95 protein-coding genes, 1 other RNA gene, 1 pseudogene and 2 riboswitches (1 of these 99 running past the window's edge) are annotated in these 115343 nt (G+C 49.1%); of the genes and pseudogenes, 42 read left to right on the forward strand and 55 right to left on the reverse strand.

Translation table 11 applies throughout. From position 1 onward, the window contains the following. Nucleotides 1-264: 264 nt before the first annotated feature. From JFN88_RS04905 to rpoE, 16 genes are all read right to left on the reverse strand, one after another. Nucleotides 265-528, reverse strand: a complete 264-nt coding sequence (locus tag JFN88_RS04905; protein WP_199018215.1) for a pro-sigmaK processing inhibitor BofA family protein — start codon at nt 526-528, stop codon at nt 265-267. Further along, nucleotides 525-785 (reverse strand): DUF2508 family protein, encoded by a 261-nt coding sequence (locus JFN88_RS04910; protein ID WP_199018216.1) that lies wholly within the window; start codon nt 783-785, stop codon nt 525-527. The genes JFN88_RS04905 and JFN88_RS04910 overlap by 4 nt, the downstream gene beginning before the upstream one ends. Nucleotides 786-1052: 267 nt before the next feature. Then, nucleotides 1053-1652, reverse strand: a complete 600-nt coding sequence (gene recR / locus JFN88_RS04915) for a recombination mediator RecR (protein ID WP_199018217.1) — start codon at nt 1650-1652, stop codon at nt 1053-1055. A 15-nt stretch (nt 1653-1667) separates the two neighbouring features. Then, nucleotides 1668-1979: a YbaB/EbfC family nucleoid-associated protein gene (locus JFN88_RS04920; protein WP_199018218.1), complete on the reverse strand. Its 312-nt coding sequence runs from the start codon at nt 1977-1979 to the stop codon at nt 1668-1670. 26 nt (nt 1980-2005) lie between these two features. Beyond that, a complete protein-coding gene (gene dnaX / locus JFN88_RS04925) occupies nt 2006-3772 on the reverse strand; it encodes a DNA polymerase III subunit gamma/tau (protein ID WP_199018219.1) in 1767 nt (588 codons plus the stop codon). Between the two features lie 173 nt (nt 3773-3945). Beyond that, nucleotides 3946-5412, reverse strand: a complete 1467-nt coding sequence (locus tag JFN88_RS04930) for an ATP-binding protein (RefSeq protein WP_233167412.1) — start codon at nt 5410-5412, stop codon at nt 3946-3948. Between the two features lie 282 nt (nt 5413-5694). After that, nucleotides 5695-5961, reverse strand: an RNA gene (gene ffs / locus JFN88_RS04935) — signal recognition particle sRNA large type. A 72-nt stretch (nt 5962-6033) separates the two neighbouring features. Then, nucleotides 6034-6435: a hypothetical protein gene (locus JFN88_RS04940; protein ID WP_199018220.1), complete on the reverse strand. Its 402-nt coding sequence runs from the start codon at nt 6433-6435 to the stop codon at nt 6034-6036. 74 nt (nt 6436-6509) lie between these two features. Next, a complete protein-coding gene (gene rpmE, locus JFN88_RS04945) occupies nt 6510-6707 on the reverse strand; it encodes a 50S ribosomal protein L31 (protein ID WP_199018221.1) in 198 nt (65 codons plus the stop codon). 113 nt (nt 6708-6820) lie between these two features. Next, nucleotides 6821-8068, reverse strand: coding sequence for a radical SAM family protein (locus JFN88_RS04950; protein WP_199018222.1), 1248 nt, complete (start codon nt 8066-8068; stop codon nt 6821-6823). A 20-nt stretch (nt 8069-8088) separates the two neighbouring features. Beyond that, complete coding sequence (rho, locus tag JFN88_RS04955; RefSeq protein WP_199018223.1) at nt 8089-9426, reverse strand: transcription termination factor Rho; 1338 nt, start codon at nt 9424-9426, stop codon at nt 8089-8091. A 52-nt stretch (nt 9427-9478) separates the two neighbouring features. After that, nucleotides 9479-10732, reverse strand: coding sequence for a UDP-N-acetylglucosamine 1-carboxyvinyltransferase (gene murA / locus JFN88_RS04960; protein ID WP_199018224.1), 1254 nt, complete (start codon nt 10730-10732; stop codon nt 9479-9481). A 154-nt stretch (nt 10733-10886) separates the two neighbouring features. Next, the gene (fba, locus tag JFN88_RS04965; protein WP_199018225.1) at nt 10887-11741 is read right to left on the reverse strand and encodes a class II fructose-1,6-bisphosphate aldolase; all 855 of its coding nucleotides are present in this window, start codon (nt 11739-11741) and stop codon (nt 10887-10889) included. 453 nt (nt 11742-12194) lie between these two features. Then, nucleotides 12195-12593, reverse strand: coding sequence for a response regulator (locus tag JFN88_RS04970; RefSeq protein WP_199018226.1), 399 nt, complete (start codon nt 12591-12593; stop codon nt 12195-12197). A 450-nt stretch (nt 12594-13043) separates the two neighbouring features. Further along, nucleotides 13044-14648: a CTP synthase gene (pyrG, locus tag JFN88_RS04975; RefSeq protein ID WP_199018227.1), complete on the reverse strand. Its 1605-nt coding sequence runs from the start codon at nt 14646-14648 to the stop codon at nt 13044-13046. Between the two features lie 346 nt (nt 14649-14994). Next, nucleotides 14995-15561: a DNA-directed RNA polymerase subunit delta gene (gene rpoE / locus JFN88_RS04980; RefSeq protein ID WP_199018228.1), complete on the reverse strand. Its 567-nt coding sequence runs from the start codon at nt 15559-15561 to the stop codon at nt 14995-14997. Nucleotides 15562-16010: 449 nt separating this feature from the next. Here rpoE and JFN88_RS04985 point away from each other — a divergent pair, with 449 nt between their 5' ends. Further along, nucleotides 16011-17150 (forward strand): S8 family peptidase, encoded by a 1140-nt coding sequence (locus tag JFN88_RS04985; protein ID WP_233167413.1) that lies wholly within the window; start codon nt 16011-16013, stop codon nt 17148-17150. 88 nt (nt 17151-17238) lie between these two features. Here JFN88_RS04985 and argS read toward each other — a convergent pair whose 3' ends face one another. Together argS and JFN88_RS04995 are read right to left on the reverse strand one after the other, a co-directional pair. Continuing rightward, nucleotides 17239-18918, reverse strand: a complete 1680-nt coding sequence (gene argS, locus JFN88_RS04990) for an arginine--tRNA ligase (protein WP_199018230.1) — start codon at nt 18916-18918, stop codon at nt 17239-17241. Continuing rightward, the gene (locus JFN88_RS04995) at nt 18915-19361 is read right to left on the reverse strand and encodes a YwiB family protein (protein ID WP_199018231.1); all 447 of its coding nucleotides are present in this window, start codon (nt 19359-19361) and stop codon (nt 18915-18917) included. Before JFN88_RS04995 ends, argS begins: the two co-directional genes overlap by 4 nt. A 162-nt stretch (nt 19362-19523) precedes the next feature. Between JFN88_RS04995 and JFN88_RS05000 the strand changes: the two genes are divergently transcribed. Beyond that, nucleotides 19524-20300 carry an AraC family transcriptional regulator gene (locus JFN88_RS05000; RefSeq protein WP_199018232.1) on the forward strand — a complete coding sequence of 259 codons (777 nt, stop codon included), beginning with the start codon at nt 19524-19526 and terminating at the stop codon, nt 20298-20300. A gap of 150 nt (nt 20301-20450) precedes the next feature. Here JFN88_RS05000 and JFN88_RS24770 read toward each other — a convergent pair whose 3' ends face one another. The 3 genes and pseudogenes from JFN88_RS24770 to JFN88_RS05010 all read right to left on the reverse strand — a co-directional run. Next, the gene (locus JFN88_RS24770) at nt 20451-20576 is read right to left on the reverse strand and encodes a hypothetical protein (protein ID WP_269846514.1); all 126 of its coding nucleotides are present in this window, start codon (nt 20574-20576) and stop codon (nt 20451-20453) included. A gap of 119 nt (nt 20577-20695) precedes the next feature. Beyond that, nucleotides 20696-21565, reverse strand: coding sequence for an agmatinase (speB, locus tag JFN88_RS05005; RefSeq protein ID WP_199018233.1), 870 nt, complete (start codon nt 21563-21565; stop codon nt 20696-20698). Nucleotides 21566-21590: 25 nt separating this feature from the next. Beyond that, nucleotides 21591-22143 (reverse strand): annotated as a pseudogene (locus JFN88_RS05010) (spermine/spermidine synthase domain-containing protein); the annotation flags it as partial. Between the two features lie 286 nt (nt 22144-22429). On the opposite strand from JFN88_RS05010, the gene JFN88_RS05015 reads away from it, so the two are divergent. Continuing rightward, nucleotides 22430-24553, forward strand: coding sequence for a transglycosylase domain-containing protein (locus tag JFN88_RS05015; RefSeq protein WP_199018234.1), 2124 nt, complete (start codon nt 22430-22432; stop codon nt 24551-24553). 71 nt (nt 24554-24624) lie between these two features. On the opposite strand, the gene JFN88_RS05020 is transcribed toward JFN88_RS05015, so the two are convergent. The 3 genes from JFN88_RS05020 to JFN88_RS05030 all read right to left on the reverse strand — a co-directional run bounded on the left by JFN88_RS05020 (nt 24625) and on the right by JFN88_RS05030 (nt 27779). Continuing rightward, nucleotides 24625-25350 carry a M50 family metallopeptidase gene (locus JFN88_RS05020; protein WP_199018235.1) on the reverse strand — a complete coding sequence of 242 codons (726 nt, stop codon included), beginning with the start codon at nt 25348-25350 and terminating at the stop codon, nt 24625-24627. Between the two features lie 5 nt (nt 25351-25355). After that, nucleotides 25356-26219, reverse strand: a complete 864-nt coding sequence (locus JFN88_RS05025) for an SDR family oxidoreductase (RefSeq protein WP_199018236.1) — start codon at nt 26217-26219, stop codon at nt 25356-25358. A 147-nt stretch (nt 26220-26366) separates the two neighbouring features. Next, entirely contained in the window at nt 26367-27779 is a 1413-nt protein-coding gene (locus tag JFN88_RS05030) for an MATE family efflux transporter (protein ID WP_199018237.1), read from the reverse strand. A gap of 159 nt (nt 27780-27938) precedes the next feature. On the opposite strand from JFN88_RS05030, the gene JFN88_RS05035 reads away from it, so the two are divergent. Next, on the forward strand, nt 27939-28841 hold the full coding sequence (locus JFN88_RS05035; RefSeq protein WP_199018238.1) for an AraC family transcriptional regulator: 903 nt from the start codon (nt 27939-27941) through the stop codon (nt 28839-28841). A 224-nt stretch (nt 28842-29065) separates the two neighbouring features. On the opposite strand, the gene JFN88_RS05040 is transcribed toward JFN88_RS05035, so the two are convergent. Next, nucleotides 29066-29578 carry a YwhD family protein gene (locus tag JFN88_RS05040; protein WP_199018239.1) on the reverse strand — a complete coding sequence of 171 codons (513 nt, stop codon included), beginning with the start codon at nt 29576-29578 and terminating at the stop codon, nt 29066-29068. Nucleotides 29579-29824: 246 nt separating this feature from the next. Between JFN88_RS05040 and JFN88_RS05045 the strand changes: the two genes are divergently transcribed. The 4 genes from JFN88_RS05045 (at nt 29825) to JFN88_RS05060 (ending at nt 35072) form a co-directional block, all read left to right on the forward strand. Beyond that, nucleotides 29825-31846, forward strand: coding sequence for a M1 family metallopeptidase (locus JFN88_RS05045; protein WP_199018240.1), 2022 nt, complete (start codon nt 29825-29827; stop codon nt 31844-31846). 10 nt (nt 31847-31856) lie between these two features. Further along, a complete protein-coding gene (locus tag JFN88_RS05050; RefSeq protein WP_199018241.1) occupies nt 31857-32681 on the forward strand; it encodes a hypothetical protein in 825 nt (274 codons plus the stop codon). A 270-nt stretch (nt 32682-32951) separates the two neighbouring features. Further along, nucleotides 32952-33113, forward strand: a riboswitch (cyclic di-AMP (ydaO/yuaA leader). Nucleotides 33114-33118: 5 nt separating this feature from the next. Further along, nucleotides 33119-33622 carry a C40 family peptidase gene (locus JFN88_RS05055; protein ID WP_199018242.1) on the forward strand — a complete coding sequence of 168 codons (504 nt, stop codon included), beginning with the start codon at nt 33119-33121 and terminating at the stop codon, nt 33620-33622. A 91-nt stretch (nt 33623-33713) separates the two neighbouring features. Further along, the gene (locus JFN88_RS05060; RefSeq protein WP_199018243.1) at nt 33714-35072 is read left to right on the forward strand and encodes a cryptochrome/photolyase family protein; all 1359 of its coding nucleotides are present in this window, start codon (nt 33714-33716) and stop codon (nt 35070-35072) included. Nucleotides 35073-35270: 198 nt separating this feature from the next. Here the strand turns inward: JFN88_RS05060 and JFN88_RS05065 are convergent, their stop codons facing one another. After that, nucleotides 35271-35789, reverse strand: coding sequence for a hypothetical protein (locus JFN88_RS05065; protein WP_199018244.1), 519 nt, complete (start codon nt 35787-35789; stop codon nt 35271-35273). Between the two features lie 515 nt (nt 35790-36304). Here JFN88_RS05065 and JFN88_RS05070 point away from each other — a divergent pair. The 9 genes from JFN88_RS05070 (at nt 36305) to JFN88_RS05110 (ending at nt 46004) form a co-directional block, all read left to right on the forward strand. After that, entirely contained in the window at nt 36305-36793 is a 489-nt protein-coding gene (locus JFN88_RS05070) for an RNA polymerase sigma factor (protein WP_199018332.1), read from the forward strand. Continuing rightward, nucleotides 36777-38039, forward strand: a complete 1263-nt coding sequence (locus JFN88_RS05075) for a hypothetical protein (RefSeq protein WP_199018245.1) — start codon at nt 36777-36779, stop codon at nt 38037-38039. Before JFN88_RS05070 ends, JFN88_RS05075 begins: the two co-directional genes overlap by 17 nt. 288 nt (nt 38040-38327) lie before the next feature. After that, nucleotides 38328-38411, forward strand: a riboswitch (cyclic di-GMP riboswitch). A 98-nt stretch (nt 38412-38509) separates the two neighbouring features. Further along, complete coding sequence (locus tag JFN88_RS05080; RefSeq protein WP_332908437.1) at nt 38510-40285, forward strand: methyl-accepting chemotaxis protein; 1776 nt, start codon at nt 38510-38512, stop codon at nt 40283-40285. A 204-nt stretch (nt 40286-40489) separates the two neighbouring features. Continuing rightward, complete coding sequence (locus JFN88_RS05085; protein ID WP_199018247.1) at nt 40490-41263, forward strand: copper amine oxidase N-terminal domain-containing protein; 774 nt, start codon at nt 40490-40492, stop codon at nt 41261-41263. Between the two features lie 2 nt (nt 41264-41265). Further along, nucleotides 41266-42120: an alpha/beta hydrolase family protein gene (locus JFN88_RS05090; protein WP_199018248.1), complete on the forward strand. Its 855-nt coding sequence runs from the start codon at nt 41266-41268 to the stop codon at nt 42118-42120. A 125-nt stretch (nt 42121-42245) separates the two neighbouring features. Next, on the forward strand, nt 42246-42560 hold the full coding sequence (locus JFN88_RS05095; RefSeq protein WP_199018249.1) for an HNH endonuclease: 315 nt from the start codon (nt 42246-42248) through the stop codon (nt 42558-42560). Between the two features lie 175 nt (nt 42561-42735). Continuing rightward, a complete protein-coding gene (locus JFN88_RS05100) occupies nt 42736-43824 on the forward strand; it encodes a stalk domain-containing protein (RefSeq protein ID WP_199018250.1) in 1089 nt (362 codons plus the stop codon). A 152-nt stretch (nt 43825-43976) separates the two neighbouring features. Further along, nucleotides 43977-45053: a VanZ family protein gene (locus JFN88_RS05105; RefSeq protein ID WP_199018251.1), complete on the forward strand. Its 1077-nt coding sequence runs from the start codon at nt 43977-43979 to the stop codon at nt 45051-45053. 129 nt (nt 45054-45182) lie between these two features. Further along, nucleotides 45183-46004, forward strand: a complete 822-nt coding sequence (locus tag JFN88_RS05110) for a hypothetical protein (protein ID WP_199018252.1) — start codon at nt 45183-45185, stop codon at nt 46002-46004. 177 nt (nt 46005-46181) lie between these two features. Here the strand turns inward: JFN88_RS05110 and JFN88_RS05115 are convergent, their stop codons facing one another. The 5 genes from JFN88_RS05115 to JFN88_RS05135 all read right to left on the reverse strand — a co-directional run bounded on the left by JFN88_RS05115 (nt 46182) and on the right by JFN88_RS05135 (nt 52275). After that, a complete protein-coding gene (locus JFN88_RS05115) occupies nt 46182-46976 on the reverse strand; it encodes an ABC transporter ATP-binding protein (protein WP_199018253.1) in 795 nt (264 codons plus the stop codon). Next, entirely contained in the window at nt 46976-47887 is a 912-nt protein-coding gene (locus JFN88_RS05120) for an ABC transporter permease (RefSeq protein WP_199018254.1), read from the reverse strand. The genes JFN88_RS05115 and JFN88_RS05120 overlap by 1 nt, the downstream gene beginning before the upstream one ends. Nucleotides 47888-47998: 111 nt before the next feature. Next, a complete protein-coding gene (locus JFN88_RS05125; RefSeq protein WP_199018255.1) occupies nt 47999-49036 on the reverse strand; it encodes an ABC transporter substrate-binding protein in 1038 nt (345 codons plus the stop codon). 187 nt (nt 49037-49223) lie between these two features. After that, nucleotides 49224-50912 (reverse strand): ABC transporter substrate-binding protein, encoded by a 1689-nt coding sequence (locus JFN88_RS05130; protein WP_199018256.1) that lies wholly within the window; start codon nt 50910-50912, stop codon nt 49224-49226. Between the two features lie 7 nt (nt 50913-50919). Beyond that, nucleotides 50920-52275: an LLM class flavin-dependent oxidoreductase gene (locus JFN88_RS05135; protein ID WP_199018257.1), complete on the reverse strand. Its 1356-nt coding sequence runs from the start codon at nt 52273-52275 to the stop codon at nt 50920-50922. A 334-nt stretch (nt 52276-52609) separates the two neighbouring features. On the opposite strand from JFN88_RS05135, the gene JFN88_RS05140 reads away from it, so the two are divergent. The 4 genes from JFN88_RS05140 (at nt 52610) to JFN88_RS05155 (ending at nt 57245) form a co-directional block, all read left to right on the forward strand. Further along, nucleotides 52610-53593: a diaminopimelate dehydrogenase gene (locus JFN88_RS05140; RefSeq protein WP_199018258.1), complete on the forward strand. Its 984-nt coding sequence runs from the start codon at nt 52610-52612 to the stop codon at nt 53591-53593. 924 nt (nt 53594-54517) lie between these two features. After that, a complete protein-coding gene (gdhA, locus tag JFN88_RS05145) occupies nt 54518-55894 on the forward strand; it encodes an NADP-specific glutamate dehydrogenase (RefSeq protein WP_199018259.1) in 1377 nt (458 codons plus the stop codon). Nucleotides 55895-56045: 151 nt separating this feature from the next. Further along, nucleotides 56046-56810 (forward strand): exodeoxyribonuclease III, encoded by a 765-nt coding sequence (locus JFN88_RS05150; protein WP_199018260.1) that lies wholly within the window; start codon nt 56046-56048, stop codon nt 56808-56810. Between the two features lie 27 nt (nt 56811-56837). Next, the gene (locus JFN88_RS05155; RefSeq protein ID WP_233167415.1) at nt 56838-57245 is read left to right on the forward strand and encodes a GNAT family N-acetyltransferase; all 408 of its coding nucleotides are present in this window, start codon (nt 56838-56840) and stop codon (nt 57243-57245) included. A gap of 106 nt (nt 57246-57351) precedes the next feature. Here the strand turns inward: JFN88_RS05155 and JFN88_RS05160 are convergent, their stop codons facing one another. The 8 genes from JFN88_RS05160 to JFN88_RS05195 form a co-directional block, all read right to left on the reverse strand. Next, complete coding sequence (locus JFN88_RS05160) at nt 57352-61329, reverse strand: S-layer homology domain-containing protein (protein ID WP_199018261.1); 3978 nt, start codon at nt 61327-61329, stop codon at nt 57352-57354. Between the two features lie 217 nt (nt 61330-61546). After that, nucleotides 61547-63187 (reverse strand): extracellular solute-binding protein, encoded by a 1641-nt coding sequence (locus tag JFN88_RS05165; RefSeq protein WP_233167416.1) that lies wholly within the window; start codon nt 63185-63187, stop codon nt 61547-61549. A gap of 49 nt (nt 63188-63236) precedes the next feature. After that, complete coding sequence (locus tag JFN88_RS05170) at nt 63237-65594, reverse strand: helix-turn-helix domain-containing protein (protein WP_233167417.1); 2358 nt, start codon at nt 65592-65594, stop codon at nt 63237-63239. A gap of 226 nt (nt 65595-65820) precedes the next feature. After that, entirely contained in the window at nt 65821-66942 is a 1122-nt protein-coding gene (locus JFN88_RS05175) for a glycoside hydrolase family 88 protein (RefSeq protein ID WP_199018263.1), read from the reverse strand. 23 nt (nt 66943-66965) lie between these two features. Then, nucleotides 66966-67850 carry a carbohydrate ABC transporter permease gene (locus JFN88_RS05180; protein ID WP_199018264.1) on the reverse strand — a complete coding sequence of 295 codons (885 nt, stop codon included), beginning with the start codon at nt 67848-67850 and terminating at the stop codon, nt 66966-66968. A 10-nt stretch (nt 67851-67860) separates the two neighbouring features. After that, nucleotides 67861-68784 carry an ABC transporter permease gene (locus JFN88_RS05185; protein ID WP_199018265.1) on the reverse strand — a complete coding sequence of 308 codons (924 nt, stop codon included), beginning with the start codon at nt 68782-68784 and terminating at the stop codon, nt 67861-67863. Nucleotides 68785-68884: 100 nt separating this feature from the next. Next, complete coding sequence (locus JFN88_RS05190) at nt 68885-70543, reverse strand: type 2 periplasmic-binding domain-containing protein (RefSeq protein WP_199018266.1); 1659 nt, start codon at nt 70541-70543, stop codon at nt 68885-68887. A gap of 374 nt (nt 70544-70917) precedes the next feature. Continuing rightward, entirely contained in the window at nt 70918-72843 is a 1926-nt protein-coding gene (locus tag JFN88_RS05195) for an AraC family transcriptional regulator (protein ID WP_199018267.1), read from the reverse strand. A gap of 280 nt (nt 72844-73123) precedes the next feature. Between JFN88_RS05195 and JFN88_RS05200 the strand changes: the two genes are divergently transcribed. Continuing rightward, complete coding sequence (locus JFN88_RS05200) at nt 73124-73987, forward strand: CPBP family intramembrane glutamic endopeptidase (protein WP_199018268.1); 864 nt, start codon at nt 73124-73126, stop codon at nt 73985-73987. Nucleotides 73988-74074: 87 nt separating this feature from the next. Here JFN88_RS05200 and JFN88_RS05205 read toward each other — a convergent pair whose 3' ends face one another. Both JFN88_RS05205 and JFN88_RS05210 read right to left on the reverse strand, forming a co-directional pair. After that, entirely contained in the window at nt 74075-74890 is an 816-nt protein-coding gene (locus tag JFN88_RS05205; protein WP_199018269.1) for a hypothetical protein, read from the reverse strand. Between the two features lie 338 nt (nt 74891-75228). Further along, nucleotides 75229-75741 (reverse strand): DUF4241 domain-containing protein, encoded by a 513-nt coding sequence (locus JFN88_RS05210; RefSeq protein ID WP_199018270.1) that lies wholly within the window; start codon nt 75739-75741, stop codon nt 75229-75231. Between the two features lie 360 nt (nt 75742-76101). Between JFN88_RS05210 and JFN88_RS05215 the strand changes: the two genes are divergently transcribed. Both JFN88_RS05215 and JFN88_RS05220 read left to right on the forward strand, forming a co-directional pair. Then, complete coding sequence (locus tag JFN88_RS05215) at nt 76102-76839, forward strand: cyclase family protein (protein ID WP_199018271.1); 738 nt, start codon at nt 76102-76104, stop codon at nt 76837-76839. 641 nt (nt 76840-77480) lie between these two features. Further along, nucleotides 77481-78533 (forward strand): muramidase family protein, encoded by a 1053-nt coding sequence (locus JFN88_RS05220; RefSeq protein ID WP_199018272.1) that lies wholly within the window; start codon nt 77481-77483, stop codon nt 78531-78533. Here the strand turns inward: JFN88_RS05220 and JFN88_RS05225 are convergent. From JFN88_RS05225 to JFN88_RS05240, 4 genes are all read right to left on the reverse strand, one after another. After that, nucleotides 78523-78891 carry an AAA family ATPase gene (locus tag JFN88_RS05225; RefSeq protein WP_199018273.1) on the reverse strand — a complete coding sequence of 123 codons (369 nt, stop codon included), beginning with the start codon at nt 78889-78891 and terminating at the stop codon, nt 78523-78525. The genes JFN88_RS05220 and JFN88_RS05225 overlap by 11 nt on opposite strands. Nucleotides 78892-78960: 69 nt before the next feature. Next, complete coding sequence (locus JFN88_RS05230; protein ID WP_199018274.1) at nt 78961-79569, reverse strand: nucleotidyltransferase domain-containing protein; 609 nt, start codon at nt 79567-79569, stop codon at nt 78961-78963. A gap of 179 nt (nt 79570-79748) precedes the next feature. Further along, nucleotides 79749-80291, reverse strand: coding sequence for a GNAT family N-acetyltransferase (locus tag JFN88_RS05235; protein ID WP_199018275.1), 543 nt, complete (start codon nt 80289-80291; stop codon nt 79749-79751). A 159-nt stretch (nt 80292-80450) separates the two neighbouring features. Next, the gene (locus tag JFN88_RS05240) at nt 80451-80852 is read right to left on the reverse strand and encodes an NUDIX domain-containing protein (protein WP_199018276.1); all 402 of its coding nucleotides are present in this window, start codon (nt 80850-80852) and stop codon (nt 80451-80453) included. Between the two features lie 194 nt (nt 80853-81046). On the opposite strand from JFN88_RS05240, the gene zwf reads away from it, so the two are divergent. The 7 genes from zwf (at nt 81047) to JFN88_RS05275 (ending at nt 93308) form a co-directional block, all read left to right on the forward strand. Continuing rightward, the gene (zwf, locus tag JFN88_RS05245) at nt 81047-82570 is read left to right on the forward strand and encodes a glucose-6-phosphate dehydrogenase (RefSeq protein WP_199018277.1); all 1524 of its coding nucleotides are present in this window, start codon (nt 81047-81049) and stop codon (nt 82568-82570) included. Next, on the forward strand, nt 82554-84539 hold the full coding sequence (gene tkt, locus JFN88_RS05250; RefSeq protein WP_199018335.1) for a transketolase: 1986 nt from the start codon (nt 82554-82556) through the stop codon (nt 84537-84539). The genes zwf and tkt overlap by 17 nt, the downstream gene beginning before the upstream one ends. 213 nt (nt 84540-84752) lie before the next feature. Continuing rightward, nucleotides 84753-85421 carry a fructose-6-phosphate aldolase gene (gene fsa, locus JFN88_RS05255; RefSeq protein ID WP_199018278.1) on the forward strand — a complete coding sequence of 223 codons (669 nt, stop codon included), beginning with the start codon at nt 84753-84755 and terminating at the stop codon, nt 85419-85421. 29 nt (nt 85422-85450) lie between these two features. Next, entirely contained in the window at nt 85451-86866 is a 1416-nt protein-coding gene (gene gnd / locus JFN88_RS05260; RefSeq protein WP_199018279.1) for an NADP-dependent phosphogluconate dehydrogenase, read from the forward strand. A 419-nt stretch (nt 86867-87285) separates the two neighbouring features. Then, nucleotides 87286-89319, forward strand: a complete 2034-nt coding sequence (locus JFN88_RS24930; RefSeq protein ID WP_199018280.1) for a sensor histidine kinase — start codon at nt 87286-87288, stop codon at nt 89317-89319. A gap of 143 nt (nt 89320-89462) precedes the next feature. Then, on the forward strand, nt 89463-90164 hold the full coding sequence (locus JFN88_RS05270; RefSeq protein WP_199018281.1) for a response regulator transcription factor: 702 nt from the start codon (nt 89463-89465) through the stop codon (nt 90162-90164). A 15-nt stretch (nt 90165-90179) separates the two neighbouring features. Further along, complete coding sequence (locus tag JFN88_RS05275; RefSeq protein ID WP_199018282.1) at nt 90180-93308, forward strand: RCC1 domain-containing protein; 3129 nt, start codon at nt 90180-90182, stop codon at nt 93306-93308. A 537-nt stretch (nt 93309-93845) separates the two neighbouring features. Here the strand turns inward: JFN88_RS05275 and JFN88_RS05280 are convergent. From JFN88_RS05280 to JFN88_RS05290, 3 genes are all read right to left on the reverse strand, one after another. Next, nucleotides 93846-94997 carry a family 43 glycosylhydrolase gene (locus tag JFN88_RS05280; RefSeq protein ID WP_199018283.1) on the reverse strand — a complete coding sequence of 384 codons (1152 nt, stop codon included), beginning with the start codon at nt 94995-94997 and terminating at the stop codon, nt 93846-93848. Then, the gene (locus JFN88_RS05285; RefSeq protein WP_199018284.1) at nt 94997-95161 is read right to left on the reverse strand and encodes a hypothetical protein; all 165 of its coding nucleotides are present in this window, start codon (nt 95159-95161) and stop codon (nt 94997-94999) included. Before JFN88_RS05285 ends, JFN88_RS05280 begins: the two co-directional genes overlap by 1 nt. Before the next feature lie 366 nt (nt 95162-95527). Continuing rightward, complete coding sequence (locus JFN88_RS05290) at nt 95528-95974, reverse strand: enoyl-CoA hydratase/isomerase family protein (protein WP_199018285.1); 447 nt, start codon at nt 95972-95974, stop codon at nt 95528-95530. A gap of 8 nt (nt 95975-95982) precedes the next feature. On the opposite strand from JFN88_RS05290, the gene JFN88_RS05295 reads away from it, so the two are divergent. The 3 genes from JFN88_RS05295 (at nt 95983) to JFN88_RS05305 (ending at nt 97179) form a co-directional block, all read left to right on the forward strand. Continuing rightward, nucleotides 95983-96258: a DUF418 domain-containing protein gene (locus tag JFN88_RS05295; protein ID WP_199018286.1), complete on the forward strand. Its 276-nt coding sequence runs from the start codon at nt 95983-95985 to the stop codon at nt 96256-96258. A gap of 151 nt (nt 96259-96409) precedes the next feature. Further along, nucleotides 96410-96910, forward strand: a complete 501-nt coding sequence (locus JFN88_RS05300; protein ID WP_199018336.1) for a ribonuclease domain-containing protein — start codon at nt 96410-96412, stop codon at nt 96908-96910. After that, nucleotides 96907-97179 (forward strand): barstar family protein, encoded by a 273-nt coding sequence (locus tag JFN88_RS05305; RefSeq protein WP_199018287.1) that lies wholly within the window; start codon nt 96907-96909, stop codon nt 97177-97179. Before JFN88_RS05300 ends, JFN88_RS05305 begins: the two co-directional genes overlap by 4 nt. A gap of 81 nt (nt 97180-97260) precedes the next feature. Here the strand turns inward: JFN88_RS05305 and JFN88_RS05310 are convergent, their stop codons facing one another. Further along, a complete protein-coding gene (locus JFN88_RS05310; protein WP_199018288.1) occupies nt 97261-98298 on the reverse strand; it encodes a LacI family DNA-binding transcriptional regulator in 1038 nt (345 codons plus the stop codon). 447 nt (nt 98299-98745) lie between these two features. Between JFN88_RS05310 and JFN88_RS05315 the strand changes: the two genes are divergently transcribed. The 3 genes from JFN88_RS05315 to JFN88_RS05325 all read left to right on the forward strand — a co-directional run bounded on the left by JFN88_RS05315 (nt 98746) and on the right by JFN88_RS05325 (nt 102268). Then, nucleotides 98746-100026 (forward strand): sugar ABC transporter substrate-binding protein, encoded by a 1281-nt coding sequence (locus tag JFN88_RS05315; protein ID WP_199018289.1) that lies wholly within the window; start codon nt 98746-98748, stop codon nt 100024-100026. Between the two features lie 86 nt (nt 100027-100112). After that, on the forward strand, nt 100113-101426 hold the full coding sequence (locus JFN88_RS05320; RefSeq protein ID WP_199018290.1) for a carbohydrate ABC transporter permease: 1314 nt from the start codon (nt 100113-100115) through the stop codon (nt 101424-101426). Next, complete coding sequence (locus JFN88_RS05325; RefSeq protein ID WP_199018291.1) at nt 101423-102268, forward strand: sugar ABC transporter permease; 846 nt, start codon at nt 101423-101425, stop codon at nt 102266-102268. Before JFN88_RS05320 ends, JFN88_RS05325 begins: the two co-directional genes overlap by 4 nt. Before the next feature lie 104 nt (nt 102269-102372). On the opposite strand, the gene JFN88_RS05330 is transcribed toward JFN88_RS05325, so the two are convergent. From JFN88_RS05330 to JFN88_RS05345, 4 genes are all read right to left on the reverse strand, one after another. Continuing rightward, on the reverse strand, nt 102373-104526 hold the full coding sequence (locus JFN88_RS05330) for an alpha-amylase family glycosyl hydrolase (protein WP_379166069.1): 2154 nt from the start codon (nt 104524-104526) through the stop codon (nt 102373-102375). Between the two features lie 389 nt (nt 104527-104915). Beyond that, nucleotides 104916-106655 carry an alpha-glycosidase gene (locus JFN88_RS05335; RefSeq protein WP_199018292.1) on the reverse strand — a complete coding sequence of 580 codons (1740 nt, stop codon included), beginning with the start codon at nt 106653-106655 and terminating at the stop codon, nt 104916-104918. 112 nt (nt 106656-106767) lie between these two features. Next, complete coding sequence (locus JFN88_RS05340) at nt 106768-108324, reverse strand: ABC-F family ATP-binding cassette domain-containing protein (protein WP_199018293.1); 1557 nt, start codon at nt 108322-108324, stop codon at nt 106768-106770. Between the two features lie 1359 nt (nt 108325-109683). Next, nucleotides 109684-110271, reverse strand: coding sequence for a DUF3238 domain-containing protein (locus tag JFN88_RS05345; protein WP_199018294.1), 588 nt, complete (start codon nt 110269-110271; stop codon nt 109684-109686). A 941-nt stretch (nt 110272-111212) separates the two neighbouring features. On the opposite strand from JFN88_RS05345, the gene JFN88_RS25605 reads away from it, so the two are divergent. Beyond that, nucleotides 111213-111368: a helix-turn-helix domain-containing protein gene (locus JFN88_RS25605; protein WP_379166095.1), complete on the forward strand. Its 156-nt coding sequence runs from the start codon at nt 111213-111215 to the stop codon at nt 111366-111368. Beyond that, nucleotides 111320-111577 (forward strand): helix-turn-helix domain-containing protein, encoded by a 258-nt coding sequence (locus JFN88_RS05350; protein ID WP_199018295.1) that lies wholly within the window; start codon nt 111320-111322, stop codon nt 111575-111577. Before JFN88_RS25605 ends, JFN88_RS05350 begins: the two co-directional genes overlap by 49 nt. A gap of 468 nt (nt 111578-112045) precedes the next feature. On the opposite strand, the gene JFN88_RS05355 is transcribed toward JFN88_RS05350, so the two are convergent. Beyond that, nucleotides 112046-112423, reverse strand: a complete 378-nt coding sequence (locus JFN88_RS05355) for a PilZ domain-containing protein (protein ID WP_199018296.1) — start codon at nt 112421-112423, stop codon at nt 112046-112048. 255 nt (nt 112424-112678) lie between these two features. On the opposite strand from JFN88_RS05355, the gene JFN88_RS05360 reads away from it, so the two are divergent. From JFN88_RS05360 to JFN88_RS05370, 3 genes are all read left to right on the forward strand, one after another. Beyond that, entirely contained in the window at nt 112679-113398 is a 720-nt protein-coding gene (locus JFN88_RS05360; protein ID WP_199018297.1) for a YebC/PmpR family DNA-binding transcriptional regulator, read from the forward strand. Between the two features lie 115 nt (nt 113399-113513). Beyond that, nucleotides 113514-113924: a hypothetical protein gene (locus tag JFN88_RS05365; RefSeq protein WP_199018298.1), complete on the forward strand. Its 411-nt coding sequence runs from the start codon at nt 113514-113516 to the stop codon at nt 113922-113924. Nucleotides 113925-114326: 402 nt separating this feature from the next. After that, nucleotides 114327-114779, forward strand: coding sequence for a tautomerase family protein (locus tag JFN88_RS05370; protein WP_199018299.1), 453 nt, complete (start codon nt 114327-114329; stop codon nt 114777-114779). Nucleotides 114780-114917: 138 nt separating this feature from the next. Here JFN88_RS05370 and JFN88_RS05375 read toward each other — a convergent pair whose 3' ends face one another. Further along, on the reverse strand, nt 114918-115343 hold the 3' portion of the coding sequence (locus JFN88_RS05375; RefSeq protein ID WP_199018300.1) for a TetR/AcrR family transcriptional regulator. Its footprint extends 153 nt past the window's final position; only the last 426 of its 579 coding nucleotides appear in the window; its start codon lies off the right edge, out of view; it ends in the stop codon at nt 114918-114920.

Genomic DNA, 115343 nt, shown 5'->3' on the forward strand with positions numbered 1-115343 from the left:
CTGTTCTGCGACTCTTTCAAGTCACAGGGCATTTCGCTCGTTGTTCAGTTTTCAAAGAACAAATGACTTCGTTTTCGTTATCGCCATGTCTCAGCGGCGACTTGATTAATATAACACATTTGCCTATCCTGATGCAAGCTTTTTTTTAATTCTTTTAACATCTTCTCGCCTTCTCTCAGGCGCAAGGAATAGTCTATCACAGGCGCTCCATTAGTGTCAACGATTTATTTGGATTTCCCGGACCTGTCGATCGGCCGCTACTTTTCATAGCAGCAGCCATTGCAATGCGAGAACAAGCAAAATGCCCGGCACGCCCAATATGACCACAACAGCAATCGTCATCGGGTTTAAGGGAATATGAAATCCTGATATCCATCCTGAGAAATTGAGAACGTACAATAGTAGAGCTGCTGCAACTAGATGCAAAAAGAAGCGTTTGACCGTGAGCCATGAGAGTTTGCTTTTAATAAAGATAAGAATCAGTAGCGCCAAAGAGCCAACAAGCAAACTTAACCACATCGTCTTCATCCGGCTTCCTCCTCATGCTTGGACAGCAATCCCCCTCCGAGACTCTTGGCTTGGCGAAGAAGCATCTCATAGCGCTTCTCCGCGGCCTCAATCGCGAAAATAGCATAATCAATCTGATCCTTGCCAATTGCATACTCAAAATGCTGCTGCGCATTCACCCAGTCGCGATGCGCTTCCTGAATATCATCGTACACTTGTCTTAACTTTTCGCTGCCTTCCGGTCCGTTTCCGTCTTTTCGTCCCATCCACCAGGCCATAGTTGCCTCTCCTCCCGCTTGTCCATATATTCCTTTCCCTATTACTAGTCTATAGATCATTCCAGCGACTTAGAACTTGTGGGATTGAACAAGCGGGGGATCTTAGAGAAAGATTCATATAAACCTGAATCAAGACAGCAACTGAAGCCTGAAGCATATGCTAGGTTCACATAAACAGCATCGCCGTCCTTTGAAGGACAAAAATTGTAAAAAAGCTGCCGGTCACCGTCCCCTTAATCAGGAACATGTGCCAGCAGCTTTATGTGATTATCTTAATTCACGCCGTCCTTCAAGAGCCTTGGAGAGTGTAACTTCGTCTGCATACTCCAGGTCGCCGCCCACCGGCAAACCGTGCGCAATCCGAGTGACCCGAATGCCAAACGGCTTGATCAGACGCGACAGATACATCGCCGTAGCCTCTCCCTCAATGTTCGGATTCGTAGCCAGAATCAACTCCTGAACCCGTTCGTCGCTAAGCCTTGTCAGCAGCTCGCTGATCCGGATTTCCTCAGGACCGATCCCTTCCATAGGCGAGATTGCCCCTTGGAGCACATGATACTGCCCCATAAACTCCTTGGTTCTCTCCATCGCAATGAGATCTTTGGATTCCTGGACGACGCAAATGACGGAATGATCACGCGTCTTGTCCTGGCAGATCCGGCAAGGGTCGATATCGGTAATGTTGCAACAGACCGAGCAATAATGCAAATTCCGCTTCACACTGACCAGTGCCTTGGCGAAATCAACCACATCATCTTCCTTCATGCGCAGCACGTGAAAGGCTAGACGGGCGGCTGTCTTGGGACCTATACCCGGCAGCCGGGAAAAGGAATCGATCAATTTGGCTATCGGTTCGGGATAATGCAATGAGTGCAGCTCCTTCTAGAACAATCCTGGGATTTTAACGCCCCCGGTGAACTTGTTCATATCCTCGTTGGACATTTCCTCCGCTTTGCCTAGCGCATCATTAACAGCGGCCAGCACGAGATCCTGCAGCATTTCAACATCGTCCGGATCAACAGCCTCCGGCTTGATCGTCAGGCTCAACAGTTTTTTGTGGCCGTTTACTGTACAGGAGACAACGCCGCCCCCTGAGGAGCCGTCTACTGTTTTAGTACCAAGCGTTTCTTGAGCTTTCAACATTTGCTCCTGCATTTTTTTGACTTGCTTCATCATCTGATTCATATTATTCATCGTCTTCACCTCATGGAATTAGTTGATTAATCTTCGGAAATGACGACAAGCTCTTCACCGAAAAGCTTGACCGCCTCTTCGACCCATTCCGGCCTTGAGGACGACGCATCAGTGCCGTCATTCATCATTAGCGGCTCTGGCTTTTCCTCCGGTCGGTCTTCTGTGGCAGCAAGCCACTCCTTAACCATTATAGTCGAAAACCTGAATTCCCGCTTGAGCACGCTCTGCAACACCCGCTCGATAACTTCGCGATTTGCCGGTTTTTCTGTCGTCTCTCGGTGAATTTCGTTCTTGAACGCGATTAACACCGTATCCTGCGAAAAGGATACCGGCTCTCCGTTAATCAACCAGGCATGAATGGAAATGCCAGCCTCTTTTACTCGCTGCAGCACTTCATTCCACTGCATGCGGATCTGCTGAAACTCCTCGCTCCCCTTGCCTGCTATGAACGGTCCCAGCTTCACTCCCGAACGAATGGCAACACCTGTCCCGCCGCGAGAACCGAATCCAGCGCTTCGGCCGGTCGGTTGTGATGAAGACGGCGAAGCACTGATCCCAGTAACCGGCGGGCCGCTGCCGGAGCCGCTGCGCATAAGCTGCTCGATTTTCTGCTCAAGTTGCTTGACCTGCCGTTCCAGACGGGCTAGCTCCCCTGCGGGCGCTGACACCTCGGCAGGACGAGCAGCCAGCGCCTCTTCACCAGCGGCAGCCGGAGCTGTGCAAATCTTGAGCAGCGCAACCTCAAACAGCGTCTGGGGCTGCACCGCATGTTTCAATTCGACCTGATATTGATGCAAAATATCAATCATACGGAACAAGCGGTCACGCTCGTAAGCATCCGCCATCACCCGGAAGCGTTCGGGGTCTACAATTCTTTCCGTCGCCACGGAGCTACCCGGGACAAGCTTGATCAAAAGCAAATCCCGGAAATAGTACACCAGGTTCTCCAGGCACTTGTCCGGACTTTTCCCCGCCTGCATCAACCCTTCTACAAGCGGCAGCATCGCGGCCACGTTCCGCTCCTGAATCGCTTCAGCAAGCTTGGCGAACTGCTCCGCTGCAATTCCCCCGGTAACCTCCAGAGCATCCTCCAATGTAATTTTGCCTCTGGAGAACGCAGCTACTTGTTCAAGCAGACTGATGGCATCCCTCATACCGCCATCTGACAGCCTGGCGATATAAGCCAGCGCTTCCTCGCTTGCCTCCATCTTCTCTTCAGCACAGATTTGCCGTAGTCTTCCAGTCTGCTCTTCAAGCGTAACCTGTCTGAAATCAAAGCGCTGGCAGCGCGAGATAATCGTGGCCGGCAACTTATGAGGCTCAGTTGTAGCCAGTATAAAAACAACATGCCCTGGCGGTTCTTCCAGCGTCTTCAGCAGCGCATTAAAAGCTTCTGAAGTCAGCATATGCACTTCATCAATAATATACACCTTGTAACGGACATCAGAGGGCGCATAGCGCACCTTGTCACGAATGTCTCGAATTTCATCGATCCCCCGGTTGGAGGCCGCATCAATTTCCACAACATCCATGATCGAGCCGGCAGTTATGCCGGTACACGCTTCGCACTGATTGCAAGGCTCCAGCGCAGGCCCCTGGCGGCAGTTGATCGCCTTGGCGAAAACTTTCGCAGTCGTCGTCTTGCCAGTCCCCCGTGGTCCGTTGAACAAATAAGCATGGGAAATACGCTGTTCCCCAATGGCGTTCTGTAGCGTCTGGATAATATGCTGTTGTCCTACCGTATCCCCGAATGTCTGAGGACGCCAGGCGCGATACAAAGCGATATGGGACACGCGAATCTTTCCTTTCCTCTGCTGCTCTTAAGCCCGATGAGTCTATTATACACTATCCTGATCTGATGCGAAAACGGCTTTTGGACATCTTCACATCCCGCGTACAGCAACATGCATCATACAGAATTTAGACAGGAAAATGATGACTGCAAGAGGCAGCAGTCCAAAGATATCTAGGCCCGTTGGGCTGCATATTTCGTATTGTACTTTTCATCGAACGAACAGGGAATGCTCACCGTGAAGGTCGTTCCCCCTTCTTTGGAGGCAGCTCGGATTACGCCTCCCATATCATGGATGATCCGCTGGCACACTGAAAGTCCAAGCCCCGTTCCGCTCTCCTTGGTCGTGACGAAAGGATCAAACATCTTCTCCATAATAGCCGGGGGAATACCAGGGCCCGAATCATGAATATCAATATGGACCCAGCGGCCAAACCCGTTCTCCCGTTCAACACGGCCGGAGACTGTCAGGACACCGCCACTGCTCATCGCCTCAAGACCATTTTTGCATATATTCAGAAATACCTGTTTCAGCATCTCCCTGTCCGCTACGACTTTGGGAAACAATCGCTCTGAATCGAACTGGATAGTCATCCCATGCAGCAGCGCTTCACTTTGTACTATAGGCATGATCTCGCGCAGCACAACACCGAGGTCAACCAGGTCATAGACAATATCCTTGTGCTTGCTGAGCAATAGAAATTCGCTGACAAGATCATTAATTCGGTCGATCTCTGTCAGCATAATTTCTGTATAGCCATATTCTTTATGAAGCTCCTTTTCGTGCAGCGTTTTTTTGAACATTTGCAAGAAGCCCTTGATTGCAGTCAGCGGGTTACGAATTTCATGCGCCGTTCCGGCAGCGATTTGGCCGATCATCGACAAGCGGTCACTCCGCTGTACCTGCTCTTCCAATGAACGCAAATTCGAGACGTCCTTGAAAATTACATAAGCGCCAAGGAGACGTCCCCTTTCATCACGAAGCAAATTGGCATCCATAAGCAGTTCCCAACGCTCATCGCCGCGCATTCGTCGGAGCGGGTGATTGTGTACAGGGATTTCTTCAATGACCATCTGCTTGAGCTTCCTGTGCTCATCAGGGGCCTGCCGAAATACCTTGTCCATCGCACAACCAATTACATCCCTAGGATTTACCGCAAGTACTCGACATGCCAGCGGGCTCATATCACTGATCCGAAAATCAGGCTGCATTAGAATGACACCGAGGTTTTCATCTTTGAGGAATGTCATCGCGAACTGTTGCAGCAATGTGCGGGTCTTTACCGTTCCTCCTGACAGGAGAGCCAGGTACTTGCGCTCTGTTGAATCCGTCTCTAACATAATCATGTGGCAATCGAATTCCGTGACCTCTCCGCTCGCTGTTCGGATCTGCACATGGCGGCCAGGCATCTCCATGACGACGTTAGGGCCGCTTTCAACCAAATGGAAAAGTTCCGAAAAAGGCAGACCGATCACTTCTTTTTCCAACAGCCCCGTCTGCTCCTTAAACTGGTGGTTGACAGCGGTTATGACACGATTATGGTCAAACATCACGGCAACCGGGAATAATTGTGTATTCCACAGTCTGATGAGCGCTACTTCCTGAATTGGAATTGCTTGTTCAAATGAATCGTCATACAAACAGGCTCACCCCTTTAAGGTATTTTTCTTATAGACATATATTCAACGCGGGCCAGCTGCCTAGAGAGTACGGCCAGCCAATCAAATGGCAGCAGACAAAGAAAAAAATTAAAGTTTCGCTTAATCCTTTTAAACCTTACATTATATTCTATTTAAATAAGGTCGATTCCTTCTATTAACACTGCTTTTTTCTCCCCTGATAACAAAAAAACACTCTTAAAGCTCCGGTCTGCCTAGAGACCAAAGTCATTAAAAGTGTATACTTTGCGATACTTAATTGTACCGTGCACCTGCCCTTGATTGATGAGACCCAGGCGGTATTCTTGATTCCAGCTCGGGTCAGGCACTCCCCCGGCACATAAACGTTACTGCTTACGGCTGCTTCCTTCCGGACCTGACCGGATTCACAGGTGTCCATTGCGGAGGACCCGACCGTCAACACTGTTCACAAGCACCAAACCCCACATCAGCATAACCTCAAACAGGAATTCAACCTCGCTACAGCGGATTGCGAGTTACAGGGCACCGCTACCTCCCCATCTAGCACGGCAAAGATAAGTATAGCGGATCTTGTCCATTTCCGCAACCTTCACCAGCAAGTTCCAACAAATAAAATTTAGATTAGCGCTGCAAATACACATGAATTCGGTATCTTGGCATGTTTTCCTGAAGGAGTCGCCAGCTCTGTTCCCGTAGTCTGTTTGTCTCATACTCATCCAGATGCGCTTGCGGCCTGATGCGCACATCGATATCGGGGTCATGAATCGTAAAGCTCGACTTCTCTATGCCGGGAAGCTCAGACAACTTCTCCTTCATAAATTTCACGTCACTGCTGTAGCTGTAATAATTGGAATTGCCGAGCGGCAAATTCGGATTGCTGTTGGACAACCCCATGTAGCCATCATGCCCGTAAGTTTTCACACCGTTTCGAGTCGATCCCGAATTCGTACAGCCGCCTAGAAGCATAATACACAGTACCAGGGCAATAATCAAAAAGCCCGGCACTCGGGCTGATTTTAACATAAAAAAGCCTCCCTTCATCCAATAGGATGGCTGAGGAAGGCTCTTGTATTCTGCTAATTTGAGGCAGATAAACATTAAATGCCGTATTTCTTTTTGAAACGGTCGACGCGTCCGCCAGCATCCAGGAATTTTTGCTTTCCTGTGAAGAACGGGTGGCAAACAGAGCAAATCTCGACACGCAGATTCGGTTTGATCGAACCTGTCTCGAAGCTGTTGCCGCATGCGCATGTTACGGTAGTAACATGATACGTCGGATGAATACCTTGTTTCATCTCGTTCACCTCTTTCTGCCCTGAGCCGACTGATGGACCCAGAGTTGAATCTAACATAGGGGATTATAACACGTAAGCCAAGCACTTGCAATGATTTTTCCAGGCGGAAACTCCTAAGTCCTCACCGGAGGAATGTGGGTATAAGAACCAATGACAACATCAGGAAGCTCTGATTCAAAAATTTCCAGCATTTGCTTCATACCGTATATTTCACCCTGTGCTTTCGGGATTAATTCCAGATAACTCTCTGGATCAATATTCAGATTGCGCATTTGGATCAATCGCAGACCGGTCCGCTTGGCGAAGCCGATCATCGCTTCAATCTCTTCCTCGCGATCCGTTACTCCCGGAAAGATAAGGTAGTTGATCGAGGTGTATACTCCCTTATCGGATGCATACTTCAGCGATTTCTCCACATTCGTCAACGTATAAGCCCGCGGCTTGTAGTACGCATTGTAATGCTCATCTATGGCACTGATTGTGCTTACCCGCATCAGATCAAGCCCGGCGTCTACGATCGCCCGGATATGATCCGTCAACCCGGCATTTGTATTTATATTGATATAACCCTGTGAATTCTGGCTGCGCACACGGTGCATTGCTTCCACAATAATTTTCGCCTGGGTAGAAGGCTCGCCCTCGCAGCCCTGGCCAAAGCTAATAATGGAATCAGGACCTTTTAGATGCTCCAGCATAATATCTACAATTTCATCTACAGTCGGTTTAAAGTTCATGCGGGTCTGAGGCGCAGGGAAGCCGCTGTCGTCAGGCTGTTCGGAGATACAACCGAAGCACCCTGCATTACAGGAGTAGGATACAGGCACAGCTCCTTCCAGTCGACTCAGGAACGTATTCGATGCCGTCAAGCATTCGTAACCCAGCGCACAGTTGGAAAGATGCTTGATCAGCCTGTTCTCCGGGTATTTGGCAAGCAGATGCTCCACCTGAACCCCAAGCTCTTTGCGATCGCAATTCAACGGGTTCCATGGCTCCGGGTCATCTGATTGGTGAGCAGCCACGAAAAAGTTTCCATCCTTCCATACAACGGCTGAATACCCAAATAGAGGAAGCTTCTGCGTCTTGTCCGACTTCACGTAGCCCGGAAGCGCCAGACGGGTGAAGCCTTGAGGGAGCAGTGCGCCTACAGCCTGGAGTTCCTCCGGAAGCAGTTCCATCCGGCCAGTCTCCGCGTTAAGCCCGACCGGCCGTGTAAAAGGCAGCCCAACAAGCGTAGCACCCTCCGGAAGCGGGACAAGCTCATCTTCCAGCAATTCAACGATCATCTCACCGCTGCGCCCGAGCGCCAGATACTCCGGATGGTCGAACACATTTCCCTGTTCATCTGCATAAACCAAATTCATGTTGTCCTACCTTCTTTTCCTTAAGATACCGGATTTGAACGTGCCGGGCGGCGGCCCGTTGTACTGCTGCTTCCTGTGGACGGACGGGAAGCAGAGCTTTTTTCCACGACATTGGATGTGTCCAATGCAAGCAGGAACTCCGTATTCGTCTTGCTGTCCGCCAGCTTCTTAAGAAAGCCGTCAATAAATTCAAGCGAGTCGTTCATAGACTTGCGAATTGCCCATACCTTGTCGAGCTCTTCCTTCGTAAGGAGCATTTCCTCGCGGCGCGTGCCGGAACGTCGGATATCCAGGGCCGGAAAAATTCTCCGCTCGGCCAGTTTGCGATCCAAATGCAGCTCCATATTTCCCGTCCCTTTAAACTCCTCATAGATGACATCGTCCATACGCGATCCGGTCTCTACAAGCGCAGTCGCTAAAATGGTAAGACTTCCGCCTTCTTCCACGTTACGAGCAGAACCAAAGAAACGCTTCGGACGGTGGAAAGCCGCAGGATCGATACCACCGCTCAACGTGCGTCCTGATGGCGGGATGACAAGGTTGTATGCTCTTGCCAGACGGGTAATACTATCCAGCAAAATGACAACATCCTTCTTATGCTCTACCAGACGCAACGCGCGCTCCAGCACCAGTTCCGCAACTTTAATATGATGCTCCGGCAACTCGTCGAAGGTCGAAGCAACCACCTCACCTTTGACGGAACGCTGCATATCTGTAACCTCTTCCGGGCGCTCATCAATCAACAACACAAACAATTCAATATCAGGTTGATTGGTAGAGATGCTGTTGGCAATTTCTTTAAGAAGGAGCGTTTTACCCGCTTTTGGAGGCGCAACAATCAATCCGCGCTGTCCCAATCCAACAGGTGCCAGCAAATCCATAATTCGCGTCGATAGTTTGGTTGGAGAAGTTTCTAGGACCAGTTTCTTCTGTGGAAAAAGAGGGGTTAAGGCAGGGAAATGAAGCCTTTCTGATGCAAGTGTAGGGTTCTCCCCATTTACCGCATTGACCTGCAGCAAGCCGAAATAACGCTCATTTTCTTTGGGCGCCCGGCATTTGCCGGAAACAAGATCCCCTGTGCGAAGATCAAATTTGCGGATTTGCGAGGCTGAAATATAAATGTCTTCCGGACTTGGAAGATAATTGATCGGGCGCAGAAAACCGAATCCCTCCGGTAAAATTTCAAGTACGCCCTGCATAAACATCAAGCCGCTCTTCTCAGCCTGCGCACGTAAAATGGCGAATATAAGCTCTTTCTTCTTAAGTTGGCCATAATACGGAATTTGATACTGCTTGGCAAGCTTGTATAGCTCGGTCAGCTTAAGTTCTTCCAGATCTGCGATCTGCAGTTCCGTCATGTTCTCACCACTTTATTTAATTTTCCTCCAGCATTGCCGGATTTCTATCAATCTATTCATTTTCCCGCCAAACATCTGCGCCAAGCCTGCGCAAATTGTCCACGAGGAAATCATAACCACGGTCGATATACTCTACGCCTGTTATTTCCGTAATGCCTTCCGATACAGTCAGACCAGCAACGGTAAGCGCGGCGCCGGCTCGCAAATCAGCAGCCTGCACCTTCGCCGCATTGAGCGGTCCGCCTTCGATAATGGCAGAACGGCCCTCTACCCTGATTTTGGCTCCCATGCGTACTAGTTCAGGCACATGCTTGAATCGGTTGCTGTACACATAATCAGATAGAATGCTGACACCAGTGGCTTGCGTAAGCAGACTGGTCATAGGGGATTGAAGGTCGGTAGCAAATCCGGGGTATACTAGCGCTTTGACATCAATTGCTTCATAGGAGGGGCCACCCACAATACGAATCGCTTCATCCAGTTCATACACCTGAACGCCCATCTCCAGCAATTTGGCTGTCATGGCTTCCAAATGTTTAGGGATAACATTATCAATAAGGACATCACCACGGGTAGCTGCAGCGGCAATCATGTAAGTTCCGGCTTGGATGCGATCGGGAATAATGGAATGACGGCAACCGTGAAGACTGTCGACGCCTTCAATCCGAATGGTCTCGGTCCCGGCTCCCTTTATTTTAGCCCCCATGGAATTAAGTAGAGTTGCTACATCTATAATTTCAGGCTCTTTTGCCGCATTTTCAATAATTGTGGAGCCTTTTGCCTTGGAGGCAGCCAGCATGATGTTGATGGTAGCGCCAACGCTCACTACATCCAGATAGATTTTTGCGCCGCGAAGCTGTTTGGCTGAGATTCTGATAGATCCGTGATCATTTGTTACCGTTGCACCGAGTGCTTCAAAACCTTTAATATGCTGATCGATTGGCCTTGGCTCAAAATTGCATCCGCCAGGAAGACCAATAGTCGCTTCCCCGAAACGTCCGAGCAAAGCGCCCATCAAATAATAGGAAGCCCGCAACAGATTTACCTTGCCATTGGGCATTGGCTTTGAAACAAGCCCGGAAGGGTCAATCTTCATTACGCCGCCTTCCCAGGTTACTTTCCCCCCCAGCTCCTGAAGGATCTCGCTGTATACAGCCACATCGCTAAGCTGAGGCAGGTTATCCAGTACAACTTCTGTTTCCGCCAGCAAAGATGCTGGCAGCAAAGCAACTGCGCTATTCTTGGCCCCGCTGATTTGCACGGTGCCGCGAAGCGGACGACCGCCTCGAATCATTAGTTTTTCCATGTAGTTAGTAATCCTCCTACCTTAGAGAAGAAGACAAAAGGAAGCCCGTCTCCACGGTACTGACCGTCCTTGTACATCCGACCTGATCTTGTGAATAGACCGGACACTGAGGTTCTTTGAGCTAGGCAAAGACGGGCTCCTTTTGTTCCGGGAGTTACGCTTGGTTGCTGCTGCCGAACAGACGAATTTTCTCTTGGACAACGGCTTTCATAGCGTCACGAGCCGGGGTCAGGTATTTACGAGGATCGTATACGGATGCATTGCCAGCCAATGCTTCACGGATTGCGTTCGTACAAGCAACCTGATTCTCTGTATTTACGTTGATTTTACCCACGCCAGCCTGGATTGACAGACGAATAGCTTCATCAGGCACACCGGAACCTCCGTGCAGCACGACAGGCACTGGAATTGCGTCTACAACTTTTTGAATGATATCATAATGAATTTTAGGCTCGCCTTTGTACATACCATGAGCAGTACCTACAGCAATAGCCAGACAGTCTACGCCTGTTTCTTCATAGAAGCGGATTGCTTCTTCCGGCTTGGCAAGGCTTGCATGCTCCTCGTCCACGCTGATGTCGTCCTCAACGCCGCCGATTGTACCCAGCTCACCCTCAACGGAAACGCCCATTGCGCGTGCTGCTTTAACAACTTCTTTGGTCAAACGGATGTTGTCTTCCAGGGAATAGTGGGAACCGTCGAACATAACCGAGGAGAAACCTGCGCGGATACATTTCATGGCAACTTCAAAGCTGCTGCCGTGATCAAGGTGAAGTGCAATTGGAAGGCCGGATTTCTTGGCTGCTGCTTCCGCGATTGCAACTGTATACTCGATGCCCATATATTTCAATGCGCCTTCGCTTACACCGTAAATAATTGGAGCATTTTCTTCGATTGCAGCGTCTACGATAGCCTGTGCAAACTCCAGATTGTTCATGTTGAACTGACCTACTGCAAACTTGTTAGCTTTTGCTTTAGGCAAAAACTCATTCATCGATACCAATGGCATGGTAACTCTTCCTCCTAGAAAGTACATTTTTCTCAAGCCCGATCAGACTTGTTCATACTGAGTCATTATACCACAAGGTGACTTAAATATGTAAAGTAGAAACAAGCCCTTTACTGCCCGCAAGCTCTTATTTTTCAAGGAAACTAAGTCGTAAACAGTCTCGCAGTCTTTTGAACGGGCAAATGTCCCGTTTCTCGTATAACCTCGTATAACATAGAAGCCAAAGCATCCAGCGTAAACGGCTTTGCCATCCTTTGACGGGCAAAAACCTCGTTTCGCGGAGAAATATAAGCCATTTATCAAAAAACGTTTATAACTGCTTATATTTTAAAGAAAACCTTATTAAATACTTATATAAAAAGAGCGGGATTATACTCTCCGCTCCATTTGACCGTAACTTGTGAAATTATTGTGACACTCTTGGTCTGCTTCATCAAAGGATAAAGGGTCCCTTTAGGACCCTAAGGCGTAAAAATTATTGGACTCTCCATCACGAAGCTGCATGTTTACCGCTACTCGCATCTCGTCAATGTCAAAAGGTTTTGTAAAATGCATCAAGGCTCCCAAATCTGTTGCTTCCTTGATCATGTCCAACTCGCCGTAAGCGGTCATCATAATGACTTTAATGTCTCGATTAATCGCTTTCACATGTTTTAAGATTTCCAGACCGTCCATGCCTGGGATCTTCATGTCCAAAAGCACTAGATCCGGCGATTCGGTCCTCACAATCTCCAATGCCAGCTTGCCGTTGGAAGCTTGAAAGGTTTGGTAACCTTCGCTGCTGAATACCTCCACGAGAAGCACGCGAATTCCATTCTGGTCGTCAACGATCAACACTTTCTTCTTATCCAACTTAAGCCCTCCTACAAGTGAGCGACACGATCTAACAAATCAACAGCGCCTCTTTTCCTTCTGCGTGTTCGACTTGTCAGCGAAACCGGGGAATGCTGGCCGACCTGGCACCGGCAACGCATGAATGGTCAACTCTTCCATAATCGTTACTATATTCGCGCCTTTCCGTCCATTATCCTGCTTCACCTAAAAAAAACCATTAATAGGGGAAGATTTGTTGGAAGAACTACAAGCGAACCTTTTTGCCGCCCTTTGATCGGACAAAGACTTTCGTTTCGAGAAGAATGCTTATATTTTCAAAAAAAGTCCGGAATTCCGGCAGCAGCATTCCGCTTGAACTGCCTGTTAGCAGCAGGGTTTAATCAAGCGACGCCGACGCCGGAATGACCGGACGGTTCGTATCAGCAAAAGAAAAGGAAGGTTACTCGCAAAGCATCCAAGCTTTCTTGATTATGAATTGGAGTAGCTTAGCGCCGCACGGACGAACTCGCGGAACAACGGCTGCGGACGGTTCGGACGGGACGTAAACTCCGGATGGAATTGCACAGCCAGAAACCATGGATGATCCGGCAGCTCAACAATTTCAATCAGTCGGCCATCCGGGGAAGTACCGGAGAACTTCAGGCCGGCCTTCTCAAGCTGTTCTTTGTATTCATTGTTGAATTCATACCGGTGGCGGTGGCGCTCATACACCAGCTCATCACCATAAGCCCGCCATGCCAGTGTCTCTTCTCCGATTTTACAAGGATATAGCCCAAGGCGCATCGTGCCTCCCAGGTTCTCAATATCCTTCTGCTCCGGAAGCAGGTCGATCACCGGATACGTAGTAGAAGCATCAATCTCCGAACTGTTCGCCCCTCTGAGACCAACGACATTACGGGCGTATTCAATCACAGCAACCTGCATACCCAGGCAAATACCGAAGAATGGAATTTGCTGCTCGCGCGCATAACGGATGGCGCTGATTTTGCCCTCGATCCCCCGGTCACCGAAGCCTCCCGGGACGAGAATGCCGTGTACGCCAGCGAGGTTGTCCCCTACGTTCTCATCGGTCAATTCCTCAGCATTGACCCAGCGCAGCTTCACTTCCGAATCCGCATCAATACCGGCATGTCCAAGCGATTCCACAATACTCAGATAAGCATCATGAAGCGCCACGTATTTGCCCACAATCGCGATTTCGGTTGTTTTCTTGAGTGACTTGACACGCTGGACAAGGGATTCCCACTCGGTCATATCAGGCTGGCCAGTTTGCAACTTCAAATGGTTGACGACGATGTCATCAAGTCCTTGCTCGCGAAGGTTCAGCGGCACTTCATAAAGGTTGGGCGCATCCACGCATTCGACAACCGCATTCGCGTCAATATCACAGAACAATGCGATTTTTCGTTTCAAATCCTCAGCAATCGGATATTCGGTACGGCAGACGATCACATTCGGCTGAATACCGATACTGCGCAGCTCTTTGACGCTATGCTGAGTTGGCTTGGTCTTCACTTCGCCCGCTGCTTTAATGTAAGGAATCAGCGTAACGTGAATGTACATTACATTATCACGGCCAATATCGCTTCTGATCTGGCGGATGGCTTCAAGGAACGGCAGACTTTCAATATCACCCACTGTACCGCCAATTTCAGTAATAACCACATCCGAACCGGCCTCCTTGCCTGCACGGAATACGCGATCCTTGATTTCATTGGTAATATGCGGGATAACCTGAACCGTCCCGCCCAGGTACTCGCCACGGCGTTCCTTGCTGATCACCGTGGAATAAATTTTGCCAGTCGTTACATTGCTGTTCTTGGAGAGATTAATATCAATAAACCGTTCATAGTGACCCAAATCGAGGTCTGTCTCAGCCCCGTCGTCGGTGACAAAAACTTCCCCGTGCTGGTAAGGACTCATCGTGCCAGGGTCTACGTTAATGTACGGGTCAAATTTTTGAATAGTCACCTTGAGTCCGCGATTTTTGAGAAGTCGTCCTAGCGAGGCTGCTGTGATCCCTTTCCCCAGCGAGGAAACGACACCGCCTGTTACGAAAATATACTTTGTCACGAAATAATACCCTCCAAGCGTTATGTTAATATAGGGTTGCCCATTATAATACAAGCGTAAACAAGGCTCTCGCGCATGGGTGCGCAAACCAGGCAATACGCAGAAAAAATAGAAAACTTGCAAAAAGCGTAAACGGCTTTGCCGTCCTTTGAGGAGCAAAGCTTCAGTTTAAAAACAAAAAAAGTGACACCCGCTGCCACGGGGCACTTTTCATTTTGTTCATTCATATAAGATCGAATCTGTAGCCCATGCAATAGTTTACTCTGTCGCACCTGCTCTGTCAAGGGTAAACAAAACGGCAATAAAAAGGCGACTACAGGGGGTGGATTGGAGAGAAATAGAGGAACTAATTTTCCTCTTCCGACTCCTCTTCCTCTTCCGAGTCCTCCTCTTCGGATTCTTCTTCAAAATCTTCCTCTTCCGTTTCTTCATCCAGCTCTTCGTCGTCGATCATGCCTTCCTCGTCGACTTCGGACTCTTCTTCGTTCTCTTCAAAAATATCTTCACTGTCTTCATTGTACATATCGTAATCTTCATCGTCCGCTACAAAGGTTTCTTCTTCTTCATCTACAAAGATATCTTCCTCATCATCATCATCATCGTTAATGATGCGCGGACGCTTCGCATTACCAACCGGATCTTCAGAACGCTCAACCGGATACCAGCGCTTCAGCCCCCACATGTTGCTGCCTACACAAGCAAACCGGCCGTCAATGTTAATCTCCGTGTATACCTGGGCAATGACCTGATTGATATCTTCCTGGCTCAAGCCGCGGATCTTGGCAATTTCCAGCATCAAATCCCTATAATAATACGGTGTATTCGCTGCTTTCAACACCTCGAACGCCAGATCGACCATTGGCATCTCGCTAATCCGTTCAGGATTCAACTTCAAGGTTATTTCGCTGCTCATTTCCACACATCCTCTCACGCTATATGCTTCAGCTTTATCGCATGCCTTATCCATTATCAAACTATAGTAAAACCTATTTCCTTTAAAAAAGCAAGCGTAACAAAACCGCAAAATTTCAAGTCCGCTTAATTGCAGCATGTCCATTCCTTCAAGCGCGCAGACATCGGTATTGCAAACACACGCTCGAGCTCAAAAGCTTGTCCATCTCTATAAATGGAAAAAGCGAAGGAAACCCTTCGCTCCGACTGTATCCTACCCGGACCCATGCACATCTCCTGCAGGGCCAGATACCGGTGAGAGACCGGCTAAACTCTCACTCTATACTATGTCCGAAGCCACCATTTGACACGGCGCCAAGCCTATTTATTTCAAATCAGGCCACTTGCTCATTCCGATGGACACGACTGCTCATACAATAGCTCAGCATGGTCATCGGGAGGGGTGCTAAATTGGATTCAACCGCTTTTCTCCGTTGGCTGGACACGGCCACAACAGAAAATCAGCTCCATGCCAGGCAACGCATTATTCATTTTGAAAACCCTGCTGAATATCAGCGTTTTGCCCTTGCCTTGTCAGAATCAGTCAAGTCCTCCCCCTCGCTCGCTACCGTAAAGCCAATGCCTTTAATCCAGGCAGTTTCCTGCCGGATATCCGATGCAGAGCCGCTGCCGGATTGCCGCAGCATCTGGATGGAGGAAGACTGTCCAGTCAACGTGCATTCCACGGTCAAGAAGCATGCACAGCCTGGCGGAGGCATTCCCTGGGGCGTACAGCAGGTTAAGGCCCCGTCTGCCTGGAGCCGCACTACCGGTCACCGAATTAAGATCGGCGTCATCGATACAGGGGTAGACTTCAACCACCCCGATCTGCGCAACTCCCTGAACCGAGGCATTAATCTGTTGAACCGTTCCGAATTGCCTCACGATGACAACGGGCACGGGACCCATATTGCCGGCACCATAGCCGCTGCGAATCAGCCTAAGGGAATGATCGGAGTCGCCCCTCGCGCTACGATCTGTCCGGTCAAGGCCTTCGACCAAAACGGCAGCGCCTATGTATCAGACATTATTCTCGGTATTGACTGGTGTGTTCGCAACCGCATTCATATTATCAATATGAGTTTCGGCATGAAGTCGCGCAGTAAATCGCTGCTTAATGCCGTTACCAACGCCTATAATGCAGGGGTTATTATTGTCGCTTCCTCCGGCAATGACGGCCGACGCAAAGCTATTGACTACCCGGCCCGCTACCCGCAGACCATCTCTGTGGGGGCGACCAACAAGCTGCGCCGTATTGCGCTATTCAGCAACAGGGGCAGCCATATCGATATTTACGCGCCTGGGGACAAAATTATTTCGGCCTGGCTGCGCGGCAAATACAATGAAATGAGTGGCACCTCAATGGCTACCTCTCATGTCAGCGGAGCCATCGCCTTGCTGCTTGCCAAAAACCCGGGGCTGACCCCCTATGAAATTAAAGCCATTCTGAAACGGTCTATGCAGCCGCTGCGTGGCAGCAAGACTCCGCGGTCCACCGGAGAGCTTGATATTATGAAAATGCTAAAAGCAGCCGATAACGAAGCCCGCTGACAAGGCGCGTCCTGGGCGATTAGCAGCTTCCCGAATATAGGAAGCCGTTAATCATCCTCTCAAGCGCCTTGCTCAACGGGCTGTTCTCTTACATTCTCTCCGGGGCAGTTACACCAAGCAGACGCAGCACGTTGCCAATGGCCGTCCGTACAGCCGCCAACAGCGCCAACCTTGCAAGCGTCTGTCCACCATCCTCGGTAATTACACGTTCCGCTCTGTAGTAGCTGTGAAGCTGGGAAGCCAGCTCATACACATAGCGGACGATCCGGTGCGGCGCATATTGGGCAGCAGCCTCGGCGATTTCTTGCGGGAGCTCGCCCAGCTTGCGCAGCAGATCGAACTCCGCTTCCGCGGTCAGCTTGGAGAAATCGGCACTTGCCATTCCCTCTGTTGAAACACCTTGCTCCTCTGCTTGTCTAAAGATGCTGCAAATTCTCGCATATGCATATTGAACATAGAAAACAGGGTTCTCGTTTGAGGTAGAAATGGCCAAGTCCATATCGAAATCCAGATGGGAGTCCATGCTGCGCATGGTGAAGAAATAACGCATGGCGTCGACGCCCACCTCGTCCATCAGTTCCTCAACCGTGACCGCTTTGCCTGTACGTTTGGACATCTTTACCTTCTCGCCATTCTGGTACAAGCTGACCATCTGAGCGACAAGCACAATCAATTGATCTGGATTGTTGCCCAGGGCCTCCATAGCAGCCTTCATTCTTGGAATATAACCGTGATGGTCCGCTCCCCAAATATTCACGATCCAGTTGAATCCGCGCTCATACTTATTGCGATGATAGGCAATATCCGGTGTCAGGTAGGTGTAGCTGCCGTCATTTTTCACAAGTACGCGGTTCTTGTCGTCGCCGAAAGGCATCGTGGACAGCCAAGTGGCCCCGTCCTCCTCGAATACTTGCCCCCGCTCGCGCAGCGCCGCCAGGGCATCATCGATTTGTCCGCTTTTGTACAGGTCTGTCTCGCTATACCAGACATCAAAGCCTACGCGGAACCGCTCCAGATCACGCTTGATTTTGTCAAGCTCGCGCTTCAATCCGAATTCACGGAAGAATGCAAAGCGCTCCTCATCAGGCAGGCTCAGCAGACGGTCATCCTCCTGCTCGCGCAGTTCTTTGGCAAAGCCGATAATATCTTCTCCGTGGTACCCGTCATCAGGCATTTGAGCATCCATGCCAAGTTGCTGCTTGTATCTGGCTTCAATAGAGTAAGCCAAATTATTAATCTGGTTGCCTGCATCATTAATATAATATTCGCGGGTAACTTCATAGCCCGCAAAGTCCAATACATTGCACAGCGCATCTCCTACAGCTGCTCCGCGTGCATGACCCAGATGCAAGCTGCCCGTCGGATTCGCGCTGACGAATTCGATTTGCACGCTTTGGCCGGCTCCGGTATTCGTGCGTCCGTAGTCGTCACCGGCATTCAGCACGTCGGCAATAACCGGATACAAATAGCTTTTGTCCAGACGGAAATTAATAAATCCTGGTCCGGCAATCTCAGCGGAGACAATTCCTGCTGCTTTCTTGTCCAGATTGGCGATAATGGCTTCAGCAATCATGCGCGGGTTTTTTTTGGCCAGCTTAGTCAGTTGCATCGCGGCATTGGTAGCCAGATCTCCATGCGCCTTGTCTTTCGGAACTTCCAGTACGAAAACAGGCAGCTCTTGTTCCTCGACAAGCCCTGCTGCTACAACTGCTGACCCAATCGTTTGTTTCAAACGCGCATATGTCGTTTCCAATACATTGATACTCATTGTTCATCAACCTCCTGAATTTGCAGCCGGAGTTGAAACCGGCCGATATGCTGTCCGTTCATCCAGAGCGTATAGCTCCAGGCAATGTCAAGCGGCAGCTCCGGCGCCCCCTGTTCACCGTGATCGCCCTGCAGCACCGTGAGCTGCTCCGTGACAGTCTCTAATTTGAACTGAATTCCCGGGGTACTGTACGCCCCCGGTTGTCTCAGACCTTCTATAAAACGCTGCTCGGAGCGGATGTGGCCGCGACGGCTGATAGTCAGCTCGCCTCGGCCGATGCGGACCGTCGTGCGAACCGGGTCCTGCCCTTCCTCCCTCTCCTCGTACAGCACATATGCAGAGCGGGGCTTGGGAATCCACTCGCCTTCATAGTCATGAACGGTGACTTCATCTTCCTGACGGCTTTCCAGCCGGATGCGGACCTTGCGCTTTTTTTTATTCAACCGTATTCCCCCGCTTTCTAACGGTCTGGTTGGCATGAAGACCAAACCTCGTTATGATGGAAATAGCAAGCTTGACCAGTAACTGCGAGAAGGGAGAGTTGCGATATCGATTTCAGTCTGTTCCCCATTTTGGCCGACCTCGAGCGCAGACTGCCAGTTTATATGACCAGTCTCGGCGGCTGGATCAATCAGCCCCCAATAGAACGACCCCATGGCTTCAACGATTTTCAATGGCTGCAAACGACCAGCGGCAAGGGCCTCTTGCGAATTTCAGATCGCGAGATGACCGTATCCCCGGGGCAAGGCTTCCTGCTGCTACCTAATGAGGCACATGCCTATAGACCGTTGGTGGAGCCCTGGGGTCTGCGCTGGATTACCTTTTCCGGCAACCATGCAGCGCAAATTCTCAAAGACCTGGATCTGTTCAAGTCCGAGGTGTTCTATCTCAGCAACCCGGACGGGACCTTGAAGCATCTGCAAGAGATGATCCTGCTGCAATCAAATCCCCATCCGTCCACCGGACTTGAGGTGTCTGCAGAAGTCTATGCGCTGCTGCTGGACGTATACAGGTACGGCTCTCGAACAGAGCTTAGGTCCCGCAAGCAGCAGATGGATGTGCTTGCTCCGGTACTTCGCTATATGGAGCAGCATTACAGCCGTCTGATTACGCTTGCCGAACTGGCCGGCCTCCTTCAAGTCAGCCCCCAGCATATTTGCGTGCTGTTTCAGCAATCGCTGGGCGTCCGCCCGATCGAATACTTGACGCGTATCCGCATCCGAAAGGCCAAAGAGCTGCTGCTGCTTCAGCCTGACGCAGAGGTCAAATCCATCTCTGTCCAGGTTGGCTATGAGCATCCAAGCTATTTCATCAAGATGTTCAAAAGGCAGGAGGGTTTGACCCCGACAGCCTTTCGCAGCATCCGCCTGAATGCCTTTTAAACTAGACGCAAATAAACGCTTCGATATCCACAAAAAACCCCCGTCTCTTATACGAAAGAGACGGGGGTTAGCCGCGGTGCCACTCTTCTGGTATCGTCAGGCCAACCTGGCGATCCTCTCAAGACATGATAACGGAATGACCGGATCATTCTACGCAGAAGCATCTCCGCTGCTGGTACGAGCGGCCGCTTCCTTCAAATAATCAACTCCCAGGTGCGCATTATGCCGTGATCTGCGCCGGCTCCCACCCTCCCGGCTCGCTATGGCAGCATTCAAACGGCATATTCTCCTGTTCTTTGCTGTTTCCGATATAAAAATTGTGTATGTGAAAACTATATGCACATTTCTTATAAAAAGCAAGTGCTATCATCCTGGTTGTTGCAAAAAGTTGAAAATTACTTGATGAAGCCGAGCAGCATTTCTCTAATAACTTTGGAAGCGACGATCTGCGTCTGCTCCGTCGGATCGTATGCAGGCGCTACCTCAACCAGATCGCAGCCGACAACATTAATGCCTGAGCGAGCAATCGCGTGCACAGCTTCAAGCAGTTCCTTGGAGGTGATGCCGCCAGCTTCTGCTGTGCCTGTTCCCGGAGCACAGGAAGGATCGAGAACGTCAATGTCGATCGTCAGATAGACCGGACGGCCTGCAAGCTCGGGAAGCACCTTCTTAAGCGGCTCAGCTACTTCGAACGGATAGAAGTTAATGTTTTCCCGTGCAAACGCCCACTCCTCGCGGGAGCCGGAACGAATACCGAATTGATAGATGTTCTTGCCGCCGATAAGACCGGCAGCCTTGCGAAGCGGTGTCGAGTGCGAGAGCGGCTCGCCCTCATACTGCTCGCGCAGGTCCGCATGAGCGTCAAAATGAATAATCGCCAGATCCGGGTATTTGGCGTACATCTCGCGGAAAATCGGCCAGGAGACGAGATGCTCTCCACCCATGCCGACAGGCATCTTGCCATCCGCCAGCACGCCGCGGACGAAGTCTCCGATGATATCGAGGCTGCGGGCTGCGTTGCCGAACGGCAGCAGCAGGTCTCCAGCATCGAAATAGGAAATTTCCTCAAGACTGCGGTCCAGATACGGGCTGTATTCTTCCAAGCCGATCGATACCTCGCGAATCCGTGCAGGGCCAAAACGGGAGCCTGGGCGGAAAGACACCGTATAGTCCATCGGCATACCGTACAATACCGCCTTGGAAGCTGCATAATCCTCCGAGCTGAGAATAAATACATTGCCTGAATATTGCTGATCAAGTTTCATTTGACGTCAGTCTCCTCTGTCCGTATTATTTCACAAGATCTTCAACAAACTTCGGCAGCATAAATTGCCGCTTTGTGAAGACGCGGGTAATAGTATTTGGTATGTAGCTCCGGAATCGAAGCCTCGTCCACCTCAAGCGGACCGTACTTTTTGCTGCCCATCGTAAAGGTCCACAGACCACTCGGATAGGTAGGAATGTTCGCGCCGTATACGCGCACAATCGGGAATACTTCCTTCACATCTTTGTTCACACTCTTGATCAGGTCAGCTTTGAACCAGGGGTTGTCCGTCTGGGCAACGAAGATTCCGTCTGCCTTCAGCGCTTCGTGGATGCCCTGGTAGAACCCGCGGGTAAACAGATTGGCAGCTGGCCCTATCGGCTCCGTGGAATGGACCATAATGACATCATACGTATCTTTGTGGTTATGGATATGCATGAATCCGTCGTTCACGATCACTTCTACACGAGGGTTGTCCAGTTCCCCGGCAATGGTCGGCAAATACTTCTTGGAATATTCGATCACTTTGCCATCAATATCAACCAGCACCGCTTTTTTTACTTTCGAGTGTTTCAAGATTTATTCCGAAAGATTCGGTCTGCTTTTCTGTGTACCACAGTTCCATCTCGACAACTCCCTTCTGGTACCCTCAGTGTTTCTCCCGTAATTATAGTAAAACCCCAGCAAAAAGCAACTGTTGCCGGACAACTCTTATCTTTTTTTGCTAAATGGGATAGGGGGCTGGAATAGCGGATTAGCGCGTGAATAGACCCTTGGAAATTTTTCCATACTAAAAACAGAACCGATTGCAAATCTTCCGCACACCGCGGGTCTTCTTCATCACTGGTTGGGAGGTAGCTATTCCATGAGCAAATCGTCATCCCGTTTTTCCCCTAAGCAGCTCTTCCGACTGTTCGCGAAGCGCGAAAGGCCGCCCAGAACATTGTGGAGCAGACTAGTCCGACTGTTAAAGATAGCAGGGGCGGTCGCTCTGCTGTTTCTCATCACAATAGCAGGACTGCTGCTTTATTTGCGCTCTCAATCCCTGCCCGCGGCAGTAATCAGCCAGTCCTCGCAAATGTATGACTCCCAGGGCAATGTCATGGACACCTTCCTTGCTGGCGAAAACCGCAAATCGGTACGGCTGGATGCCATTTCCCCTTACCTTGTGCAAGCTACCGTTGCCGTAGAGGACCAACGATTCTATCAGCATTTCGGGTTTGACCTGAAGGGAGTGGCTCGCGCCGCCTTCGTCAACCTGGAGAACCGGAAGGCCAAGCAGGGCGCCAGTACGCTGACTCAGCAACTTGCACGCAACCTCTACCTTTCTCACGAGCGCACCTGGAAGCGCAAGCTCAAGGAAGCGGCGTATACGGTTCAACTTGAAACAACCTACTCCAAGGATCAAATTCTGGAGATGTATCTCAACCAGATCTATTATGGGCACGGCGCCTATGGTGCAGAGGCTGCCTCGCGTCTCTACTTCGGCAAGCCGGCACGGGACTTGTCCCTGGCCGAAAGCTCCATGCTTGCGGGTATTCCGAAGGGGCCAACATACTATTCACCCTTTAACAATATGAAGAAAGCCAAGGACCGCCAGAAGCTCATTTTGTCGATTTTGTCGGAAGACGGCTATATTACAGCCAACCAGGCCAAATCGGCCTTTGCGGAAATCCTCTCGTTCCGGACACTGGGCGACGGGCAGCAAGAAGGATTCGCCCCTTACTTCAGGGATTACATTCGGCTTATGGCTGTAGACAAGCTTGGAATTGATGAGAACTTGCTTAATGAAGGGGGCATTCGTATCTTCACTACATTGGACCCGGTTGCCCAGCGGGCTGCGGAGGCTGCCGTGGCCGAGGGTCTTCCCCAGGATTCCGAGCTTCAGGCAGCTCTTATCGCGATCGATCCCCGGACCGGCTATGTGAAGGCGATGGTTGGAGGCAGAGATTACAAGCAGAATCAGTACAATCGGGTACTTGCCAAAACGCGCCAGCCGGGCTCTTCCTTCAAGCCGCTCGTCTATATTACAGCGCTGCAAGAGGGCGGAATGACGCCCTTGACCCCGTTCATGAGCGAGCCGACGGCCTTTACGTACGACGAGGGCCGCTACACCTATGAGCCGCACAATTATAATGAGCGGTATTTCAATCGCAATATCGATATGCGTACTGCAATTGCCAGCTCAGATAACATCTATGCGGTCAACACGATTATGGCGGTCGGCGCCGAAAAAGTGATCTCCATGGCGCGCAAGCTGGGGATTGAGAGCGAACTCGACCCTGTTCCTTCTCTGGCGCTGGGAACCTTCCCGGTCAGCCCGTTCGAGATGGCGTCAGCATTCAGTACCTTTGCAAGTGCAGGAACACGTGCAGAGCCGACTGCAATACTGCGTATCGAAAACAGCCGCGGCGAGGTGATTTACGAGGCTTCGCCGCGCAAAGAACAGATCATAACCCCAGCGAATGCCTATGTCATCACCTCGCTGATGGAAAGTGTATTTGAAACAGGCGGGACCGGTAATCGGGTCTCTTCGGTACTCAAGCGTCCAGTGGCTGGTAAGACCGGCACGACGGCTGCCGATGCCTGGCTCGTAGGCTATACGCCGGAGTTGACTGCTGCGGTATGGGTGGGCTACGACAAAGGGCGGACCATCTCAGTGTCCGAGTCGCATAAGGCCGCGCCGATTTTTGCGAAGTTTATAGAGGGAGCACTGGAGTCGGTGCCGCCTAAGATTTTCCCTATTCCCGAGGGTGTTGTCAGCGTCTATATCAATCCCTTGACCGGAAAACTCGCCAATGCAGCCTGTGCAGACGAGCAGCGTCTGGAAACCTTCGCAGCCGGCACCGAGCCTACCGAATACTGCGCGGATGTAGAGAACGGGCCTGATAACGATAAGGCTGTTCATCAGGGAGAAGGAGCCGGGACGCTGGGCGAGCAGAAGCGCCAGTCCTGGTGGCAGCATCTCAAACAGTGGTGGGACAGCTAGCCACCACACGAATAGCCCCTTTCATTCGCCATTATACGTGAATGAAAGGGGCTATTGACCTTGCAACTGGCTTATTGCATCCCGCCATCATGACTTCGCGGCTGGCGCCCTTTTACAAACCAGCCCAAGGATAGTTTGGCGCAATATAATGAGAATACAGTGAACAACAGGGACCAGACCAGAGCCGGGACCGAAGTCGATTTCGCCAGATTGGCCGCATCCCCCGCAGCAGCAGGGTCAGTAACCGAATAGACTACCAGCACAAGCGGGCTTAAGGCTGCTTCCTCCAGGGTCAAGAAAGCCAGCAGCAGATAATAGCCTTTTAATAGCAGCTTTCCATATTGGTCCCACTTGCCGGGACGTGTGCCTGCATACAGCACAACAGCATTCAAAGAAATCAGGCCAAGAAGCCACCAAAGACCGAATCCCTCATGAACGAAGAAAATAACGCTCGCCAGCGCCACAGCCGTAATGAACAACAGTCCCGTCTTAAGATAGCGCTTATGATACAAATAGAATAGCAGCACCGATACGAGGGCCGCTGTCACATACCCCGCCATACTGACCGCCGCTATTCCCCAGGTGGAAGAGGAAGGCATCATGGAATAAGTGACGCCGCTATGGTCCGGATTCAGATCAATCCGCAATACATTGCCAGACAGCAAAAGCGTCGCCATCGCATGACCAAACTCATGCACCATCGTGTCCAGATTGCGAAAAAAGGAGGCGAACGGGATAAAGCGTGTCAAAATAGCCGAGCCCGCCAGGAACAATATCGTCTTCACCCATTTACTCATCGCAGCTATTTCCCGCCCAGAGCCTTGCGCAACATCCACTCCAGCCACTTCCACGGGAGGAGCGTCTTGCTCCATATCATCGCTGTTGACCCTTGACCAATCCTGTATCGCAGTCGCGGAGAGGACATCGCGGTAATTCGGCCGATCAACCGGGCGACATGAACCGGGTCCGGCGCAGTCTCGGCTGACTTCCTGGAATAGCGAAGCACCGCTTCAAGTCTGGAGGCGTATGGGGAATCCGGCTGGCGACGGATATTTTGCAATCCTTTATCCCAGATGGGCGTTTTGAAGGAGCCCGGCTCTACAAGCACCACCTTGACGCCTGTGCCCGATAGCTCATGACGCAGACTTTCGCTAAAGCCTTCAACGGCGAATTTGGAGGCTGCGTAAGGAGCATAACCAGGGAATCCGACCAGACCGCTTACACTCCCAACGTTAATGAGATGACCAGCCCCTCTTTGCCTCATTGCAGGCAGAACAGCTTTGGTGACCGCAACCAGCCCAAAGAAATTCGTCTCCAGCTGCGAACGCCAATCCTCCATCGGAATTTCTTCAGTAAAACCGCCAACCGCAAACCCGGCGTTATTGACCAGTACATCAATTCTCCCATAGGTTTGAAGCGTTCCTGTGACAACCTCCTCAATCTCCGCCTCGTCGGTCACATCCAGCTCTACGTAATGAAGATGCTTCTCCACGCCTGCTGCTTTTGCTTTTTGCCTCAATTCATCCGATCTTGATAGATCGCGCATTCCTGCCACGACCAGATAGCCCCGCTCAGCCAATTCCAGCGCAGTCAGCAACCCGAAGCCGCTGGACGTACCGGTAATGAGCGCTACCGGATTGGCAGCCGTATATTTATCCTGTTTCATTGGTATGCCCTCCTGTGTACTTCATCTTATGCACACTGTACTGCATATCGACTCACAGTTTCAACTCCTGAATAAGAAACACCCCTAGCCTGTTTAGACATAAGGAGCTGCAGCCGTTGGCCATAGATTGCTGACAGCATAACCGGGTCAGACTTCAACAATAACGCCCGACTCAGCTTGGCGGCCGACGGCCAGCTCTTGCTCCCGTTTCAGCGACTCTTCTCTGGTACGCAGATATTTGCGGTCTCTCCAGCGGAAAAAGGACAGCACGCCCCGCAAATATTCATCTGCAATCATGCAGGCATAAATCGCGACAATTCCCCAGCCCATGGACACGCCTAAATAATAGGAGAAGCCGGTTGCTACAATCCACATCGAGAATAGCGAGATGACCATCGTGAACCGGGTATCCCCGACCGCGTTGAGCGCATTGCCTAGCGCCATATTGATCATTTTCCCAGGCTGGAGCACCAAATTCAGCAATAACAAGGAGGAGCAAAGCGCCAGAATGTCGGCATCACTTGTGAATAAGCCAAGTACATACTTACCCAGCAAGACCACAATCAAGGCATTGACGGTAACCAGCGGCAGCCCGACCACAAGCGCGCGGTATAGCGAATTGTAGGCCTCTTTGGTTTTGCCCGCCCCGTACTGGTTGGCAATCTGGATTTGCACGGCCAACGCCAGAGAATAACCGAGCAGAAAGCAGAACGACTCCAGCGTATTCATATAGGTCCTGGCGGCCAGCTCCAACGATCCGAGAATGGCGAGAAAGGAGAAGATCGCCAGCTGTGAAAATACCCAGTTCGCCATGCTTACCCCAAGCGGCCAGCCGATTGCCATCACTTCCTTAAACAATTTGCCGTCGAACACCCGAATATCCTTGATCTCGATCCTGCGCTGGAACGCGCCGAGAAAAATAAAGAGCAGCACAAACGTAGCCAGCAGCCGGCTGGCTACAGTAGAGATCGCCACTCCGGTCAAACCCATCTGAGGGATTCCAAGCGCTCCGAATATGAAGCAGTAATTCAAAATAATATGGATGATGTTCATGCCTACCGCCGTATACATCGGGGCTTTGGTATTGCCCGTGCTGCGGATGGCCGTGCTGAGCGCTGTCATAATCGCCGCCAGAATCATTCCTCCGCCTGCAATTGCAATATATGTTTCCGCCAGCGGCAGCAAGTCGTGCGGCAGTTGCAGCATGATCGCAATGGGTCGCGGGAATAGAACCAGCAGCATACTCAGGCCAAAACCGATAGCCGCGCTGACCTTGAGCGCAATAATCGCCACAGTCCGCGCTTCCTCCTCTTTCCGCGACCCGAGCTTCTGGGCAATGACGATGCCTGCCCCGCTGGCCACCGTCGCAAACAGCGTCGTAAGCGCATTGAAGAGCTGGTTGGATATCCCGACCACAGCAACTGCGTTGTCCGATATCCGGCTGACCATAAGTGTATCTACAGCCCCTATTAGAAACTGCAAGAATAATTCAATAAAGATCGGCCATGCCAACAACCACAGGGAATATTTAGTTTTTTTGCTCTTGTCTTGAATTTTCATTATTACAACCCCCTGCACTTAGGAGCTAACCTGTTTCCCATAATCAAACTTATTAACCTGAAACAAATTATAGATGGTATACTCTGTTTGTTGTATCAAATTATCAACTCAATCTTTCAATATTCCAACTGGAAATTATTCACCTTGGAGGGCGCCTTCATGTCCGTTATTCTATTCACCGCACCGCCGCTCCCGCATTACATTGTGAGCGGGAAAACGCCAATGCCTATCGGGTCCAAGCATCCAAACCGCCAGAATATCGGGATCTTCGATCTCCTGATTGTCACCAAAGGCTGTCTTTACGTCGGAGAAGACGAGCATGATTATGAGGTTGCACAAGGATATGCGCTGCTGCTGCGCCCCGACAAACACCACTACGCTTATTCAGGTTGTCTGGAGGAAACGACCCATTACTGGCTCCATTTCAATATTCTTGGGGAGTGGACGGCAATCGGGGAAGAGACCTACAGGTCAGAGCGGGATACAGCCTTTGAGGAGGAAACGCAGCGGCCAGTCCGACTCTCCGCATTCTCCACGACTTCGTATACAGTGGCGCTTCCTCAATTCGTGAAGCTGGCACAGCCCCAAAAATTGACCGAAGTAATAGATCAGCTTATCATGATGGATCAGAGCACTCATTTGTCAGGTATCCGGCTCAAGCAGCAAGCGCTGTTCCAGGAGGTTATCCTTTTGTTGTCGGCATCACTCCGCGCCGGCACCCCTTCTCCACAATCCGTATGCGCCGAGCGGGCCGCGTCGTATTTGCGGGAGAATTACAAGGAGAGCTTCTCTGCGAAAAGGCTCGGGGAGAGCATTAATTTCCACCCGGTCTATATCGCCCGCTGTATGCAGAGGATGTTTGGCTGCCCGCCCGCTGTCTACCAGTTGCAGGTCAGAATTGAGCAGGCCAAACTGCTGCTGTTGCAGACCAACCTGACTGTGGAACGGATCGCCGAAGAAGTCGGGTTTAACCAGCCTGCCTATTTCACTTCTTCTTTCACCAAAATAGAAGGACTCTCCCCGCGCAAATACCGCCAGCGTTTCACCTGGACACGGGAATAGCAAACAGACCGCATGACACAGCAGCTGTACGCAAAAGCCGAGCGCCGTTCCCGGCACCAGCGTTCATGTAGAAACCAGCTTTAACTGTAATGCGGTCTACCCGTAAAGCTTATGACTTGATATATAAGTTAAACGAACGGATGTCAGCAGCGCCTCCATATGGAAGGTTCTTCACATCGCTGTTGTTTCTTTCCTCGAACTTATATAGTTGCCTCCGGCAGCCGTCAACCTCCAAGCGCTACCCGTACTTCTTCGGAGTTGTTCCACCATTCCTCATTATGGTTGATGAGCAAATCGCGCAGCAATCCCTGTTCTTTGGTTCCAAGATTATCGATCATCACCCGGCGCTTGATGGCATAGTCCAGACGATTGACATGATCAGCGAGAATCTTCCAGCCGCGACGGGCCTCGGTATCAATCCACATCTCGCAAGCCGTTGCCCCGGCATAATACGAACCCTCTTCACTGCGGTCCACCGCTACCCAGACAATCCAGCATTGGCGGCCATTCGGGACATCCTCACGGTTGGTGCTGAATTTGATGCCGCGCTCGATTTTACTCTTGGCATGCATCGCCCCAATATCAATGTAAGCCTCGTCGCCATCTATAATAATGCAGGATACGGAATTCAGATCAATGGAACCCGCCCCAAAGCCCTTGTGTTCTTTCTTGCTGACCACGTTCAGCGCCAACGATTTTTTTTCCTTCTTCTCCGGCTGATTGCCTTGTTCCGTCATAACGGCACACCCCTTCCAAATACATGATCCAGGCACAGCACAATACATGCGTCTATTTCCAGCGCAAACGGCTTTGCCGGCTTATGACGGGCAAAAGCTTCGTCCCTCGTAGACTATATGTTCTAAAAAACCGCTCAAGGCACGGCTTTACAGGCTGTCCTCAGAATAATTCCATTTTAGCTAATATTCCGGGAAAAGCCAACATATACATGCTGTAGATGCTTGTCAACGGGAGGTAATCGACGAATGATCCCACGCCGCATGAAAGAAATTATCCTGGCAATTACGACAGCCGCCCTTCTCGGCGCTACTCTCCAGCAAGGAGTTGGCGACGCCTGGCTGTCCATGTACAACTATTCTTTTACACCAGGGTCCGTATCCGCAGCTTCTGTCCTTCTGCAGTCTGAACCCCCTGCCCCCCGTAAGGTAGAGGCTGAGTCTTCAGGCACACCCGTTCCGCCAAAAGAGCAGCCGCTCAGCAAACGGGTTGCCGAGTATCATATCAACGTCCACCTGCATGAAGACGAGAAAGTGCTGCATGGCCAGCAGACGGTTACTTGGACCAACCCGGGCAACCGGGAGGTATCAGAGCTGTTCTTCCATCTGTATCCAAATGCATTCAAGTCGGAGAACAGCACCTTTATGCGCGAATCCGGCGGCAAGCTGCGTCAGGACAAGGCCGCTGCCAACAGCCAGGGTTATATGCAGCTGGAGTCCCTGAGAACGACAGAAGGTGAAAGCCTGCTTCCCCGTCTCCATTATGTACAGCCGGACGACGGCAATAATCAGGACCAAACGCTGGCCAAGCTGAAGCTGCCGCAACCTGTAGGTCCTGGTCAGTCGGTGACGCTTGAAATGGCGTTCCAGGTTAAGCTGCCTCAGGTTTTTGCGCGTATGGGCTACTCGGGCAATTTTATCATGGCCGGCCAATGGTTCCCCAAAATTGCCAAATATGAGACATCAGGGACACGCGGGCGCACGCAAGACGGATGGAATACGCATCAATATCACGGCAACTCGGAGTTTTACAGCGACTTTGGAATCTATAACGTTAACATTCAGGTTCCTGCGGGCTATATCGTAGCCGCTACCGGATTCCCGACTCATTCCGTCGTGGACGACGGAAAGACAAAAACCTATCAATTCTATGCCGATGATGTCCATGACTTTGCCTGGGCGGCATCACCAGATTTCATTTATACGGAAGAACCATTCTCTGCGCCGGGCGTACCGGGTGTCAAAATCAAGCTCTATCTTGACCCGCTTCATATTAATCTGAAGGACCGCTATCTTCACGCCGCCAAATCCGCATTAGCCAAATATGCTCAGTGGTATGGCGAGTACCCGTATTCCACCTTGTCTATTGTCGTTCCACCCAAAGGCGGCAACGGTGCCGGAGGTATGGAGTACCCAACCCTTGTGACAGGTTTTGAAGCGGCAACCGATAATCCGGGATACGAGCTTGAACGTGTCATTGTGCATGAAATCGGACATCAATACTGGTACGGCATGGTAGCTTCCAATGAATTCGAGGAGGCCTGGCTGGATGAAGGCCTGACTTCCTATTCGGAGGACAAAGTGATGGAAAGCGTATACGGAGTGGCGCCCCGGCATCTCGTGGAGGCCAGCTATATGACCGATCCGGCCCCGCTCAAACAGTTGTCCTGGTCTTATCGCGACCATGATCACTATGCGGAAAATGTGTACATGCGGGCTAAACTGGTACTTACCGACATTGAAAATCAGGTCGGAGAAAAAACGATGCGTAAAATTATGCGAACCTACTTTCAAAAATACAAGTTCAAAAATCCGTCGACCGCTGATTTCCAGCGGGTCGTGGAACAGGTTACTCGCAAGAAGTGGGACGATTACTTCCGCCAATACGTATACGGCGGTCTGACAGCCGATTTTGCTATTGAGTCAATTCGTATTGAACCGGTCATACAGGACGGAAAAACGATGTACGAGTCCGTCGTCCTGATCCGCAAGCATGGCGGAGATTATCCTCAGGTGCCTGTGCTGTTCCAGTTCAAAGACGGGACGGCGCTCTCTAAAGAGTGGGACGGTCAAAGCAACCATATTCAATACAAGCTGCTTCACAGCGCCCCGTTGTCCTTCGCCGCCATAGACCCTAAGAACGCTATTGTGTTGGATAATCAGCGCATAAACAACTTTATGAAAGCAGAGATTTCGGAAAAAACAAGCAGACGCTGGAATTTGGGCATTGTCAAAGTAATCGAGGGGCTGCTCAGCTCCGTAAGCTGGTGAGGTGAACGAGATGAAACAGCATTTGCTGCAAGGCTGGAAGCTGTCGACAAAGCATTTTCCAATTGTGATACTGTTGTTCCTGTACCAACTGCTATGGGGCTTCTTCCTGTACCGAAGCGTCAGTGACATTGTAGTCCCCCTGCTCAAACGGTATCCCGACACCATGCCGACCGATTCGGCGGTCAAGCTTTTTCTCATGGAAGCCCAGTTCCGGCTGGTCAAGACGGACCTGATCGAGCCCTATCTATGGATGCTCGGCGCTCTATTCATCTCCCGCATGTTGCTGACCCCGTTCATACATGCAGGTCTGCTCTACTCCATCCATCATACACAGGATGAGCGCGGAACCCACTTTCTCCGCGGCATAAGGCAGGCATGGAAGCCCGTCTTCGCTCTCTACCTGATTGAGATGCTGCTGCTGCTCGCCCCTGCCTGGCATCTGTTGCCCAAGGGCTCTCAACTGCTGTACAGCAGCGGGTCTTTGGAGCAATTGCTCCTGAACCTGCTGCCGTATGCCGCAGCCTGGATCGCATGGGGCGGCCTGCTGCATCTGTTGTTCCGGGCCGTACAATTCGGGGTGGTAGCCAAGGCCGGGGTATGGAAATCGATGACGGCTTCCCTTAGATGTCTGGTCCCTCTGGCGGGCATCTCGATCATTCTTCTTGCAATCAGCCTGGGAGTGGGGCTAGCAGTTTCCGCAGTGTCACTCATTTGGGCAGGACTGTTCGCCCTTATTCTTCACCAGTCTCTTTACCTGGTACGTGCATTGCTCAAGGTATGGACGTTGGCTTGCCAGTATCGAGTCTGGCAAGGCCGTCATTCGCAATCGGATTAAATAGATGACAAGGCCCGGTTTTTACGAAGCTTATCTCAAAATCTGCCTTCCTTCATACAATGAAGGAAGGCAGATTTTTTTGCCGACGAAAATCTTTCAGGCAATCGTCCAAGCTGCCACGATAATCGGCAATGCTTAGGCCTAATTTGAGCCATTTCGCCAGCAGAAAAACGAACAAAGTCGGTTCTTTGCATTTAGTTGCAGTAAATATGTGAACATTTTGTGACAAAAGGAGGAATAGGATGAAAAAACTCGAATAGTAAGCGTGCACGTAATACACTGCCGAATTCCTGATTTTAAGGGAAACGGGGGAACCACTTTGGGTGAATTGAGTCCCGCCAGCTTTTAGATTACAGATGCTGGCCGAGGGATTCATAGGGAACCTTCAACCGAACCCCACAGCTAACCTCGTAGGCGCCGGAAGGAGTTTTTTTGTTTTGAAGAAAGCAGTCTTGTCACTGCTGGCTCTTGCTGTCATCCTGTCATTTGCAGCAGGAACGGCATCCGCAAACTCCAAGATGGACAACGTCATCGCGGATTTGATTGGAACACCCTACAAGTATGGCGGAACCACAATCAAAGGTTTCGACTGCTCGGGATTTACTTCCTATGTGTTCAACCAATTCAAACTCGATTTGCCGCGTTCATCTGGTTCCCAGGCTCAAGTCGGGAAAAAAGTGGATAAGGATGATTTAAGAGCCGGTGATCTCGTTTTTTTCAACACCAGCGGTAAAGGCATTTCCCATGTAGGTATTTATGCTGGCGACGGCAAGTTCGCCCATTCTTCCTCCAGCAAGGGTGTTATCATCAGTGATCTGAAGGAATCCTACTATGCGAAACGTTACGTGACGGCAAGAAGAGTCATGAGCACGGAGACGTTTGAGAAATACGCTGACGAGCCTTCGGATGAAGTGCTTGACAACGGCGGGGACACGGACTAATTTTCATGAAATAATTATGGAACCGCAGCGGCTTGCGAAGCAAGCTCTGGCGGTTTTCTTTTTTATAATCAACCGACAGGAGCATTCGCCCATGTATTTGTTCATTCACAGGAAGGACTTGCGAACCTACGACTTGCGCGCCTTTGACGCTCTCAAGCGCCGCGGGCTGCCCGGCCTGCATGTGCTTATTCTCGATCCCCTGCTGTTGACAGAGGAGCGGATGCAGGCACATAGCGGGCAGCAATTTCTGGAGCACGCTGCCCGGCTGGAGCAGTCCTATGAGGCAGCTGGAAGGAAACTTCATGTCCTCTACGGAAGACCGGAGGAAATCACCGCCGACCTGCTGGAGGCCTATCCCATTCAAGGCGTTGTAGCACATGCCGACTACACCCCGTATGCGAAAAAGCGGGATGCAGCGCTTGCTGCCGCAACTGCTCTGCGCTCTGTTCCAGTTGTATTTGTAGAAGACCTTCCGCTTGCTCCGCATGCCCAGTTTCAAGAATTTTCAGGTCGCAGCGAGCCTTACAAAGTCTTTACCCCGTTTTACCGCAAATGGAACAGCTTTATGCAGACTTATTACACTGGTGCTGCAAGTGCCACGATCTCCGATCTTGACACCGTCAACCCTTTAAATGAAGTAATCGCAACGCGCTATGAACTGCCGTTGCAGACTGCGGCTGCCTGGAGCCGTATCAAGCGACTGCATGCTGACGGCAAAGACCAGAATGCTCAGCAGGTACTGAGACGATTTATAGACGAGAGGATACATGCTTATGAGCAGCGACGCGATGTTTATGCGGAGGACGGTACAAGCGGTCTGTCCCGTTTCTTGAACAGCGGGGCGCTATCAGCTAGAACCGCCTATGAGGCAGCGGCAGACATGCCCGCAGCAGCCTTGTGGCTGCGCCAGCTTTGCTGGCGGGACTTCTACCTGTACCAGGCAGCCCTGAGCAAGGATTTCTTCACCTGTGAGCAGCAATACGAGATGTCCGCCCTGGACGATGGGCATTTCGCAGCATGGGCCAACGGAGAGACCGGCATTCCGATCATTGATGCAGCCATGACCCAGTTGAACCAAACTGGCGAGATGCCTAACCGGCTGCGCATGGTAACCGCCATGTTTCTCACCAAAAACTTGCTCTGCCCGTTCACGCTGGGCGAAGCCTATTTCCGCATGCATCTTGCAGATTATGACCATGCGCTGAACAAGGGCGGCTGGCTGTGGAGCTCTTCGTTCGGATATGATGCCGCCCCTTATTTTCGAATCATGAATCCTGTCTCCCAATCTACAACCCATGATCCGCATGGGCGCTACATCCGCCGCTGGCTGCCCGAACTGTCCGGCTTGTCGGATCGTGAAATTCACCAGCCGCGTCCGCATGCAATTGTCGACCTGAAGGCTTCCCGTGCGCGGGCCGTTGAAGTGTACAAGCATATTCTCGGCCATTAAGAGGCCGTTACACGCTAGGCTTGCGTCTTGGCTTCGTACAACCCAGGCAATTTCTTGTTGGCATTATGTTAGATAGCTATAACTGGCGATCCTATCGCTGCTGAGGAGGGATCTCCACGACAAACGCCAAAAGCATCGTTCAAGAGTCTCCTTTTGGGATTCTTCAACGATGCTTTTGTTCAATAGAGCGGAACCAGTTTAAATGAAATCATTTTTGTGCAAAAAGTCCAAGAAAAATTCATATGCGGGGTTCCCTATGTAACCTTCTTCTGGTGGAATACCCTTAATTAAAATCAATTCATGTAATATCTTTTCGCTGAGACCTTGTAAAGTAAACGAAGAAATATACTCCCTATCTGCACTTTCGAGCACTATTTGGAGGAACTTTCCTTCTTGAATATCTCTCCAGAGTAATTCAGATTCCGTGACCTCAGAATTTGATATTGGCTCATTAGCATTGATTTGCCGAAACTCAGCATGCATACTCCGTTCATTATCATTAAAAAGAGCGGAAAGAATTTTACTATCATCTACCCTATAACATTTTATAATATTATCATATTCAACAAGAGGGTCTTTCTTCAAACTGCCAACTATCTCCTTGTCGATCTCGATTGCGTTATACTTGTCTCTAAGTATTTTCTCCGCATCTTCCAATGAATACCTGAATGGCAATTTGGTTTTCTTAAAAAGCTGATCAAGTTCTTCTATTCGCATAAAACTCCCCCATTAAAAGAATGAATGTCCACTCACTCTGTTCCATGTATGATAGTGAGTGTAGTAGAAAAAACCAGGCAGTTGATTGCATGTAACTCAAGGCCAACAGGGTCGAAAATAGTTCATGGAGTTCAGTCTTGAACTACAAACTTTAATTTATTTGGTAGTTGCTTTCAATTGGTTCCATGATCTATCATAAGGGAAGACACCTCTTCTGTTTTGGTAGTGATCGCTAGTTACCTTCACTTTACCAAACAAAGCGGTGTTTTTCTATTTTGCAAGTTAGGTATCTGATTGCTGAGAAAGCCTAGTGTTCCAAAGATTTAAGTCAATTTTCGCTCTGCGAAAGTTGAGAATTTAAGATTCATTCGCCTATAATTTATTTTAAAGATGAACCGAGCCGACGATAACTTCGTCTATAGATAGAGGTGGCCGCTTTGAGTTCCGATACAAAATTTGATTACTTGAAGGCACTGAACGACAGTGAAGATAAAAAAGAGATTCTGAATGAACTGATGACAACGTACGGAAAGGATGTTTGGAACTACGCCTACAGCATGATTAAAAAATGGGAAGTGGCCGATGATATCACCCAGGAAGTGTTTATTAAGGTATACAAAAACCTGTTCACCTTCCGCAGCGAGTCCTCCATTAAAACCTGGCTGCTGACCATAACCCGCAATACTGTGCTGGATTACAGGCGTTCCGCCTACTTCAGAAAAATTACCCTGGTCGATTATTTTACAAACGATAGCAGAAGCCATGTTTCTGCGGAGCAAGAATTCATGCAACTGGAAACGACCAGCGATTTATGGCAGATCGTCATGGAGCTCCCGGTCAAAAACCGTGAAGCGATTATTCTGTTTGCACATCACCAGCTGTCGCTCAAGGAGATCGCGGAACTGCTTCATGTCAGCGAGGGCACAGTAAAGTCCAGATTACATCACGCACGCTTGAAATTATCCCAAATAAAGGAGCGACGTCAACATGCATCCGAGCGATAAAGATCAACTTAAACCGCTTGAAGCCCCTCCTTTTCGCAAAAATGGTTTTGACAAAGCTTTACAGGATCGAATATTGCGGCAAGCTTTCCTGCTTGATCAGGAGGATGCCGTACATCGCTCGCGCCGGAAACTTGGCATCGCCCTGACAGGCGGCATGGCAATTGCTATGATGTTCGCGGCTTTCTTCATTTTGCAGCTCCCATCCGCCAACAAGCAGCTGCAAAGCATCCCTACCGAGAAGACAGGCAGCCAGGGAGCGGCCGGCGCTATGAATAGCTTGGCCGACAGTTATAATGCGACTTTCAAATCCGCTCTGCTTATCGGCCTTCGTACCGATCATGGCGGGGATAATGAACATTACCCTTACAGCGAATACCGTACAGTTCTGGTTGCCCCGGACTCCGGCCAGCTGCATCAGATTACAAGCGGCGATGGGATTCTGATGCCATATAAGATGGGGTTCAAAGAAATTGCTACCAAAAGCAAAACCCATTCTGGTAAAGAGGTACAGGTGTTGTCGGTATCCCAGGCCTCAGTACAGAAGAAAAAAACGGCTGAACCGAGCGCGGATCAAAAGAAGACGGTTTTCCCGTCAAAAGTTACAGAATCCCCCTATAGCGGGGACACGCTAACCTCTGAGAAGCTCACCTTCGCAGGCAATCGTTACATTGCGGTAGAGCAGCAGGTAACAGGCGAGCTGTCAACGAAGGGAGCCAGGTCCTATGTATGGGTCAAGCATATCGAGCAGTTGGACGCTGACCGATCATTGGACTTTTCGGCCAATACGGAGCTCCACGTTCCATTGTCCGACTTTTTGCCGAATACTAGCAATCAGGGAGGGCTTGACAATGACCTGCAATGGACAGTGGAGCGCAAGCCAGGACGCTGGACTGCGCAGTTCCCGGAGCAAAGCAACCTGAACGCAAAAATACCTGTGCTGCCGGCGACAATGCCCAAGGAGTTGATTTCTTTCGACCAGCTCAGTACTCCGTGGGAGGAAATCTGGCAACGGCAACCGCAAGCAATGGACGCCTATTCGTCCCCTGCGGGAGAAACGGTTGCGGTTGTAACTGGCCAAAAAATCTCCTTCTATCTCAACACAAATTCCCTGGCGCCGCAGCCGGCGCTGGAGCTCCCGCTAAAGCAGGGAGAATTGATCGTTATGATGCAGTGGGCAACAGAGAGTTATGTAGAGCGCTGGAAGCATGAAGTGGCGGATTTACTCGCTAATCCCGTAAAAAAATGAAACTTACGTTTGGCTACCATTAAGCCGAACCTTGATATCTGTGATTTCAAGGTTCGGCTTTTTGTTGCCTCCCTTTAACATAGGCATTCTAATCCCCTACCCGAGGCGCATTAGAAGAAAGAAACCATGATTTTTTGACTAAAAAAGAATCAAATCATGCGATAAATCGACAACTATTTACAAATTTTTCATTCTGACTTATAATCGATATGGTGAGTTGGTCAGATAGTCCTGTTTCAGGGCATAGAAAACAGCTCCACCAAAAACCATACATAGATAACTATCAAGAACTGAAAATGGCAAGCTTGCCGAAAGGCATTGCACGCAAAGCTATGGGCCTAAGGCTGTTGCTATGGTTGCCAGGTTGCCGATCGTGAGATAGATATCAAATGGCTATCCCTGACGGGGATAGCCATTTTTGGTTCTGTTTCGCTTTCGGGGTTCAACTTAAAGGAGCGGAGAGATTGAAAGTGAAAAAAACGAAGACAAACAAGCTCAAACTTCCTCAGTTTTCCTTCATCAATTTAAGGGGAGGAATTGTCAAGCAGTTAATTGTGGTCATGGCTATTATTACGTTCGTTAACGTCGCTTCAGGCTTTACCATCATGAAGCTTCAGGGAGTTATTTCCAAGGACATTGAGGACACGAACATACTTTCGGAACGGGAACGTGGCTATCGTGCGATAAGCGACCTCCTGCTGGAAACGATGCTGCTGATGGTTCCTTCCATCCAAAGCGGCACCACAAATCCGAAGGACGCCACGGAAGTCAAGATTCAGGAAAATTTGGAGGAGATTCCTCTACAGTTGGACAAGCTGGAGAAGGATTTCGAAGCGCTAGATCTTCAGTTCCCTTCAGGAGCCGATGAAACGAAATATTATAATCAGGTCAATGTCATCAATATGGCCTTTAATAACCTTGTCAGTATTCGCAATAATCTCCATCAGGCCGTCATTGAGGTAGAGCCGGGCGAACTCATACAGAAGCTGATTGAAACCTACACCGTTATTCTGCAATACTCTTCTGACAAGCTGGATGAGAAGTTTGAAAACAATATCGCCTCAACCAAGGATTCGGTGTCCGAGCGGCTCAATATGACGACAGCTGTTATCCTGATCAATATCATCATTCTTGCGATGCTGCCGTTCCTGATGTCCATCCGTGTCAGCATGAACATTCGGTCGGGACTAAAAAACATTACGAGGCGCATCAATTCTTATAAGGATGGCGACTTTACTTACTCCGAACAATATAAGAAGAAAAATGAATTCGGGGCCATCGATAAGATGCTTGAGGAAATGGGGCTAAATCTGCGCAGTACGATACGTTCAACCCACCATGTCAGAAATGAGGTTCTCCGCATATCCCAAGCGATGGATGAGCAGTCCTCAGAGAACATCAAAGCATCGGAATCGGTCAGGGACAGCATTGAAACGAGTAAAACCATACTTGCAAACCAATACGAAGAGACCTCCTCAATCTCTTCGATTACCGAGCAAGTGTCCGCAAGCTCCCAGGAAATTGATGCCTCCAGCCAACACATCAATGAAGATATGCAGCGGATGCGCCAATCTTCACAGCTCGGCCTGCAGCGGATGAACGAAGTTATGGTACAGATGAATCAGACGATCAAGCAGTTTGACAGCTTGATGCAAGCTTTCAAATCGATTGAGATCCGTTATGCCAATGTCTCGGTGTTCTTGCGGGGCATCCAGGATATTAATGAGCAGACAAATTTACTATCCTTAAACGCCTCTATCGAGTCGGCAAGGGCAGGCGAACATGGTCGTGGATTTGCCGTTGTTGCCGGAGAAATCCGCAAAATGTCGGGGCAGACCGATGATATCGCCAAAAATATTTCAGCCGAGCTGAAGCAGATTCAGGCCGATCTGGAACAGAGCCGCAGCCAGATGGCAACATTCGGCAACGTTATTCAGCAGACCAAGGAAGCTGGTGAGCATACAAGTCTCACCTTCCAGCAGCTTGAGTCGCAAAGCGGCATTCTATCCGAGCAGGTGAATGATATTTCCATCGCAATCGGTGAGATCAGCCGCGGAATGAACCTGATCGTTGAATCTGTGGAGACGATGACTAATATCTCATCCGATGTGAATGACCGGATGGGGAGCATGAGCGAAATATCTCAACAGCAGCAGCAAGTCTCTCATGAGCTTCAACAGTTGTCCGGCAATCTGAAGGAGGCCTCGTTGCATCTGCAAGAGAAAACCTCACTGTTCAAGATTTAAACGTGAAAGATGAATGTTCAATGGCTAGCTCTTCACAACGTGCCAGGCGCGCACTTCCTTTCGTACGCCTGGCATGTTTTTTCTTTTTCACCAAGTTTGCGTCATTCTGCACTTGCATAGTAATAAATCTTGCAGCGGACGAACCATTCGTTTCATAAAAACGTATTTATTAGTATACCATTGTTGAAAAGGGAGGAATTATTAATGAAGAAGAAATCGGGAGACATTCGAAAAGCAGCCGCTCTGTCGCTTGCCGCAGCATTGCTGCTTTCTTCCGTCCCCGCTATCGCAGCCGGGGGCAATAATCACGCTCTGCAATCACTGAGCACAGACAAGTCAAACAAGACGGTTCCTCTTCGCTTTGCCGCAGCCAAAACCGGCGCTTCCGTAAGCTGGGACGAGAAGAATCGAATCGCTACTGTCACCAAAGACGGGTCTAAACTGCTCCTGTTTGTTGATGAGGGCAAGGCGCTGCTGGACGGCAAGCCGTTCGACACTGGACAAGCCGTCACGATCATTCAATATCAAACTCATATCCCTGAAGATTTGTTAAGCAGGGCCTTTGCGGTCAAGCAACAGGAAGAGCCGGTTGCCTTGTTTATCGAGGCAGCGGCAAATCATAATTATAAGGAAGCCTATACTTCGCTTAGTCCAGCCTTAAAGAAGGCGATCCCGTCCCCTGAGGGGCTTCAGGCCATTCTGCAAGGCTACGACCAGTTGTTTGGCAAGGTGGAGAAGGAATTGGACCTGCAAGTCACCAGAAACAGCGTTCATACGAATACGGCCATTACCTACAAAACGGCCCACTCCGCCTATACGCTTATATTGCGTGCCCAAGCAGACGGACTGGTGGATGATTTCAGCGTCTTCCCTCCGAATACGAAGGTTTACCAAAAACCGGCATACGATAAGGGCGACTATGTTCAAGAGAGGAAATCCGGATTGGCGAGGGTGAACTGGCACTCCCAGGCACTCTGACCTTGCCCATAGGGGACGGCCCCTTCCCTGCCGTTGTGCTCGTACATGGCTCCGGACCGCATGACCGTGATTCTACAATTGGCGGCGCCAAAGTATTCCATGATCTGGCGGTCGGACTTGCCAGCCAGAAAATTGCTGTTCTGCAGTATGATAAAGTTACTTATCAGCACACGATGAAGTCTGCGTTCAACCCTTTGTTTACAATCAAAGAAGAGACGGTAGATGACGCTCTCAGAGCTGTCGATCTTCTGCGAGACATAAAAGATATTGACAGCCGTCAAATCTATGTAGCAGGACATAGCCAGGGTGCATTCGCCATTCCGCTTATTTTGGAGGGAGATACGAGCGGCGGCATCGCGGGCACTGTGATGATCGCAAGTCCTGCTGGAACATTCCAGGATGTACTGTCCTTGCAGCAGCAAGAGCTGCTGGAAAGAATGAAGAAATTGCACTTGCCTACCGATGTGCAGGAACAAAATGTGACTTTCTACAAAGAACTCGCAGCTCTTATTAATGATAAACAGTATTCCAAAGATAATCTGCCTAAACATTTCCCGATCCAATCAGCTTACTGGTGGTATGCAATGCGTGATTACAGAACAGCCGACAAGGCCGCGCTGCAGACTGGCCCCCTTCTTGTGCTCCAAGGAGAAAATGACTGGCAGGTACCGCTTACGGAATTTCAACAGCTCCAATCTGCGCTGAAGAACAGGAGGGATGTCACCTTCAAGTCCTATCCGCATGTGAACCATTTGCTGGCAGAATATAAGGATGTGTCTGTAGGAATCGAGTACGCGCAGCCATCTAATGTATCTCCGCAAATTATTCAGGATATCGCGGCTTTTATAAAAAAATAGGCGCCGAATCAATATACTTGCTTGAGCTTCTTATGAAGCATTCATTTTTAACACATACTGTAATTGTCTGGCGAAAACGGCAGCCGTCGTTTTCGCTTTTCCATCTCCAAGGAGGTTCGACACGGATGGCCAAGTCTGATGAACAGGCGAGGGAGACCTGTGAATTATGCGGTAGGAACGGTGTTCAAACCACCGTCCATCATCTCACTCCCCGCGAGAAGGGCGGTTCAGTCCTGCCTACTGCAAAGCTATGTTCCGCCTGTCACCGCCAGATTCATGCCCTCTATACGAATGATGATCTGATCACCCTTGAACTGACATCCCTTCCCGCCCTGCGCCGTGATCCGTCAGTCGCCCGCTTCCTCAAGTGGGTGCGCAAGCAACCTCCACAATTCCGTCCCAAGCTTTCCAAATCGCATCGTGTCCAAAAAGACCGCTAGCCTGCTACTTCCCTTCGGGTCCAAGAAAGAGGAATAGGAAAATTGCTCCTGCGGAAAACTTCCGTTATGATGAAATCATAGCTGCGATGAAACTTGCCAAACGGGTAGCTCGTCTATATTTGCATCAACATCATATAGACTCTACCCCGATTACAACAAGGAGTGTGACAAACGGATGAATCGCAAAGCAGGAAAGCAAAAGAAGCTAATGAGATGGATTGCCGGGCCGATGGCAGCCGCTATCGTGCTTGGTACTGTTGTTGCAGCAACGCCGCCGCTCGCGGGCGCGAAGGCTTACGCTGCATCCGACTATACGATTCAATTCAAAGTGTTGAACATTAAAGTAAATGGTCAGAATATGAAAGTGCCCGGAGGCATATCCCCGGACGGAGATACCTATGTCGGACTCCGTTTTCTGAGCGATGAACTCGGACTGACCACGACTTGGGACAAGAAAACCAAAGTGGTTACAGTGAGCAGCCCTACCAAGACGATGACCATGATAAACCAGAGTATAGAATATAAAATCAACGGTCATCAGATTACCGGCAAGCCGGTCGTAGAGATGAACAACTCCACTTATTTGCCGCTGCGTTTCTTGCTGGAGCAGATGGGGTATGAAATCGGGTACAGCAACAAGGAGCAGCTTGTAACCATTACACCGATCATCGAGAACTCGCTCGTTTTGACGAATAAGCGCATCGACCAATCAAAGCCTGGCAAAGAATTTGTAATTCAATATCCGCAAATTACCGGCATGAGCGAGCCGGAGGCGCAAGCCAAAATCAACAGCTTCCTGGAGCAGGAGGCCGAAAAGTATGAGCAGGCCGGAGAAGATTTGTACAAGGAGATTAATGATGCCGATGTCCCTAAAGATGGGGGACTGTATTACGGCGTTAATTACACCATTACGTATAATCAGAACGACCGGCTGAGCATGCATTTTGATGTGGCGCAGTATACAGGCGGCGCACACGGCATCTATGATATGCAATCTCATACATTCGATCTGAAGTCCGGTAAGGAAATCACACTTAAAGAAGCAGCCAAGAACAACTCAGCCTACAAGCATATCATCAATACGGAGATTAAAAAGCAGATCAAGCAACGCGGCTATGAACTGCTCGAACCGTTCGAATCTATTAGTGATGACCAGCGCTTCTACCTGCGTGGAAATGCCATCATCGTCTACTTCTCACTGTATGAATACACACCGTACGCACTGGGCATACCGGAATTTTCGATTCCTCTGGACAAATTCTAAGACGCTATAACCCCCGCCAGCCTTGATGCTGGCGGGATTTTTTTACGCATAGGCCAGCATATTCGGAATAACCTTCCACACGGAGGCCTTCCTCCACTTTCAACTGAAGTATGGTATGATTTATTGCAAAATGATATTTGGCAGGTGTTGTCGTGTTCAAATTTTATTTGTATCCAATCTCGTACGCTTTTCTGACCTTCCCGGTGGCTGCCATGCTGTTTACGCTCCCTTTTCTCATTGTGCAGTATCGCCGCCACGGTTACATTAACAAGCTGCGGGCATGGCTTTTATATTTGTTTCTGCTGTATGTCATGAACGCCTTGTATCTGGTCATTCTTCCGCTGCCGCCTACACGGCATAATGCTCCGCCCCATTTCGACTCTTACATGCAGTGGATTCCGTTCCACTTCATTCAGGATATGATCCGGGAAACACGTATCGTTTCAGATGAGCCTTCGACCTACTGGCGGCTGTTCCAGGACCGCGCTTTTTGGCAGGTTGCGCTCAACGTTGTTCTCGTTATCCCGTTTGGCATGTTCATGCGCTATTATTTCCGTACCCGGTGGTTGACTTGTCTGACCGCATCCTTCAGCCTTTCTCTGTTCTTTGAGATTACTCAGGTAACGGCACTGTACGGGTTCTTCGATTATCCCTACCGGCTGTTCGATGTGGATGATCTGATCATGAACACACTGGGCGGAATGGCGGGCTTCGTGCTTGCCGCATGGATTTCTGCGATTCTGCCGCGAATTGACCAGTTGGATCACAATGTTGATCTCTCCACGAAGAGAGTCAGCTATACAAGACGCGCTATTGCGCTGATTCTTGACTGGATGCTGCTATTCCCGCTGCTTATTGGCGCTGTGATGCTCCATGTTCCGGCGACATACTTCGTGCTCACAGCTCTGTATTTCATTGTGCTCCCTTACTTCATGAATGGGATGACGCCCGGCAAGTTGGTCGTGAGAATCCGCATTAGCGGGCAGGAAGGCCGGGTCAAGCTGCTTGAGCTGTTCATCCGCAATGGACTGCTCTATCTCGGGTTGGGCGGATTGCATATCGTTTTCCTAATTACAAGCATTGAAAATCTCACGATCACTATGCCGCTGATACTAACTCTTTTTCTGCTAGATACCTGGTTCGCTATTCATCTAATGATCCGACTGTTCAATCATAATAAGCAGCTTTTTTATGAGCAGGCAAGCGGGACCCGTCATACCATCTCCTAGCGAACCGGCCACAGGTACTCTTTTATCCTCTCAAGGTACAAAATATGAATTCATGGCTGAAGTGCAACCTTTCGGACCCTATTGCCGTCATGGTATATGAACTTACAACAAGGAAGGAGTACTTTTAACATGAAGCATAAAAAAGCATTAGTTATACTTACAGCCGTCGGTGTACTGGGAGCTACAGCCGTAACCGGAGCATCCGGGCTGGTTGATAAGGTGAGCGGCTTGCTGCGCTCGGATATTAAAATTGTCGTAAACGGCGAACAGACCACACTGCAGCCTGTATATATTAATGGTAAAGCTTATTTGCCTGTACGTGATGCCGCAGGTGTACTCGGCTATGAAGTAAATGCAGCAGGCAAGCAAATCCAGCTGCAAACCAAAAAGGAGCAGCCGCCAGTGGATGAAGAGAATCAGCACATTCAAATGAACGGTGTCGTTGTTTCCAAAACAGACCTTGACGGTATCACGCGGCTTGAAGTACGTGGCGATGGTGCGGGGTGGATGATTCTTGGAATTGATAGTGACAGCGTAATCGTGAATGAGGACGGCGTTGCCAAGACAATTGACGACATTAGAGAAGGCACTGCATTGAAGGCCGACTATGGACCCATTGTTGCGATGAGCTATCCGGGGAAATCTCACGCTGCCAAACTGGTTATCAGCACTGATCGTCTGGTGAGAGAAGATACCGTTACCAAGGTATCCAAGTCTGAGGATGGCTGGCAGATTTTCCTTGGCCCTGAAAATGATGCGCAAGGCTTGCAGTTAAATACAGATTCGGACACCATCATTGTTAAAGCCAATGGCGAACGCCTTAAACCAGAGGACCTCAAGACCGGCACAAAGATTAAAGCTTACTATGGCCCTGCTACAACTAGAAGCATCCCGGCTCAAAGCACGGTACAGCTGATTGTTGTGGAGCCTGAGAAAGATGCGGCTCAGTAATTCATAATATGAATCCAAATAAAGAAACAGATGACTGATCGGCTTATGACCGTATCTGCACCTGTTTCTTTTCATTTCTTACAAGCGTAAACGGCTTTGCCGTCCTTTGACGGGCAAAAACTTCGTTTCGCGGAGAAATATAAGCTCGAATAGCTTCCCTATTGAATTACCATTCCATTAACCGAGCACAATTCGGTCATCCGCCAGTTTCTTGCCACTAATCTGCTCGAATTCGCCAAGCAGCCGCTCAACCGTCAGATCTTTCTTGCGCGTCTCGTCAATGTCGAGAATAATGCGTCCCTTGTCCATCATAATGAGCCGGTTGCCCAGACGAATGGCTTGTTCCATATTATGCGTAACCATAAGCGTAGTCAACTTCATCTCGCGGACAATATCCTGTGTAATCTGCGTGATCAGTTCGGCGCGGGCCGGGTCCAGCGCAGCCGTATGCTCGTCCAGCAGCAGGATTTTTGGACTGGTGAAAGTAGACATCAGCAGGCTGAGCGCCTGACGCTCGCCGCCGGATAGCGTTCCCACCTTAGCCCCAAAACGGTTCTCCAGACCAATTCCGAGACGCGCAACCTGCTCCTTAAACATCCTGCGCTTGGCTGCATTGACGCCAAGACCGAAGCCCCGCACCTTGCCCCGGTAGAAGGCCATCGCCAGGTTTTCCTCAATCGTCATATTGGGCGCAGTCCCCGCCATCGGGTCCTGGAACACGCGTCCAATCCATTGGCTGCGCTTGAATTCCGGCAGGCTGCCAACAGCGGCGCCTTCAATATGAAGGGTTCCAGTGTCCGGCCGCATGACGCCGGAAATAATATTCATCAGCGTGGATTTCCCTGCGCCATTGCTTCCTATGACGGTGACGAAGTCCGCAGGCTTCAAATGCAGTTGAATGCCAACCAGAGCAATCTTCTCATCCGGCGTGCCGGGATTAAACAGCTTGGAGACTTGATTAATTTGCAGCATCAGCTCACGCCTCCCTTCGGCCCCGTGCCGGACAGCAGCTCAGCGGTGCGCTTGTGCGCCTGACTCTTCTGTTTGGCGGAGCGCCTTGCCGCAGGCACAACCAACGCAATAATAACGATCAGAGCTGTAATCAGCTTCACATCGCTTGCATCCAGCCATTCCACACGAAGCGCAAGCGCGATAACAATCCGATATACCACTGAACCGAGAATAACTGCCAGTGTCGCGCGAAATACGGTCTTCGCGCCGAAGATCGCTTCCCCGATAATAACGGATGCAAGACCGACGACAATCATACCGACCCCCATCGTCACGTCACCGAAGCCGGACTGCTGAACGATGAAAGCACCGGATAATGCAACAAGTCCGTTGGATAGACTTAATCCGATAATTTTCGTCGTGCCGGTATTGGCTCCAAAGCTGCGGATCATCCGCTCATTGTCCCCCGTCGCCCGCAGCGCAAGACCCAGATTCGTACGGAGGAACAGGTCAAGCAGCAGTTTCACAACCACAACAACAACAATCATCACGACAAGCAGATTAGCGCCTGTAAAAATCGTATCCATATTCAAAATAGCAATATTGGGCTTCTTGCCCATAATTCGCAGGTTTATCGAATATAACGCAATCATCATCAATATCCCGGACAACAGCCCGTTAATTTTGCCTTTTGTATGCAGCAAGCCTGTACAGACTCCAGCTACAAGACCGCCTAGAAATGCACAGATTGTCGCCAGCCAGGGCGAGTAACCCCCGGCGATCATAACTGCCGCAATTGCACCGCCTGTCGTAAAGCTGCCGTCTACGGTCAAATCCGGGAAATCGAGAATTCGAAAAGTAATATAGACCCCTAGCGCCATCAAGGCAAACAGGAGGCCCAACTCAACGGATTTCATAATTGCATTCAGCATAACCTTGCCTCCTCTTCTATACGTTTAAATGGCTGCCGCCGTACGTCAACGGGGCAGCCTTTTTGAATAGCCGGATGGCCCTTTGCCAGGGACGTCATCAACCATCTGTTTTTACTGAATGATGTTTGTTTCCGGGTCGTTCACTTGTGCCTTCATCTCATCTGTCACTGTAATGCCTTGAGCCTCAGCAGCTTTCAGATTGAGAATCAGATCCAGCTTGTCCGGGAACGTCACTTTCATTTCGCCCGGATTTTTTCCGTTTTTCAGAATGTCTGCAGCCATCTGGCCCGCTTGATAGCCATGGTCATAATATTTGAAGCCGACTGTCGCAAACGCACCTTGCTCAACGGTATCGCGGTCACTGGAGAAGAATGGAATCCGGTTGTCGTTGGCAACTTTGATAACTGTGCTTACACCATTAATTACGGTATTGTCCAGCGTGACAAAAAGCGCATCTACGCGGCCCACAAGGGATTGAGCAGCCTGCTGAACTTCAGATGTATTGGTTACCGCCGCTTTTACAATCGAAATTCCGTATTCTTGAAGCGCGGTCTCCGCAATTTTCGTCATGACAACCGCATTGGATTCGCCCTCATTGATTACAACGCCAACTTTCTTTACTTCTTTGAAGTTCTCGCCAATAAATTTCATCAGTTGCTTGATTGCCTCAGGGTTTGTATCCGAAGCACCCGTCACGTTGCCCCCTGGAGCGTCCAGATCGGCAACCAGTTTCGCATCCAGCGGATCAGTTACTGCAGCAAATACAACCGGCGTTTTTGTCACATGCTTTACAACGGCTTGAGCAGAAGGCGTTGCAATAGCAAACACCAGATCATTGCCATCAGCAACTTTCTGTGCAATGGACAAGTTATTCGTTTGATCGCCTTGGGCATTATTGTAGTCCAGCTTCAGATTATCACCCGCAATTCCTGCGTCTTTAAGAGCAGCCAGGAAGCCTTCGCGTGTAGCGTCCAGGGAAGGATGTTCAGTAATCTGCGAAATTGCAACCTTGTATACTTTGCCCTCAGCCGCGCCGCTTGTGTTGCCGTTCGAAGGCTGGGCGCTTTCATTGTTCGGCTTCGAGCCGCAGCCTGCAGCAATAACGAGCATTGCAGACAGCATAAGCATCAGCCAGGTTCTCTTTTTCATTGGTTAAATAACCCCTTTCTATGATCTGTCATTTAAACTAATATTATAGGGGTTGTCCTTTAACGTCAATGATTTGGGCATTTCATGGGCGATGAAAATGTTTACATGCCAAAAAGTTCTGCTGCTGCGGCAGAACTTTTTGGCGACGGATCATATTTGATGACAAGCAACTCGGTATCTTTACCTGCTAGTTTTGAATATAGACATCATTGAATAACGGGTAACCAAGCGCATCGAACTTCAAGCCCTGAACTTTATTTAATGCAGCGACGGTGTAAGGGAAGACATAGATCGGGATAATAACCGCGTTGTCGATCACGTATTGTTGGACTTTCTTATATAATTCCTCCCGCTTGGCATTATCTGTCTCCACTCTGCCCTGATCAATCCACTCATCGACTTCCGGACTGTTCAATGCAGAATGGTTATGCCGGCCGCCTATAATCTTGGACCCGGAATGATAGAAAGCGCGCAACGACTCAGGATCGGAGTTCACCTGGCTGTTGCCGAAAATATCATAATTGGACTGTTCATACACAACGGAGCGCACATCCTTCGTAATGACCACTTCCACGAGCCCCCCGATTTTTTTCAACTGCTGCTTTACCATCGCCGCGATGTCATTGCGCTTCTCCCGATTCGGGGAACCGTCTACGTAACGGAGCGTCAGCTTCTTGCCGTCCTTCTCCCGAATACCGTCCGGGCCCAGCTTCCATCCCAACTCATCCAACAGGGCATTTGCCTTGTCCACATCCAGCTTATCGCTGTTCTCCAGTGTTTTGTCATAACCAAAGGTTGTCGGGGCCAGCGGCGACCAGGCCCGGTCATAGGTACCCCGATATAATGTTTTAACGATCGCATCGACATCTATGGCCGATTGGAGAGCTTGGCGTGCCTTCAAATCATTCCAAGGCTGGTTCTCCTGATTAATGAACAGCGTATACGGAAGTCCCCCTGTATTGATACTGAAAATCTGAAAATTCGCATCGTTCTTGAGCTGCAAAATATTTTGCGGCGGCACCGTTTCTGCAGCTTCAATCTGCTTGCTCTGTACACCGCCAATACGCGTGGCCTCTTCAGGAACAATTTTGAATGTCAGGCGCTCCAGATAAGGAGCCTCCTTGTTCTCGACATTGCCCGGCGCCCACTTGTAATCCGGATTGCGTTCCACGACGATCTGGGTATTCTCCTGCCACTCCACGAACTTGAATGGTCCCGAACCGACCGGGCGCTTGCCGAACTGATCCCCCTCTTTGGCTACAGCGGTCGGGGAGACAATTGCTAGCTGCCCCTGGCTGAGATTGCTCAGGAATGCATTCGACGGGGTCGAAAGATGAAGCTTGATGGTGTAGTCGTCCACAATCTCAGATGATTCATACGGCCTGATCAGCTGTGCTGAGTTGCTTGCCTTGGTTGCCGGATCAAAAATACGGTCGAATGAAAATTTAACCGCATCCGCTTTGAACGGCGTCCCATCATGGAAGGTGACGTCCTGGCGCAGCTTTAATGTATAGGTTTTCCCATCGGGAGATACCTCCCATTCGGTTGCAAGCGACGGCTGAATCGAGCTGTCAGCGCCTTGAATGACCAAGGTATCATATAGGGCATGTAGCACCCTGACCGTTACAGCCAGCCCCGTACGCTGCGGGTCCAGTGAATCCGGTGATGTCGCGAGGGCGTAGTTGAGCTCCCCGCCTTTGGCCGGCTCTGCGGGTTTGCTGTTGCTCGCAACCTGTTCCTTTGCAGGGCTGCCAGTAGTGGAATCTTGGGGTTTATTGTGAGAACTTCCACTTGAGCAGCCGGACAACACGATCAAAAAAGACATTGTCAATAAGGATACCAGCTTGTATCTTCTCATTAAATGCGTCTTGTGCATGCTCTGATCACCCTTCCCCTTGCAGTTGCAAAGTGCCGGAACTTTCTAGTGAATAGCGGTTAACCGGAACAGGAAGCCCGAGATTGCCGCGCAACGTGTCATGCTCATATTCGGTACGGAATAACCCTCGACTCTGAAGAAGCGGTACAACCAGATCGACGAATTGATGAAGCGCGCCAGGAGCACCCGGGCGAATGACAAATCCGTCCGCTCCTTCGCCCGCGAACCATTCCTGAATCAAATCCGCCACTTTCTCCGCCGATCCAATAAACGGAGAGCGGGGCGTTACCGAGCGCAGGGCCACCTGACGGAGCGTCAAATTCTCTTCCTGCGCCGTTCGCTTGATCAGATTGGTCGTGCTCTGAAAGCTATTTTGGCCCAGTTCGCCCAAATCCGGGAACGGTTCATCAAGCGGATACTGGCTAAAATCATGATGCTCGAAAAAACGTCCCAAATAATCCAGCGCACTATCTATGCTGACAAGAGCAGCCACTTCGTTATAAATTCGCTCGGCGTCCTCTTCCGTTTCTCCGACAATAACCGTAATGCCAGGGAAGATCAGAACCTCCTCCGGCGCCCGTCCATTGGCTACCGCCCTTTGCTTGACATCCCGATAGAAGTTCTGCGCATCATCCAGTGTCTCAGGCGCCGTATAGACCGCATCAGCCGATTTGCCTGCCAGATCCTTACCGTTCTCCGAGGAGCCTGCTTGAAACACAACCGGATGCCCTTGTTTGGAACGAGCGACATTGAGCGGTCCCTTAACGGAAAAGTAAGTACCTGTATGATTCAGGGTGTGCAGTTTTGCGGGTTCAAAAAATACACCCTTTTCTTTATCCCGCACAAACGCGTCGTCCTCCCATGAATCCCACAGTCCTTTAGCTACCTGGATGAACTCCTCGGCAATTCTGTAGCGCTCCTCATGCGTCGGATGCTGCTCCACCGTCTTGCCGTAGTTCAATGCCGAGCCCTCCAGCGGGGAGGTAACGACGTTCCAGCCCGCCCGGCCGCGACTGATTTGATCGAGCGATGCAAACTGTCTGGCGATTGTGAACGGCTCGCTGTAAGAAGTCGATACTGTACCTACCAGCCCGAGATGGGAAGTGACACTCCCAAGCGCTGATAGAATGGTAATCGGCTCAAAACGATTTAAAAAATGCGGGATAGACTTTTCATTAATATAGAGCCCGTCGGCAATAAACAGAAAATCAAGCTTGCCCTCTTCAGCCTTGCGCGCCTGCTCTTTGTAGAAGTCGATATTAACGCTGGCATCCGAAAGCGCCTGCGGATGTCGCCATTGCGCCGTCCCTCCTCCTACCCCGTGGATAACCGTTCCCAATCTGAGTTTTCTTGACCCTGCCATATTTTCGTGACCTCCCTTAAGGACTCGTAGTCATAAAGATTAAATTATTCCAATAGGAATTATTGGTTTTTAAGTTATTCAAATGGTACACCTCCTGAACCCTACTGTCTAATCAACTTTTTGTATAAGTAATCAAAATTTTCTATTTGTCCCTTAGTAACACTTAGACGAAGGCGTAGAGTTCTCTTGTTGGTCAATGTCAGGCTTACTGTCAAGCAAGATTTTGATATTCACTCAATTATATTTTTAAAAAAGCATTAGTTTACATTTGATGTTAACCTATGAATCGATTTATAATGGATAAAGACTCGTAGACTATAGGAGGAACTATCGAATGTCAAAGATTAGAGTTGGTATTGTAGGGTATGGAAATTTGGGTAAAGGAGTCCAGAAGGCGATTGACCAGAATGATGATGTAGAACTGGTTGCGGTTTTTACTCGCCGTTCGCCTGAAAGCATGGTATCTGAAGGCGGAGAGGTTCGCTTTGAGACAATTGCTAACGCAGAGCAATACAAAGGCAAAATCGATGTTATGATTCTGTGCGGCGGCTCTGCAACCGATCTTCCAGAGCAAACACCTGCAATTACAGCCCTGTTTAACACCGTGGACAGCTTCGATACCCACGCGAAAATTCCTGAATTTTTCGATGAAGTTAACGCTGTTGCGAAAAAAGCAGGCACGCTTAGCGTCATCTCCACTGGTTGGGACCCAGGCTTGTTCTCTTTGAACCGTCTGTTGTCCGAAGCTATTCTGCCACAAGGCAAAGATTACACCTTCTGGGGTACCGGCATCAGCCAAGGACACTCCGATGCTATTCGCCGCGTTCCAGGCGTCAAAGCCGGCGTACAGTACACGGTTCCGGTTCAAGAAGTCATTGATCGAATCCGTTCCGGCGAAACACCAGAGCTCACTACTCGTGAAAAGCACTTGAGAAACTGCTTCGTTGTGGCTGAAGAAGGGGCAAACGAGGAAGAAATTCGCAATACAATTGTGAATATGCCAAACTATTTCTCCGATTATGATACAACTGTAACGTTCATCACGGAAGAGCAACTCAAAGCTGAGCATGGCACAATGCCGCATGGCGGCTTCGTTATTCGCAGCGGCGTGACCGGCGCTGGCACGAAGCAAATCATCGAGTTTGGACTGAAGCTGGAGAGCAACCCTGAGTTTACAGCAAGCGTTCTTGTCGCTTACGCACGCGCTGTATTCAAGCTCAGCAATGAAGGACAAACTGGCGCGAAAACAGTATTTGACGTACCGTTCGGCTATCTGTCTCCGAAATCTCCTGAGGAACTGCGCCGCGAACTGCTGTAAATTGCCCTTTCCCACGTTTGACAGCTTTTAATGATGAAATATTGCTTTGTAAGCATACCAAAACAAGCCTGCTGCCCTTGATTTTTTTTAGGGCAGCGGGCTTGTTTTGGCTATAAAGCAGTTAAAAATATGCTCTTGGAACCTGCAATCCTGCTTGATTACAGGGGCGGAAAAACTCTTTCGAAGCTAACTTTTGCGTCTCTACGGAAGACAAATAAAAAAAATTTTCGGTTTTGCATATTTATTCAGAACAATTTTCGGACAAAATATGCCTGAAAATCGACTAGAAAGTTCCATTCAAAGCACGGATGAACCCGGATTTTAAGCCTTTAGCCGTATTATACAGTCTAATTTTTCATTTTACCCATTTTTAGTTCTCCATTCATTCCCGCTTTCCCTCTCGCCTGTGTGAGAAAATATATCGAAATTCAAGGGGAAATACATGAAAGCAAACAAGTTCTATGCAAATGCCAACTTACCATGGCAGGTTTTAAATACTTGTCTGCAAAATCAAGTCTAAGCTGCGGTTATTCAGCCTGTGGCAGCATGAAATCCAGTAAAAGGATCTATCAAAACCTCACTGAAATTGTAATATAATTTCATTCCAAATGTAATCCCATTTTACAGGAAAAAAGGCGTTTTCCCAATAATCCAACTGCATAATTACTAATCACGAGTGAATAATTCCCATATTTTATATTAAAAATGGTTCGATGTCATGTTTTCTTCTCCATCTTTCAGGCTAGTTGGATAAAGATTTCAAATAGCTTCCATTTATTGAGATAGAGTTCTTTAATCGGGGCTTAAAAATATTTTTATTGGCTATTCGGAGGGCCTTTAGTTTAGAATTCGTGTATACAAATGCAAATTATCATGCAATTAATACAAATTGCTGCTGATTTGCGATAAGGAGTGTTGGATAAAGTGACAACCGTTATTTCTGAGCAAAATAAAACTGTTGCTGCACAGTACGTTCAAACCGTTTATGAAACTGTCATTAAACGGAACCCTCACGAGAGCGAATTCCACCAGGCCGTGAAAGAAATTCTGGATTCCCTCGTACCTGTATTCGAGAAGCATCCGAAATACTTGGAAAACAGCATTCTGGAGCGCATTGTTGAGCCAGAGCGCATCATTACTTTCCGTGTGCCTTGGATCGACGATCAAGGTAAAGTACAAGTAAACCGCGGTTTCCGTGTTCAATTTAACAGCGCGATCGGACCTTACAAGGGCGGACTCCGTTTCCACCCATCTGTTAATGCGAGCATCATCAAGTTCCTCGGTTTTGAGCAAATCTTCAAAAACTCTTTGACTGGCCAGCCTATCGGCGGCGGTAAAGGCGGATCTGACTTCGATCCTAAAGGCAAATCCGATAATGAAGTTATGCGTTTCACCCAAAGTTTTATGACAGAGCTGAGCAAGTATATCGGTCCTGACACTGACGTGCCTGCTGGCGACATCGGTGTAGGCGGAAGAGAAATCGGTTATATGTTCGGTCAATACAAGCGTATTCGCGGCGCGAACGAAGCTGGCGTTCTGACAGGCAAAGGCATCCTGTACGGCGGAAGCTTGACTCGTACTGAAGCTACCGGCTATGGCTGCGTATACTTCGTCAACGAAATGCTGCAATCCAAAGGCTTGAGCTTTCAGGACAGCACAGTAGTTGTTTCAGGTTCCGGTAACGTATCTATCTACGCGATCGAGAAAGCACAGCAGCTCGGTGCTAAAGTTGTAGCTTGTAGCGATTCCAATGGCTATGTTTACGATCCTAACGGAATTGACCTGGCTACTGTAAAGCAATTGAAAGAAGTTGATCGCAAACGGATCAGTGAGTATGTCAGCATCCATCCGGAAGCGACTTACACAGAAGGCTGCGAGAACATCTGGTCTATCCCTTGCGATATCGCTCTGCCTTGCGCAACTCAAAACGAGATTGACGAGCAAGCGGCGCAAACACTTGTGAAAAATGGCGTTAAAGCAATCGGTGAAGGTGCAAACATGCCTTCTACATTGGCTGCAATCGACGTATTCCTGAACAACCAGGTACTGTTTGGACCAGCAAAAGCTGCAAACGCAGGCGGTGTAGCTGTATCCGCGCTGGAAATGGCGCAAAACAGCATGAGACAGTCCTGGACTTTCGAAGAAGTTGATGCAAAGCTGCACAATATCATGAAAAACATCTATGAAGGCTCTGTAGCTGCCGCTGAAGAATACGGTCATTCCGGCAACCTGGTTGTCGGCGCCAACATCGCTGGATTCCTGAAAGTTGCAGACGCAATGCTGCTGCAAGGCGTCGTTTAATTACGGATACAAAACTGCAAACCTCCATTCCCTTGTCTCGACAAGCGGAGTGGAGGTTTTTTTTGGACAATTGCTATCAACCGTCAATCTATCTTATGATGAAAACATTGAAAGACGAGTACATGCACGAGATGAAGGAGAGACACCGGAAATGAAGTTGGTATCCTGGAACGTCAATGGCCTGCGGGCTTGTGTCAATAAAGGATTTTACGATTATTTCAAGGCGGCGGACGCAGACATTTTCTGCGTGCAGGAGTCGAAGCTCCAGCAGGACCAGATTTGTATGGAGTTTGAACAGGAGTATTATCAATACTGGAACTATGCGCTGAAAAAAGGCTACTCCGGGACCGCCGTCTTTACCCGTATCAAGCCATTGTCAGTCCGATATGGACTGGAGGAAGACGAGGAGAACGAGGGCCGAATTCTAACGCTCGAATTCGATACCTTTTATCTGGTCAATGTATATGTGCCCAATGCTCGGCGCGACTTGTCCCGACTAGAGCTGCGGCTGGAATGGGAGGATCGCTTCCGTATCTATATCACGCAATTGGATGAGCGCAAGAGCGTCATTATATGCGGAGATCTGAACGTTGCGCATCAGGAAATTGATATCAAGAATGCCAAGTCCAATCATGGCAATTCAGGATTTACCGCAGAAGAGCGGGGCAAAATGACTGAACTGCTGGAGAGCGGCTTCATTGATACCTTCCGCCATCTGTACCCGGACCGTACAGATGCTTATTCCTGGTGGTCATTCATGCCCAAGGTCAGGGAAAGGAATATCGGTTGGCGAATCGATTATTTCCTCATCTCCGAGCGCCTGGCGCCGCTACTGCAGGAGGCCGCAATTGAGGCACATATTATCGGGAGCGATCACTGCCCTGTAACGCTCGCAATTGATCTCGTCTCCAAGTAGCTTTATTCAAAATGGAAGGAGCCGCACATGTTAATTCAAGAAGCAGGCCTGAATGAAGTCTGGAAATTGCGGCATGAGGTGATGTGGCCGGATAAAGACCTCAGCTTTGTTCAACTGGAGGAGGATGTCGATGGGCATCACTTCGGGTTGTATGTGGGCAATGTTCTGGTCACAGTGATTTCTTTGTTTGTAGAGGACAACCGTGCGCAATTCCGTAAATTCGCCACCCTCCGGCAAGAGCAGGGCAAAGGTTATGGCAGCAAGCTGCTTGAATTTACACTCCAGGAAGCGCAGCGCCGCGGGGCAGTTACGGTATGGTGCAATGCCAGAGCCTCCAAGGTGGCGTTTTATCGCAAGTTCGGATTGCAGCCTACCGATAGCGTCTTCCGCAAGGCCGGTGTCGATTACGTCATTTTGGAGAAGGCCTTGATCTGAGCTGAGAGCGGCAAAGGACCGGTCGCCCAAGCGTAAACGGCTTGCCGTCCTTTGACGGACAACAGCTTCGTTTCACGGAGAAAATGGCAACCGGCCCTTTGTGTATTTAACTAAAATTCAATTTTTGCAGCATTCTTTCCAGCGTGACAGCCGATTCGGCACGGGTAGCCTTGTTCTGCGGCGCCAGTACCGATCCGCTCGCCCCGTTCAGAATACCCAGCTCAATCGCATGGACAACCGCTTCCCGAGCATAACCGCTGACTGCCTCACCGTCATTGAATGAGTTCAGAACAGCCGCATTCACTTCTTCTTCAAACGGATACCCCGCTGAGTGCAGCGCTCGGGAGATCATCACCACCATCTGCTCTCTCGTAATGCGATCATTCGGTTTGAACAGACCATTCTCAAATCCCTGAATAATACCGGCTGCTGAGGCCGCTCCGACAGCCCCGGAATACCAGGCTGAAGCCGGGACGTCCTTGTAGCTGTCTGCTTGCACAGGCGTAAGCCCTACAGCCCGAACCAGAAGCGCGGCAAACTCTGCTCTAGTAATAGAGGCATTAGGCTTGAACCCATCCTTGCTGCCATTTACGAGCAGCTTGGACGCAAGAAAGTGAATCGTCTCTTCAGCCCAATGCCCCTTCATGTCCGGGAAGGTTCTGTCAGCCTGTACAAGGGTATATATGCCGTTGCCTGTACGATAAATAACGGCGACGGTTTTCCCATCCTCGTGGCGGAATGAAGCAGGCACATAGACAAGCTCGCCTGTCGCCCGGTCGTATCTCGCCGCTGAGAGAGACTTCACATCGATTGTCCGATACAAAGTCATTGTAATCGGCGCATACGGGCTGCCAAAGACGGGGATTGGCAGTTTCTGCTCGCCATTCTGGATCAGAATCTGGCTGTCTGCGCCCTCATGCAACAGCTCGATATTCTCTGCACGCGCTTTGTCTTCCAGCGCTGATTGATCCGCATCGGCAAGCTTTGCTATGCGTATTGCAAGTTCCGCACTGCGCTCCCCTCCTGCTGCCAGTATCTGCTGAAGCTGTTCGCTACGCAACCCTGCCAGCGGCAGCTCATAGTGAGATGACCCGTACCGGATATTCAGGACGGCTCCAGACGATTTGGCCAGTACTGCCGACACGGCTTCTGCGGACAGCAACACCACGCCAACATCCGCCCCTTCACGGAAATCCAGATCAAGTTGCACGCCCCGAGCCTGCTGCTCTGCCGTGAGCGAGCCCAGTGCTTTCACGAGCTTCTCACTGTCCACCTTCACGGTAGCAATAGATTGGCCAGCTTCATTGGCGCTGCGTACAGGTTCAGCTGTTTCAAGCACAATTCTGGAAGGCGAGGCAGGATTCTCTGAGTTTTTCTCTTCCGGCCCCTCCTGAACCGGCTGACTTGGAGCAGACGGATAATAAGGCGTCGAACCGTTGGATTGATTCCTGGCCTGATGAATCCAGGCTTCGATAAGACTGTTCCACCCGTTGATTTCATTGCCTTGTCCGATGTACTTGATGTATTTGGCTTTGACCCGATTGAACTTAAAGGTGTCATAATGGTTCGGTTCCTGCTTTCGGCTTGCCGCATCAGTGAGAACCTTCTGGAAGCTCTCGCCGTCTGTGGACACCTCCAGATCAAAATAGTTGGAACGCAAATGGCCGTTGAAGAACAGGAAGCTCACCTGGTCAATCCACTGCTCCTTATCCAGCTCCAGTAATAAATACTGCCCTTTGCCCTCCGCCGACCATCTGGAATCAGGGTCCCTGTCTATCGCATTGACAGGCAGGTTGCCATCATCCGCACTCGCGGTCACCTTGATGATTGAAGCAAAAGGCCCTTGCGGTTCTTCCATTGCTTCCTTGACCTCAATTGCTTCGGTTCTGGTAACCGTTAAGCCATTATAGGTACTCTCTGCCGTAACTTTGGCAAATCCCGGCTGCTTGGCCTTGAATACATTCCTATCAATGCTCCCTAGTTCTTCGTTGTCGACAGAGTAGCTTACCGGAATGTTAGCCCTTTCCGCGTCTATGATTTCCCCGCTATACAGGGTTATGAATGCCTTAAGCTTGCCGCTGTGTCCCACGCTGATGGCATTGCCCGCTGCACGCCACCCGGGAACCGATTTATCCGGTGCAAAGCTGATGCTCTTCGGCGCTTCCGGAGCACCGGCGACCTTAAAGACGACATCATAAGTCTTGCTTGTCCCGCCTTTCGTCACCGTAATCCTGCCTGTATCGGTTGTAGTCTTCGGTTGTTCGATCTCAATCTGCGCATCCGACGAGAAAGGCGCTGCCCCAATGACGGGAATTTGCTCCGTGCCGTAAGGGAGCGTGTGCGTGTAGATTGTTTTAAGAAATTGCATGCCGTTCACGGCTTCTCCATTGACCAGCAACGATTGAAGCCCAAGCTCCAGCTCTGCCGTTCTTCTGGCGAATTGATCCACATACAGGCTTTGCGGGTTAAGCCTTTCCCCCTCGCCGATGCCTTCGGCCATGTCGAACGGACTTGTATCCGCTTCAGGGATGGAGCCTGCAATATCGACCTTGACGCCGGTAGCGGCCCCTTGGGTCCCGATAATATAACCGTTGCCGAACTGCTCGGATTCAATAATAATGCCGTTCTTGCTGCTATGTGCGGCAATACCGGTCGTATTCCAGAAGACGCTCTCCGTGCTTACGACACCGTGACGGTTCGTAGGCGATGACCCGTAGTCGCGGGTGATGGCAGAGATGGTGTCTCCGTTCAATGTCATGTTGTCGATCAGATTAGCCATGCTCAGATACATATGGAAGTCGGTCAGCAAGGAAGAATGCTCGGAGTGAACGTTGTAAAGCACATTGCCGTTAGCGGAGAAATTTGCGTAGGTAAAGTTATGTCTGGCTCCAACCGCTTTGCTGTTGGCAATCAGATTGTCATTGCCGATGAACTGATATAGATATCCATTCCCGTTCGCTCCGCGATATTGCGGGTACTCCAGGGTGACGTTGTCAATGGTTACGTTCTTCGTGCGGTCGAGGATAATGCCCTTGGAGGATAAATGGTAAGTTAAGTTGCCTTCAGGCTTGTACGAGCTAACGTTGCGCACCCAGCTATTGACTACCGCAACCATATTAATCGCTTTGGCGTTGTCAACCTCATAGCCTGCGGTACCGATAACCCGGAAGTCATCTTCACCAATGCCGTCCTTTGAATTCTGGATAGTCGCAATCGAGAAATCCTCGAGACCCACTTCGGAGATCGGCGGCTCAGTTTTGGTAATCGTAATGTTGTCGCGCAGTTTGATCGGGTAACGGGTTGGAATATCAACCGTCAACGTGCTGTTTGCCTCATCTACGCCGACAATTTGCCTGTAGAATAATGGCTCAGCCCGGCCAAGACGAGACGACCATTTATTGTGCATTCCCAGTTCGCTCAAGAATTCACGCGTAGTTTCAAATGTAATTGCCACATAATCGCCCGGAGCAAATCCTTCTGTGCGATCAACCGGCAGCAGAACGGAAGGCTCCGTCACGGACTTGCTCAGTTTGGTGGCAGTTCCGGTTCTCTTCCAATCGCCGCTACTGATACGAATAATATCCTTGAATCTCATGACTTCTGTAGCGTTATAGATAAAGGTTTCGCCTGCTCCGGCGCCTTTGAGCACCACATTGCTGGCTGAAATAAACAGTGATTGATCCTTCCCTTCAGGCGGATTGACCTGATATGTCCCTGCCGGCAGATAGACAACCCCGCCCCCTTGAGCGGCAGCATCATTAATGGCGGTCTGAATAGCCTCAGTTGCATCTGACTGGCCGGTTGCATCCGCAAAATACGGCGCTTCTGTCACATCGATTCCGCTTGAAGCGTCTATCTCCGGAATTTCAGTCTCGCCGCGATGGTAACCGGCATAGGAGAAATCGTGCAGGAATCGACCCTTGTCATCGGTGAAGCCGGGATACCAGTTCTCCGGGTACAGACGGCTTCTCCCATCCTCGCCAAGCCTCATATCACCATCAGCTTTCACCGGGGCGGCCCCAGGCAGGAAGGGACTCGCCACCAGACACAAAGACATTACCAAACCTAAAACCTTTCTTCTCATGCTTAAGTTATCCTCCTCTTCATTGAACAGCTTTGATGATAACGATTACATTTCAGTGCGCTTGACTCACCTCCTTCGCATAATTTATGACAGACAGGCCCGGCACAATCGTCATGGAGCCGAATGTATGGCGCACACGCTGGGATCATGACGGACCGAATGCTATCGTAAATACACTTGATTCACGATGTCAGGCAGCCGGGGAAAAACCCTCGGGCTACTCAGCCAAAGACTGCATGTAACGATCATAAGCCTGCTTCTGAATCTGGATGGCACGGTCTATCTTGAGTGCCCGAAGCTGTTCCAGATAACCTTCAAAAGCTTCAAGCGGTTCAATACCCAGAATAATTCTCAATGACATCTCATCCACCATAGTCGTGACATCCTGCATAATAGCAGCAAATTCAGCGCTCTCCTCCTCCGTCTTTGGAGCCGAAGGCAAGAGGTGGTCAGCTGCCCCGGTATTCGACCATAGCTTTACCGCTTCCTTCTGTTCAGGAAGGGCATAATATTGCTCCATGTAGCGGACATCCTGAACGAACGGGCCGAAATAACTGGCCCGGGTATACATCGCAAGCGCCTGGGATGGGGCCAGCTTGTCCGGGTTGCGCAGGATCAGGTCGGTATAAGACGGATAGCCGTCTTTCATCTCGTAGCTGACCCCCTCCACGCCGAAATTGAACAGCATATGGCCCTCAGGACCATAGCCGTAATCCAGCATGCGAACGGCTTGCTCTACATTCTGGCTCCGACTGGAGATTGCAACTCCTCCACTTGAGCCGACAGCCGGGGCCAACTGCCCGAACTTGGGACGATCCCCTTTGTTCAGTACCGGATAAGGAGCCGGAACGAGCGCCCCCTTCGGGTCTTTATTCTTAATAAGCGGCAGCCAGGTTCCGATACCCGCCCCGGAATTCCACAGGCTTGCGCCGCTGCGTCCGGTGATCATGCTCATATCCAAGGTAACGGTATCGACAGTGGCAATATTCTTGTCAATTAATCTTTCCGCATACCAGTCGCGGAACAACGCAAGGAAGGATTTATAACCGGGTTCTATTGGACCGTACAAAACTTCACCATCCTCCAGATAGAATCCCTTGCGGACGCCATATGCTCCGATGAAACCTCCGCTCTCAATTCCAAATAAAGGAGACGGAACCCCTAGAAAAACCAGTGGCGCCACTACATGCTTTTTTTCCTTGAAAGCCTTCAGAACCGTATACCACTCTTCAATCGTCTCCGGCACTTCCAAACCAAGCTCATCCAACCAATCCTTGCGGAGAATCGGTCCTTGATATGTCCGGAGCCGGTCATTCGCTTGAATAAACGGAAACATATAATAGCTGCCGTCCGCTGTGCGCACCTGTCGGTCAATATCAGGGTGCTTGGCAAGGTACGCCTTCAAGTTTGGAGCGTACTGGTCAATGGCTTCGTTCAACCTAAGAATATGGCCTTCCTTAATCGCTTTTTCCGGCCCGCCCGGAAAGTTAATCCACTCATATTCCAGCATATCCGGCAGCTCTCCTGAGGCGAGCAGCACATTGAGCGCTTCTCTGGCCTGATTGGCCGGCGGCTGGATGAATTTCAGGCTGACCCCAGTCCGCTTCTGCCATTCCTGGAAGAAGGGAACCCCTTGAAACGTCGGCTTGATGCGGGCGGCATTGCCGTTAAGCTCCGCCCAGTATGTCAGGACTGGCTGACTCTCCTCCGTCGATATAGCGCTTTCATTCTGAGCGATCTTGTTGTTCTCCTGCTCTGCCGATCGATTGTCGCCAAACTGGTTGGACAGCAGTCCTCGGCTGTCACAGGCTCCAAGCAGTGAAACTCCCAGTAGCAGGGCAAGGATAAGGCGCGACATATTTCGCAGTCTCCTCATTCTCGATCCCCTCCCCTTTCCCGTGAGCCGGTTAGTATAGTTCCTTGTATTTCCCCGGCGTAATGCCTTCATATTTTTTAAACACCCGAATGAAGGTCGCCGCATCATTATAGCCAACCAGACGAGAAATTTCGGTAATTGATTCCCGCTTCCCCCTCATTATCGGCTTAGCCTGCTCAATTCGGTATTTGTGTATATAATCCAGTATTCCCTCGCCGGTCTGACTCTTGAACAACTTGGAGAGGTAGCTGCCCTTCAGCTCAAAATGCTCGCCAATTGCATTTACATTTAAATTAATATCCTGAAAATTCTCTTCAATATGCCGGGCCACATTGTTCGTCAGGTCCCGTAAGGAGCCTTCCCGTTCCCTGGAGACGTTGTAGGCCCGCTTGGCCGCTGCGCAGTCGCATACCTCCTGCAGCAGCAAGTGAAGCTCCTCCTGCATCTCCTGCAGAGTATCATAGGCCATCATTTTATCCATCCATAGCGGATTCTCCAGCAGACTGCCATCTCCGTCCCCAAGCTCATGAATCGCCTTCATCATCGTTCCTGCCAGATTAAAAATCAGGCAGCGGGCGAGCGTCAGCGACATGACCGGCTGGCTGAAATTGCGTGTTGTAATTTCGTTCATGAACGCCGATGCCTGCTCGAAGTCCCCTGTCTTGATAAAATTGATCAACTGCTGCTCGGTCTGCAGCGGGTAGTAATAACCATGCTGGGACTGCTCCGCCGGGTACCGTCGAATTTCCTGGTAGGCAATAATGCCCCTCTTGCCAAGCACCATCTTGTATTCCATCGCATCGACAGCTTCCTGATAAGCCAGTCCAATACCAGGCCAAGAGAAATGCTGGCCGCTTATGGAGACCGTAATGTCCATTTCGTAGCGCTTCAGGAAGTCCTGGGCCACCGATGCAATCTCATGCAGCTCCTGTTGCTCATTCTCTGTGGATGGAGCCAAATTAACCAGACAGACCATCATATCGTCGACTTCCACTACATAGCCCGCATGCTGGCGTTCTGCCGCCAGTTCCTCCACGACATTCCCGATAATGAATTGGATAAGCTTGCTCTGCTCATTGTCATCCATGCCAGGAAGCTTGGCATACAGGTTCTCATCATTTTCAACAACAAAGAGAATAACGGCAAATTGATCGGAGAGCTGCTTCATATGAAAGGATTTGAACGCCTCCTCGTAAGGAACTAGGGGGTCAAGCTTGCCCTTGAGCAGCCGATTAATCATATTCGATCGCAGCACTTGCTGGTGCTTTTGCAGTTGCAACGCGATTTCATCCTTCTCGCTGCGGACGTTCAAGATCGCCCGCTGAATGAGACGAAGCTCATTCCACTCCGTATGCTCCTCCTGGGCATTTTTGTCCGTCAACGATTGCACAAGCTGTTGGATCGGCGAGTAATTGCGGCGCATGAAGAACCAAGTCAGCACACCTGCGCCAATCAGGCTGATTATGATACTGATATAAGTGAAGCTGCGGATGTACTCCGCTTTTTTCCAGTAAAGGCTGCTCGGAAGAATCAGCACATATTTTAGGCCGGATACCGCAGAATGGATGGACATTAACTCCGAGCCCTTGACTGGCTCCGCATCCAGACGAAAACGCTCGCCGTCCATAAACGGCTCCAATAATCCTTCCGCCTGCGTTGCTGATGAGCCGGGAACGTTGGACAACAGAATCTCGTCGTTCTGGTTCAAAATAAGCAGCTTTCCTCCGTTAAATCCGGAAATATTCTTGAATGCTTCCAGGAACCGCGCCGTGTTCGCCAAAACCACGACTGTCCCGGTATCCTCTCCATTGAGGTCTTTCGGAAGCTGTGTAATGTGGGCAATGGAGGTCTGCGTCTGTGCCGCATCCTGATGCGGCAGCAGAACAAACCGCTCCTGCACCGGACGGCGAAGCACGTCCAGCCATTGCAAGTAAGTAAGCCCTCCCGTATTATGAACGGCATGGAAAGCCGTCTCCATATCCCGGACATTACCCGGACGCAATACGGAGCCGTCCCGATTCCAAACCACATAGAACTCATCGATAGAGGCATAGGAAGTCTTATAGAGTCGAAAGTCGTTGACAAGCTGGTACGCTGTAAACGGCGCTTCCTTGGACGGCTTGCTGGAATATACCAAGCCCTGGAGCTTTGAATTCCATGTAATCTCCATACTGAGCCGTTTCATAAGTTCAATTTGATTGTCAATGGTATACCGCATTTGCTTCAGCAATGAATCGTTGGCACGATGGATTTCTCCCTTGAGCGCATGACTGGCCTGTGAATAAATGATCAGGCTAATCACAATCGGCACGAACAGCACGACACTATAGGAGATCAGCCATGTGACAACAATGCTTTTCCTTTTTCGCCACAAATATTGTAGGTTCAATAGAATCTCCTCACTCGTCAGTACGATAGTAGGAAAGCTGTAATTAGACATCATTTTTTGGAATAGGATAACCTCTAGTATGACGGAAAAACGCTTCCACTGGAATGATCAATTGCTGTAAACTCATTGACAAAAACGCAAAATAAAGAGATTAAATGCCCAAATAACCCGAATGGACGCCACTCGGGTTGGGGTATGGCTTCTCGCAAATAGACCAGGCCGTCGCCTAGAACACACGCTTTTGCCAGCCACGCAGTTTTGCAAAAGATTCGACGAAGAAGTAATCGCCATAAATAAGCGACACGTTCACATTTTGTCCGGCCGGCTTATGACCGGTGCCTTGTACCAAGATCGCCTCATGCTCCGGGTTATCCCACGTGCCGTAATTCTCATATAGCGACAACAGGATGCGTTCGGCTGCAGCACGGTATGCTCTGCCCTGCTTCTCAGGAAGCAAGCTGGCCAGCTCGATCAGGCCGGATGCCGCACATGCGCCTGCCGAGGTATCCCGCGGCTCGGAGGCCAGATCGCCCTCCACACGGAAATCCCAATGAGGGACATGATCCTCCGGCAGATGCGCGATGAAGAAGTTGGCTACGCGCTGCGCTGCTTGCAGATAGGCAATATCGCCTGTGTAACGGAATGTGTTGGCCAGGCCATGAAGCGCCCAGGAAGCTCCGCGGCTCCATGCGGAGTCCGGTGCAGCCCCTTGCCCGCCGATAGCCTCAATACGCTCCCCTGTCTGCGGATCAAAGGAGACGATATGGTGTACGGCTCCATCCTCTTGCACGAACTGCTTCAGCACCATATTGGCATGCGCCTTCGCCACCTGCGCAAAGCGAGGGTCCCCGCTCTCCTCGGAAGCCCAGAACAGGAGCGACAGATTCATCATCGTGTCAACGATGGACCATCCGTGCATGTTGCCGTTCCATGCCCGGATGAACTGGCCCTGCTGATTGAAGCGTCCGGTCATGAAGTTGGCGGCGAATAGTCCACGGCGAACCGCGTCCTTGTCTCCGGTCACCTTATACTTGATGACTGCCGTCGGCAGGAAGTGGAAGCCCACATCGTGATCAAATGAATTCGGCTGAAGCATATGCTTCTCCAATCGCCCATCCCAGCCCCATGCAGCTTCCTTGTACTTGTCCTCACCCGTCATATCATGCATGACCCAGAGAATGCCCGGCCAAAAACCGGAGGTCCACCAGTCAATGTTCGTATTGTCGTATTTGCCGTCAGCAGCTGCAACATGAGCGCTTTTATCCCCGATTTGACCGATCATCCGGTCTACCTTGGTTTGAATGCGCTCCCATACTTCTTGTACTTTTTCTTCATTAAGTTTGCTCATTCCATACTCCCTTCTTTACTTGCTTATCCTTTCAATGATCCGATCATGACGCCCTTGACAAAGAAGCGCTGCACGAATGGATAGACGCAAAGTATCGGAACGGTCGCAACCATAATGGTCGCGTACTTGATAGTTTCTCCAATCTGGTGCTGATCTCCTGCCGAAGCCCCCGAAGTCATGCTTTCCGTTGAATTCGAAATTAGGATTTCCCGCAGCACAAGCTGGAGGGGGAACAGCTCACGGCTCTTGAGGAAAATGGAGGCGTAAAACCAACCGTTCCATTTGTCAACGGCATAATACAGAATCATCACAGCGATGACCGGCATGGACAGTGGCAAGATAATGCGGAACAGAATGGTAAGATGATTAGCGCCGTCGATTTTCGCCGACTCCTCCAGGCTGTCGGGAATTCCCATAAAGGAGGTTCGCATAATAATGAGATTAAAGGTTCCAATCGCGAACGGCACAATCGTCGACCACAAGGAATCAAGCAACCCGACATTTTTGACGATCAGATAGAGCGGAATCAGGCCCCCGCCGAAGAACATGGTGAATACGATAATAAACATGAATAAATTGTTCCACATGACATTTTTACGGGAGAGCACATAGGCTCCCAGAGCAGTCATGAACAGATTGATGACAACTCCGGCGACGACGATAAACAGAGTATTCCTGTATCCGATCAGGATGCCTGGATTATTGATAACGCTCTTGTAAGCTTCGATGCTGAAGCCGAGCGGCTTCCATAGCAGCCCTTTGTTCACCATCAATTGTCCGGCATCGCTGAATGAAGCAAACAGAACATAGAGGAGCGGGTACAGCGTTGCAATTACCAGCAGGATCAGAAATCCGTATATAAAACCATCGAATAGCCAATCAAACAGTCCTGCATTTCTTTGTTTCAATGCTTTCACCTCACCATAAGCTGCTTTTGCTCACCTTGCGGCTGATATAGTTGGCCGTGATCAGCAACACGAGATTGATGACCGAGTTGAACAGGCCGACCGCTGAACTGTAGCTCCACCCGAATTCCAGCAGACCTTTGCGGTACACGAAGGAGGAAATGACATCGGCGGTTTCGTACGTAATCGGATTGTAGAGCAGGATGATCTTCTCAAAGCCAACATTGAGCAAATTCCCCATTCGCAAAATCAGCATGATTGCAATAATCGGAACAATGCCCGGCAGGGTAATGTGGATCATCTGCTTGAACCGGTTGGCGCCATCCATGCGGGCCGCCTCGTACTGCTCCTGATCAATGTTCATGAGCGCGGCAATATAGATAATGGATTCCCACCCTATCCGCTGCCAAATCTCCGACAGGATGTAGATAGGACGGAACAACTCCGGCTTCTGCAACATGGCCTGCCCGTCATAGCCCAGCAGCATGAACAGCCGGTTGATGAGACCATCGGCATTGGTAAAATCGGTAATAATTCCGCAGATGACAACTAGTGAAATAAAATACGGCATATATGTGATCGTTTGCGTCAATCGCTTGAACGTCCGGTTGCGTACCTCGTTGATCATTAACGCCAGCAAAATTGGCATCGGGAATTCAAAGAGCAAGGAATACACACTGATCAGAATCGTATTTTTTAGAATGCGCTCGAAATAATAACTGTTGAAGAAGTCCTGGAAATGCTTTAAACCTGCCCAATCGCTGCCTAGAATACCCTTCATCGGAGAGTAGTCTTTAAAGGCAATTACTGCGCCATACATAGGCGCATAATGGAAAATGACATAGTAGGCGATGACCGGAATCATCATGACATATAAGTACTTGTTGAGTAAAAAATCACGGATAACGCGCTGTTTGAAGGATTGACGGTTCGCCATACGTTTGAGTGTTCACCTCAATTCGGGTTCGAGAGAGGGATCAAGCCCTCTCTCGCAAGTTGTGCTTCACAGTTGTCAAACTTGTGCAGTTGTCGGGTTATTAACGATTGTTGTAGCGTTCCAATGCCGCCGCCTGAATCTCGATCGCGCGATCCAGCTTAAGCGACTTCATCTTGGCCACATAGCTTTCAAACTGATCTGGCGAATCGTTACCCAGAATAATTTTGAGCGTCATTTCGTCGACCAGCGTGTTAATGTCATTCATGATGGTTGCATACTCAGAGCTTTCCTCCGGCGTTGGCGTAATCGGCGGCAGGTTGTACTTCGCCGCATCGGTCTTCTGCCAGGTCAAAACGGCATCGCGCTGGGTTTGCAGGGCAAAGAATTGCTCGGCATAACGCTTATCCTGAACGAACGGACCATTATAGCTGCCGCGGGCATACAGGGGGATCGCCTGAGCAGGGGACAACTTATCCGGATTTTTCATCAGCAGATCGGTGTACTTTGGATAGCCGTTCTCCAGGTTGTAGCTGACACCTTCAGTACCGAAGTTGAAGAACATATGGCCTTCCTCGCTATAACCGTAGTCCAGCATGCGTACTGCGATTTCAGGGTTCTTCAAGGCAGTTGAAATCGAGACTGTGCCCTCCGAAGAATAAGACTGATTGCGCTGTCCGAATTTAGGCGTATCGCCCTTGTTCAGAACCGGATACGGTGCGCCAACGAGCACAACCTTCGGATCATTGGCTTCGATCAACGCCTGCCACTTGCCGATCCCTCCGCCTGCATTGCCAACTGATGATCCGGTAGCGCCAGAAGCCATGTTGCTGTCTACTGCTTTCAAATCAGCAGTGGCGGCATTTTTATCAATCAGCCCTTCTTGGTACCATTCGCGGAACAATTTCAAATATTCCTTGAAACCCGGCTCGGCAGGGCCAAACTTGATCTGCCCATCTTCCTGATAGAACCCGCGGTTCACACCGAATGCACCGATGAAAGCACCGTTGCCGGAATCATTAAAAAATCTCGGCTTGCTGACCACTGAGAATGGAGCGGAAGCTCCCTTTTTCTCCTTGAATGCTCGCAGTGTCTCGGTCCATTCATCGATGGTTTCCGGCACCGGGAGACCCAGTTCATCCAGCCAGTCTTTACGAATAATCGGTCCTTGGAATACTTTCAAATAGTCATCGCCGCGGATGAACGGGAACGTATAGTAGCTTCCGCTGTCAGTTTTGACCATCTTGTCAATATCCGGGTTTTCCTGCAAAAATTTCTTGAGGTTAGGCGCATATTGATCAATTAAATCGTTGAGCTTTAGGATATAGCCTTCCTTGATTGCTCTTTCCGGCCCTCCCGGAAAGTCCCCCAGGAAGTTGAACTCAAACAGGTCCGGAAGGTCACCGGAAGCGAGCAGCACGTTCATCGCTTCCCTCCCCTGGCCAGAAGGCGGAGCTATGAATTGGAGCTGGACACCTGTTTTCTTCTGCCAATCCTGAAAGAAAGGAACATCCTGATGTGATGCCTTGACGCCAACCAGGTTAGGGGTTATTTCGCCCCAATAGGTCAGCTTCTGGTCGGTCTTCAGCGGATAGGTCGTCGCCTCGCCGCCTGCTTCGGTCTGCGGGGAAGTGTTCGTGCCACCCGTGTTGTCTTTGTTGCCATTATTAGATGGATTGCTGGTGCCCCCTTGAGAGGAACAGGCAATTAACAATGTGCTGAGCAGCACGATAATCAGGGAAGAACGTAATACTTTCTTCATTCGTCAGCCTCCACTCGTGTCAAAATATTGGTTGAGATTTGTCTCAATCCCAGACTAATAGAAGCCGCAAGGGAGCGGAATATGCAGAAGTTTCAAGGGGATAGCGAATTTGTTCAAGGGAATTGATGATTTCTAAAATGCAATCGTTAAAAGCGACAAAATGCTGATTCAGATGCCGTACAGCAAGGGTTTTGGCCGTGAAGGCTGTGGCAATCGCGCATCCAAAAAATAATCTGGGAAGCATCAATCAACACTTGGCAAGGCAAGCTTGGCTGAACGGATTGTAAATCACAAAAAAACCATGTGCATCCCGCGCTTCCCTGCTTTACAAAAGCAAAGAAACAGATTGCACATAGCTTTTTTCTGTTGCGATATTACTTGATGATGCTCTCTAGCACATCGTCAATAATTTGCGAGTTGGCAATAGTACCCGAATAGAGCCAGCTTGTCTCTTTGCCGTATTCGTAGATATTGCCCTTCTTGACGGCAGGAATTCCTGCCCACACCGGATCACGGAGCAGTTCTTCTTTGCTGACGCCTTTGCCGTTAATAATAAACAAGTGGTCAGCATCCATTTCTGCAAGCGCCTCAAGCGAAATAGCGTTCCAGTTGCCTGTCCCGGTCTTAGAAAGCTCCTCAACGACCCTCGGCTTCTTCAGTCCAAGATCGTGGTACAAGACTTCTCCGCTGGACAGATGGTCGCTCACCGCATAGACGTTCTTTTGGGTTACCCAAAGCGCTACCGCGGATTGTTCACCAACAGCCTGTTGAATCTTTTCCTTGGCTTCCTTGGCTTTCTGATCGTAGTTCTCCAGCGCTTTCTCCGCCTCTTCACTCTTATTCAATACTTCACCAATAGTCAGCAGTTCCTGACGCCAGCTATTATTTTTATCCTTGCCTACGGTATAGGTCGGAGCAATTTTGGCGTATTGGCTATACTTGTCCCCAGCTACAAGTTCGGCATTGTCCACAATGATTAAATCCGGCTCAAAGCCCATCACAGTTTCCGGCGGCAAGGTAGAAGGAATGGTTGGAACTTCCGCCAAATCCCCTTGCAAATATTGCTGTACCGATTTCTCTCCTACAGACCATTGCGCTACTGGCTTGACCCCTAACGTTATCAGATGATCCTCCAAATAAGAGGCGATGATTCGTTGCGGATTAGCGGGTACTTTCACATCATGGCCCAGTGCATCCTTGAGCACTCGCTCTGTTACGTTCTGCTGAGATTGCCCTGTATCCGGCGCAGCATTCGGTGTGGCATTGCTTCCACATGCGCTGATCACCAAAGTCATGCTGAGCAACAAGATGAAGGCCATGGTGTTTGCTGACATTCTGTTCATTCGTAAAATCCTCCTAGGTTTTTGCAGTTGATAATCATTATCACTACTATACCGTCGGGCTCTGACCGCTACAATAGACAATCCGGGCTTTAAATATGGACGATCCGGAATTTTTCGCAAAGAACGCTGAGCTTTGGAAGCATAGTATCCCGGAGAGACGCCTGTATGCTTCTTGAATATTCGGTTGAAATAGAAGGAATCGTTGTAGCCTACCAGTTCTGCTACTTCTTTGATTGTTGCATTCGTCGTCTCCAACAGCTCCTTGGCTTTCTCAATACGCAGCCGAATGAGATATTCGATCGGGCTGCACCCGGTCGCCTGCTTGAAGGTCCGTGATAGATATCTGATACTGTAGTTAAACAGAGTTGCCAGTTCATCCATAGTCACAGTCTCTGTGTAATGATCATGGAGGTAGCGAATCAGTTGGAAGACGAGATCAGGCTCGGAAGGGCGAATGCCCTGTGATTGCATCTGAGCCACGACTTCATGGACAAATTGGTAGAACAATCCCTTCACCAGCAGCTGTGACGCAGTGCCTGCCTCACGCCATTCCTGGTCCATCCGCTGTACCAGGTGGAACAGCGGAAGCGGCTGATTCGGAGAGAAGCTATATTGCATCAGGAAGGGATTGCCATGCTCCAGCAATCTGCGGGTTTGCATCCGACCAGACAAAGGCAGTGTTACTTTATAGAAAATCAGGTAGAACTCAAAAACCTCACTTAAAGATACAATTTCAAGGCACATCCCCTTGCCGCCGTGAACCAGTTGAAAGCGTTTAGCCGTATGTTCGGCTCCATCCAGCAGCAGCCGTGCGTTCCCTTGATACGTGTATAGAAACCCGCTGGCTGGCAGACGGTAAGAACCCCAATCCTCGCCATGGCGGACCGAAATTTGACGGATTTCGGTGATCTTCACTGCTGCATAGTTCCATAGTGTATGGTAATGATCTAGGTTCATGAACCTGCCTCCATTTTAACGAAGCTCCACATTTCATTTCATTTGTCATTCCATACCATCACCAGTACGCAACCGTCTGCACAGCAAATCTTAGGCCAGGCGATCGTGGATCAAGTATGGGGTCATTATAATGGATCAAAGCCAGCTGTTCAACTTGATTTCGATTCCACTAGGCTTAGGTCCGGTAGAAAAACTGGACCTGAGCTTGTTCTTGTCCACCTGAAGCAGTTGCTATACTTCTGAATGGAAATACATACTTGATAAAAAAGGGGCTACCATCATGAAATCAAACATTAACCTTCCCCAGGCGACAGGGCTAAACGGGGAGAAGGAGCGTATTCGTTCTGCCAGGCGGGGACTTCTCGTTTTCTTCGCAATGGTCATCCCTCTCTCCATACTTTGCTATGCAATGCTGACGAAATACCCGATATTTGTGCTGCTTCTAATGTGGGCGCCGGGTCTGTCATCCATCATCGCCCGTGTCGCTCTTCGTGAAGGCATATCCGATATCTCACTGCGGCTCGGGGGACGCCGTTCACTGAAAACCTTGCCTTTTGTATTGTTGTTCCCGGTCGTCATTGGGCTTATTGCATACGGACTGGCCTGGAGTACAGGGCTGGTGCAATTCGCCACGCCTGATGCATTTTTCAAGGCTTCACCTATAGCTATGTTTACCGTAATTCTGCTCATGCAAATGGTGGTCGGAACTGCAATCGGCGTAATCAGCAGTGCCGGAGAGGAACTTGGCTGGCGGGGCTATATGACCACTCGGCTAATCGATGCCCGCGTTCCTTATCCGATGCTGACCGGAGGGATCATTTGGGGAGTATGGCATCTCCCCGTTATGTTTATCGGATCTTATGCTTCCGGTCCCTATCCTGTCCTCTCCGTTATATTTTTTATGATTTCGGTCGTGTCTTTCGGTTACATTATTGGACGCATACGATTGACAACCGGCAGCCTATGGCCGGCAATCTTGCTACACGCATCCTGGAATGCGGTGACACAGGACGTCTTTGACGCCTTTTCCCACGGAGATAAGGCGCTGCTCTGGGTAGGAGAGTCGGGAATTCTCGTTGCTCTTGCATTACTTGCAGCAGCATGGGTCATCTCCAAAAGATCGATGGAAATACGGCATTTGTAAATAAACGGGACACGACATAAGAAGTTACAGGCGCTAACTGTTAGCGATGCATACTTATCTAAAAATAAGAATAGACATGTCCTGGTTTCAGACCTGGAGCCCAAGGGAATTAAGCTTGTGTACTGCCGTGGCCAACAGCTTTACGCTCTGCTTTTCGTAAGACAAGATACGTTGCTGGGAAGCATGGATCTTGCCGAGTTCTGCATACATGGCAGCAAGTTCAGCGGCCGCGCTCACCGCATCCCCCTCCTTGATAGCGGACCGATGCCGCTTGCTTGCTTCAGACAGCCTCCTGCCGGCTTCAATGGCAAGCTTGTTCTCTTCCGATGTCTGCCCCTTCAAATTATGCACCGGACCCAGGGTATCCTTAATATCTCTAACTTGTGCGGTTGCTTGCTTTCGGGCTGCAGCAAGCAATTGCTTTTTTTGCTTAATCTCTGCCTTCGCGGCTTCAACGGGCGACTTCAGCCGGCTATGCTTCAACTTGAGCAGCGCGGCTGCTTTTTGATCCTTGCGTTTGGTTGCCTCTGCCAGTTGGCTGCCCAGTTCGGCATATTGAACCAGCAGCGGACCATGCTTTTTCACTGTAAGATCGACCGTCTCCTGCAGCCTGCCGATTTGCGCCTTCCCGATTGTTCTCAGCTTTTCATTGACGGACTTCAACTGCTCATTATTCTGAGTCTTCAGTGCCTGAATGTTCTGCTTATCAAGCTTGACCTCACTCTCAAGTTTGATAAAACTGTCGTAAAGGCTGTCCAGACTGGATAATGCCTGCCCCCAGCTATCTCCGGCCGCCGCGCCTGTCTTGGGCAAGCCTGTGAATAGCACCATCAAAACCGATATAGCCGCTACCAGCAGCATTTTAAACACCTTGCTTGTAATTCTCGAAACGTTAAGCATCATCTCTTCATCTCCTGTCCTCAATCTTATTGCCGTATAGTCAGCTAAAACACATGAAAAAAGCACCCCCAAGAAGGCCTTTCGGCCATTCCTGCGAGGTGCTTCACCCGCTCAAATGTGTTTGATTCTACATTTAAATCATACAGAATTCCTCATTTAAAGTCAAGAAAAACAGGAACAAATGTTTGTTTTTAACACCCGACCTGCCTCAAGCACGGCGAATAAATAAGCGGGTTTGTCGACGCGCCGGTCCGGCAGCCTCTCCGACAGCCTCTCCCCAGGCTCGTCATCTGGTATAATGAAAGACTTATACAGTCGCCATTCCCGAGTTGTATCCCCCGTTAATAATCTGTCTTTTTGACGAAAATAATTTTGACGCCAATAACCTGATTCTGCCCGTTAACCGCTATATAAGTACCATACGCGCCGGCTCCAATCCCCGTTCGTGTCACGACGCCGCCCTCAAGTACTCCCGCTTCCTCACCGCATTGTGTAATATCACAGCATCTATTGTACCAATCTTCACTGGAGCTGCCGTCGCACGAATCCGTAATCCTATATTTTCCAAGGTCGAAAATCCCTGCCTGAGCGCTATCCACGCCAACAATAAAATCACCTTTCACCCATGGAAAGTCGATTTCGTCCCGGGTCCAGGAGCTGTGGCGAACCGTAATTCCCGCACAGACTTCTCCCCAATCTCCCAGTTCCACTTTCTCCACCTCTGCCTCCCAGCTGCCACTCAGAGCATGGTCCAGTATCCCCCTAGCAATCGTGTCCCGATTCACTTCATAGCAGGGGTCAGCCACAATCATTGTCCCTGAGCTTACTTCAAAGCTGCCTAACTGGATGATCATATGAATGCCTCCTAGATTAAGATTTTCAGACCGATTTCTGCATTAAATCCTATTGTACCATGCAGTAGATTCAGTTTACGAGGAATCCTGACTGCTATGAAAGGTTCAAATTCTCATCAAAGGCGTATATGGAAAGGGGTATTCCAGGCAAGCGGCCCAAAAAATCTCCTAGGATTCGACACCCAAGGGACACTCATAGACAATTTCTATTATAAATTTCCTGATAAATCTCCTATAAAATTACTCAAAATGATACAATATACAAAATACATATTCCAAACCGAAATCATCGCTTGGCTTCAACATAGGCAGATGATGCAATGATTAAGAAATCCTACATCAATTATCGAGGTGAATGATATGTCCAACGAATTACTGCAAGCCTTCCAATTGCTAAAATCCAAACAATGGGTCGATTTGACGCATACGTTCGGCCCTGACTCCCCCCACTTCCAATCTTTCGATGCAGCGGAGTTTGAAACCTTATTCGATCACGATCAGGGCTTCTTCGCACAGAGCTTCAAGTTTGCGGGGCAATATGGGACGCATCTGGATGCGCCGATTCACTTTGTCCGCAATGCGCGCTATCTGGAGGAACTCGATTTGAAGGAGCTGGTGTTGCCGCTGGTTGTTATTGATAAATCAGCCGAAGCAGCTGCTAACCCGGACTATGCATTGGGGATTGGAGATATTCGATCTTTCGAAGCTGAACATGGGGAGATTGAAGAGGGAACCTTTGTCGCGCTTCGCACCGATTGGAGCAAGCGATGGCCAAGCCAGGAAGCCTTTGAAAATGAAGGAGCCGACGGCAAAAATCATGCGCCTGGATGGTCGGTAGACGCGCTCCGGTTTCTGTTTCATGAACGGAAAATTAAAGCCATCGGGCATGAGACATTTGATACGGATGCGACGATAGATTTTCAGAAAAATGGGGCGCTTATTGCCGAGTATTACGTATTGGAGCAGGATACCTATCAAGTGGAACTGCTGAAAAATCTGGATTTGCTGCCGCCAAAGGGAGCGGTTATTTTCAATTTGGTTCCCAAAGCGTTCAAAGCCTCCGGATTTCCGGTCCGCTCATTTGCCATACTACCCTAATCCTAAGCTTAGAACTTCACGATGAACCAGCCCGCCGAGTGACTGAAAGGCATGTCCAGCCATATGGTCTTACAGGCAGCTGGACATGCCGTCCATTCTCCTTCATTGAACGAATGGCCTCATCATCACCGGATAGAACGGCAAGACATCGCGGCGGGCGGCTTTCCCCAGTACATCAGAATCGATTCCTCTTAAATCTTAGCAAATTCATACAAGGGAAAAACTTTTTGTGATGATTTTGCGTCTACATACATAAGTTGCATGGCAATAATATCCGCTGCATCGGTTGTTGCAAAGCCTGCTAGCCTTTATGCCCACATACCCTGCCATCCTTCCCGGCTCGATTGGCGGATTTTAGGACAGGCAACAGTCGATCCTGCCTATTTGTTTAGATTTTGTTTAGTTATGTCGTGTATAATAGTCTGGGTCTGTGCAAAATGCTCCATTCGGTCATAATTCATAAGTTAACCATCAACAAAGATGCATGGGAATATCGGGATTCCGGGAAAAAGAGAAGCAATCGTGCATGCTAGGCAAACGCGTTGCTCAGAATGAAATGGCTGATTCGGCCCATTTCATATCAATTCCGCAGTCTGATAAAATATGAGAATGAATGAAGAAACAAGGGAGAAGATCTAGCTTTGGATAACGAAACGGATACCACTACTAACAAACGTCCCTCCGGCAGCAAGAAGAAGAAAGTCCTCATTATCGCCTATAGCGTGACTATGGCTGTTCTCATTATTATTTGCGGTGTGCTGTACAATCAATATTTGAATCAGGTTAATGCAGGAGGCAAGCTCGGTGAGACCGGGGCCCTTAATCAGACAGACATCACGGCTGACAACGATGAGACGACACCTGATGAGGACGAGAATACCGCGTTAACAGAAGATGACTCGTCTGATCCGGATGGCGAAACCGATGCTCCCGCCGAGTCAGATCACTCAGCTTCTGGCAGTGCAGGAAACACGGAGCCAATCAAACCTGACACACCGGCTGCAGGCAATGAGCAAACGGGTACAGGTAAAGACAAGTCTGGGAAACAATCGTCCTCAGATTTGAAGAATGATGGCAAGAAAGAGAACGGCAGCGCCAAAAATAATGTAAAGCTCCCGACTACCTATGTCATTGAAAAAGGCGATACGCTGAGTACAATTTCGGAGAAGTTCTACAATTCGAAGGAGCATGTTGCACTGATCGCCGAAGCTAACAATATTGTATTTATTAATGATATGCAAGTCGGCGACAAGATTACGATTCCGGCCTTATCGTCAGGCAAAGGCTCCTCCAACGGCAAAAAACCGGACAAGCCCGACTATTCCAAAGTGACATTGCCGGCAACTTATTTGGTACAAGCAGGAGATACACTGTCCAGTATTTCGCTTCAGTTCTATAAATCCAAGAGCCATGCAGATCTGCTGGCGAAGGAAAACGGCCTCAATCCGAATGAAGGGCTAAAAGCAGGCAGCCATCTTACGATTCCTGCACTCCAGGATCAGGAGAATTCTGTCGACAAAACGCCTGAATATGAGACGACTGACCATACGGTCCAAAAAGGAGAAACGCTGTACAGCATCTCCAGACAATACTATGGCACCGATAAGCACGCCAAGTTCCTCGCGGACTTCAATCAACTGGTAGACAGTGACCGCGTTGACGTCGGTACTGTACTTAAAATTCCTAAACTGTAGTAGAAGGGGGAGAGTTCTCCCTTCTTTTTCTTTCATGGAGCTGCTTTATGATGCCCTTCGCTTCGTGGTCTGAATCTGGCTTAGCTGTCTTTAGAGCGTTTCTCACATCATCCAGATCAGTCAAAATGACATTCTTGTAGCCATGTTTGTTATAATTTTTCGCGACAGCCACCAGATTTTCAAATGATAGCTGTTCCTCCTGCCGTTGCGTTGACCGGATTGATGGAGCCAACATACGAAATTCGGATATCCATCCAAACTCAAAATACGGCGATTCGTAGTATTCATGAAGTTTCTTCGCTAATGTCGTTTTTCCACTACCCGGAGAGCCATGCACAATAATAAAATCAACAGTCATATAATTTTCTCTTCTCTATCGTTGTTGATGCAAGAATTATAGATTCCCCATCGCAGAGGATCGGCCTCGTTATTGCCCCATTACCGCCATCCAAACATGTCCTCCCGGAAACTGTCTGTCCAACGCATTTTTCAGCCATTCCCTCTCCTCAAGCGTGAGCAGCGGAAGCACATTTTGAAAGTCCCGATGATCCTTCTCTCTGATTTCTGAGCTGCCGCCTTTGTAAAGCAGTTGAATTTCCGGCTTGAGATAGGGAATTCCCTCAGATGTCATAGCTATTATATCTTTCTCCGGTCTTTGAATCGTTCTTTCCCGATGGTATATCCACGCCCCGTCTTTTCTATCAACAAGCATCAATTGAAAAGTAAATGGGGAATGTTCATCCTTGCTAACCCAGACATCCTTTACTGTTGTTAGCGCCTCTCCAGGCTCCCAATTGCTGAGTTCACCCTGATCGGCCTTGTAAATTCTCCAGTTTTTCGCCAACCCATCAAGCATCGTTGCCTGCTCGTCATGAAACAAGACAATATCAATATCGCCATGCTCCCTTGTCTGTCTGCCAATGTACAAGTCCAGCGCCCAGCCGCCAGCAAAACACCAGGTTACAGGAATTGAGTCCATGATTGCAACCATTTCATCCACCGATAAAGGGTTCCAGTTATCATAATCCTTCCTCAAACTTCATCCCTCCTTACAATAACGCGTCCAATAGGAGCTGTACTTGAACAATAAGGGAGACCGCATTGGCCCCCCAAATGGAAAGCGTTCCTGTTCCTGTTCATGTTCATGTTCATGTGCTGCTATTGATCGAATACTATACTTTTATGCTCGCCTCAATGAAAGCCGTAAGTTCACAATCATCTTCGAAACTCACTAATCAGAAGCCCGTATACCAGCTCATCATAATATTCGCCATTGGTGTACACCATATTGCGAAGTCTGCCCTCTAGCCGGAATCCCAGACGCTCATGAAGGGCAATGGACCCCTCGTTAAATGCATACACATGAGCACTTGCTTTCTGGTAGCGCAGTTCCTCGAAATAATAACCCAGCAGCAGCTTGACCGCCTCAGATGCATAACCCTTGCGCCAGTGCTCACGAAAAATACCAATTCCATACTTGAATGTTCCGTTCCGCGGATCGGTTGTGTGGGTACCGATGCTGCCAATTAATTCGCTATTCAGTGTCTCAATAGCAAACGTATATTGGTCTCCATTCGCCCCTTCCGCTGCTTTGCTCTCGGTCCACAACCGAGTTCCCTCTTCCGATCTGGGAAACTGGGTCATGTAGCTGAGTCTGGCGCCTTCCGTATCGTAGTCATTGTTGTGAAATTTCTCCCAGTCTCCGGGTACAATAGCGCGTAGCCTGACTTTATTCCCCGTCCAAATATTGCTCACCATATCGATCACCCCTAAGGAAAATTTAACCTTGTATATGTTCAATTCAATTTCGCAGCGGTGGTGATCTCATTCCCATCCTAAATTTTATTATATCCCAGATAATGGGGATGGAAAAGGAATCGTATCTCGTTTCTTAACAAGGCAGCTTGACTTACTCCATTAATCCAGACATTCCGGGTCACCAATTCCCTCGTTGCCCAAATAGACATCCGTACGTCCACTCTCATGCAGCCTCATAATCGCCCTTCTCAGCTTGGAAGGGAACAGGGATTGCTTGTTCAACGTATCAATGTCCAACCAGGCATAACCAATCTGATTCGTATCTCCCTGAAGCACTGCACCTGAGATTTCGCCTATGTATTCACAGAGGAAAATGAAGTCCACACGATGAAAGTCTTCATCATGCGCACCCTCAATAATGAATGCCAAGGATTGCGGACGTATGTCAATTCCGAGTTCTTCCGCTACCTCGCGCCTGGCAGCCTCCGGCAAAAGCTCCCCTGCATGCTGTCCGCCGCCCGGCATAATGTAGAAGACTGATGAATTACGGAAGCCGTCCAACCTTACACTACCCCATAGACACCATCTATACCTTCTGTGAAATATATTAATTACTTGTATGGAGTTGATTTGTATTATAGTAAGGCTATAGAAAAACAGAGCCCGCGGATCGAAATTTCGGTCATTCGGTTAATAGGAATTAGACATAACCGTGTACCGATATTCTGCACTCTGCCGAAAGGAGACTTCAGAAGATGGAGCCAACTACTTTTGTTTTATTCGGCGCGACAGGCGATTTAGCCAAACGGAAAATTTACCCTGCTTTATATAATTTATTTCTCGATCAAAAACTGCCGCAGCACTTTTCCCTGATTGGTCTTGGACGAAGAGAACTGACCGACGAAGACTTCCGGGCCAATATCGAAAAGTCCCTCCAGGATTTTTCCAGACGCAACGTACAGGATTCCGCTCAACTGGAGCGCTTCTTGCAAGCCTTTGGCTATAATGTTTTGAACATTGGGAACAAGGAAGACTACCAAGTATTACATCAACGTATCGAGCAGCGGGAGCAGGAGTTGAACCTGCGGCCAAACCGGATGTTTTATCTCTCTGTAGGGCCGGAGTTCTTCGAGACGATTGCTGCCAACATTATGGGCAGCGGACTAGGTTCCGCTGACGGCTGGAAGCGGCTCGTCATTGAGAAGCCGTTCGGCTCGGATTTACAGACAGCCCGCGATCTGAACGAGAAACTGAGTCAGGCCTTTACAGAGGAAGAGATTTACCGCATCGATCATTATCTCGGAAAGCCGATGGTGCAAAATCTGGAGGCCTTGCAGCAGGTAAATCCCGTATTCCGCGCCTTATGGACCAACCGATACATCGCTAATGTGCAGATTACTGCGAGTGAAACAGTCGGCGTGGAAGAGCGCGCCGGATATTACGATCATGTCGGCGCTTTAAGAGACATGTTCCAGAATCATATGTTGCAGTTGCTTATGATGACGGCTATTCATGTGCCACAGAAGAGCGCATCCGAGAAGGTTCATCAGAAGAAAAAACTGGTGATGGAAGCTCTGGAGACACTCTCGAAGCAGGATGTTCATGCCCATGTAGTCCGCGGTCAATATACGGCAGGCAGTATCCAGGATAAGTCGGTTGTCGGTTATGTGGAGGAACCGGGAATTCCGCAGGAGTCCCGGAACGAAACATTCGTCGCAGCCAGACTGAAAATCGACGATTACTTCTGGCGTGGCGTGCCCATCTATATCCGAACCGGCAAAAGAATGCGCGAAAAATCCACACGGATTGTCATTGAGTTCAAGGAACCGCTCAAACAATCTACATCCAAGGCGGATGCCGCTGCGCCAAATCTGCTCATATTCGAGATTAGTCCAAATGAAGGGATCAGCTTGCAGTTGAATACGCGTGATCCTCAGCATCGCGGAGAATTCAAGCCGATTTATATCAATCTGCATGAAAATCAGGACAATATTGCCGAAGCGTACGAGAATTTGATTCATGACGCGCTGAATGGAGACCCAACCTTTTTCGCGCATTGGGATGAAGTAGAGCTGTCCTGGGCATGGGTACAGCCGATTCTCGAAGCATTCGAAGAAAATCTTGTCCCTCTCTACACTTATGAGGCTGGCTCTTTCGGACCTGCTGAATCGGATGCCTTGCTCGCAGAGGATGGCTTCCATTGGTGGTTCGATGCCAAGCCTGCATCTAATATGAAAGTCAAGGAAGGAGAACAATATGTCTATAACCAAAACTATTGATCAATTAGCAATCGATACGATTCGCACCTTGTCGATCGACGCCATTAACAGCGCGAACTCCGGTCACCCGGGCCTGCCTATGGGTGCTGCGCCAATGGCATACACCCTCTGGTCCAAGCTGCTCAACCACAACCCGAACCATTCCAAATGGTTTAATCGCGACCGCTTTGTACTCTCTGCCGGACATGGCTCCGCTTTGCTTTACAGCCTGCTGCACTTGTCCGGCTATCGGGTATCGCTGGACGATCTCAAGCAATTCCGCAAGCTGAACAGCAAGACGCCAGGGCATCCAGAGTTCGGCCACACCGATGGAGTAGACGCTACAACCGGACCGCTGGGTCAAGGAATCGCGAATGCTGTCGGCATGGCAATGGCTGAGGCGCATCTTGCATCGAAGTTCAATCAGGACAGCTTCCCTGTTATCGACCACTACACCTATGCGCTTGTCGGTGACGGCTGTCTGATGGAGGGCATCTCCTATGAAGCGATGTCCATGGCGGGTCACATGAAACTGGGCAAGCTGATTGTCCTGTACGATTCCAATGATATTTCTCTCGATGGCGAGCTGAACCTCTCCTTCGGTGAACAGATTCAAAAACGCGCGGAATCCGCCAACTGGCAATACCTGCGGGTGGAAGATGGCAATGACATTGACGCTATCGCCAGAGCAATTGAAGCTGCCAAGCAGCACGATGCTCAACCTACTTTGATTGAAGTCCGTACGATTATCGGATATGGCAGCAAGGTTGCAGGAACCAATAAAGTCCATGGCAATCCACTGGGCAAAGAAGAGGCGGCCGCTACGAAAAAAGTATACGGCTGGGACTATGAAGAGGAGTTCTACGTACCTGCTGAAGTTAGAGCTCATTACGACCAACTCAAGCAACAGGGCGCTGCCAAGGAAGAAGCCTGGAACCAATTGCTTGATTCCTACAGCGCGCAATACCCTGAGCTTGGTCAAGAGTTGAAGCAAGCGATTGATGGCACTGTACTCATCAAAGCGGAGGACATTCTGACCTTTGATACATCCAAAACGCTATCAACTCGCGTCGCAAGCGGCGAAGCTATCAACCATTTTGTAAAAACGGTGCCGGCTATTTTCGGCGGAAGCGCAGACTTGTCGCATTCCACAATGACCGATATCCGCGGTGAACAAAAATTTGCCGTTGACTCTTACGCCGGACGCAATATTTACTTCGGAGTACGCGAACATGCTATGGGCGCAGCGGGCAATGGCTTGGCTCTGCACGGAGGCGTAAAGCCATTCGTCAGCACATTCTTCGTATTTAGCGATTACCTGCGTCCTTCCATTCGTCTGGCTGCGCTGCAAAAGCTGCCTGTCACGTATGTGTTCACGCATGATTCCATTGCTGTCGGGGAGGATGGGCCAACTCATGAGCCTGTCGAGCATTTGGCCGCGCTGCGGACGATTCCGGGACTGACCGTCATCCGACCAACTGACGCAAATGAAACAGCCAGCGCATGGGCGTACGCCTTGCAGCAAAATGATGGTCCGGTAGCGCTCGTCCTGAGCAGACAGAACTTGCCGATTTATGAAACAACTAAAGGAAATGTAGCTGAAGTATCCAAAGGCGCTTATGTTCTTTCGGAAACGAATGCAAATCCGGATGTGATCCTGATCGCAACAGGGTCTGAGGTTTCACTCGCAGTGAATGCCAAAGCGGAGCTTGAGCAAGAAAACGTATCGGTACGCGTAGTTGCTGTGCCAAGCCGTGAGTTGTTCGATCGCCAGCCAGATTCATACAAGGAGCAAGTGCTTCCTTCCTCCGTCTCCAAGCGGGTTGCAATTGAAGCCGGTATCTCTCTGGGCTGGGAGCGTTACACAGGGGCAGCTGGCAAAGTATTGTCCATCGATACCTTTGGCGCATCGGGTCCAGGTCCTGCTGTTCTGGAATACTTCGGATTCTCCACAGCCAATGTTGTCCGAATCGCCAAGGAACTGCTGTAAAGATTCGCTACAATAGCCGCCAAGCGTTAATACACGGTCTTCTGGCGGGCTGGGATTGGGAGCGTTCCCGAGTCCATCTGCTCGCCAGAGGCCGAACATGTAAGTCATCATGAAGTCTTGCTTGTATGCGTATGCGCCATGAAATATAAGGTCATTTATCAAGTTGTAGAGCCTGAAAATTTTTATATTCAACTAAAATGGAGGTTGTTCAATATGAAATTTTTTATCGATACTGCAAATTTGGATGATATCAAAAAAGCGTACAAAATCGGCGTCCTGTCCGGTGTAACAACCAACCCGTCCCTCGTAGCCAAAGAAGGCGTGAAGTTCGAAGACCGCATTGAAGAAATTTTGCGTGAAGTGCCGGATGTCGAATCCGTATCCGCTGAGGTAACGCCAGATGCCGTCACAGCCGAGCAGATGATTGCCGAGGCCAATGAGCTGATCAAGATCAACAACAACGACAAGAATATTACGATCAAGCTCCCGATGACCCTTGCTGGTCTGGAAGCGTGCCGCTATCTGACTGCCAAAGGCGTAAAGACGAATGTCACGTTGATTTTCACCGTGAACCAAGCACTTCTTGCAGCCCGTGCAGGTGCGACTTACGTCTCCCCGTTCCTTGGCCGTCTGGACGATATTTCCGAGGATGGCGTGCAACTCGTCATCAAGGTCGCTGAGCTGTTCCGTACGCATAACCTGGATACCCAGATCATTGCTGCATCGGTCCGCCACCCGGATCACGTTACCCGTGTCGCGCTCGCAGGCGCTCATATTGCAACCATCCCATTTGCGGTTATTGAGCAGATCGCCAAGCATCCGCTGACCGATCAAGGAATCGAGAAATTCGCAGCCGACTGGAAAAAAGCCGTACAAAACTGAGCAAGATTTAGATATAGGAGGGGAATTCTGTGAGTAAACAACAAATTGGCGTCGTCGGACTTGCCGTTATGGGCAAAAACCTGGCCTTGAATATTGAAAGCAAAGGCTTCTCCGTAGCTCTGTACAACCGTTCACCTGAGAAAACGAATGAGCTGCTGGAAGAAGCGCCAGGCAAAAACTTCGTCGGTACGCACACCATCGAGGAATTCGTGCAGGCGCTGGAGACACCGCGCAAAATCCTGATCATGGTTAAGGCCGGGCAAGCAACGGACGACACGATCAATCAGCTTGTACCACACCTCAGCCAGGGAGATATTCTAATCGATGGCGGCAACGCCTTCTTCCCGGATACTCAAAGACGCAACAAAGAGCTCTCCGCACAAGGCTTCCGCTTTATCGGCGCTGGCGTATCCGGCGGCGAGGAGGGCGCATTAAAAGGCCCTGCTATTATGCCAGGCGGGCAAAAAGACGCATATGAACTGGTCGAGCCAATCCTGACCGCCATCTCTGCGAAAGTCAACGGCGACCCTTGCTCCACCTACATTGGTGAAGACGGTGCTGGCCACTATGTCAAAATGGTGCACAACGGCATTGAGTACGGCGATATGCAGCTGATCGGCGAAGCGTATCATCTGCTTAAAGACGTGCTAGGCGTGAGCACAAGCGAGTTGCATGACATTTTCACCGAGTGGAACAACGGCGAGTTGGACAGCTACCTGATCGAGATTACAGCCGACATCTTCACCAAGACGGACCGGGATACAGGCAAGCCGATGGTGGATGTCATTCTGGACGCTGCCGGACAAAAGGGAACAGGCAAATGGACTAGCCAAAACGCGCTTGACCTGGGCGTTCCGGTGTCCATTATTACGGAGTCCGTATTTGCACGGTTCATCTCTGCCATGAAGGAAGAGCGTATCGCTGCAAGCAAGATTTTGAGAGGTCCTGAAGTATCAAGCTATGACGGCGATCGCCAGGAATTCATCGAAGCGGTGCGCAAGGCGCTGTATGCCAGCAAAATCGCTTCATATGCGCAGGGCTTCGCTCAGATGAAAGCAGCCTCCGAGGCGTACAACTGGAATCTGAACTACGGCAGCATCGCGATGATTTTCCGCGGCGGCTGTATTATCCGTGCCCGTTTCCTGCAAAATATCAAGGACGCATACGACCGCAATCCAGAACTGAACAACCTGCTACTCGATGGGTACTTCAGCAATGTGGTTGACAACTATCAGGATGCATGGAGAAAAGTCATCTCTGTGGCGATTACCAGAGGTATTCCGGTCCCTGCATTTGCTTCGGCGCTGGCTTACTATGACAGCTACCGTTCCGAGCGTCTGCCTGCAAACCTGCTGCAAGCACAGCGCGACTATTTCGGCGCCCATACATTCGAGCGGGTAGACCAAGAAGGAACCTTCCACTTTCAATGGATGGACAATGAGTGATTTAACTCCTAATCTTTGAATATAGATTGCAAACACCCCTGTAATCAAGCCATAGAAGCTTAATGGAACTGAACCTGGTAGTAACAGGAACAGTATCTGAGCCGTGGCGGACACAGGGGTTTTTTGCATACCAGAATACGGGGATGCCCCTGTACAGGTTCAAATGCGATAAAACGGAGGAAGCATTAATTTATTGATGGAGTGAACAAGATGAATTAAAATAACACCGTGGCGAGATAAATCCTTGATCAATGAGGTAAATATCCAGAATTATTGATTGGACCATTCAATTGCAAAATCCATTCTTCAACTGTATCTATATGATCATTAATGAAGCTCCCAGCGATGTGGATCTGAAGGGACAGGTTAAACTGAAGAAAACAAGCCGAGGATGTACCAAAGGAGACAAGATCAATATCGTGAGCCATTCGAATAGATTACACCTCATACGGCTTATCCTTGTGCTGCTTACCGTTGGCCTCATTCTTCAGGCTAACCCCGCGCAGGCACGCTCGCACGAGGATCAAGATCAGGCATCGAGGATCGCTTGGGAAGCCTACTTTTTCGGAAATATGACTAAGGGACAGTTGCCTTCGGAATGGCATCCATTCTCCCAGATGGATTCAGATCGTAATGGCGCTCATTCGGGCAACGAGCTTTGGCTAAAAGCTACTCTTTCAAAAAAAGGGATTTCACCGGAGCAGCTTCTGGTTTATTCCTATCTAGTTAAGGATTTTGAAATTACTTTATTTCTGGACGGCAAGCCTGTCTTCAAGTCAGAGAAGCTTCTGCCAGCGGGATTTATTTCTTGGAGAGTAATTTCCTATGAGCATATAACGGGTCATGAAGATCAGGTGCTGATGGCTCGCATTTCCCCTCATCAGAATTTGGAAGGCTTCGAGGTATGGTCGGGCAACTCATCGACTTTAGCGCTAAAGCTGCTGCGAACGGAGGCGCCGATGTGGGCCGGGGCAATTGTGCTATCTCTATTAAGCGCGGTATCTTTATTCATGTATTTTTTTCATCGCGGCCAAACGCTTTTTGTTTATTTTGCCGTTTTTTTCGCGAGTCTTGCTATCGATTTAACAGTCATGTGGGGAGGCTGGCAGTTTGCTTTCCGACCAGAAGCTCTATGGGTCTGGGGATCGCTCATTCACTTTAATTGGTATATCGGATATGCCAGCGGGATTTTGATCACGTATGCGATTGTTGGTGATAAAGGCAGCAAGTGGATTCGTAATCTTGGTTACGCGGTGTTTATCTATGCCTTTGTTGCGGTTGCGGGTTGGCTGTCGTTCGGTGAACAAGCGCAGTTGCTATTTTATCGACTTTTTTACGATTATGTCTCGACATGTCTGTTACTCGCGTTAATAGTTGTCCTTTTTCTTGCTCTTAAACGGCGAAGAAATTCGGAAATCATGGTGTTCGCAATCGGAAATGCCTTGTTTGTTGGAGGGCTTGTACTTGGCCGGGCGGTGAGCGGACAATTCGGACTCTTTCCAACAACGCGGACTTTGTTAACGTCTCATCATGCGTTTGCCCAGATCGGCTGGGTCTTTCTTGGCTTCGGCGGGGCCATCATCTGTCTCGGGATAATCATGGGAATGCGACTTATGCGTATGGCACAGTTACGTTCAACAAATAAAGAGCTGGCGAAAGTAAATGGCGAGCTCATAATAGCCAATGAAAAGCTATCCCACATCGATCAGATTCGCAGCAATATGTATTCCGAAGTGAGTCATGAGCTCAACACGCCGATTACAGCAATTAAAGGGTATGTCCAGTTAATGCTGAAGGGTACGATTCCAGCGGGAGAAACCCGCTATCTTCAGGTCATTCATGATAAATCGTTGGTGATGGAGCGGATGATCGACGATATGCTGGAAATCGTCCGGCTTGAAAATAAACATATTCAGTTCGACTACGAGCTTGTTCCGTTTGGAATTTTTTTCGCCAGGCTGTGTTCGAAGGTGCAGATGGACATGATGGAGCAGGGTATTACCTTCTCCTGGGCACCGATGCTGGAGCCTTATTGGCCTGATCGATTTTCGGCCATTTACGCCGATCCGATGCGCGTGGAGCAAGTGTTTGCTAACTTGCTGTCGAATGCGCGGAAGTTTACAGCTCCGGGAGGTACGATTCGCATCGAGGCGACAATGGAGGAACTCAGGGCTCAGTCGCCAGCCATTACAATTCGGATAATAGACAGTGGGTGCGGGATAGAAGAGGGAGAGCGGGACTCTATTTTCGAGCGCTATTATCGAGGGAAGGGTGCTAAGACAGGAGCGATTACGGGAACGGGGCTGGGACTGCCAATATGTCGAGAAATTATGAACGCCCATGGCGGCGAGGTCGGGCTCGAACATTCATCTGTTCAAGGAAGCACGTTTTATATCCGTTTTCCGTTGCGTTATGCACATGCAAGGGAGATGGAGCCGGAGGAGACCGCGTAGGAGCGGGAGCCTTCTTTTTTCATTTTCTTAATCTACTCTTAAACTGGCGTAGCTAGGATGTACATTGTGCCGCGTCATTTCAGAGGGAATACCGCAATAAAAGTCGGATGAAGTCGATATCGGAGTGAAGGGCAGGTGCTTAAATGTCAGACGGGCACATTATGATCGTTGAGGATGAACGGGATATTCGGGAGTTGCTGCGGTTGTGCGTGGAAAGCAGCGGATTCCGCGTGACGACAGCTGGAAGCGTGAGAGAAGCACAAGCCTTACTGGGCAGTGAATTGCCTAATCTGGCTCTGCTGGATATTAACCTTCCAGACGGAGACGGGATGAGCCTGTGCGCTGAAATTCGCAGCCGCTCGGATATCCCTGTCATTCTGGTTACTTGCAGGAAGGAAGGCGGCGATATTGTAGCCGGCTTGGAGGGTGGGGCGAACGATTATATCGTGAAGCCTTTCGATGTCGATGTCGTGATCGCACGCATTCGGACACAGTTGCGCAGCTACGCTTATTGGAAGCAGTCAAATTATAAGAATAGATTGCGTAATCAGGAATTGAGCATCGATCTAGATAGCTGCGAAGTGATCGTTGGCGGAAAAACGGTAGGATTATCGGCCAAGGAACGGCAGCTTCTCTTATTTTTGGCCGACCACCCCAATCAAGTGTTCAGCGCGAGCTTGTTATACGACAGAGTTTGGGGGTTGGAAGGGACAAGCGAGGAGAACACGGTAAGTGTTCATATTCGCTACTTGCGCAAGAAAATCGAGGCCAATCCTTCGGAACCGAAGTATATTCAAACGGTTCGTGGCTTCGGCTACAAGTTCTGTTGGATGGAAGATTACTAACTTGGAGGCAATTCATTGAAAAAGCTTATATATAGTCTAATCATTATATTCATTGCGAATTCGTGGACGACGGCTACTTATCCAGCTGTTAACGCGGCCGATGTGCCCCAGCCCTCGCTGACCGTTCAGTCCATTGCTGCGGGGACTTATCATATGTTGGCCTTAATGAGCGACGGAACGGTTATGTCCTGGGGCCGAAATGTAACTGGACAACTGGGAGTAGGGGTGACGGGCAATCGGAATTACGCTTCGGCGGTCAAAGACGGGAACGGACAGCTTTTGTCTGATGTTGCAGCTGTTTCGGCGGCCTCACAGCATTCGCTTGCGCTCACACGCGACGGCACGGTCTACTCCTGGGGAAGTAACAACATGGGTCAGCTTGGACGCAACGGCAATGCCAACGTGGCTATGAAAATAGACGGGTTTAATAATAAAAAAATCATTCAGATTTCGACGAGCGACTCTCATTCGCTTGCGCTTGATGAGGAGGGAGGCGTGTGGGCTTGGGGCAGTAATATCTATGGACAAATCGGCAATGGCACACAAACCACGAAGGTAGAGACTCCTGTTCAAACGTTAGCGTCTTCTGCGAATAAGCTTTACGGAATCAAGGCCGTAGCTGCCGGTCAATTTCATTCCCTCGCGCTGACCTCGACCGGTGAAGTGCTGGCTTGGGGAATGAACAGCAACGGACAGTTGGGCAACGGAACGCAAACGAATAAATCGTATCCCGTGTTCGTCATCGACGGAGACGGCTCCGGTAAATTGACTGGAGTGAAGCAAATATCGGCCAAAGGCTATAACTCGCTCGCCCTCAAGGAGGATGGTGTGCTATGGGCCTGGGGAGATAATTACAGCGGACAGCTGGGAAGAGGCGATTTTCAGATGGCGACCAGCGCCCGGCCGGTCGTATCAGAGGACGGCAGCCCTTTCGGCAATGTCAAGCTGATGGCCGCGGGGTTTCTTCACAACGTTGCGGTAAAAAACGATGGAACGTTATGGACGTGGGGCTCCAATCGAAATGACCCCAGCGGATCGTTCCAATATCAATTGGGCAGAAATTGGGACCAGCCTGCTGTACCCATACCGGGTCAAGTTACGGATAGCGAAGACGGAACGCCGGTTACCGACATCGTATTGGCGGTGGCGGGCAATGCACATACAAGCATTTTGCGGGCCGACGGCTCCGTATGGAGCGTAGGCAGTAATCTTTTTAATGCATTGGGAGGCAATCGAACGGAGACGGAGATCCGTAAGCTTGCGCAATTGACCTTTGGTACTCTTTCGAAAACGATATGGACAGCGGATACAGCCCGAACCGCAAAGGCTGGCGATTCGGTTCAGGTGTCGCTTCAGCTTGCGGATAGCACAGGAAAGGCTCTGAACATTGGCACCGATCAGGTGCAAATGGAAGCAAATTATGGCGTCGTCGGAGCCGTAACCTATGCGAATGAGGGGAAATTCGTGGCTACGTTCAAATCGGAGCGGGTAGGTGCAAGTGAAATTACAGCTACGATCAATGGATTAAAGGTTTTGACCAAGCTTACTGTTCAAGTGGCTTCCGGAGATCCGAGCGCCAACGCCTCCTCTTTTTATGCGGCTCCGACTTCGGTTATCGCAGACGGGACAAGTTCGACTACTTTAACATTAGAAATTAAAGATGCTTGGGGGAACACGATGTCGTCTAGCGTGCCCAATGTGTCGCTTACGGCAACACGTGGAACTCTAGGACCTTTAACAGAGCTTGCTTCCGGTAAGTTCGAAGCACAGTTATCATCCACGGAAGCGGGTAAATCTATTGTAAGTGTAGTTATTAACGATGTTCCTCTAGGTCTTGCAACTGAAGTGAACTTTTTGTCTAGTGATCCTGACGCGGCCAATTCCGTGTTGGAACTAGAGCCTGACAGTTTGCCTGCCAACGGGGAGAGTAAAGCGACGATCGTGCTTCATCTCTATGATAAATTTGGCAACGCATTGACGCAAAGCGGTGGTAACGTGACTTTTGCAACAGACCTAGGCGAAATCGGGTCCGTTACGGAAACGGCGTATGGGGTGTATTCGACGTATATAACGTCACTAACACCCGGTAAGGCGACGGTTACAGTGATGCGGGAAGGCATACTACTAGGAAACCCGGTGGAAGTGAGCTTCGTCCCCGTTGTTTCCAAAATTGTTTTCGACATGAACCGCTACGAAGCTGTAGTTGGGACGAGCGTTGCAACGACCGTAACTGCTCATTACTGGGATGGAGAGACGAAGGACGTAACCGCGGATAGCGCTTATTCGGTATCGGATTCTTCGATTGCTACAATCAGCGCTAACGGTCTTGTAACCGGACATAAAGCGGGTGAAATGACGTTGACCGCACAATTCGGCGGCAGTGAAACGACCGTTCCCGTCGTTGTTGTAAGCAACACAGGAGAAGAGGGTCCCGGAACAGATCCTGGGACAGACCCTGGAACAAATCCTGGAACAAATCCTGGAACAAATCCTGGAACAAATCCTGGAACAAATCCTGGAACAAATCCGGGAACAGACCCTGGAACAAATCCTGGGACAGACCCTGGAACAAATCCTGGAACAGGTACTAAGCAGCCAGTGGCCTTTGCAGATGTGCTCGGTCACTGGGCAGAAGCCTCCATTAATCGGGCCGTAACCGATGGATGGGCGAACGGCTATGCCAACAACAGCTTCCGGCCAAACCAAGAAATTACCCGCGCCGAGTTTGTGAAGCTGCTTGTAAAAGCTTTGGGATATAGGGATATGGATGAGGATACGACGGTTTCATTTAAGGATAATAAGGATATTGGGGCTTGGGCGCATCAATCTATTGCTTTGGCGGTAAAGCATAAGCTAATATCGGGTTTCGGCGATGGAAGCTTTCGCCCGAATGCCCCTATCTCTCGGGCCGAATTGACGTCGGTAATTGTTAGAGCGTTAAATTTAACGCAAGCTACCAGTTCGTCAACGAAGTTTGCAGACGATAAGGAGATTCCGGCATGGGCGAGGTCATCCATAGCTTTGGCATCCGACCTTGGCATCGTAAAAGGCCGTAAAGCTAATCTATTCGTGCCCAACGGCACGGCAACACGAGCGGAAGCGGTTATTTTCATTCAACGTATGCTGGAACTGGAACGAAAATAATCCATTCTCCATTACAGTCTATTCAATATCATGTTCAAAACGAAAAAGTGTTGGTACAGGGGGTTATTCCTTTACCAACACTTTTCAATTTAGTGGAGTATGCTTTCTGGGTCGATTCTAATCAACCAAAGACCATTGCGCCTTCTTCGATGGTTATGGAGAACAGATAATTGCTAATGAAGAGTACGAATATTTTGGGTTCTAACTTAAGATTGCATAAGCGCTTTCCATCGCATTATTTGCATCACTATAGCAGTGAAAAACACAAATGAGTTATTATTATACGTCGCAAGGAGCCCCCTATGTCAATTATACGTCTGGCTGCATTAGAGGATATAGATGAGGTACGGATGCGTTGGGACTTCTCGGTAGAGGGCTATGAGACCGTTTTACGCTAGAAATGGCTTCAACCCAAGCGAAGAAGCGTTGGAAAAGCACTGGTAAACCAATACTAATGAGCGGGGGCCCTGACAGGTCGGAACTTTGTTCGTAACTGTCAGGGTCCCTTACAATCATGACCTTGCAAGCTAGTGCTATTTAGTTACCGAATGAAACGGCAGTAATTCCTTTTACACGGATTTCTCCATAACCGCCCGTCAGCTTAATCGTATTGTCACTGCCGGGATTCAAGCGGACGGTGATATGGACACAACCGTTATATTCGGAGTCATTGTCCGTTCCCGTCGCATTAATCAGGGACGAGTCTTCACCATTGACGAACAGATGCAATTTGCCAAGCTCCTGACTGGTTGCATAATCGATGTAGAGTGCGGCTCTTCCGCCACTCGCGCCATCAATTCCGGTGAAGACGCAATAAGCTTCCGGGGCAGTCAGATTGGCGGCAACTTTGTTCCCTGCATCATCAAGTGAAATACCTGCACCACCCCCTGCCTCACTAACACGGTAGAGCGGATATTCAGTCGTTTCCGCCAAAGTTCCTGCAGGAGCAAGCCCTCGAACAGTCTGCGTTACGATACGAATACTGCCGTCTTCATTAAAATGCAGCTCATCAATGCACATGCTTCGCAAATTGCCCTGATTCGAAATCTCCTGGTTGTGGTAGAACAAGTACCACTTGCCCTTGAACTCGGCTACCGAACCATGGCTAGTAGAGCAACCCGTCGTTTCCAGGAATACTCCCTGATACGTCCATGGGCCAAGCGGATTGTCGCTAGTGGCATATCGCATCTGATTGTTGTCATGAACATTGTCCGAGTAAGTTAGATAATAGACCCCGTTTCTCTTGAACACCCATGTCGCCTCATGAAAATCCTCCAGCGTGTTCATGTCATGCATTTCGCCCTTGATGGACATCATATCCTCATTTAATTCCCCAGCGACACATCGGCCGCCGCCACCGTAATACATATAAGCCCGATTGTCATCATCTACAAAGACACACGGGTCGATCATTGCGAATGCGCCAAGACCCGGGATATATCCTTGGTCCATGAACCCTGTGCCGGGCTGCTTGCTTGTGGCTACCCCGATCTTCCAGGAGTTGTTCCAGTCGGAGCCACTCGGATGCGGGTAGTAAAAATAGTAGGTGCCATTCTTGTAAGCACAATCCGGGGCCCACATGAATCCCCCTTCCGGCCTTCCCCAAGTGACATCTTCGGAGCGCAAAATTTCACCTTCGTCTAGCCAGTTGACCATGTCCTCCGATGAGTAGACGTGATAGCGGTCCATTAATCACAGCCGCGGGCCGGGTCCATATCATGCGAGGCATAGATATATATCCTGCCATCCTCCCATACATGAGCCGAAGGATCGGCAGTAAAGATAGCGGTTACAATCGGGTTTGTACCGACTGATTTCAAAGCTTGCGCGGGAATCTTAAAATTGTTGCCCATAGTCGATAGCCTCCCTAAGTTATGGATGGAACTGCTTGCAGCAGCTCAATTGCATATGGAATTTCCATAGCTATAGTTTATAGGGTACCTGGGTCAATGCACTTGTCATCCATTAGCATGATTCTGTCATTATTTGCTCTGACCTGCAGCGCATAACAAAAAGCAATACGAAAAAGAGAAGCTCCTGGGAGGGCTTCTCATAAAATTACTATATAATGCTCCAACTGAAGGACATATTGGCCATTACTTTGGAAGCTGCACATCGACTGGTCTAATCCTGCATGGACGTTTTCTCATAGCCTTGGCTCCAAAAAGCCTTCATCGCTCTTGTCAATACGGTTTCAAAATCGAATTGCTTGCTTCTCGTCATGAAGACGGACCGAGATTCCGACCGAGATTGAGTTCAAAGTCGCCAGGACGACCAAGTCCACGCGCGAAGAGATCTGGCAGTTTGGCCAGCGTCGTCGGTGCAGATGCTCTAGCCACGAACACTTTAGCCGATGCCAGCAAATCAGCCACTGGCGGCAGTCCTGTATTATTCACCAGCGCTTTTGCTTCAGCCAGCGCTTCCTTGTCAAAAGAAGCAATTCGGAGGGCCAAATTACGTACGAAGCCGTCCAACTCTGCGTCCAGAACCGCACGGTTAATCCAGCCGTAACGTTCGGCTGTCTCGGCATCGAAATCGTCGCTGCCCAAAATGATTTCAAGCGCACGGCCTCGACCTGCCAGCAACGGCAACCGTTCGTTGCCTCCACCCCCGGGAATAACGCCGGAGCCTACTTCAGGCTGACCAGGGAATGTAGAACAATACATTGAGAATTATGGCCATCGGCTACATGGCGCTTATCGCCAAAGCAGCGGAGAGCGGCTATTTTAAATGGCTATTGGCAAGAGCTTCAGAAATAGGTAAGATGGCATTAAGTTGCTATATCTGCATAACATCATTGCAACCTCTATCTTTTTCGGTTGGGGGCTGCGATTGGGTGATAAAATCTAAATCGCCCGGCATTCTGTTCTTCTGGGCATTGATTACGGCTATCATGTCGCTCTTTGCACATCTATGGCTGCCAAAGTTTTCTCTTGGACCTGTGGAATAGGTATGGAGAACGCTGGCCCAATTGCCAATTCGACAGAAGAACGCCTCTTAGCCACAGTTTGCGGAAAACTACCTGTTAGAATACAAGCTCTCCGGAGTTAGAAGGAGTGATGCTCTTGCTGGGGGAATACCGCAAAGTCATCGATGCATTAATGAAGCAGATTGGCCGCTGGACACGTTCTTCTCTGGCTGTCATGATCACCCTGCTGGTGATTGTGCTGGCGGGATGCGGAGCGATTAGTGTTTTGGCCTCCGATCCGCCCCCATCACCGGGGACTTCCCAAGGGCAAGAGAATGCTCAAGAACCGCTAACCAGCTTTAAGTCGGTATCGAATTATATTCGGGAACACGGTGGGCTACCACCCAACTACATGACGAAGAAAGAGGCCTCTCAGCTTGGCTGGGTACCCTCCAAAGGGAACTTGAACCAAGTAGCGCCCGGCAAAAGCATCGGCGGCGACCGCTTTGGCAATCGGGAAGGGCTGCTTCCCGCCAAGAAAAATCGAATCTGGTACGAGGCGGATGTTAATTATAAAACAGGGCCGCGCGGCGCAGATCGAATTCTTTTCTCCAATGATGGACTAATCTACATGACTACGGATCACTACAAGTCATTTACGGATATTACAAAGGAAGGCAGTGTCCCCGAATGAGCAAAATTGTGGAATTGAGACAGTCTGATGCGGATCGTTATGAGAATGTCCATGATTGGCTGAGACAGGAGCTTGAACTGCCGGAATGGTACGGCGACAATCTGGATGCGCTATGGGATTGTATTACCGGAGATCTGCCACTACCCTTAAAAATCATATGGATTAGAGACTCAGATCGCGAGCAGCACTATGCCGGTATTGTGCAAGTGTTTGCCGATGCCGCAGAACAATATGAGGAAATCAGCTTCGAATACAACAGCGTAAAATGAGATACAACGCCCTGAGCTATAACGGCTTAGGCGTTGTATTTTTTTGTGCCGGATGGTCTAGAGAAGGGACACCGGAATATCTCATGAGTTCCTTTTTGAAATGGAATGCACAGAAGAGTCACGGACAATGAGCCTGTGCGGAATGATCACCCGATTTTGATGAATTGTTTCTGCTTGTATCCGGCGAATCAGCATCTGGGAGGCCGTGTAGCCAAGCTGATAAGTCCCAATATCTATAGAGCTGATAGGCGGTGTAGCCAGTTCCGACAAAGCAATATTGTTGAAGCTGACAAGGCTGATATCCTCCGGCACCGTATAACCAAGCTCCGTCAAGCCATGCAGAACGCCAAAACCGACCACATCGTCAATCACAACAAGCCCGCTTGGCTTCTCCGGCAGGCTCATCATAAATGACATCGCCCGATACCCGCTATGCTGGAGAAACTCCCCTTCTACAATCCATTCAGGACGAACAGACAGCCCAGCCTCATTCATAGCTTTGCGATAGCCTTCCATCCTGTCCAGCGATACGGTGAGGTTCGGCAAGCCGCTAACGAATCCAATCCTTTCATGTCCTTGTATAATAAGGTGGTGTGTGGCATCATAAGCGGCTTTTACATTATCATTATCGACGGATAAAATATGCGGCTGCCCTTCCGAACGTCCGATCAGCACGGTGGGGAATTTATGCTTATCCAAACGTTCAATTAATGGGTCGTCCACACGTGAGGACAGCAAAATAATGCCGTCGACACGCCGACCGAATACAAGTCGGGAAATGGTATCATCCTCGTCCTGAGGTGAAGTAGCGGCAGCAAGCATCATATCATAGCCTGCTCGTGTGGAGTGGGCCAGTATCCCCCGCATTAATTCACCGAAGAAGAAATCCTTGAACAACTCCTCTGCCGGACGCGGCAGCAAGATGGCAAGGGTTTGCGTTGTTTTGGAGACGAGGCTTTTGGCCATTACATTGGGGTGATACCCCATCTCCTCCATGATTCGCTTCACCTTTCGGGAGGTCTCCTTGCTAATTCTCGGGTGGTTGGAGACCACTCTGGATACAGTCGAGGGAGAAACCCCTGCTGCTTTCGCAATATCTTTAATGGTTACGACTGCCATTGAAATAACCCCTTTATTCAGCTGCTTAGCTACATGCATCCATTTTTAATGCAACTTGTTGCTTAAATGATAATATATAACGTTTAGGCTGCATACTCAAATGTTGAAATATTTAAAAAACGAGCGAAATCAGAAGTATTTTAAAGAAAATACAGCATTTTCATAAAAAATCAAGTTGTGCAAACGTTTTAACAAAAGACGACATTTGCTGTATAGTATTAAACAAGAATATAGCGCTTTCACATCAGTTTTTTTGTTGGAATAGGCATATTATGGAGATTCTTATTGTGGATCATCCATTTTTTATCGGGATTTGAACAAACGTTTGCACAAAGCTGTAAACAGACCGTAGTCAAGTCGCAAAAAGATTTTTCGTCGCCCGATAAGCAGCAACAGAGAAACGAGAGTTTTGTATTCAAGTTCAACAATGGAGAGGGGATTATTGAAATGAAGACATGGTGGGTCATGGTATTAATCGCTAGTCTGGTTGTTGTCTCCGCTTGCGGTACAAAGTCTAACGAGAAGCCAAATAATCAGGGAACAGCTCCGACAAATCAGACAGTAGAGGACGGTGAGGACATTGTTCCTGAACCGGGGGCCAAGCTGCTTGTTTGGGAGAGCAAGGAGGAACGCCCGTTTGTCGAGGCCATTGCGAAAGAATTTACGGAAAAGTATGGGATCGAGGTAAAATTTGAAGAGGTTGGCGCCGGAGATCAGGTAACGAAACTGACAACTGATGGTCCTGCCAAGCTCGGTGCGGATGTGGTGCTCTTCCCTCACGATAATTTGGGCAAAGCGGTCACATCGGGTTTAATTCTGCCCAATGACTTCTATGAAGATCAATCCAGAAGTGAAAACGCGGATATTGCCGTGAATGCCGTTACTTATGATGGCGTTCTGTACGGCTATCCCCGTTCTGTAGAGACGTATGCTTTGTTCTATAATAAAAAACTCATATCAGAAGCGCCAACATCATTCGATGAAGTTGTCGAGTTCGCCAAATCATTCAACGACGTCAAAAATAATAAATTCGCATTGATGTGGGACGTATCGAACTTTTACTTCAGCTACCCGTTCATTTCAACAGGCGGTTATGTATACGGCAACCACGGGCAGGACAAGGACGATATCGGATTAAATACAGAGGGCGCAGTGAACGGCTTGAATTATTATGGCTCCTTAAAAGACAGCCTGCTCCCCATGAATTCCGGGGATATTACGTATGACATCAAGAAAGGCTTCTTTGTTGCCGGAACTCTGGCAATGGACATTAATGGCCCCTGGTCCATCGGTGATTACAGGGATGCGGGCATTGACTTTGGCGTAGCGCCTCTCCCTGCTATTAATGGTCAACCAGCTTCCTCCTTCTCCGGCATTAAAGCCTGGTATGTGAACCGTTTTTCCGACTACCCGATGGCTGCCCGCCTGTTTGCCAGATTCGCATCAACCAAGGAAGCGCAGCTGCTTGACTATGAACTGACAGGAGCAATCCCTTCCAATAAGGAAGCGGCAGCAGATCCTGCGGTTCAGGATAATGACATTGTGAAGGGCTTCCTGAAGCAATTCGAACAATCCACGCCAATGCCTTCGATTCCGGAAATGGCTAATGTATGGTCGCCTATTGCCGCAGCCTTCTCTGATGTATGGAATACAGGCAAGGATGCGAAGGAAGCACTGGACAATGCTGTGAAGCAGATCCGGGATGCCAACAATGGAGCAGGACAATAAGACGTATTATTCCATCGGGACATCCGTTGACCTTGTTCGCGGGTGGACCGGTGGTTCCTTATTTACAGGAGAAGGGAGTCAAGCGGATGAATCGACACCGCAGCACGGCGGCAATTCTATCAGTCTTCTGGATGGGACTCGGCCAATTGTACAACCGCCAAATTGCAAAGGGTCTGCTGCTTATGGCTACTGAAGCAGCAGCTCTTCTCTATTTGATACCGAATTTGGGAAAAGCAATCTGGGGGATCGTCACCCTTGGAGAGAAAACACAGAGTCTTGAAAAGGTCGGCAAAATTATGGTTTCTGTTGAAGGCGACCATTCCATTTATTTATTGATTAGCGGACTGATTACCATCTTCATATTAGCTGTCTGTCTTGCAGCCTATCTGTTAAATATCCGTGATGCTTACCATACCGGAAGCTTGCGGGATCATGGAACTCCTGCAGCGAGCTTCAAGAGGTCCTGGGCCAATATGACGGACCGGCATTTTCCTTACCTGATGCTGTCCCTTCCTGCTTTGGGCGTACTTTTCTTGACCATTATGCCAATTATTTTTATGGTTCTGCTGGCTTTTACCAACTACTCCTCTCCCAATCATATTCCGCCGGAATCCCTGGTGGATTGGGTAGGCTTCCAAACCTTCAGGGATTTGCTTACGCTCAAAACCTGGAGCAGCACCTTTGTCGGTGTATTGACATGGACGATTATTTGGGCAGTCATCGCGACGGTGACGACTTATTTTGGCGGCCTGATTGTTGCGCTGCTTGTGGAGGCCAAAGGTGTCCGGTTCAAAAAGTTCTGGCGCACCATTTTTATTATCCCGTATGCCATTCCGCAGCTAATCTCACTGCTTGTCATGCGGAACCTGTTTAATGGGCAATTCGGCCCGATCAATCAATATTTAAGCTACTTCGGTCTAGGCAAGCTGCCTTGGCTGACTGATCCAACCTGGGCGAAGGTAACCGTAATTATCGTCAACATGTGGATCGGCATTCCGGTTTCTATGGTTCTTATCATGGGGATTCTCACCGCTATTCCGAAAGACCTCTATGAAGCGGCTGACGTAGACGGAGCTTCCAACTTTCAGAAGTTCAAAATCATTACGCTACCATTCGTGCTTTTTGCTACCGCTCCCATCCTGATTATGCAGTTTGCGGGCAATATCAATAACTTTAACGTCATTTTTCTGCTGACCAACGGAGATCCGGTTAATGGCAGCTACCAGTATGCGGGAAGCACCGATCTGCTCGTTACCTGGCTGTATAAGCTTACCCTGAACAACAGCAAATACAATATGGCCTCTGCCATTGGCATCATGATCTTCTTAATTGTGGCTTCCTTGTCCATCTGGAGCTACCGTCGTTCAAAATCGTACAAAGAGGAGGATATGATCCAATGAAAACGGGAAATAAAGCATCGACTCTCATACGATTAACCTTTATCTATGTCATTCTGGCCATTATAGCCATCTGTGCAATCTATCCTGCCCTATGGGTACTCATGTCGTCCCTGCGGCCCGGAACATCGCTCTCGGGCTCGACACTTATTCCGGATCAGCTAACGATTGGCCATTATATCGAACTGTTCACGAATAAAAGCTTTCAGTACGGTGTGTGGTATGTGAACACGCTTAAGGTTGCAACCTTAACGATGATTTTCTCCACCCTGCTGATCACGCTTAGCATGTACGCCTTGTCCAGATTCCGGTTCCGTGGACGCAAGACGACACTGACAACGATGCTCGTTCTGGGCATGTTCCCCGGCTTTATGAGCATGATTGCCATCTTTATCGTGCTGTTGCAGCTTAATTTGCTGGATACACATGCGGCGCTTATCTTGGTCTATTCCGCAGGCTCTGTTCTAGGGGGATTTGTTGTAAAAGGCTTTTATGATACCATCCCGCGCAGCCTTGACGAAGCCGCCCGTATTGACGGGGCGAGCCACCTGCAAGTGTTTATTAAAATCATGCTTCCCTTGTCGCGTCCGATGCTCACCTATGTGTCGCTAACGACTTTTACCGGCGCCTGGGTGGATTTTATTTTTGCCCGCCTTGTGCTGCGGAGCAAGGAAAACTGGACGCTTGCCGTCGGCATGTGGGATCTGGTCAGCAATTTTCAGAACAGCAATTTCACCTTGTTTGCGGCAGGCGCAGTATTGATAGCAGTTCCGATTACACTGCTCTTTGTACTGCTCCAGCGTTTTCTTGTACAGGGGCTTACCTCTGGCGCATCGAAGGGATAACGCAAGACAAAAGCTTACTGCCAAAGAGCGCTCGTCATCTGTTGACGAGTGCTCTTTTTAAGACTGTCTTGCCTGACATCAGGGATATTCGGGTGGAACGGGAGTTACCAATTGATGTGGACGGTAGCAGTTCCGCTAGTCGGAGTCGTGAAGGTGCGATTGTTGCCGCTCTGCCAGACAATCGCCTGTCCGTTCTTCTTGAAATACTTGTACTGCAACGTCGTGTTGGCCGGAACACTCACATCGTAGTACCAGGTCGGATAAGCATGCAGAACCTGATTGTACATCGGTCCGATAGCTTTGGCCGACTCCCAGCCCCCCAGCTCTGCAACGTTCCCAGCGAGATAGACATTCTCCCCAAAGACTGTCGTTGCCCCGGAAACCACAAAGCGCACAGTCACCTGATCGCCGGACAATACGTTATAATTGGCATAGCTGTTGCTGTCGGACCCGGCAGACGATCGTATTTTGACCTGATATTTTTTGGCTGCAATGGCTGGCACAACAACCTTGATTTGTGTATCTTCCCAAGAGACGATAGTTGCGCCCGTAACGGCCGTCGTGTCAAAGAATACAGTCCCTTTCGCCGCTCCAAATCCCCGTCCGTCTATCGTGACCACATTGCCCGCCTTGCCCATATCCGGACCGATATTGCCAATAGCCGGTGCGGATGCGGAAGCCGTATACTGCCATACGCCAACAGCCCCTGCGCCTAGTGTAAAGGTACTGACACCCCCGTTTGCGGAAGCGGAAATACTATTGCCATTAAGCAAGCCGGACAATACATCCCCATAAGTGCCTGCAGGCAGTGAAGTTGCCAACCCGCTGATGGATACAGGAGCTGACCCGCGATTGATGGCAATTACGGTGACGTTATTGCCAAATTTGCGCTCATAGATGTAGACATCATTATTGAGCCAGCGCTGCTGGGTCGTTCCATATGCAAGAGCCGGATTGGTTTTCCGCAGCAGCGCCAGTTTCTTGGTCAGTTGATATGCGGTCGAGGTCCGATTGAAGGAAGTCATCATCGCCCGGTTGTCAGGGTCGCCATTCCCCGTCATATATTGTTCCGTCCCGTAATAGATAGCCGGCACGCCTCTGGAGGTAAGCGTAAAAGCTAGAGCCTGCTCCAGTCTTCTGGCGGAAGCTCCGGTGGTGTGAAACCGATCCATATCATGATTATCGATAAAGGTTACCTGATCTGCAATCTGCGTATAGGCAGCGGCCGTTCTGTTGATCATGGCATCCAGATCATACATGTTCGCGGTATTGTCCCGAAAGACCTGTCTCGCGGTCTGGCCAAACTCAAAATCGAGCAGACTCATGCCGGAGTCATTGGCGAAATGATAGTTTTCCGGGCTTATTTCATTGACGCCAAGAAACCATTCTCCGAACGTAAATACCGGCTTATAGTTGTAAATGTAAGACATCCAGCTCTTTTGCCAGCCAAAAGGCATATGCTTTACCGCATCTACCCGTATGCCGTCGATTCCCATATTCAGCCAAAGCTTGATGGATTCCTTGAAGTAGCTGTCGACCGTATTGTTGTTATGATTGAAGTCTGCCAGATCGTACAAGTTTCTATAGATGCCGTCCTCAATGGTCGCGAAGTTGCTTCCGCCATTATGGTGAAAGTAGCCGCTGGTATCCCCTGTATAACTGCCCATCAGTACTCCATTGTTATAAAATCTCCCGTTTTCCGCAAAGGACGGATTGGTCTCCGAAGCAGGCGAGGTATGGTTCGGAGCGAAATCAATGATGATTTTAATATTTTTGGCATGCGCCGCTTGAATCAGATTCTGAAATTCCGTCATGCTTCCAAAGGCTGGATTGGTCTTTTTGAAGTCACGTGCCCAATAGCCATGATAGGCCGTGTTATTCACACCCGAATAATTAATAACGGCATAAATATTCTCTACAGGCTGTGAAATCCAGAGTGCGCTAATGCCCAAATCGGTAAAATAGTTATCATTGATTTTGGCTATAATACCTGCCCAGTCCCCTCCACAGTACACTCTGAGATTCTGGCAGCCGGGCGAGAATGCAGCCCCGGTCGGGTTATTGGCCGAATTACCATCCAGAAAGCGGTCTGTCACAATTTGATAAATCACATCGGTAGAGAAGTTCTGCTGGTTGAGAACGGAAGTATCGGGCGCCGCTTGAACCGGGGCGTTCCCGTTCGTAAGCGCTATCATTCCGAACGTTAATGCAGCAGCCAGGAATAAGTTCAGGGCCTTGCGCGAAGTGCGAGCGATCATATAGAGGGTCCACCTTTCATTTTTTATTTTACGTGGTTCAATGAATCATGAATATGCCTGTCATCAACCGACTGTATCACCCCCTATATGAAATACAAGGATTAGCTGCCCCGCTTACCTTGGGACAGCTATTTGAGCTTAGACAAGCGTAAACGGCTTTGCCGTCCTTTGACGGGCAAAAACTTCGTTTCGTGGTGAAATATAAGCTCATTTACAAAGGGAACTTTATAAATCCTTATATTTCAAAAAAACAACCCCGAAATTCTCTGTTACAGAGATTCCGGGGTTGTTTTCAAACCAAGGCGGTTTAAAAAAGCATGGCCCTCAAATTAAATTGGATAGTTTTATTTTAAAAGTCGTCAGAATAGTTTGTCAATAAATACGAGTAATTAATGCTTGAGCGATTTTAAAATCAGATAGCCATAAGCGGGAATTTCCGAGGCATTCTTCAATAAATTCGCATGGCTGGAGAAAATATCGATCCATTCCTTGCTGGTGATATCCAGCCCATATTGGGCCGTACTGCCGGAATTATTCATGATGATGAGCAACCGGTCCTGATCGTCCCATCGCTCATAGACAAGCAGTTGCTTGCTGGCTTGCGGCAGGAATCGCAGTCCGCCTGTGCGCAGCGCCCGGTATTGCTTTCGCAACCGAATGGCGTTCTGGAAGAAGGAGAACAGCAAACGATCCTGCTTATCAGGGTCCCATTCCATGCATTTACGGTTTAGAGGGTCATGCTCTCCCTCCATTCCGATTTCATCGCCGTAGTAAATGCAGGGAGCCCCATAAAAGGTAAGCTCGAATAAATAAGCCAGCATCACGGATTCCTTATGGCCTTTGCACAATGTCAGCAGACGGGCGGTATCGTGGCTGCCTAACAGATTGAAGGCCACTTCTGTGATTTGTAGCGGGTAGCTAGCCAGTTGAGCCTGAATCGCATAAGAAAATTGCTCTGCATTTGTTGTTTTGCGGGCAAAAAAGTTCAGTAGCGCATTTGTGAACGGATAGTTCATGACCGCATCGAATTGGTCGCCTTGCAGCCAAGGCATTGAATCATGCATGATTTCCCCTAATATATACGCGTCAGGGTTGATCGACTTCACTGTGCTGCGGAATTCACGCCAGAACTGATGGTCCACTTCGTTGGCTACATCGAGCCGCCAGCCGTCAATGCCGATTTCCTCAATCCAGTACCTCGCGACATCCAGCAAATATTGCTTCACCTCGGGGTTTTCCGTATTTAATTTCGGCATGATTGGCTCAAATGCAAACGTTTCATAGGTTGGAATCCCGTCCTTCACCTCAAGGGGCCAACTGCGCACATAGAACCAATCCGCATAATCGGAAGCAGCGCCTTTCTCCATGGCATCAACAAAAGCAGGAAAGGTCTTGCCGCAATGGTTGAATACTGCATCCAGCAGCACCCTGATGCCGCGGCTATGACAAGCACTAACCAGTTGCTTCAACGTTTCATTGGTGCCGAAGTGAGGATCGACCTTGAAATAATCCCTTGTATCATATTTATGGTTCGTCGTTGCCTCGAATACCGGCGTAAAGTAGATCGCGTTAATACCCAGTTGAGACAAATAATCCAGGTGGTCCATGACACCTTGAAGATCGCCGCCAAAAAAATTCGAAGGCGTAGGCGTTCCACCCCAAGGCAGGACATTAGCCGGATCATTGCCGGGATCACCGTTGGCGAACCGTTCAGGGAAGATTTGATAGAAGACTGCGTCTTTTACCCAAGCTGGGGGTGAAATGATATCAATTGGATTCATGTAAGGGAAGTCATATAACCCTTCGTAAACGACGGCAGGCTTTTGTTCTTGAAACCCTTTTTCCAGCATGTAAATCGTTTGTTCACGGTCACGAAGCTGGAAATAATAAATAGTCCTGCGGAAGCGCGGTTCAATTGTGGCCTCCCAGTAATCAAACAGGCCGTCCGAAGCCCATTTTGTCATCGGTATCTCATCGTTTGTCATTTCCCAGCCATACTTATCGCCATAATGCAGGATAACGCCCGTCAAATCATCCTTCCTGGACCGCAGGCGAATATGAAGGGTTTTCGCATCATAAGCATAAGACCAATTCTGCTTGATTCGGTGATAAAGCGCTTCCAGTAACACTTCCGATCAGCTCCTTTTGATTCATTTACACGCAAAAAAAGGTCCAGCCTCTCTTGCTTAGCGAGGTTGAACCTTCTGGTTACATTGCCTTCATGTTTATGGTTATTATACTTTAAAACACCTTCGTCGTCCAGGACTCGCAGTTCCAGGTCTCGGTCACGACATCACGGTAAAATTCAGGTTCGTGAGAAATAAGCAGAATGCTGCCTTTGTACGCTTGCAGAGCACGTTTCAGCTCATCCTTGGCATCAACGTCCAGGTGGTTCGTCGGCTCATCGAGCACCAGCAGATTCGTTTCCTTGTTAATCAGTTTGCACAGACGGACCTTTGCCTTCTCTCCCCCGCTGAGAACGGCAATTTTACTCTCGATATGCTTGGTCGTCAGACCGCATCTTGCCAGAGCCGCGCGTACCTCGAATTGAGTAAAGGAAGAGAACTCATTCCAGATTTCTTCAATACACGTATTGTAATTGTCACCCTTGGACTCCTGCTCGAAATAGCCGACCTGCTGATGCTCGCCGCGCTCTACAGAACCAGAAACCGCCGGAATTTCGCCCAAAATACTGCGAAGCAGGGTCGTCTTCCCGATCCCGTTCGCGCCGACAAGAGCAATCTTCTGTCCGCGCTCCATGCGCAGATCAAGCGGGCGGGACAACGGCTCGCTATAGCCGATCACAAGCTCCTTCGTCTCGAAAATCAGCTTGCCTGACGTTCTGCCGGGGGTGAAGTTAAACTGCGGCTTCGGCTTTTCCTTCGCCAGCTCAATTACTTCCATCTTGTCGAGCTTCTTCTGGCGGGACATCGCCATATTCCGCGTCGCAACGCTTGCCTTGTTGCGGGCAACGAAGTCCTTCAAGTCGGCAATCTCCTGCTGTTGACGCTTGTAGGCCGATTCAAGCTGCTGCTTCTTCATTTCATGAACCTGTTGGAAATGCTCATAATCCCCAACGTAACGGTTCAGTTCCTGGTTTTCCATATGATAAATCAGATTGATGACACTATTAAGGAACGGAATATCATGCGAGATCAGAATAAACGCATTCTCATAAGCCTGCAAATACCGCTTGAGCCATTCAATATGCTGCTCATCCAGGTAGTTGGTCGGCTCGTCCAGCAGCAGAACTTCCGGCTTCTCCAGCAAAAGCTTGGCCAGCAGCACCTTCGTACGCTGTCCGCCGCTCAAGTCCGTAACATCCTTTTCGAGACCAATGTCAGTCAGACCAAGACCGCGTGCCGTTTCTTCAATTTTCGCATCGATCAGGTAGAAGTCCTGGTTCGTCAGCGTATCCTGGATTGTGCCTACGTCCTCTAGCAGCTGCTCCAGCTCCTCTGGCGTGACATCGCCCATCCGGCCATACATGTCGTTCATTTCCTGCTCCATATCGAACAGGTATTGGAAGGCGCCCTTCAACACATCGCGAATCGTCAGCCCCTTGGTCAATACGGCGTGTTGATCCAGATAGCCTACGCGCATCCGCTTGGACCATTCCACCTTGCCATCATCCGGCTGAAGCTTGCCTGTAATGATGTTCATAAAAGTAGATTTACCCTCGCCGTTGGCCCCAATAAGTCCAATATGCTCGCCCTTCAGCAGACGAAACGATACGTTATTGAAGATGGCACGGTCTCCAAAACCATGACTCAGTCGTTCTACATTCAAAATACTCATAAGTTAGCACCTTTTCTTTATATAATCTTATCGTTTTATTATAAGCGTTAACGCGTTTTCAACTCAATGCCCACTTCATGGCTTGTATCAAAAATGTACCTCTCATCACTATAACAGCCGAACGAAGCGAAGGCTACAGAGAAGGTCAAATGCAATAAGGCAGACACAGCAACATTGGGGATTGCTAGTAACGTTGCAAGTCCTCTAATATCTATGTAGACTAAATTTAGAAATATCTCCTATCCCTTGGAAACGAAATCTAAAAAGAGGTGATGATAAATTGAAGAAAAGTAAACTTTGGATTATCAACAGAAAACTGCACAAAAATTAGGAGAGAACTTTTCTGGCTTGTACGGACCTTTTGCTTCCAAACTCGGCAGTACATGTGCATCTAGGTTTTGGCATCGTAGATTCGCTTCTTTTATCTGTCCCTACATTCTACTTGCCCTTATTTTTTCTGTCCAACTTAGTGTAGCCGGTCCAATCCACTTCCTCCGTTGCAGGGGAAAAGAAAACGCTTGTCGAAGAAGTGGCATATGAACCCTTTCAACGAACGACCCCACCCTGAAACAACACCTGGTACAACAGCAGACTACCGAGTTGAGCACCGGCAAGCGGGCAGAAGTCATCTCCGACCTGCCGATATCATCACTGCGCCGATGCCATGGGCGGCTATCCGGGCAGCTTGACCTCGCCATCGATCTGCTTAGATTCACTAGATGGCAGCGCCTAAGCTTTAAGCAGACGCCAGAGGAACGCAGCATTCAAAGGGACGACCGACAACACTGGAAGCAAGACATTCCATAAGGACAGCAACCTAGCGTGACGGGAGGTAGTTATCGTGATACGTTCTATTTTTTACTTATGGACTACATTTTCAAGTTACACTATTGGAATCGGACTATACATTTTTATTTTAAGATTTTTAGGGGAGCCGCTGGAGAGCTCGGAGGTGAATCGGCTTATATTTTGGACGTTGCTCACTTATCTTTGTATCATGCTTGGACTATTTTTATTGATTATTCTATTGCTTAAAAGTATAAATAGACACACGTTTTGGCTTCAAACGCTTCTATTTATAATAGTTAGCTTTTTCCCAGCAAGTATTGCCCCTATTTTATCCGGATTCGGCATTATTTTTAACGTATCTTTTCTAGTGTCTAGTGAGGGATTGCTGTTTATTACGATGTTTGGAACAATGGCTGTACTGTTCTCTTATGGGCTATGGGTTGCGCAGAATCATAAGGGTAGACGAACATTTTGGGTTGTCTCAGCTAGTCTCATCTTTTTGATTATGTTTGTTAGATAAAAGGGAAGCCATCCTGTTTATTCTTAGGATGGTTTCCCTTTTATCATTAATTATACAGTTCTATTCACTGATTTTTCCATTGGAGGGAATAGGGATAGAATTGTGTCTCCGGTTTCGCGCGGATCATGCTTATAAATCGCAACAGGAGTTCCGCTGTTGATCCGTTTATAAATCTCATGAGCAGGGTAGCCGTCATGATTGCCATTAACGGTTACTTTACCGTCACTACCAACAGTTACAGTGTAATCCCAATCGATTGCCGGAGCATCTGTATTCAATGGATTCCCAACGCTTGCTCTGAGTTTAAATGTTGCTGATGTGCTGGTAATACTTGCGTTGGACATTGTTAAACCTTCTGTACTCGCATGGCCATAGGCAGTACGTAGAACTTCTCCAGTTTTAATATCAAGTGTTCGTTCAGTAGTTGAACCAGTAGACTTGAAGTATTTAATTTCTTTGTTGCCGAAGTCGCAGACAATATGTTGCACAATCTTTGATAATTCAGGTTGATTTTCCGTATAGTATGTGAACTCGCGGTTATTTCCGTTATATTGAATGATGACTGCTGTTGTTCTCATATATTCAATCCAAGCCTGCGGAATGAAAGCTGCAAATCGTAATGTTACAATGTTTGCCATTATAATTACCTCCTTTTATTTTAAGATGCTGTGATCTCTTCCCGGGTTGCGGAGATCACTCATCCTTTACACTTAAGTAGGTAATTTCAAAGGGGAAATACAACCTCAAACGAAAAATAATTTTAAGAACGATTACAGGGCAGGGAAAACGAAACGTGAAAAACGTACGTTTCCTTAGCGTACATTTTTCGCGTTTCGTTGGCGGGACAAACTATTTGACAGAGACCGTTCACAGGCTGGCCTCCTCTCTCTTGGAAAGCCGAAAGTCATTGAACTCTGCGATTACAAAGTTCAGCAATTGATTTATATTGTAGCCCCTCCATTTGTTGATGAACTCGTAATACCAACTTCATTATACACTTCCGAGGTGCAATTTTCCCCGAAATTAGTCTCCCAACTCCACCAAACTCGGCAGGTATTTATAACGCTTGTAGCACCATTTCCGCATACGTATACCTTTCGATAATATGCCAAATTGTCCACTATTTCTTCTCGCTCCCTTCTTTAATGATCTGAAGTAGTTCTACAATTGTATTGTTCAAAGACTCGATTTTCTTTTCAAACAGGATCATTTGTGAGTCATCCATCCTTTTATACAGTACTGTGCAGATTAGATGAAACAATTACTAATTTACAAACGTATAAATAAAATAGAACATATGTTCCTTTTTTGGTTGTGAAATCCACTTTCTCCCTCCTATATAGGTGAGGATATATTTTTCTTGCCTGAAAAACTTTAAAATTCGACAATGGAGGGTCATACAGTGGAACCTACTATCGATTTTTTCAGATCAGAACTATATCGGATAGCATGGAGAATGCAATATAAAGTGAGGGTTCAGCACAAGCACGAATGTAGCTATGTTCAGGAAATCACCCCTTCTACAAGTTTCACTGAACAGGCAGATAACCGTTTGTTGTTAGAGAGCCTTTTTAAATCGATGCCTGCTCACATCGGTAAACAAATCATCCTAGATCTCTATATAAACGATAAAAGTGAAAAGCAAATTGCCCAAGAATTGAATATTAGTCAGCAGGCGGTGAACAAATGGAAACAGAAGATGCTCAATACACTGAACCAGAAGATGAGTTTCTAGAACTCCTTTCTCTAGCGAAAAAAAATGACAAGAACGCACTTTTAAAACTTCTCCACTTTTTCGAAGAAGATATGATTAGACTATGTCGATTTATACGAATGCCAGAAGAAGATGCTTTACAGACTATGACATTGGAAATGATCGAAGTCTTCAAACGCCACGAAACTACCAAACTGGAAAACGCCCTATCGAATAAGTCGAGTCGCTAAACGACTCATTCGAGGTGACATTCATGTCTATTATCGTAATAAAAGTAACTGGATATTTCTTTTAAAGTGTTGTTCAGAACCCTAAAAGACAAGAGGGGGGCCATGCTCCGGCAGGAAGCCCCTCATACTGCTCACCAGTCTGAAAATGAGTCTGGTTGGCAATTTCAGTCTTGAACGATATACCGCGCAAGTGTTTCACCGCTATTACGGTGGCGCTGCTGGCGGTGTCAATGTCTATGTAAATGTCATCTTTCATTCAGAGAATAATAGAGAGAGAACGGTATATTTCAGGCAAAGCCATTGTTTAATATCAGGTGGCAGGATGATCACAGACTTTTTGTGAGGAATATGGGCGGGGGTGAGAATCGATACCAGGAAGAATGAAGGTTTCGATAGAGGGGCAAATGTTTGAGAGCCGCGCTACTGGTTTGCCCCTCTAATAATTAGGTTATCGTCGAAAAAGATGAGCTACTTCACAACAATTCTCCCCTGACCCGCTAGCACGCGCATCTCCTTGTTGAACCGTTCCTGGTCATCTGCTTTCGTTCCTAGATTCACGCCATAAAACCACTGACTGTCTTGCTTTCTATCCCAGCACAGCGTACCTTCCAATATTATAGGGTCCTCAGCAAGGATGAGATTCATCCTGATCCGAATCTCATTCGAATTAACCTGCAGACTCAATGGGAGCGAAATCTGGCAACCGTAGCGGCTGATGTCGAACAATTCGGCAGGAATAGGCTTGGCGGGAGCCGGTGTTCCGTTCACACTCAGAATATAAATTTCTAGTGCGATCGGCTCCTTAAGCGTGTAACGGAAGGGCTCTTTTCTTTGATTAGTTGGCATGTTTACCTCCACTTCATTACGGAAAGTAACTCTGATAGGTTTTAATGGAAGTTCCCTGTCAAGTATAGCATAATCATGCCAGGCACTAACCACTTCTTTCTTCCCTGTGCCTTGCTTGGTATAATGGTAGACATGAAACTACTTCCCGCGGGCGTTCCTCCAATGAACAAAGATTAAGTTCTTATACTGTCCATCCACCCGGGTAATTGGTTATACTGGAGAAGAGATTATTTTATGTAGAAGGCAGGTTCTGAGATGGGTCGCAAATGGAATAATATTAAAGAAAAGAAAGCATCCAAGGATGCCAATACAAGCCGGGTTTATGCCAAATTTGGCCTCGAAATCTATGTAGCGGCGCGCAAGGGTGAGCCGGACCCCGAATCCAACCGTGCGCTGAAGGTCGTGCTTGAGCGCGCTAAAACGTACAATGTGCCCAAAGCGATCATCGACCGCGCAATTGACAAAGCCAAAGGAAGTTCGGATGAGATCTATGAAGAGCTGCGCTATGAGGGCTTTGGCCCCAACGGCTCGATGATCATCGTGGATGCGCTGACCAATAACGTCAACCGTACTGCATCGGCTGTCCGCGCCGCTTTTAGCAAAAACAACGGCAATATGGGCGTAAACGGCTCCGTTGCTTATATGTTTGACGCAACAGCGGTGATCGGTGTCGCTGACAAAACGCTAGATGAGGTCATGGAGATTCTGCTGGAAGCGGATGTCGATGTGCGGGACATTGAGGAAGAGGACGACAACGTGCTGGTCTATGCCGAGCCGGATCAATTTCATGCGGTCCAAGAAGCGCTGCACCAAGCCGGCATCCATGAATTTACAGTGGCTGAACTGACGATGCTTGCACAGAATTATGTCACGCTGCCCGAGGAATCGGTGGCTTCATTCGAGAAGATTATCGACACGCTAGAGGACCTGGAGGATGTTCAGCAGGTGTACCACAACGTGGAATTTGCGGACTAGCCTTTTATTTGCTTGAGAACCGTACCGTCACATGAGGCTGATCCATCATTGACTGTGCGGTTTTTTGCCATGCTTGTGTTTCGGTAGCTTATCTTTTAAAAAAGGAGTTGTCTTCTTGAATAAAAAAATACTCATTACTTCCTCACTCCTGGTCGTTATTTTAGTTGCCCTGTCATCTGTTTTGTACTTCAGTAAAGGAAATTATATTTACTCAACAGAAACAGGAGGAAATATTTCCGCCGGGAACTATGATGAGAACGATAAGGTCTTGGAAAGTACGATCGAAGTAAACGATGAAAAACTTAATCAGTTATTCGTATCCAGCTTTATAGATCTTAATCAAGGGGATTTGAAGTATGAGTTGTATGCCCCAAACGGTGCTTTAGTTTACGAGACCACAGTTACCCATAAAGAAGGTTTTAAAAACACAGTTGAACTTGAGCCCTTCTTGGGAGAATGGGTTGCAAAATATTATATAAACGAAACGACTAACGGTTCGTACACGCTTCGATTTGAAGGAAAATAGGCTCCATGGTCAAATGGCGGATGTTGGCGGATGTCCAACACTTTAATGAGGGTTAGAAGCTATATTGCGGGGTACATTGTGCGTATCAGATCTTCCAAGGAGGCAACCGTATCGAAAGCAGCTCCGAATACCGCAAGCTGTATACGTTACTCCTGCCTTACAAGCCATAGAATCTTGAAGCTCCAGGTTAAGGAATCCGCGGCACGATCACTTTAGATATGTTGGCTCCCCCCATGCCGCCAGGTCAACTTGATCGTGTTTTTTCCTGTGATCTTTAGCTTAATGGACGCCGCCGCTTAGACAACCGGGCATGGATGTTATCCCAGACAGTTGACTATGATGATTATCATAATATACAATTATGATGAACGTATACTTGATTCAAGAAGGAGAATAAAAACAATGCCAATGATCGATGTGTATGCACCAGAAAACCTCTTCCCCGCAGATGCAGACAGCGAACTGGGAACCGCCTTGGCTCAAGCCGTGCTTAGAGCAGAAGGCGTCGCTTCGCCTGGTCCATTTCATCTGGACAATACGGCAGTATTTATTCATCGGTTAAAATCAACAGCTATTCACACTGGAAGCACTAACTCTGCGAACAATGTGCGCATTCAAATTATTACACCACCCGGCTCACTTAACCGGGAAGGACAACGACAAATTACGAAGGAAGCGACAGAAATTGTAACGCGTATTTCTGGAGATGACACCCTCGCCAAACGCACCTGGGTCATTTTGACCGAAGCTGCCGAAGGTGGTTGGGGCATACAGGGAACCGCTTTTGGAATCGAAGAATTTACGGCTCTGGCCGCTCAGGCAGCCGCTGCCAAAGCCGCTCAGGAAAAAAATTAAGAACCATCTAGTAAAACACGACTAGGCCTGTATCTGCATATTCCGTTACGGAGGCGCAGATAACAGGCCTAGTTGTTTTAAGCAGGACAGTTGGTTGAGGTTGAGTACGGCTGGAGAATCTTGTGTGGCAGTGAGGTCTTACATCATTTGGGATTGCGTAGCAGATGCGTTCCTGACCATTACAAGCAATTGCTCTGCCACAATATTAAAGGTATCGAACGACTTCTGCGCCTTGCTGATGGCTACCGCGCCCTCGCAAGACGAAATGATGACATTTGCAAGCCCCCTCGCGCTGTCTGAGCCAACTCCACCCGCGGCCAGCAATGCCGTCAGCCGTTCAACCCATTGCCGAAATACAGATGCCGCTCGGTCAAGCAAATCCGAAGATTCCGCTCCTATTGTTACTGCAAGCACCGAGCAACCCATTTCGAAATTCGATTGGCTTAGCAGCATTCGCCATAGTGAAATAAACTGTCCAGCAACGGTCTCCGCAGGTTCGCCTTCAAGGTTGTTCAGAAAGTTCAGAGCGTGATTCCCCGCCAGTTCGAGCGCCTCACCTATAAT

Source organism: Paenibacillus roseus (genome assembly GCF_016424485.1).
In the GTDB taxonomy this organism is placed as follows: Bacteria; Bacillota; Bacilli; order Paenibacillales; family Paenibacillaceae; genus Paenibacillus_D; species Paenibacillus_D roseus.

What these genes read in the sequence shown, in the direction of transcription:
- JFN88_RS04905 (WP_199018215.1), bottom strand. Translation starts at nt 528, where the DNA reads ATGAAGACGATGTGGTTAAGTTTGCTTGTTGGCTCTTTGGCGCTACTG.
- JFN88_RS04920 (WP_199018218.1), bottom strand. Translation starts at nt 1,979, where the DNA reads ATGAATAATATGAATCAGATGATGAAGCAAGTCAAAAAAATGCAGGAG.
- JFN88_RS05030 (WP_199018237.1), bottom strand. Translation starts at nt 27,779, where the DNA reads ATGAAAATTCAAGACAAGAGCAAAAAAACTAAATATTCCCTGTGGTTG.
- JFN88_RS04940 (WP_199018220.1), bottom strand. Translation starts at nt 6,435, where the DNA reads ATGTTAAAATCAGCCCGAGTGCCGGGCTTTTTGATTATTGCCCTGGTA.
- JFN88_RS05130 (WP_199018256.1), bottom strand. Translation starts at nt 50,912, where the DNA reads ATGCACAAGACGCATTTAATGAGAAGATACAAGCTGGTATCCTTATTG.
- JFN88_RS05190 (WP_199018266.1), bottom strand. Translation starts at nt 70,543, where the DNA reads ATGAAGAAAGTATTACGTTCTTCCCTGATTATCGTGCTGCTCAGCACA.
- speB (WP_199018233.1), bottom strand. Translation starts at nt 21,565, where the DNA reads ATGAAACTTGATCAGCAATATTCAGGCAATGTATTTATTCTCAGCTCG.
- JFN88_RS05175 (WP_199018263.1), bottom strand. Translation starts at nt 66,942, where the DNA reads ATGAGCAAACTTAATGAAGAAAAAGTACAAGAAGTATGGGAGCGCATT.
- JFN88_RS05300 (WP_199018336.1), top strand. Translation starts at nt 96,410, where the DNA reads ATGAAGCAGATTGGCCGCTGGACACGTTCTTCTCTGGCTGTCATGATC.
- JFN88_RS05100 (WP_199018250.1), top strand. Translation starts at nt 42,736, where the DNA reads ATGAATCGCAAAGCAGGAAAGCAAAAGAAGCTAATGAGATGGATTGCC.
- JFN88_RS05270 (WP_199018281.1), top strand. Translation starts at nt 89,463, where the DNA reads ATGTCAGACGGGCACATTATGATCGTTGAGGATGAACGGGATATTCGG.
- JFN88_RS05345 (WP_199018294.1), bottom strand. Translation starts at nt 110,271, where the DNA reads ATGGCAAACATTGTAACATTACGATTTGCAGCTTTCATTCCGCAGGCT.
- JFN88_RS05015 (WP_199018234.1), top strand. Translation starts at nt 22,430, where the DNA reads ATGAGCAAATCGTCATCCCGTTTTTCCCCTAAGCAGCTCTTCCGACTG.
- JFN88_RS05150 (WP_199018260.1), top strand. Translation starts at nt 56,046, where the DNA reads ATGAAGTTGGTATCCTGGAACGTCAATGGCCTGCGGGCTTGTGTCAAT.
- JFN88_RS05070 (WP_199018332.1), top strand. Translation starts at nt 36,305, where the DNA reads ATGACAACGTACGGAAAGGATGTTTGGAACTACGCCTACAGCATGATT.
- JFN88_RS05195 (WP_199018267.1), bottom strand. Translation starts at nt 72,843, where the DNA reads ATGAACCTAGATCATTACCATACACTATGGAACTATGCAGCAGTGAAG.
- JFN88_RS05060 (WP_199018243.1), top strand. Translation starts at nt 33,714, where the DNA reads ATGTATTTGTTCATTCACAGGAAGGACTTGCGAACCTACGACTTGCGC.
- JFN88_RS05290 (WP_199018285.1), bottom strand. Translation starts at nt 95,974, where the DNA reads ATGTATTGTTCTACATTCCCTGGTCAGCCTGAAGTAGGCTCCGGCGTT.
- JFN88_RS05320 (WP_199018290.1), top strand. Translation starts at nt 100,113, where the DNA reads ATGAATCGACACCGCAGCACGGCGGCAATTCTATCAGTCTTCTGGATG.
- JFN88_RS05140 (WP_199018258.1), top strand. Translation starts at nt 52,610, where the DNA reads ATGTCAAAGATTAGAGTTGGTATTGTAGGGTATGGAAATTTGGGTAAA.
- JFN88_RS05045 (WP_199018240.1), top strand. Translation starts at nt 29,825, where the DNA reads ATGATCCCACGCCGCATGAAAGAAATTATCCTGGCAATTACGACAGCC.
- fsa (WP_199018278.1), top strand. Translation starts at nt 84,753, where the DNA reads ATGAAATTTTTTATCGATACTGCAAATTTGGATGATATCAAAAAAGCG.
- rpmE (WP_199018221.1), bottom strand. Translation starts at nt 6,707, where the DNA reads ATGAAACAAGGTATTCATCCGACGTATCATGTTACTACCGTAACATGC.
- JFN88_RS05235 (WP_199018275.1), bottom strand. Translation starts at nt 80,291, where the DNA reads ATGGTGAGCAATATTTGGACGGGGAATAAAGTCAGGCTACGCGCTATT.
- rho (WP_199018223.1), bottom strand. Translation starts at nt 9,426, where the DNA reads ATGACGGAACTGCAGATCGCAGATCTGGAAGAACTTAAGCTGACCGAG.
- JFN88_RS05065 (WP_199018244.1), bottom strand. Translation starts at nt 35,789, where the DNA reads ATGCGAATAGAAGAACTTGATCAGCTTTTTAAGAAAACCAAATTGCCA.
- JFN88_RS05200 (WP_199018268.1), top strand. Translation starts at nt 73,124, where the DNA reads ATGAAATCAAACATTAACCTTCCCCAGGCGACAGGGCTAAACGGGGAG.
- JFN88_RS05325 (WP_199018291.1), top strand. Translation starts at nt 101,423, where the DNA reads ATGAAAACGGGAAATAAAGCATCGACTCTCATACGATTAACCTTTATC.
- JFN88_RS05120 (WP_199018254.1), bottom strand. Translation starts at nt 47,887, where the DNA reads ATGCTGAATGCAATTATGAAATCCGTTGAGTTGGGCCTCCTGTTTGCC.
- JFN88_RS05155 (WP_233167415.1), top strand. Translation starts at nt 56,838, where the DNA reads ATGTTAATTCAAGAAGCAGGCCTGAATGAAGTCTGGAAATTGCGGCAT.
- JFN88_RS05165 (WP_233167416.1), bottom strand. Translation starts at nt 63,187, where the DNA reads ATGTCGCGCCTTATCCTTGCCCTGCTACTGGGAGTTTCACTGCTTGGA.
- JFN88_RS05035 (WP_199018238.1), top strand. Translation starts at nt 27,939, where the DNA reads ATGTCCGTTATTCTATTCACCGCACCGCCGCTCCCGCATTACATTGTG.
- JFN88_RS05285 (WP_199018284.1), bottom strand. Translation starts at nt 95,161, where the DNA reads ATGGGCAACAATTTTAAGATTCCCGCGCAAGCTTTGAAATCAGTCGGT.
- JFN88_RS05295 (WP_199018286.1), top strand. Translation starts at nt 95,983, where the DNA reads ATGGCCATCGGCTACATGGCGCTTATCGCCAAAGCAGCGGAGAGCGGC.
- JFN88_RS05020 (WP_199018235.1), bottom strand. Translation starts at nt 25,350, where the DNA reads ATGAGTAAATGGGTGAAGACGATATTGTTCCTGGCGGGCTCGGCTATT.
- JFN88_RS05225 (WP_199018273.1), bottom strand. Translation starts at nt 78,891, where the DNA reads ATGACTGTTGATTTTATTATTGTGCATGGCTCTCCGGGTAGTGGAAAA.
- JFN88_RS05210 (WP_199018270.1), bottom strand. Translation starts at nt 75,741, where the DNA reads ATGATCATCCAGTTAGGCAGCTTTGAAGTAAGCTCAGGGACAATGATT.
- JFN88_RS05370 (WP_199018299.1), top strand. Translation starts at nt 114,327, where the DNA reads ATGCCAATGATCGATGTGTATGCACCAGAAAACCTCTTCCCCGCAGAT.
- JFN88_RS05110 (WP_199018252.1), top strand. Translation starts at nt 45,183, where the DNA reads ATGAAGCATAAAAAAGCATTAGTTATACTTACAGCCGTCGGTGTACTG.
- JFN88_RS05350 (WP_199018295.1), top strand. Translation starts at nt 111,320, where the DNA reads ATGGAAACAGAAGATGCTCAATACACTGAACCAGAAGATGAGTTTCTA.
- JFN88_RS05025 (WP_199018236.1), bottom strand. Translation starts at nt 26,219, where the DNA reads ATGAAACAGGATAAATATACGGCTGCCAATCCGGTAGCGCTCATTACC.
- JFN88_RS05205 (WP_199018269.1), bottom strand. Translation starts at nt 74,890, where the DNA reads ATGATGCTTAACGTTTCGAGAATTACAAGCAAGGTGTTTAAAATGCTG.
- murA (WP_199018224.1), bottom strand. Translation starts at nt 10,732, where the DNA reads ATGGAAAAACTAATGATTCGAGGCGGTCGTCCGCTTCGCGGCACCGTG.
- JFN88_RS05280 (WP_199018283.1), bottom strand. Translation starts at nt 94,997, where the DNA reads ATGGACCGCTATCACGTCTACTCATCGGAGGACATGGTCAACTGGCTA.
- JFN88_RS04950 (WP_199018222.1), bottom strand. Translation starts at nt 8,068, where the DNA reads ATGAATTTGGTTTATGCAGATGAACAGGGAAATGTGTTCGACCATCCG.
- JFN88_RS04910 (WP_199018216.1), bottom strand. Translation starts at nt 785, where the DNA reads ATGGCCTGGTGGATGGGACGAAAAGACGGAAACGGACCGGAAGGCAGC.
- JFN88_RS05185 (WP_199018265.1), bottom strand. Translation starts at nt 68,784, where the DNA reads ATGGCGAACCGTCAATCCTTCAAACAGCGCGTTATCCGTGATTTTTTA.
- JFN88_RS05160 (WP_199018261.1), bottom strand. Translation starts at nt 61,329, where the DNA reads ATGAGAAGAAAGGTTTTAGGTTTGGTAATGTCTTTGTGTCTGGTGGCG.
- argS (WP_199018230.1), bottom strand. Translation starts at nt 18,918, where the DNA reads ATGAGTATCAATGTATTGGAAACGACATATGCGCGTTTGAAACAAACG.
- JFN88_RS05040 (WP_199018239.1), bottom strand. Translation starts at nt 29,578, where the DNA reads ATGACGGAACAAGGCAATCAGCCGGAGAAGAAGGAAAAAAAATCGTTG.
- JFN88_RS25605 (WP_379166095.1), top strand. Translation starts at nt 111,213, where the DNA reads ATGCCTGCTCACATCGGTAAACAAATCATCCTAGATCTCTATATAAAC.
- JFN88_RS05330 (WP_379166069.1), bottom strand. Translation starts at nt 104,526, where the DNA reads ATGATCGCTCGCACTTCGCGCAAGGCCCTGAACTTATTCCTGGCTGCT.
- JFN88_RS05215 (WP_199018271.1), top strand. Translation starts at nt 76,102, where the DNA reads ATGTCCAACGAATTACTGCAAGCCTTCCAATTGCTAAAATCCAAACAA.
- JFN88_RS05000 (WP_199018232.1), top strand. Translation starts at nt 19,524, where the DNA reads ATGACCAGTCTCGGCGGCTGGATCAATCAGCCCCCAATAGAACGACCC.
- JFN88_RS05355 (WP_199018296.1), bottom strand. Translation starts at nt 112,423, where the DNA reads ATGCCAACTAATCAAAGAAAAGAGCCCTTCCGTTACACGCTTAAGGAG.
- JFN88_RS05050 (WP_199018241.1), top strand. Translation starts at nt 31,857, where the DNA reads ATGAAACAGCATTTGCTGCAAGGCTGGAAGCTGTCGACAAAGCATTTT.
- JFN88_RS05085 (WP_199018247.1), top strand. Translation starts at nt 40,490, where the DNA reads ATGAAGAAGAAATCGGGAGACATTCGAAAAGCAGCCGCTCTGTCGCTT.
- JFN88_RS05315 (WP_199018289.1), top strand. Translation starts at nt 98,746, where the DNA reads ATGAAGACATGGTGGGTCATGGTATTAATCGCTAGTCTGGTTGTTGTC.
- rpoE (WP_199018228.1), bottom strand. Translation starts at nt 15,561, where the DNA reads ATGAGCAGCGAAATAACCTTGAAGTTGAATCCTGAACGGATTAGCGAG.
- zwf (WP_199018277.1), top strand. Translation starts at nt 81,047, where the DNA reads ATGGAGCCAACTACTTTTGTTTTATTCGGCGCGACAGGCGATTTAGCC.
- JFN88_RS05360 (WP_199018297.1), top strand. Translation starts at nt 112,679, where the DNA reads ATGGGTCGCAAATGGAATAATATTAAAGAAAAGAAAGCATCCAAGGAT.
- JFN88_RS05095 (WP_199018249.1), top strand. Translation starts at nt 42,246, where the DNA reads ATGGCCAAGTCTGATGAACAGGCGAGGGAGACCTGTGAATTATGCGGT.
- JFN88_RS05305 (WP_199018287.1), top strand. Translation starts at nt 96,907, where the DNA reads ATGAGCAAAATTGTGGAATTGAGACAGTCTGATGCGGATCGTTATGAG.
- JFN88_RS05125 (WP_199018255.1), bottom strand. Translation starts at nt 49,036, where the DNA reads ATGAAAAAGAGAACCTGGCTGATGCTTATGCTGTCTGCAATGCTCGTT.
- JFN88_RS05115 (WP_199018253.1), bottom strand. Translation starts at nt 46,976, where the DNA reads ATGCTGCAAATTAATCAAGTCTCCAAGCTGTTTAATCCCGGCACGCCG.
- JFN88_RS05340 (WP_199018293.1), bottom strand. Translation starts at nt 108,324, where the DNA reads ATGAGTATTTTGAATGTAGAACGACTGAGTCATGGTTTTGGAGACCGT.
- JFN88_RS05075 (WP_199018245.1), top strand. Translation starts at nt 36,777, where the DNA reads ATGCATCCGAGCGATAAAGATCAACTTAAACCGCTTGAAGCCCCTCCT.
- JFN88_RS05310 (WP_199018288.1), bottom strand. Translation starts at nt 98,298, where the DNA reads ATGGCAGTCGTAACCATTAAAGATATTGCGAAAGCAGCAGGGGTTTCT.
- fba (WP_199018225.1), bottom strand. Translation starts at nt 11,741, where the DNA reads ATGCCATTGGTATCGATGAATGAGTTTTTGCCTAAAGCAAAAGCTAAC.
- JFN88_RS05135 (WP_199018257.1), bottom strand. Translation starts at nt 52,275, where the DNA reads ATGGCAGGGTCAAGAAAACTCAGATTGGGAACGGTTATCCACGGGGTA.